The sequence below is a fragment of the Mesorhizobium sp. NPDC059025 genome (assembly GCF_042739655.1).
Lineage (GTDB): Bacteria > Pseudomonadota > Alphaproteobacteria > Rhizobiales > Rhizobiaceae > Mesorhizobium.
In genome coordinates, this window is sequence record NZ_JBHYIM010000018.1 from 1 (window position 1) to 93,488 (window position 93,488).

Sequence of the window (93,488 nt, forward strand, 5' to 3'; positions counted from 1 at the left end):
CGGGCCGACTTCGAAACGGTTGGCGAAGGTCAGGCCATCCGCTCCAGCCTGGAACACACCGGTATCGTTCAACAGCACACGCCCAGTGCCGACGGTGCTGTTGTTCGTCACGATGAGTTTGGTGTTGCCACCGAAATAACCAACAGTGGTGCCGCCGGTGTAGGTGTTGACACCGGTCAAGGTCAGCGTGCCGCCGCTCAGCGTGAGCGAACCGCCGGTTGAATTGTTGAAGCAATCGGTGCCCGTCGTCCCGCAATCGCTGATAACACCGGAGAAGGTGCCGTTCGCATTGACGATGCCGAGGTTCCTGCCGCCGAGATAGACCTCGCCGCTGCCGGTCAGCGATTTGATGCCCGGCCCCGATCCGGTGCTTTGTGCGGAAATGTCGAAGACGCCGTTAGCCACGACACCGCTCGAGGAGAAGACACCGCCGTCACCCGAAAGCTGCAAGGTGCCGCCCTGCTCGATCGTCGTCGCGCCGGTGTACAGGTTGGCGCCGGAGAACATCTGCGTCGCGCCGTTGGCGATGACCACGCTGCCACCGGTGCCGCCGCCGATGCCGCCGTCGCGGATCAAGCCGCCGAACAGGGAGCCATTTGTGATGGTGAGGGTTTTCGAACCCAGCGCCACGATGCCGTCGCCCGTCGCACTCGACAGGCCGGCAATGCGCGCACCTGCGGTCGTCTGCGAAATGTCGAGAGTGCCGTTGGATATGAAGCCGACATAGGCAGAGCTGGCGATCGACCCGCTGCCCTTCAGCGCCAGCTTGGCACCGCCATAGATCTCGGTGGCGTTGGTGTAGGTGTTGACGCCGGACAAGGTCTGCGTGCCAGCCTCTATCGACAATCCGCCGCTACCTTTGATCGTACCGGCGAACTCGGTCGAACCGTTGGTGATGACCAATCCCTTGCTGCCCAACTCGACCGTTCCGGAAGACGTTCCGGCAAGACTGGTGATCGCCGCGATCGGCATGTACCGCCCTGAAATATCCAATATGCCGTTTTCGATATTCACGACGCTCGACATGCCGATGTTGCCGAGACCATTCAGCGCCAGCGTGCCGCCCTTGATCGTGGTGGCGCCGGTATAGTCGTTGACGGTCGAAAGGATCAGCGTGCCGCTGCCGAACTTGTCCAGACCGATGCCGGCGGCGCCCGTCAGGATCGAGGCGATCTCCGCCGTGACACCGGCATTGACGTTGACGAAGCTCGCCGAGCTGTTGTTGGCACTGTCTCCGGTGAGCGTCAGGTCATCGCCCTCGATCTTGTAGCCGTCGCTGGTAAACTGGATGCCCTCGAAGCCGACCGGGCCGCTGACCTTCACCACTCCGCCGGTGCCGGTGAACACTGCCACCGAACCGTGCCATTGATCGTTGAAGTCAGCCGCGCCCGGAGCGCCGGTCCAGTTGGTTCCTGCTGCACTCCAGATGCCGGCGCCGCCGTCGACGGTGCCGTTGCCGATGCCGTCGGTGCCGTCCCAGAACTGCACGATCTGGTCGCCATTCTGGATGAACAGGTTGACCTGGTGCGGGATCGCGGTCTGGATGGTGGCGCTCGCCGGCAGGCTGGAATAGCTGCCTGAAACAGAACCGTCGACATTGAACAGCCGGTAATAACCGGATACCGCCCCTGGCGTCAGCAGGGTTCCGCCAAGCGTCAGATTGCCGGTGACATAGACGAGGTCGTTCAACGGACCGCCGACAACGCCCGGAGCGCCGAGTTCGAACAGGCTGGTCGAGCCAGCCCCCAGGGTCAGGTCGCCGGCGACCGTCAGCTTGCCCGGGCTGCTGCCGGCCGAAAGCGTGCCGTTGACGACCGTGCTGCCCAGCGTGCCATTGCCACCGATCGTGGCACCGGCATCCACGGTGATGCCCGACGACGAAGCGATCGAGCCGTTCACCAGCAGCTTGCCGCCGCTCACCGTCGTCGTGCCTGTATAGGTGCTGGTGCCGGTGAGTGTCAGCGATCCCGCGCCAACCTTGGTCAGGCCACCGCTGCCGGTAATGCCTTGCGAAATGGTGGTGTCGAAGGTGTCGGTATCGATGGTCCCGCCACCACCATTGAGAGCGATCTGGCGCGTCGCGGCGAAATCGAACGACGCACCCAGCTTCAGCGCGCCGCCATCGAAGGTCAGGGAGCCGGAAGCAGCACCCAGATTGGTGTCCCGCGAAGCCTGTACGACACCTCCCAGCAGCGATGTGCCACCGGTATAGGTGTTGTCGCCCGACAGCGTCAGTGTGCCTGCGCCGGTCTTGGCCAGAGAGCCGCCGGTGCCTGCGGGGCCGTCGCTGATCGTCCCGCTGACCTCGGTCGACTGATCGTTGGAGCCGACGGTCAGTTTCTTGGAACCCAGATAATAGCTGCCGGCGCCTTCGATCGAACCGGCGGTCGTGCCGGCCGAGGTCAGGTCGCCGATATGGAAACTGCCGCCATCCTCGACGGCGAAACGCGCGTTGCCACCGCTGCTGCCGTCACGGAACTTGACCGAGCCGCCAGAGTTGACGGTGATGGCCGCGCTTGCCGCGGTGCTGCTGCCTTTGAATTCCACCGTTCCCCGGGCCGTGATGACAGCCGTGCCCGCGGTGCTGGTGTCTGAAAAAGTCGTGATGCCGTCGCTTTCGATCCGCGCCCCGTCGGCGGTGCTGCGGTCCTTGAAGTTCATGGCCGACATGTTGCGGATATGCGCCTGGTCCGCCGAGCTGTCGCCGGTGAAATTGACCATCTGCAGATTGAAGATCTCGGCGTTTCCGGCCTTGCTGCTGTCGCTGAAGTTGAGGACGCCGCTGCTGTTGTTGATCTCGGCGGAGCCGCCCGTGGCACTGTCGTAGAAATTCAGCGTGCCGGCGTTGATCCTGATGCTGTTGCTGCTGCCACCGGCGCTCGTGGTATTGCGGAAATTTGTGGTGCCACTGCTGGTTATGGACAGGGCGCTGCTCGGATCGACATTGACGATGTCGAAGGTGCCGCTCGCGGCCACATCGACGGACCCGGTGATCTTGCCTGCAACACCGCCGACACCGCTGGTGCCGAGCTGCAGCGTGCCGGCATTGACCTTCGTGCCGCCGCGATGATTGCCGATACCGGTCAGCGTCAGCGTGCCGGTGCCGACCTTGTTCAGGGCCAGGGAACCCGCACCGCCATCCAGGATCGTTCCGCCAAAGACGCTCGAACCGTTGACGCCGCCGATCGACAATGTCGCGTCGGAAATGCCGGTGTTGGTGACGATCCCGTCACCGGTCAGCGCGCTGATCGCCTGGTCGAAGCCGCCGAGATCGATGGTCGCGCCACCGACGACGCTGAACGCGCCAATGGACGAAAACGCATTGGACGCGCCGCCTTGCAGCGTGCCGCCGGCAACCGCCGTCGACCCGGTATAGCTGCTGGTGCCCGAGAGCTTCAGCGTGCCGTTGCCGGTCTTGACCAGCGAACCGCCGGTACCACTGATCGTTCCGCTGACTTCGGTCGACAGGTTGTTCGAACCGACGGTCAACTCGTTGTCGCCAAGCAGATAGGAGCCACCGCCGGCGATGGAGCCCGCGTTGAGCTTCTTGTTCCCGCTGGCACCGGTCGAGCCGGAGAAATCGACGGTGCCGCCATTGCTGATCTCGGCATTGGCCGCGTCGCTGTTGAAGAGGAATACGACGCTGGAATTGTTGCTGATCCTGGCACTGCCCGCCGTCGCGGTGGAGCGGAATGTCAGGTTGCCGTTGTTCGTGATCCTGGCTGTACCGGCCTGGCTGGCCTCATAAAAAGTCAGATCCTGATTGTTGGTTATGTCGGCATTGCCTGCCGAGCTGTTGCCATAGAAGGCCAGCGTGCCGCCATTGGTGATGTGCGCTGTGTCCGCGGAACTGAAATTATCGAAGTTCAGGAAACCACCGTTGTTGGTGGTGATGGTGGCACTTCCCGCCAGACTGTTCTGATAGAACAGAAGCGTGTTGTTGTTGGTGATGTTGCTTGCGCCGGCCTTGCTGCCGTCGTGAAACTCGACAAAGAAGTTGTTGGTGATCCTAGCGCTGGCGGCGCTGCTGGTGTCGTAGAAATAGAGCTCGCCCGTGTTCGTGATCGTGGTGCTGCCTGCGGTGGTGGCGTTGTAGAAATTCGTGGTGGCCTTGTTCGTGATGCCGGTGATGGCCGTCGTGTCGGCATTGGTCAGGTTGAATGTGCCGCTGTTTACGGTCACCGCCCCGCGGATGGAGCCGGAAGTGCCGCTGGTGCCAAGTTGCAGCCCGCCGCCGCCGCTGACGGTGGTCCCGCCGGTGTAGGTGTTGTTGCCCGTGAGAATGACCATGCCGGAAGGTCCGGTCTTGACCAGGCCGGCGTTGCCCGCCAGCGTCGCTCCAATCGTACCTGCGCCCCAAAGGTTGAAACCGTTCGCGGCCTCGATCGTGCCGGTGCCCGAGATGGTGCCGCCGTTGAAGGTGAGCGTTCCGAGGCTGAGTTTGCGGCCGGCGGCAACATTCAGCGTCGCCGTATCGGAATTTGTGAGCGTCGACACGCCGGACATGTTGCCGCCGGTGAGCGATATCGAGCCGGTACCCTGGTTGTTTATGTTGCTCATCTGCGCATCGACGTCGCCGCTCACGACATTGATCGCGCCAGTGTTGTTGACGCTGTAGCCCACACCGGGAGAGAGCTTCGCCGTACCGCCAGGACCGTTGAAATTGATGATGCCGGAAACGTTGTTGTTGATGTCGCCATTGTCCATCACGACACCGTCGGTGCCGACATTGATGGTGCTGTTGTTGTTCAGCGTGTTTCCGGTACCGAACAGCACCGCCCTGGCGGCCAGGTTGATCTGGCCGCTATTGAAGATCGTTACGGCGGACAACGTGTTTTCTTCGCCGATATTGATCGTACCGCCGGCGTTGTTGAGGCTCGTGAAACCGTTTGCGGAGTCGGATCCCAGGCTGAGTGTCGCGCCCGGATTGATCTTGAGCACATTGCTGTATGTGCCGGACATCGTGGTGGTGCCGCCGGCCAGTTCGATCGAACCGTAGATCAGACCTTCGTTATGAACGCTGTTGGTGCCGCCGGTGAGATAGATCGCCTGCCGTTGGGCGTTGTTGCTGGCATTCATGCCGCCCAGGATCTGGCCAGTGATGTTGTTCGTGAGGGCAATGTTGGCACCATACACGCCAAAGCCGCCCTGGCCTCCCGCACCAGTGACGCCGGCGTTGAACGCCCAGGACCCACCCGCCCCGCCATTACCGCCCCGAAGGGTGCCGTTGTTGACGATGATCGCACCATTGGGATTGCTCACGGCAACGCCATTGCCCCCCGTACCGCCGGCGCCGTAATCCGATGAGACGAGATTGGACGCCAGGGCAGTCGAAATGCGGGCACCACCACCTGTTCCACCCGCTCCACCCGCGACTGTGACACCGGCGTTGACCGTCACGGTCACACCGGCATTCGTCCCGTCGACGAAGACACCGCTGCCGCCGCCGCCGCCGCCACCGCCACCGCCCTTGCGCACGCCACCGGATGTTTCCGCCGCACCATTGCCGCCGTTGCCGCCGACACCGCCTGTGACGCTGGTGGAGATCGAACTGCTGGTCCCGGCGGAGGTGCCCGCACCACCGGCGCCACCACCGCCGCCGCCTTGACCGATAATATACCCCCCGCCGCCGCCGCCGCCGGCATCAGCGCCGCCGCCGCCGCCACCGATAGGGCCACTGCTGCTGCCATCACCTCCGCGTGTGCCGGTCACCACGCCATTTCCCGACTGGCCGGCATTGCCGCCCGTACCAGGCGTGCTGAAATTCGGGGCGTTCGTGCCGGCAGAACCGCCTGCTCCGTCTGCCAGCACGCCGGTGGCCGCCACAAGCGCCAGCGGAGCCACTGAAGCGGCAAGCCAGGCCATACGCCGGACAGCGGACGGCAGCGCAAGCCGGTTGGTCTGCGCCAGGTTCTTCTTTCCAGAAATCACGAAAATGCTCCGCATGCTTTGGTATCGGCGGTAGGATTGGAGAGGGGCGGCCGGCGCATCACGCCAGGCAGAAACACCCGAAAAAAGTCGAGCGCTGCAACTGGGGGGTATCCGGCAGGAAGGCCGGCAGACGACCGCTTCGGCCGGCTGAAGCCGCCTCCGACATCCTTGATTTCAAAGTAACTTCCCCGCACAACAAGCCCTGCCCTGAAACGGCATCCCGAGCTTTCATCTCATTGAAGGTGCGGGTACGTCCTGAAGCGGCGACGAAGACTTTCTGAAGATTTTCTGATATTTGAACGATACGCGGCGCAGCCGTGGAAAAGGGGAAGCACGTGCTCCGGTTCGCCGGCTTTGAGCTTGATCAACGACGCGCCGAGTTGCGTGATGCCGGCGGCAGCCCGATAAGGCTGCGGCCGAAGACGTTCGACATGCTTTACCTGTTTGCGGTCAATGCCGGCCGCGTCGTCAGCAAGCAGGAGCTGATGGAGGCGATCTGGCCGAATGTGCATGTCGGCGAAGACAGCCTGTTCCAATGCATCCGCGAGATCCGCACCGCGCTCGGCGACGACGGCCGCAGCCTGATCAAGGTCGTTTCCGGTCGCGGCTACATGTTCGATGCCGAAGTGTCGGGTTTGCCGGTCAGCCCCGATGTGCAGGCCGAGCCAGAAACCGCTACCACCAGCGAGTCCGTACCATCTGCACAGATGCCTGCAATGACAGCGGCACAGCGTCAGCCCTTCCGTGGCCTGCGCGGCTGGGCGGCCATCGTCGTCAGTTTCTGCGCGGTGATCGGTTTCGCCGTGGCGGCGCCAGCCATTGCGCCAAATCTGATCTTCTCACCCAAGCCGCCCATGGTGATGGTGATGCCGATCACCGCCGCCGGCGGCGATGCTCAACTCATGTCGACGGCCGGAAACGTGACCGAACGCCTGAGCGACGGCCTGGCCAGGATCGACACGATCCGGGTGGTGACGTCGCGCACAAAGCCGGCGACAGCGCTGCTGGCCGGCGTGTCTGCTGCCGTGACGGATGCTGACTTCCTGGTTAACGGCGAACTGGAGCGACACGCCAATGCCTGGACGCTGGAAGCGCGCCTGACCGACACTGCAACCGGCGAGGTGAAGTGGACGACCTCGGTTTCGGTCAGCACCGAGAACACGGAGCCGGCCATCCAGCAGACGAGGATTGCCGCGGGGCTGGGGCACGAGCTCGCACTGCGCATCAACGCGTCGCTTTATCCCGAGACCAGAGGAACCACGCTCACCTCCCCCGCCGACAATGCCAAGGTCGTCGTCGAACAGGCCCTCGCTTCGATCAACCAGACGACACGCGAACGCTTCGCCACCGCTCAGGCGATGCTGGAGAACGGCCTGACCGGTGAGCCCGACAATGTCGATCTGCAGGTGACGCTTGCGGCGCTGCAGACGCGCGGCATCCAGATGGTCTGGTACAGTCCCGCTGAAATGACCGCCGCGGAATCGAGAGCGCGATCGCTGCTGGAGCGCGCGCTGCAGGCCAAGCCGCGCTACCTGCCCGGCCTGGAAGCCTATTGCCGGTTCCTGACCGCGACCAACAACTTCGTCGAAAGCCTGGTCGCCTGCGCGCGCGTATTGAACCTCGACCCATGGAACGGCGGTGCGCTCTACCAGCTTGGCCTGACGCAGCTTCAGCTCGGCCGCACCGAGGATGCGCTTGCAACGTTCCAACAGGCAGATGTCTTCGACACCCCCGCCGTCTCCCGCTGGACCTGGAAGATCGGTATCGGCTGGGCTCATCTCATGCTCGGCCGCAATGACGAGGCCGTGGAATGGATCAAGAAGTCCATCGCCATCACGCCTGCGTCGGGACGACCCTATCTGCTGCTGGCGGCAGCGCTTCAACGCGCCGGCCGCCCCGAAGAGGCAAAGATCGCCTTAGCCAAGGGGATGGCGCTGCGCCCGAATTCGACTGCGCTCAACGTGCTGCCGCCCGAGCGCAATGCCAGCCCGGCCTTTGTCGAGGCGAGTGTGGGCATCGTGCAAACGATGGTCGAGGTCGGCCTGCCGAAGAACTAGTTCTTCGATAATGCCCATAGGGCCAAGTCTGCGAAATCCCGCAACAGATCGATGAACGCGGCTGGCCCTTCCGCCATGTCGCCGACACTGCGATCTGCCCTATCGAAACGCGATCCCCGCTGGAATCGCGGCTCCCCCGAAGTGCATGAATTCAAGACTCATGACTCTTCATTCAAGTCACTTGACAATCACTCACCATAGTTGAATCCTTCACGTGCTAAGTTTTCGACTTTGCACAAATGGGGGGAGATATGAAAACGACCAGGCGTATGTTCCTGGCCGGCGCGACCGCGCTCGGCGCAGGCTCACTCATCATCGGACCGACGGGCAAACTGGGCCGCGCTTTCGCTCAGGACGGCAAGACATTGTCCTTCGCGGCCGCCGGTACCGTCACCAGCAGCTGGGACCCGAGCTCCCATACGGTTGCACCGCAGATCACTGCCGAAGGCTTTCTGTTCGGCCATCTGACCAAATGCCCGATGACGCCCGAAAATCCGGGCGAGATCCTTCCCGACCTCGCGGTCGAATGGAAAGTGATCGATCCTTTCACCCTGGAGTACAAGCTGCGCCAGGGCGTCACTTTCCATGACGGCAAGGAGTTCAAGGCCGAAGACGTCAAGGCGACCTACGAATACGCCTCGCAGCCGAGCCGGCCGGCATCGGCCTGGTATCCGGGGCAGGTCGAAGTCGAGATCGTCGACGACTACACAGTGCGCCTGAAGACCGAGAAGTTCGGCTATCCGGCGCTCAACTTCTGGTATGTCTCGGCCTTCCTGCCGATCCTGTCGGCCAAGGATGTCGCCACTCCAGATGTGCTCAAGCAGCGACCGAACGGCACCGGTCCGTTCCGCTACGAGGCAACCAAGGGCGACCAGATCATCTTCAAGGCGTTCGACAAGTTCCATGACGGCAAGCCGCAGATCGAGACCATATTGTGGAACTATGTGCCCGACGCCAATACGCGCGTGCTTGGCCTGCTGAACGGCCAGTATCACCTGACCGAGCGCCTGGAACCCGAGCAGTTTGCTTCACTGTCCAAGGAGGCCAGCATCACCACGCAGCGCGGCCTCTCCAGCGAAAACAAATATCTGCACTTCCGCTGCAACAAGCCGCCCTTCGACGATGTTCGCGTGCGCCTGGCTGCCGTTCATGCCATCGACCGCGAACAGGTCCTCGCCGTGGTCGGTGACGCGGGACAGGCGTCCAACTGCCACATATCGCCGGTGAAGTTCGGCTACACCGACGTTGCCACCTATCCGAAGTTCGACCCTGAACTCAGCCAGAAGCTTCTTGCCGAGGCCGGGTTCCCGAAGGGCCAGGGCCTGCCGGAGATCGAATACATCACCTCGGTGGGCTTCTATCCGAAGACCCGCGAATATGGCGAACTGATCACGGCCATGCTGCAGGAACAGGGCTTCCCGGTGAAGCTGACGACGCTGGAACCTGCTGCCTGGGAAGAACAGCTCTATCGCCGCGCCGACGGCCAAGGCCCCGGCCACATCGTCGATGTCGGCTGGATCACCGGCTCGCCAGAACCGGACCTGGTGCTGCGCCCGAACTACCTGTCGAAATTCGCGCTGATCAACGGCATCTCCGATCCCGAGATCGATGCGGCCCTCGACAAGGAGCGCAATGCCGCCTCGACCGACGAGCGGTTGAAGATCCTGCAGACGGAAACCCTGCCGCTCATCGCCGCCAAGGTGCCGAGCGTCTCGCTGTTCTCGTCGGTGTTCCTGCGGGCGATGTCTAAGAACCTGCAGGGCGTCTATTTCTACCCGAACGGCCCGATCGATCTCAGCAAGGCGACACTCGCCTGAACCTGGCAGACGCGTGCGGCACCGCTGGTGCCGCACATCACTTTGTCTCGCGCATGATCTCTGGATCACGCGCCGCGCGGCGGCGGTCGATCCGGCTATCGCCTGCGCTTGCTGTCTGAGAAAGAGGTCATGGCATTCGCGTTCGAATTCTTCCTGCGCCGCATCGGCCAGGGTCTGGTCATCGTGCTTCTCGTCGCCTTCGTGATCTTCACGCTGCTGCGTATCGTTCCGGGCGATCCGATCCGCATCATCCTCGGGCCGATGACCCCGGCCAGCGTGCTCGAGGAAACAGCCAGGAACCTTGGGCTGCGCGATCCGATCCTGGTCCAGTTCGGCCGCTTCGTGACGCAGGTCGCGAGTGGCGACCTCGGGCGGTCGTTCATCCGCGGCGTCCAGGGCGGCAGCACCGGAGGGTCGCAGGATAGCGCAGGCTTCGATCCGGAGAGCCGGGCCTCGGTCGCCGAGCTCATCGGCACTGCCCTGCCCTACAGCCTGCAGCTTGCCGCGCTCGGCATCGCCTTCACCTTGCTGGTCTCGGTGCCGATCGGGCTTGCCGCCGGCCTGCGCAGCGGAAGCTGGCCGGACCGGCTCGGCCTCTATGTCAGTTCCTTCCTGGTATCGCTGCCCAACATCTGGGTCGGCGTGGTGCTGATCTTCCTGCTGTCGGCCAAGACCGGCCTGCTGCCGGCGATCGGCTACAAGGGTTTCGCCTACACGATCATCCCGGCGATGGTGCTCGCCATCGAGCTGTCGCCGGTGCTGATCCGCGCCATCTCCGTCTCCGTCGCGGCCAATCTCGGCGAGACCTATTTCGATGTCGGCCTGGTGCGAGGCCTGTCGCGCCGCGCGATGATCGCCAGGCACGTCCTGCGCAACGCCGCCGTGCCGCTGCTCAACCTGTTCGGCGCCCAGATGATCGGCATGCTGCTCGGCGGGTTGTTCGTCGTCGAATACATCTTCAGCTACCCGGGACTCGGCATGCTGACGATCAACGCCGTCTTCCAGCGCGACTTCCCGATCATCCAGGCCGTCGCGATCCTGGCCAGCGGCGTGCTCGTCGCCATCAACATGCTCGTCGACTTCGCCTCGACGACCATCGACCGTCGCTTGAAGTTCTGAGGCCGGCAGATGAACAGTTCGACCGCACAGGCTACCTTGCCGAAAGCCAGCCAACCAGCCAGGAGCCGCAGCGTCGCCGCCCGTATCCTGCGCCGTGCCTGGAGCTATACAGAGATGCGCGTGGCAGCCTCGGTGTTCCTGGCGCTGGCGCTGCTCACCGTGCTCGGCCCCTTCATCATCGACGCCTCGGCGACCAAAATGAACGTGACCGACAAGTTCCTGCCGCCGATCTTCATGGAAGGCGGCAAGCTGCCGCATTTCCTCGGCACCGACCAGCTCGGACGCGATCTCCTGCTGCGATCGCTGATCGGGCTGCGCAACGCCTTCGCCATCGGCGTGGTCAGCGTCGTCGGCATGTTCGTCATCGGCTGCGCCATCGGCATCTATGCCGGCTATCGCGGGGGCTGGGTCGACGTGATCCTGATGCGGCTGACCGACGTGCAGATGTCGATCCCGGTGGTCATCCTGGCGATCACCATCCTCGGTATGTCACGCCCCTCACCCGCATCGGTGATCGCCGTGCTGATCCTGGCAAGCTGGCCGGTCTATGCCCGCGTGTCACGTGGCGTGACGCTGTCGGAACGGCAGAAGGAATATGTGCGCGCTGCCAAGATCCTCGGTGCCAGCGACCTGCGCATCATGGTGCTTCACATCGCGCCGAACATCCTGCCGCCAATCGCCTTCGTGGCGGTGCTGGACGTCGCGCGCATGATGATCTTCGAAGCGATCTTCGGCTTCATCGGCATCGGCATCCAGCCGCCGACCCCGACCTTCGGCACCATCATCTCGTCGGGCACGCAATATCTGCTCAACGCCTGGTGGATCACCATCGTGCCCGGCGTGCTGCTCGCCCTGGCACTCAGCAGCCTGAACCTGATGGGCGGCGTGCTGGAACGTGCGCGCAACCAGATCCTGCAGGGAGGCGCATGATGGGCAAGATCATAACGCTGCCTGCCGCAACCTCCGAACCACTGATGACGGTACGCGGCCTCTCGGTCGCCATCGACGGACCCGCAGGCGAACGGCAACTGCTGTCGGATATCGACCTGACGGTGAACGCCCGCTCGGTGCTGGGCATCATCGGCGAAAGCGGTTCCGGCAAGACCATCCTGTCGCGGGCGCTTGTCAACTGGGTACGGCAGCCGCTCAAGGTCACCAGTGGCACCGTCCGCTATGGCGGGCGCGATCTTCTGACCTTGCCGGAGGCCGAGATGGCGCGGCTGCGCGGCCGCGAGATCGCCTATATCGGCGCCAATCCAACCAGCGCGCTCGATCCCACCGTACCGGTCGGCCACCAGATCCTGGAAAAGCTGCGCACCGTCTCACCGCAGCTTTCGCGCGAGGCGGCACGCAAGCGCGTGATCGACACGCTGGATGCCGTGCGCATTCCTTCGCCGACCCAGCGCTTCGACGAATATCCGTTTCAGTTCAGCGGCGGCATGATGCAGCGCGCCTTGATCGTCGATGCGCTGGTCTCCAACCCCAGGCTGCTGATCGCCGACAACATCACACAGCCGCTGGACGTCACGGTGGCCGCACAGATCCTGCGCCTGCTGCGCGACCTGCAGAAGGACTTCGACACGGCGGTGGTGTTCATCTCGTCGTCGCTCGGCATTGTTTCCGAGATCGCCGACGACCTGATCGTGCTCGACCGCGGCCGCATCGTCGAACACAGCCCGGTTTCCGACCTGCTGCGGAAGCCCCAGCATGCCTACTCGCGGGAGCTGATCGCCAAGGTGCCGAAGCTCTGGTCGATCGGCGCGACAATCCCCAGGCCATCTTCCGCCGATGTCGTGCTCGACGTCCGCGATGTCGAAAAGACCTACGAAGTCCGCGACCGCAAAGCGATCTTCGCCCATCGCAAGGTCAAGGCGGTCCGTGGCGTCTCCTTCACCGTCCGGCGCGGCGAGAACTTCGGCATCATCGGGGAATCGGGCTGCGGCAAGTCCACGCTGTCGCGGTTGCTGAGCTGCCTCGAAGCGCCGAACAGCGGCCAGATCCTGTTCGAAGGCCAGGACATCGCCACATTGCGCGGCACCAACCTGCTGGCGCTGCGACGACGCTTTCAGTTGCTGCTGCAGGATCCATACAACGCCATCGCTGCGCATTGTTCGATCGGCCGCACGATTGCCGAACCGCTGTTGATCCACCGGCTCGGCAGCCGCAGCGGGATCGAGGCCAAGGTCAAGGCGGTGATGGCCGAGGTCGGCCTGCCCGAAACGCTGTACGATCAATTGCCGGTCGGGCTGAGCGCCGGCCAGCGGCAGCGGGTCAACATCGCCCGCGCGCTGGTGCTGGAACCTGAACTGCTGATCCTCGACGAGACGCTGTCGGCGCTCGACCAGGTCGAACAGGCAAAGCTGCTCGACCTGTTCGAAACGCTGCAGGCCCGGCGCGGCATCACCTACGTCTACATCTCGCACGATCTCGCCATGGTGCGGCGGGTCTGCGCCCGCGTCGCGGTGATGTATCTCGGCCGCATCGTCGAACTGGCCGACAACGAAACCATGTTCGAGCGTTCGGCGCATCCCTACACACGGGCGCTGCTCAGCGCCGTGCCGACCGTCGAACACAAGCCATACCGGATGGAAACCTATCTGCTGGAAGGCGAGCCGCCGGACCCGATCGACATCCCGCGGGGCTGCAGCTTCCGCACGCGTTGTCCGTTCGCGTTCGACCGCTGCGCCATCGATGATCCGGTGCGCGGGGCCAACGTCGGCGTGAATACCAGCGCCTGCCATCTGCGCGCCGACAGCCTGCCGCCGTCAGAGCCAGCAAGCGCATCGACTGGAACGCCTGCGTGACCCTCATCGAAAACCAGAATGGAAGTCGGCGCATGGGATCGGCAGAGGCTTTTTTCCGCGACCGCCAGGCAATCTATGCCGGATGGCGCCAGCATCTGCACCAGTTCCCGGAAGTGGCCTTCCAGGAACACAAGACTGCTGCCTATATCGCGGAACGCCTCGCCGAAATGGGGCTCGCGGTGGAGACGGGTCTTGCAGGAACCGGTCTTGTCGCGACGCTGGAAGGCGATGAGCCCGGGCCGGCACTCGGCTTGCGCGCCGACATGGACGCATTGCCGATCCTTGAGGAAAGCAAGCTCACCTATCGCTCGCGTCACCATGGTGTGAGCCACGCCTGCGGCCATGACGGGCATATGACCATGCTGCTTGCAGCAGCCGACTATCTGTCCCGTCACCGCCTCGCCGGCAGCGTGCGTTTCATCTTCCAGCCAGCCGAGGAAGCCGAAGGCGGCGGCCGCAGGATGGTCGAGGAAGGGCTGTTCGACCGCTTCCCGGTCGATGCCATTTTCGGGCTGCACAACTGGCCGGGGCTGCCGCTCGGCACCGTTGCGGTCAGGCCCGGGCCGATGATGGCGGCGATGGACCTTTTCACCGTCTCCATCAAGGCATCGGGCGTCCATGCGGCACTGCCGCATCTCGGCACGGATGCCATCGTCGCGGCGGGCACCTTGATCAGCAGCCTGCAGAGCATCACCAGCCGTGCCGTGGATGCCATGCAACCGGTCGTGGTGTCGCTGACGCAGATCCATGGCGGCAATTCACTCAACACGTTGCCGGGGGAAGTCGTGCTGCACGGCACTGTGCGGGCCTTCTCCGAGCAGGCACGGGCAACGGTGCAACAGCGGCTGGAGCAGATCGTCAACGGCATCGCCATCGCGCATGATGTGAAGGCAGTGCTCGCCTTCACGCCGAAATATCCAGCCACCATCAACGACCCTGGTGTGGCGGCCGCAGCCGCGGTCATTGCAGCCGAGACCTGGGGCGAGCAGTCGGTGATCACCGAGTTCGAGCCGAGCATGGCGTCGGAAGACTTCGCCTTCATGCTTGACGCCAAGATGGGTTGTTATGCCTGGATCGGCAACGGCAACCGCACGCCGCTGCACAATCCGGGCTTCGACTTCAATGACGCGCTGATCCCCTATGGCGCGCTCTATTGGGCCGCGCTCGTCAATTCCTGGCCAAAAACCGCAATCGGCACAGCCGCACAGGCGTGATCGCCCTTCACACAATGAGGAGAACCAACAGATGAGACTAGCTGGCAAGAGGGCTTTGCTGATCGGCGCCGCAACCGGCATCGGGCGCGCCTGCGTGGAGGATTTCGCCCGCAATGGCGCCGCCGTCGTCGTGGCCGACCTCAACGAGCCGGCGGCGGCGGAAGCGGCCGCACTTGCCCGCTCGCACGGCGCAACCGCCCACAGCGTGGCCTGCGACGTGCGCGACGAGGACTCGGTGCGTAACACCGTCGACTATGCCGAGCGCGAACTCGGCGGCCTCGACACGCTGGTCTTCCTGGCCGGGCTGATGCGCACCGGCGCCATCGACGACGTCGAAGCCACGACCTGGGATGCGATCTTCAACGTCAACGCGCGCGGCACCTTCTTCGCTGCCAAATATGGCGCCCCGGCCATCAAGCGCGCCGGCGGCGGCAGCTTCATCACCACATCTTCACTCGCCGGCCTGCGTGGCGCGCCGGGCATGACTGCCTATGCCGCGGCCAAGGGCGCGGTGATCGCCTTCACCACCACGCTCGCGCAGGAACTGGCCCCGGCCAACATCCGCGTGAATTCGGTCCTGCCGGGCTGGATCGACACCCCCTTCAACACGCCGGCTATTGATTATATGGGTGGCGTCGAACCACACGGAGAGATCGTCCGCCGCATCGTGCCGCTCGGAAGGCAGGGAACGCCGGCGGAAGTTTCGCCGATTTATGTGTTTCTCGCCTCCGAGGAGGCGCGCTACATTACCGCCAAATCGATGATGGTCGACGGCGGCATGGCGCACTGAACCGGTAACGATCGAGTCAACGGACCAGGGAGGTCCGATACATGATGGATGCGGCAGGGTCGGTGCTCGACCAGGAAATCGAGAACCTGTCCGACGCCCGGCGCCGGGTCGGCATCAAGCTCAAACTTGCACGTCAGACCAAGGGCCTGACGCTGAAGGAGCTTGCCCGCCGCAGCCGTTGTTCGGAGAGCCTGCTCTCCAAGGCCGAGAACGGCAAGGCGCTGCCTTCGCTGCCATTGATCCATCGGCTGGTGCGGGTGCTGGAGACCAACATCAGCTGGCTGTTCGACGAGACCGAGCCGGAAGACACGCCCGTCTTCCGCGCCGGTGAACGGCCGGTGGTGACGCTCGACAACCGGCCGGGTGATGGTGCCGGCGTCTCGTTCGAGCGCATCATTCCCTACAAGGGCGGCCATCTCCTGCAGAGCACGATCCACCACATCGATGTCGGCGGCAAAAGCGGAGAGGCCATCACCCATGAAGGTGAAGAGACCGGCTATGTGCTGCGCGGCAGGATCGAGCTGAACCTCGACGGCGTCGTGCACAGCCTGCAGGCAGGCGATGCCTTCTGCTTCCGTTCGCATGTGCCGCATTCCTACCGCAACACCGGCGACGAACCCGCCAGCATCCTGTGGACCTGTACGCCGCCGACTTTCTAGGCCGCCAGGGACCGGATCACGCCCTGGCCACTAGCCAGTCAAGGTCGAGTCCGGGGGCGAAGTTGCGAAGCTCAACCGGATCGGGAAGGCCGGCGCGGCCGTCGGGACGGGTGCATTTCAGCGCGGCAACCGTGTTGGAAAAGGCGATCGCATCCACAACAGGACGGCCCTTCGCCAGCGCCAGTGCAAACGCACCGTGGAACGCATCACCGGCGCCCGTGGTGTCAACGACGTCAACACGAGGCGGCAGCGCATTTCGGAGGTTGCCATCCTCCAGCCAGAAGAATCCATCCGCGCCATCCGTCACGCCCACGAGGGTGTGTGACGCGCGACGCGCGCGCCTGAGCCCCTCTTCGATCGAATCCGTTCCCGTGAACTGGGCAAGGCCGGGGCGCGAAAAGAGGACGTGGTCGGCAGCTCCCACGATCGCGGCGACGGTGCCGGATGCGTGACGCGAGATGTCGGCATCGAGCAGCGAAGGAATGCCGGCGGCCCGGGCGGCGTGCAGGCATCGCAGTGCGCCTTCAGGCCAGGTCAGGTCGCACAGCACCGCATCGCCCCAGCTTTTCGGTTCGAGCCAGTCCGCCGCAGAGGGTAATTCGGGGTCCGTATAGGCCACGATGAGCCGTTCGCCGCGCGAATCCACCAGCACGACAGCGCCGGAGGATTGCACGCCCGGGAACGCCCGCAACCAGGTCGTATCGACACCCACGGCCTCGAATTCCCGGCGCATCGTGGCTGCGGTATTGTCCTCGCCTGTCCGCGCCGCGATCAACGCATGCCCGCCGAGCCGGGCCACCGTCACCGCCGCCGTCGCGGCGGGGCCGCCGCCCACTTCGTGCCGCCGCTTCGCGTACACTTTCACCGCATGATCGGGGATGCGGTCCAGGGTGAGGATGGTGTCCTGGAGCGCAAGTCCGACACAGAAGACGGAGCATTTCATGGCCGGCCTCTAGACAAGACGCATGCCCGTCTCGGGATGGAAAAGATGGATCGCGTTGAGATCGACGGTGAAGCGACGTGACGTTTCGCCGACGCGGACGCTGCCCGGGCGCACGCGTGCCATGACCTCGCGTCCGCCCAGCCGAACCACCGCCATGGAGTCGGCGCCATGGTCCTCGACCAGGACGACGTCGGAAACAAAGGTGCCGGCATCCGCGGCGTCCCCTGCGAGGCTGACATGTTCGGCGCGCAAGCCGACATCGATCCGGTCGATGCCAGCGCGGCGTGCTGCTTCAGCCCGGCCCGGCCGCAACGGCAACCGATGGCCTTCGCCGAAATCCAGCACCGCGCCGCCCGTGCCGATGTCGATGGTTGCCGGCACAAGAGTCATGGGCGGTGAACCGATGAAGGTTGCCACGAAGCTGTTCACGGGATGCTGATAAATCTCGTTTGGCGAGCCGATCTGCTGGACCTCGCCGAGCCGCAACACGACGATCCGGTCGGCCATGGTCATCGCTTCGGTCTGGTCATGGGTCACGTAGATGCTCGTGGTGCCGAGTGCCGCCTGAAGCTTGCGGATTTCCATACGCATGCCGACGCGCAGCTTGGCATCGAGGTTGGACAGAGGCTCGTCGAACAAAAAGACCTTGGGGTCACGGATCAGCGCACGGCCAAGCGCCACGCGCTGGCGCTGGCCGCCGGAGAGCGCACGCGGCTTGCGGCCGAGATAAGGTTCCAGTTCAAGCATCTGCGCGACGTCACGCACCTTGTCGTCGATCTGATCGGCAGGCAGATCGCGCATCTTGAGCGAGAACCCGAGATTCTCAGCGACCGTCATGTGCGGATAGAGCGCGTAGTCCTGGAAGACCATCGCCATGTCGCGGTCACGCGGCGCGACGGCGTTGAGGCTGCGGCCGTCGAGCATGATGTCGCCACCGCTGATCTCTTCCAGCCCTGCAATCATGCGCAGGAGCGTGCTCTTGCCGCAGCCGGACGGCCCGACAAGCACGACGAACTCGCCGTCGGTGACATCCAGGTCCACCGCCTTTACCGCGTCAACGGTACCGAAGCGCTTGTGCACACCTCGCAGCGTCAACTCAGTCACTTCTTCTCTCGCTCCCCGTTGACAACGGCCATTTTTAAAGCAGGATAATTACACTGTGTAAATATGTGATCCCAGAATGTCCGGTCGATTTGTTCCACGCAGCCGAAGGGAAACGCGAGCCAGCGTTCTGGAGAGCCTTCTGCGATCGAAAGGCGCGTTCCGAACCGGAATCGCACGAGATTCCAATCTCACGGAAGCCAGCGTCTCGAGAATCCTCAACGAACTGCGCAAGGAGAACATCGTCGAGGAGAAGCGTCAGCAAACCAGCAATGCAGGCGCACCGACCGCTTTCGTTACACTAAGCAAAGATATTGCTGTCCTTGGCATCGAACTGTCCAACAGCCGGCTTTCCTTCGGTGTCGGAGACCTGAAGGGGACGCTGGATTACGTCGAACGCGTGCCGGCATCGCCGCAGCTTTCGCAGCAGGAATTCGAACGTCTCTTCGCCGAGGGCACCGCGAATGTCCGCGAGTGGATCGGCGCGCGCGGCATCGCGTTGCGCCAGGCGGCAATGTCCATCCCCGGCTTCGGACGCGAAGGCGGCAATCCGATCTATCCCTGGGATATGAACCGTCTTGCGCAATCCCTGGGTGCGGCACTGCCGGGCGTGCCGCTGACATTCACCAATTCTGTGATCGCCCAGGCTGCGTTCCATCGCTATTCGCATCCGGCCGGCTATGGCATTTCGGGCGACCACCTCTTCCTGTTCGCGGGACATGGCGTGGCCGGGGTCATCGTCAATGACGCGGCACCCGTCGATGCATTCTCTGCTTTCGAGATCGGCCACATGGTGATCGAGCGCGATGGTTTGCCGTGCCGCTGTGGCCACAAGGGCTGCCTGGAGGCCTACACGTCGCTGCGCGCCATTTCGCCGATCATCGGCTTGAGCGATGCGGACATCCTGACGAAGGGCGACCGTTTCATGGAGGCGCTGAGCGTCGATCCAGCCGCCCGCGAAGCGCTCCGCGAGCGGCAGTTCCTGCTCGGGCTGGCCCTCGGCAACGCGCTCAACCTGCATTCCGTCCCCAAGGTCGTCGTCAGCGGCTGGCCCTCGCTGATGCCGGAGGTCGATCGCACGGCGATCGCTGACGGGCTGAACCAGAGCCTGCTTGGCGGCTATTCGCCGGAGCGCCTGGAGCTCTCGTTCATCGAACCCTTGATCGGCAACGACCCTAAGGCGGCGCTGCACTATGCGGCCTACTGTTTCGTACGTGGCGGTGCACTGGACGACAAGACCGGTCAACATGCCACGCTGGAGGAGATCGCCTGAATGTTGACCCAGAACCCGCAGGCCACCGGGCGTGTCGGTGTTGTCTTTGTCGCCTCGCCGCTGTTTTCGGAAGCCGCGGCAACCGAATTGATAACGCACACCTCGGCGCTTCTCGGCTCGGAGCGGCTGGCCGGCCAGTTCGCCATTGCATCGAAACTGGCGCGTGACCGCGCAAGCTGCAGCGAAGCATTCGAGCAATTTGACCTCGATAACCTGGACGCACTCATCATTCAGCTCTCCACCTTCGCGACTGCGGAATTGCTGCATGAAGCACTTTCGCATCTCGGTGAGCGTCGCCTGCCTATCGCCCTGTGGGCGCTGGAGGAGACGGACCAGATCATCACCAACTCGCTGTGCGGCGTGCAGCTCTGGGCTTCGACCCTGACGCGGTTCGGGCGCGGTTTCACGCTTTTGCTCGGCAATCCCGACGATGCCGAACTGGCCAAGGACCTGACCGCCTTCACCGCAGCGTCCCGTGCGCACGGGCGCATTCGCGGCGCCCGCATCGCCCTTGTCGGAGCGCATGCCGACTGGTTCACCAACCTGGCTGTCGATCCGTGGACGATCCGCCGGCATCTGGACGTGACGATCGAGCAGATGACGCTGGTCAAATTCCTCGACGGCTGCAAGGCCGAGCCTGAGGCCGAGGCCGTGGCCAGCAAGCGCTGGGCGGAGGCGAGTTTCGACGGCGGTGATGACGAGGTGGGACGCGCCACGCTCGGCCGCACCTATGCGCGGCTTGCGGCGGGACTGGACAAGGTCAAGGCCGATGCCATCGCGATCCGCGACTGGCCAGAGATCCTCTATGCCGAGAACTTCAAGGGGACCTGGGGAGCGCTTGGCGAGTTGTCCGATCGCTCTGTACCGCTTGCGCCGGAAGGGGATGTCATGGGCGCCGTCACGGCCCTGGTCGCCCGCGCATTCGACGAAGCCTCCCTGCCCTTCCTGACGGACATCTCCGGCATCGATCGTCACAACGACAGGCTGGTGCTCTGGCACTATGGCGTAAGCCCGCGCCTGGCCGATGGGCCACGTTCGCTCGACCCCGTGCTAAAGCAGGAGACCTTTCCGCTGAAAGCCGGACCAATGACCTTGATGCGCCTGTCGCTGCGTGCCGACGGGCAGTTGCGCATCTTCGTCAGCGAGGGCGAGATGCTGGCCCAGCAATCGCAAGCCAATCGTGCTGCCGGTTTCTTCAGGCCAGACAGGGCCGATTCAGAAACCCTGATCCGCCACTTCATCGATGAAGGCTACGAACACCACGTCACCGCCGTGTACGGGCGCTGGGCCAACGCGGTGCTACATCTCGGTCGCCAGCTTGGCGTGCAGGTCGACCATGTCTGAGACGATGGGCAGAGCAAACTTTCCGGCCGGCGCGGCATACCGACCGATCGGCCTCGGCTGGCGTACCGCCGGCGGATCGTGGACAAGTGGTGCCTTCGAACAAAGCGGCGAACTTTCCGTATCGACGACGCGACGAGGCGACAGCCGACACATCGTTGCAACGCATCCGCAGGCCGAAGCGATGGAGATCGTCTTCGCGGTGCCAAAGGCATTCCAGGCTTTCGGCGGTGGCGAACGCTTCGAGACGCTGAACCTGCGCGGCCAGTCGGTGCGGTACTATCTCGAGAATTTCGGCCTCGGCAACGGCACCTACCTGCCGTCACCCTGGATTGCCACCTCGCTCGGCTACGCCGTCTATCTGCCTGGCGAGGCGGCTGCGATATTCCATGTCGCGGCTCCGTTCGACCCGAACGTCCTGCGCATTCAGATCGAGGGAAACCGACTCGAGCTCGAGATCGATCTCGGCACCCTGGACCAGCTCTATCTGGCACTGATCGAACGCATCGGCCCGCCGATACTGCCGGAGGATTCCTTCTTCGGCCTGTGGAAGGCCGGAGACTGGCGCATTGAGAATGCCAGGACCGTGGAGGCCGACATTGCGGGCTACCGCAACCTCTCCCTGCCAATGGCGGTCAAGCTGATCGATGCCTACTGGGCAAGCGAGGTCCATTCCTTCGAATTCGACACCGCGAAGTATCCCGACGCCTGGGACATGGTCACCCGCATGGCCGCGGATGGCACGGATATTTACCTATGGCTGTGTCCCTGGGTGGTCGTCGGCACGAAATCGTTCACCTATGCCAGCACAAAGGGCTACACGATCAGGGACGCGGAAGGCTCAGCCATCACCCGCAGGCCCGGCGCCAATCCCAACATCGTCGCCGCCTTGATCGACTTCTCCAATGCGGAGGCCAGCGCCTGGTGGTCGAATAATTTGCGGAAACTGCTCGAGCGCGGCATCAAGGGCTTCAAGGCGGATTTCGGCGAGCAGCTTCCCGAACACGCACTGCTGCATTCCGGGGAAACGGGCGGACAGGCTCACAATGCCTTCGTCCGCTATTACCTCGAGGCGACAATCGCTGCTTTCGACGGGAGAACTCCGGCCATCATCAGCCGCTCGGGCTCGCCGCGCGTTCGCGCCCCGATCTGGAGCGGCGACCAGACCTCCGACTTCTGCCCCAAGACCGGCCTGCCCTCGGCGGTCCGCGCCGCGCAAAGTGCCGCTTTCGCAGGCTGGTCGTTCGTCGGCAGTGATCTCGGCGGCTACTTCGGCACGCCGACCACGCAGGTCTTTGCGCGATGGGCGCAGTTCTCCTGCTTCACGCCGCTGATGATGCTGCACGGACTGGGTTGCCGCGAGCCGTGGGACATGGATGCCACATCCGTCGCGGTGTATGACGACTACGCGCGCCTGCATCTTTCCTTGCTGCCGGTGTTCCAACGTCATGGGCACGTGGCCGCAAGCGGCGGCCTGCCACTGCTGCGCATGATGCCGTTGTCCTTTCCGCAGGTGGACTGGTCGGCGATCAACGATTGGGATCAGCAATACATGCTGGGCGACGACATACTGGTCGCGCCGGTCGCCTTCTACGGCAATACGCGGGCGGTCTACCTGCCCGAAGGAAGCTGGTTCGATGTGCTTTCCGGCACCTATGTCGACGGGTCGACCTGGCGCATCCACGACGTCCCCCTCGACAGGATGCCTATCTTCATCCGCAAGGGCGCCCGCCTTGTGCTGGCGCTTGATGCGCAGACGCGGCGCGCGGTGGAGATCGTTTTCGCCGAGCAGGCTTCGAAGACGCCGCAAGGACAGGACGGCTGGTCCGTGGAGGCGGTCGGCATCGTGAAAGGCGCCAACAAGGGCGGGACATCGGAGCCTGAACTGGCCGTGTTCTCGAAGTGGTTCGGCGCCGACATCGAATGGATAAGCGTCATGACTTAATCCGCCACCGTGAAGCCTTGGGAGAAGGTTTGCGGCGGGCATAAGTGGAGGAGAAACATGAGGAACGTGCTGAAGAGTGGCGCCATGGCCGCCGCGATCGTGGCCGGGATGGGAACGGCACCCGGTTGGGCCGACAATCTGGTGCTCTGGGTGAACGCGCCGTTGGCGTCCGGCCCGGATGCACCGCTTTATGCCGAGCTCAAGAAGTTCGAAGCGGAAACCGGCAACAAGGTCGAGGTGCAGGCCGTTCCGCACATGGAGATGGAGCGCAACCTGTTCGTTGCCATGTCCGGCGGTGCCGGGCCCGACGTCATGGCGCTGGACATCGCCTGGGTGGCCGGGCTTGCCGATGCGGGACTGCTGATGGACATCACCGAGCAGTCCGCGCCGCTGGCGGCGCAGTTCCAGCCAGGTCCCCTCGCGGGCGGCCGCTACCAGGGCAAGCAATATGCCCTGCCGCTCTACACCAACAACGCAGCCCTGATCGTCAATGACAAGATGCTGGCGCGGGCTGGCATCGACAAGGCCCCGACCACCTGGGAAGAGTTGCGGGCGGCGGCCGTGGCGATGACCAACGCTGAAAAAGGCACCTACGGCATCAGCTTCGGCTCCAACCGCATGGGCGCCTTCCAGCTCTATCCCTTCATCTGGCAGGCCGGTGGCGAGATCATCGACGACAAAGGCAAGTCGCATGTCACCGATCCGGAAGCGGTCGCGGCGGTCGACTTCCTGGCCAGGCTCTACACGCAAGACAAGGCGATGCCGGAGTCGGTGCTGACGGCCGGCAACTGGGACGAAGTCCACGCCCCGTTCATCCAGGAGCGCGCCGGAATGGTGATCAGCGGCGACTGGGCGATCTCCGCCATCAAGAAGAACGCGCCAAACCTGGCCTTCTCGATCCACCCTCTGCCCAAGGGCAAACAAGACGCCACAGTCATCGGTGGCTACAACCTTGCCATCCGCCAGGGTACCGCCTCGCCCAAGGCAGCGTTCCAACTGGTCGAATGGCTCACCGCCGAACACAGCATCGAACTGATGGGCAAATATGAGCGCCTGTCAGCGACCGCTGCGGCAGCGACACCCGAAGCAATCGCCAAGCTGCCGAAGGAAATGCAGCCCTTCATGGCGCAAGCCGGCGCGGGTCACCCCCGTCCCGTCGTTGCCTCCTGGAGCGAGATGCATGGCGTGTTGGGCAATATGTGGGATGCCGTCATACGTGGAAAGCCGGCGGCAGAGGCCCTGGCGGAAGCCAACGCGGAAATCGAGAACCTGCTGGCCAAATAAATGACGACGCGCGCGCGAGAAACGACGAGACTGAAACCGCACTGGTCCTCGATTTTCGAGAACGGCACAGGTGCACGTCTCTACCCTTATCTCATGGTCATGCCGGCCATCCTGATTGCCATCGGGGTGGTGGTCTATCCGGTGGTATCCGGCATCACTTCGGCCTTCTACGACGTGACCCTGCGCACGCTGAACAGCGGCGATATGCCCTTCGTCGGCGTGCGCAATTTCGAACGAGTCTTCGCCGATCCGAATTTCGTGCGCGCTTCGATCAACACGGTGATCTGGGTGGTGCTGAATGTCGTGGCGCAACTCGGACTCGGCCTCGCCCTGGCGTTGCTGCTGCACCGCATCGTTCCGGGCATCGGCTTCTTCCGGTCCGGCATACTGGTGCCATGGGTAGTACCGAGCGTCGTCGCCGTGCTGACATGGCGCTGGATGTATGACCCCAGCGTCGGCATCGTGAACGAGATGCTCGTGCGGCTGGGCGTCATCAACGACTACCATCCCTGGCTCGGTGATACTGCCACAGCGCTCTACGCCGTGACGGTAGAGAGCATCTGGAAAGGGACACCGTTCGTGATGCTGCTCCTGCTGGCCGCCCTGCAACTCGTGCCCAAATCCATTCTGGAAGCCGCATCGATGGACGGAGCTTCGGGCTGGCGGATGCTGTGGCATGTGATCCTGCCGCAGATCCGCGTCTCCTTCGCCATCGCCGCCGTGCTGACCTTCATCCTCACGGTGAACAACTTCAATGCGATCTGGTTGATGACAGAGGGCGGACCGCTCAACTCGTCCGAGATTCTGTTCACTCTGGCCTACAAATACGGCTTCCAGCGCTTCGACCTCGGCAGGGCATCAGCCGTCGCGACCATGCTGTTCGTTGGGCTGGTCATCGCCACCACGATCTACCTGAAACTCATCCAGGCCAGGGAAGCCGACTGAGATGTCGACATCCTCTCCGGCACGCCAGACGGCACGGGACCGCTCCAGCGCTCCCCTCAAGCGAAGACGCACGCCCAAACCGGTGCGCCTGGTGCTGCTCTATGCCGGCCTGTGGGCCGCCTTCATCTGGTGCATCTTTCCTTTCTACTGGATGATCGCGACGTCGTTGCGCGCAAAGGACGAGATCTTCGCGCGGCCGCCCTCGATCGTGCCGCACACCATCACCTTGCAGAACTATGTCGACCTGCTGGTCGGCGCGCAGTTCTGGCGCTTTGCGCTGAACAGCCTGTTCCTGACGCTGAGTGTCACCGTCGTCACCGTCCTGCTGTCGGTCACCGCCGGCTATGCCATGGCGCGCCACCGCTTCAAGGGCTCGGTGATGCTCCCGCTGTTCATGCTCTACGGGCAGATGTTCCCGCCGGTGCTGCTGCTGATCCCCTTCTACATCCAGCTGAAGTTCCTCGGCTGGCTGGATAGCCTCTTCGGCCTGATCCCGGTCTATCTGAGCTACATGCTGCCGCTGTGCGTCTGGCTGATGCGCGGGTTCTTCGCCCAGGTACCGCATTCGCTGGAGGATGCCGCGCGACTGGACGGCTGCACGCGCTGGCAGGCCTTCTGGCGCGTTATCCTGCCAATGGCGCGGCCGGGCATCGTCGCGGTGGCGACCTGGGTGATGATCCACACCTGGAACGAGTTCCTTTACGCCTCCACCTTCATCCTGTCGGAAAAGAACCGCACGCTGCCGCTGGGTCTCTCCGGGCTGATCGGCCAATACACCACAGACTGGGGCATGCTGATGGCTGGCGGCGTGGTGACGGCGGCACCCATCCTGCTAATTTTCTTCTTCCTTCAGAAGCACCTCGTTGCCGGCGTCGGCGGCGGTGCCGTGAAGGGCTGATCCCGGAAAGGCGTCACCATGTCCCAGATCAAAAACGTGCAGGCTTTCGCGCTGTCCTGCCCGACACCGGGCGGAGCGACCTTCGCCGTCGGTCGTTCGGCCAAACGCGACATGGTGCTGGTCCGCATCGAGACGCAGGACGGCATCGTCGGCTACGGCGAGGCGCATCATGCCCAGACGCCCAGCACGATCGCCGCCTTCATCAACGACGCCCTCGGTCCTTCGATCATCGGCCTGGAAGCCCATGAGACCGAGGCGATCTGGGACAGGAGCTATCGCCGTTTCATTGCAACACACGGCCCGGGTGCCGCCGCCGTGATTGGTCTTTCAGGCGTCGATCTCGCTCTCTGGGACATCAAGGGCAAGGACCTCGGCCAGCCGGTCTACAGGCTGCTTGGCGGCAAGCGGCGACCGATCCCGGCCTATGCCGGCGGGATCAGCCTCGGCTTCCAGCCGGTCGAGGAGCTTACGGCGGAGATCGAGCGCTACATCGCCCAGGGCTACAACTTCATGAAGCTGCGTGTCGGCGACACGCTGGAAAAGGACCTCGAGCGTGTCGCCGGCGTACGCGCAGCATTCGGTGACGCCATCGTGCTGGCCGCGGATGCCGGTACCCGCTACCGCACGGCGGACGTCCACCGCATCGCCGAGATATGCGAAGCCGGCAGGCTGGCATGGCTGGAGGAGCCATTTACGCCCGATAACGTGCCAGGCTACCGGCGCCTGCGCGACATCACCTCGACACCACTCGCCGCGGGCGAAAACCACTTCACCCGCCATGAGCTGCGCGCGCTGATCAGCGAGCAGGTGATCCAGTTCGTGCAGGCAGATTGCTGCAAGACCGGCGGCATCACCGAAATCCTGAAGATCGCCGCGCTCGCCGGCGCCTGGCACCTGCAGTTCGCACCGCATACGAGCGCGTCGGTGCTGAGCACCGCGGCATCCGCCCATGTCCTGTCCGTCGCACCGAACGCCTTCATCTACGAAGCCGACGTGTCGGCTATCAACGCGTTCAGGGATGAGCTCGGCAGTCCGATCAAAGTCGTTGACGGCACGATCAGCGCACCGGAAGGGCCAGGGCTCGGCGTCGAGATCGACGAGAGCCTGATCGGGAAATATCCGTTCATTCCCGGCGCGTCCTACCAATAGGCCGGCAGATGACGATTCTGAACATTCAGCCCGGGATATCCGCATGACACGCCGCGCCTCCTACTGGGCAGATCTATCGCGCCCTGGCTTTGCTGCGCTGGATCGGGCGCGCACGATCTGTGTCCTGCCCGTCGGCGCCATTGAGCAGCATGGGCCTCACCTGCCGGTTTCGGTCGATCGCGATCTCGCCGAGGCGGTGCTGGAGCGGACCCTTGCCCAGCTGGACGACGGCCCGTCGATCCTGGCCCTGCCCGGCTTTGCCTATGGCAAGAGCAATGAGCACGGCACGATTGCGGGGACGCTTTCGCTGTCGGCCGCAACCTTGCTCGCGATCCTGGACGACCTCGCCCATAGCCTGGCAAAAACCGGCTTCCGCAGGCTCGTCCTGCTCAATGCCCATGGCGGCAACACCCCGGTACTCGAGATCGCAGCCCGTGACCTCAAGATCGCTTACGGGCTGAGGATCGCCACCTGCCACTGGTACAATTTCAACGAGGCCGAGCGGCATGGCGATGCCCGCGAAAGCACCTTCGGCATCCATGCAGGCCTGATCGAGACAAGCGCCATGCTGGCGCTGAAACCGGCGCTCGTAGCAATGGATCGGGCGGACGACTTCGCCAATCAGGCGGAGACCTGGCAGCGCGACTTTACTCATATCGGCCTTTCGCCCGGCCGCGCCCGGCCCGCCTGGACGATCGAAGACCTCAGCGCTCCAGGCGCGTGCGGCAATGCTGCTACGGCTACGCCGGCGATCGGAGAGCAGCTCCTGGAAACGGCGGCTCGCAACTTCGCGCGTTTCCTCGGTGAATTCGAGCGCTTCTGCGACCAGCAAGATCAACGGGACCGAGCGCATTGAAAAAGCGGCGGGAAGAAACATGTCCATCTCGGGAAAGAATGACATCGACTGGAAAGCCTTTGCCAAGGTGCTGGGCAATGTCGAAACCATCGACACGCCCTCGGTGGTGAAGAAGCGCTCGCGCGACTTCTTCTGGTACAGCCCTATCCTCAGCCGCGAGTTGTCGTCGTGCTTCGGCGATCTGGTGGCGGTGCCGAAATCGATGGAAGAGCTGTCGAAATGTCTGGCCACCGCCTTCGACTGGAGCGTGCCGATCGTGCTGAGAGGCGGCGGCACCGGCAATTACGGCCAGGCCGTCCCGATGCAGGGCGGGCTGATCGTCGACATGACCAGCCTGAACCGCATCCTCGAGATCGGAAGCGACACGGTCCGCGTGGAAGCCGGCGCCAGGATAGGTTCAATCAACGAGGCGCTGGCCGGGAAAGGCCGGGAACTGCCGCTGTTTCCCTCGACCGAAGCGATCGCCACGATCGGCGGCTTCATCGCCGGCGGTTCGGGCGGAATCGGCTCGATCCGTCATGGCATGCTGCGCGACGGCAAGAACATCGAGCGCATCGCGGCCCTCTCCGTCGAGCACGAGCCCAGGCAGCACGAGTTCACCGGCAAGGACATCTCGGCGATCCACCATGCCTGGGGCCTGAATGGCGTGATCACCGACCTCGTGCTGGGTACGGTGCCTTCCGCACGGTGGATCAACATCATCGCCGCATTCGACACTTACAGGCACGCCTTCGAGGCGGGGATCGCGCTCGGTTCAGCGCGGCAGATCGACCTGAAGCTGCTGACCACGATCGACAGGCGCATCGCCGCATCGATCACGAAACTCGGCGATATCGCAACACGCCGGCGCGACCTGCTGCTTGTCATGGTCGCCGAGGCAGATGCCGACGAGGCATTGCGCCTGATATCGCAGCATGGCGGCGTCAAGGAGCTCGCACTCGACAATGCGGCGTTGAAAGCATCGGACCTGCCGGCGCTTTCAGAATTCTCCTACAACCACACCACACTGCAGGTGCTGAAGCAGGATCGCAGCGTCACCAATCTGCAGGTCACGTTCCGGCCGCCGCTCGACGGCGCCAGGATCGACGAGCTGCAGCCGATACTGGGTGACGAGGTGCTCATGCATCACGAATTCGCCCTGCTCAACGACCAGCTCGTGGCTTTCGATCTGCCGGTGGTGCGCTACACGACGGACGAGCGCCTGTTCGAACTCGCCAGGATCTATGACGACCACGGTTGCCCGACCTCTAACCCGCATGTGCCTTATGTGGAAGGTGGTTCCATGAAACCGGATTTCCGTCACCTCGCCTGGAAGAAGCGGCTCGATCCACGCGGGTTGCTGAATTCGGCGAAATCGCGGCTCTGGGACGAGGTTAAGCACCTTCCGGCCGAAGAGATCGAACAGCTGTCGAGCCGCAAGGCATCGTGAGCCTGCGTCCCACACGGCCTGGAGCATTTTGGTTTTTACGCAATACCGGACGGAAAACCGCTACGCACATTTCCTGGAATTGCTCTAGATGAAATCGGCCCGGTGCGGCGTGAAACTGTCGACAAGACGGCCCGCTTCGAGCGCCTTGACCCCATGGACGAGGTTGGACGGCACGATGAAGGAGTCGCCTACACCGAGTGTTTCCGTCCTGCCGTCTATGGTCACCTCGAAGCGTCCTTCGGCGACATAGCTTGCCTGCACGTGCGCATGCGAATGCAGGGCGCCGACGCCGCCTTTCTCGAAGCCGAACTCGACCATCATCAGCTCGTCGGTATTGACCAGCACGCGACGGCGATTGCCATCCGGCGTAGCAACCCATTCACGATCGACCGCGCGGGAAAAGACCTCGATCTCTGTCACAAGCCGAACTCCTTCTGATCAACGGGCGAGCCAGCCGCCATCCACCGGCACGACTGCGCCGTGCATGTATTTCGAAGCCGGCGCCAGCAGGAAGACGGCGGCGTCGCCGATGTCGCTGGCCTCACCCCAGCGACCCGCCGGGATGCGGCCGAGGATCGCGGAGTTACGGTCGGGATCATTGCGCAGCACCTCGGTGTTGTTGCTGACGATATAGCCGGGTGCGATGGCGTTGACGTTGATGCCCCTGGCCGCCCATTCGTTGGCAAGCAGCCGGGTGACGCCGAGCACGCCATGCTTGGAGGCTGTGTAGGAAGCAACCCGGATGCCACCCTGGAAAGACAGCATCGAGGCGATGTTGACGACGCGGCCGGTTCGGTTGGCCGCCAGCACCTTGCGGGCGAAGGCCTGGGTGAGGAAGAACAGGGATTTCAGATTGACATCCATCACGTCGTCCCAGTCCTGTTCACTGAAGTCGATCGCATCACCACGGCGGATGATGCCGGCATTGTTGACGATGCCGTCGATCGGCCCGTGTTCGGCCCAGGCCGCAGCCAGCATCGCCGCGGCGGCCTCGTGATCGGACAGGTCGCAGGCGATCGGCGTAAAGGAAGCACCAACCGACGCCAGTTGCGCCGCCGTCTCGTCCATGGCCGAGCGGCCGACACCGAGCACGTGGGCGCCAGCCTTGCCGGCCGAAACGGCGATGCCCTGGCCGATGCCTGTGTTGGCGCCAGTCACCAGGATGCGCTGGCCCTGCAGGCTGAAGGCGGAAAGATCGCTCACCGCAGCTCACCAATATCGACCGGGTCGACATCGGTGTAGTCGACATTGTCGCCCGCCATCGCCCAGATGAAGGCGTAGTTGGAGGTGCCGGCACCGGAATGGATCGACCAGCCCGGCGACAGCACCGCTTCCTCGTTCTTCATGATGATGTGGCGGGTTTCATCGGGCTCGCCCATGAAATGGAACACGCGCGCGCTGTCGGCGAGATCGAAATAGAGATAGGCCTCCATGCGCCGGTCGTGCACATGGCATGGCATGGTGTTCCACACCGAGCCCGGCGCCAGTTGCGTCATGCCGACGACCAGCTGGCATGTCTTCGCGCCCTCCGGATGGATGAACTGGAAGATCGAGCGTTCGTTCGAGGTCTGCTGGCTGCCGAGGTCGAGCCGTCGGGCATCGGCGATCCGTATCAGCCTTGCAGGCAGTTCCTGATGCGCTGGCGCGCTCAGCAGGTAGAATTTCGCCGGGGTCTGCGGATCGGTCGATGCGAAGGCAACGGTCTCGGTGCCCTTGCCGACATAGACCATGTCGCGGGTGCCGACTGCGAAGGTCTCACCGCCTGCCTGCACGGTGCCGGCACCGCCGATGTTGACGGCGATCAGTTCGCGCCGGTCGAGGAAATTCTTCGTTCCGGTCGGCTTGATCGCCTCCAGCACGAGTGGTGTTGCCAGCGGAACCGCGCCACCGACGACCATGCGGTCGTAGTGGGTGTAAGTGAGATGGACAGCACCGGCATGAAAGAGATCGCCGATATGGAAGTTGTGGCGCAACTCGTCCGTGCCCATGGCCGCCGCGGCATTGGGGTCGATGGCATAACGGGACGAATAGCTGGTGACTGTCATTTCGGGATGCTTCTCTCTGCGGTCAGGGCTTCTTGGGTAACTTCTCGGCGGCCAGATATTCCGCCTGCTGGGTGGTGAGGCGCTGGCGGTAGCGGTCCTGCGCAGCGATCAGGTGCGCGCGCATGGCGGCCCGCGCTGCATCGGGATCGCCCGCCGATATCGCCTGCAGGATCAGAAGATGCTCACGCTGCAGGCCAGTCAGATAGTCGTTCGACAGCACTTCGACCGAGTACCAGGGCGAAGCGCGGTCGCAGGGAATGGTGCGGTCGCCGAGCGCGTCGAGGATCTCGACATAGAATGGATTGTTGGTGGCAGAAGCGATCTCGCGATGGAAGGCGAAATCGGCCTTGCCGGTGGGTTCGCCGAGATGCAGCAGGCGGTCGAATTCGAAGAAGGCTTCCTGGATCAGGGCTTCCTGCGCGGCATTGCGGCGCATCGCTGCCAGCCCCGCGCTCTCGATCTCGATGCCCATGCGCACTTCCAGCACATTGATCGCCTGGCTGACCTTCTTGATCTCCTGGCTGAAGGACGAGAACGTCAGCGTCGGATGTTCGAGCACGAAGACGCCGGCGCCCTGCCTGGATTCCACCAGGCCATCAGCGGAAAGGCTCGCCATGGCCTCGCGGATCACGGTGCGCGAAACGCCGAAGGTCTCCGTCATCTGCCCTTCCGTCGGCAGTTTCTGGCCGGGCATGATCTGGCCGCCGACGATCTGGGCGCGCAAGGTCGCCACCACGCGCTCGGCGAGCTTGGGTTTGCGTTCGATACGAAGGTCTTCGACGGTTTCCGATGCCATGATCAAACGCCTATCTGAATACGCTCGGCAGCCAGAGCGAGAGCGCGGGTATGTAGGTGACGAGACCTAATACCACGAGGCCAGCGGCATAGAAGGGCCATATGGAGCGCATCGCCTCCCAGACCGAAATCTTGCCGACCGCACAGGCGACGAACTGGACGGCCCCCACCGGCGGCGTGTTCAGCCCGATACCGAAGTTGAGGATCATGATGACGCCGAAATGAACCGGGTCGATGCCGTAGGCCACCGCCACCGGCAGGAAGATCGGCGTGCAGATGATGATGGTCGGTCCCATGTCCATGAAGGTGCCCAGCACCAGCATCAGCACGTTGATCAAAAGCAGGATGATGATCGGGTTGTCTGAGATCGTGTTCATCCAGGCGATCAGCGAGGCCGGCACGCGCATGAACGCCATCAGCCAGGAAAAGGCTGCTGCCATGCCGATGATCAAAAGCACCATCGCCGTGGTGCGCACGGCGCCGAAGGTGGCGTGCACGAAGTCGTTCCAGGTCATCCGCCGGTAGACGAAGGTGGTGACCGCCAGGGCGTAGAGCACGGCGATACAGGAGCTTTCCGTGGCGGTGAAAATGCCCGAACGCACGCCGCCGAAGATGATGCCGATCAGCAGCAGGCCGGGGATCGAGATCAGGAAATACTGGCCGACCTTGGCAAAACCCGGGAACGGCTCGGTCGGATAGCCGCGCGAGCGGGCGACGAAATAGGCCGTCACCATGAGTGCGGCTGCATAGAGCAGGCCTGGGATGACGCCGGCGGTGAACAGGTCGGCGATCGAGATCTTCCCGCCGGCCGAGATCGAATAGATGATCATGTTGTGCGAGGGCGGCAAAAGCAGCGCGATCAGCGCCGCCATCGAGGTGACGTTGACGGCATAGTCGGCGCCGTAGCCGCGCGCCTTCATCTGCGGGATCATGACGCCGCCAACGGCCGCGGCTTCCGCCACCGCCGAGCCGGAAATGCCGCCGAACAGCGTGGCGGTGACGATGTTGACCTGGCCGAGGCCGCCGCGGATATGGCCGACCAGCGAGGCAGCGAAGGCGATGATCCTCTGCGCGATGCCGCCACGTACCATCAGGTCGCCGGCATAGATGAAGAATGGGATGGCGAGCATCGAGAAGACGCTCATGCCGGAGTTGAGCCGCTGAAAGACGACCAGCGGCGGCAGGCCCATATAAAGCACGGTCGCAAGGGAAGACACGCCGAGACAGAAGGCGATCGGCGTGCCGATCAGCATCAACAGGGTGAAGACACCGAAAAGGATCAGCATTTCCATCGTATCAGGCCTTCACTTGAGCGGTGTCGAGTTCGGCGGCGACCTCCGCCGGCGGCAATTCGTCGAGAATGTCGTCGATCGGCTGGCCAGCGAGCCGCAGCACCATGCGCTCCAGCGAAAACAGACAGATCAGCGCGCCACCGACGACCAGCGGCACGTAATCCCAGCCGCCCGATATGCGCAGCGACGGCAGGGTGGTGTTCCACGTCAGCAAGACCAGCTGCGAGCCGTACCAGACCATGCCGATGCCGAAAGCGAAGGCGACGATATCGGAGATCATGCGCAGCCAGGCTTTGCCGCCCCTGGGCACGACATAAAGCAGCACGTCGAAACCCATGTGATAGTTCTCGCGCACGCCGACGGCGGCACCCAGAAAGATGAACCAGCTCATCAGCATGACAGCACCCGGCTCGGTCCAGCTCGGCGAGTCGTTCAGCACGTAGCGGCAGAACACCTGCCAGGCGACGATGGCCGTCATCACCACGAGGCCGGCGCCGGCCAGCCATAGCGACAGCGTGCTCAGCCAGGACAGGGTCTGGCCCGTTTTTTCCAGTCTTGTCGACATGGTCTTGCCTCCCGGAGGCGACAGGCAGGCCGGGGCCTGCCTGTCGGCTGCGTCACTGCACGGCCCGCACGTCTTCGACGAGCTTCTTCAGCACCGGATCGGTAACGTGCTTTTCGTAGACGGGCTTCATGGCGTCGATGAACCCCTGCTTGTCGGGAGAGGTGATCGCAGCCCCTGCCGCTTCCACCTTGGAACGGGACTCGGCGGTCTTGGCAGCCCACAATTCACGCTGCTTGGCGACACTGTCCTTCGCCGCCTGTTTGAAGATCGCCTGGTCTTCCGGCGTCAGCTTGTCGAAGGCCGCCTTGTTCATCACGAACACCTCCGGAAGGATGGTGTGCTCGTCGAGGGAGAAGTTCTTCGCCACCTCGAAATGCTTGGCGGTGTCGTAGCTCGGGAAATTGTTCTCCGCGCCGTCGATGACGCCGGTTTCGATCGCCGAATAGACTTCGCCATAAGGCATCGGAGTGGCGTTGGCGCCCAGCGCCGCCACCATGTCGACGAAGATGTCAGACTGGATGACGCGGAACTTCAGCCCCTTCATGTCGGCGACCGAATTGATCGGCTTGCTCTTGTTGTAGAAGGAGCGGGCACCGGCATCGTAGAAGGCCAGCGCCACCAGGCCGGCCGGCTCGAACGCTGCCTTGATCTGGTCGCCAAGGGCGCCGTCCATCACCTTGTGCATGTGGTCTTCCGAGCGGAAGATGTAGGGTAGCGCCGGAACGATGGTTTCCTTCACCGTGCCGTTGAAGGGCGCCATGGAAACGCGGTTCAGCTCGATGACGCCGGAACGCACCTGTTCGATCGTGTCCTTCTCCTCGCCGAGCTGGGCGGAGTGGTAGACCTCGACGGCATAACGGCCGGCCGTACGCTCCTTGACCAGTTCGCCGAAATATTTGACCGCCTCGACGGTCGGATAACCATCCGGGTGCGTGTCCGACGATTTCAGCACCGTCTGGGCAAAGGCGGCAGTACCGGTGGTCAGCGATGCCACCAGCAGTGCCAGGCCGACCAGTTTTGAGATATGCAGCATTGGTTCCTCCCTCTTATGTTTGGCTAAAGTCGATACGCCCTCTTCGCGAGACTGTAGGCCAGCTCCGGCGCCAGCTCGCGCGCCTCGTCCTCCCTCAGGCGATGCTCCGAGACGAGGCGGGCGAGAAAGGCGCAGTCGACTCGGCGCGCCACGTCGTGGCGAGCCGGTATGGATGGAAAGGCGCGGGTATCGTCGTTGAAGCCGACGGTGTTGTAGAAGCCGGCGGTCTCGGTGATCATCTCGCGGAAGCGGCGCATGCCTTCGGGGCTGTCATGGAACCACCAGGCCGGTCCAAGCTTCAGCGCCGGATAGACGCCGGCGAGCGGCGCCAGTTCGCGTGCATAGCTGGTCTCGTCCAGCGTGAAGACGATGACGGAAAGGTCCCGCTCGAGGCCAACCGCGTCGAGCAACGGCTTCAGCGCCGCGACATAGTCGGTGCGCGTCGGGATATCGAAACCCTTGTCGCGGCCGAACTGCCTGAGCATCGCTGGCGAATGATTGCGCCAGGAACCCGGATGGATCTGCAGCACCAGCCCGTCGTCCAGGCTCATCCTGGCCATTTCCGTCAGCATCTGGGCACGGAACAGTCGGCGCTCACGCTCATCGGATGAGCCGGCGCGGATGCGGTTGAACAGCTCCTGCGCGGCGGCCGGCGAAAGGTTGGCGGTCTCGGCCGTGGCATGGCCGTGATCGGTGGAGGTGGCCCCGTAGCCCTTGAAATAGGCACGGCGCTGGCGATGCGCGTCGAGGTAGCCAGCCCAGTTGCCGGTGTCGCAGCCGCTGATGTCGCCGAGACGATCGAGATTGGCGGCAAAACCTTCGAAATCGGGGTCGACCACGGCGTCCGGCCGGTAGGCGGTGACGACGCGGCCCAACCAGCCGCTGTCGCGGATCTGACGGTGCCAGGCAAGGTCGTCCAGCGCGCCGTCGGTGGTGGCGATCACCTCGATGTTGAAACGCTCGAATAGCGCGCGTGGCCGGAATTCCTCGCGCCGCAGGCAGTCGGCTATGGCGTCGTAGTGACGGTCGGCGTTGGTCGCGGTCAACGGCTCGGCGATGCCGAAGAGATCGGTGAGCACGTAGTCGAACCACAGCCGGGTCGGCGTGCCGCGGAACAGGAAATAGTTCTCGGCAAACAGGCGCCAGATCTTGCGGCCGTCGGTCTCGACCGGTGCGCCATCGAGCGTCGGTACACCAAGGTCTTCCAGCCTGATACCCTGGCTGAACAGCATGCGGAAAACATAGTGGTCCGGCACGATCAGCAGTTGCGCAGGATCCGGGAACGGTTCGTCGAGCGCATACCAGCGTGGATCGGTATGGCCATGCGGACTGACGATCGGCAGGGATTTGACGAGGCCGTAGAGTTCGCGAGCGATGCCGCGAACCGACGGCTCGGCCGGAAACAGCAAGTCTGGATCGACAAGCGAGTTCATGTGACCGTGCCGCTCCTCCTTCGGCGCCTTAATGGCTAGGTGCAGCATGCGGTAATGTCAACATACAAAAACTATAATGTTGTATGATAAGTTTATTGCACCTGTCCAAATCGCGGTGTACGCAACGGATATGACGCTGCTGATGACTGGAGGCGCCTTTTCGGCGACAACGGCAGCTTCGGGAGGGATGCCATGAAACAGCGAGCCACCACGTGACGGTCCTGTCCGATGCGTCGCTGACCGCCCTGCCGGCAAATGTGGCGCGGCCGCGCTATGACCGTTCGACCATCGCTCCGGGCATCGTGCATCTCGGCGTCGGCGCCTTTCATCGCGCCCACCAGGCGACCTATATCGATGATTGCCTCGCCGCCGGCGAAACCGATTGGGGTATCGTCGGGGCATCGCTGCGCAGCACCGATACACGCGATGCACTGGCGCCGCAGGACTGCCTCTATACGCTTGCCGTGCGCAGCGGCCAGGGCGAGGATTTGCGCGTTGTGGGCTCGATCCTGTCACTGCTCGTGGCACCAGAGGACCCGGCCAGGCTGATCGATACGCTCTGCCTGCCCTCGGTGCGCATCATCACGCTGACCGTCACGGAAAAGGCCTATCTGCGCAACGCGGCAGGCGAGCTCGACTTCAGCCATGCCGATGTCGTCTGGGACCTGGCCAATCACGATCAGCCGAAGACCATTTACGGCTTCCTCGTCGAGGCCATCCTGCGCCGTCAGGCGACAGGGATGACACCCTTCACCGTGCTGTCCTGCGACAACCTGCCGGCCAATGGCGAAACACTGCGCCGCCTGCTGCTTGAATTCGCAAAGGCCCGTGGCGCAGGGCTTGCCGCTCATATCGACCGATCGATCGCCTTCCCTTCCAGCATGGTCGACCGCATCGTGCCGGCAACGACCGATGCCGACCGCGCACGCATTGCGACCGGGCTCGGCATGACGGACGCCTGGCCGGTGCGCACCGAACCGTTTTGCCAATGGGTGATCGAAGACCGCTTTGCGGCCGGCCGGCCGGCGTGGGAGCGCTTCGGGGTCACCATGGTGGAGGACGTCCGCCCTTTCGAGGACATGAAGCTTCGCCTGCTCAACGGCTCGCATTCGGCGATCGCCTATCTCGGCCTGCTTTCCGGGCACGAAACAGTGGCGGACGCTTTCGGCGACCCGGCGATCCGGCGTTTCGTACAGGGCCTTTGGACCGAGGCCATTCCTACTTTGCCCGACGATGCCGGTCTCGACCCGCAAACCTATACAGACAGGCTGACCGCGCGCTACGACAACCCTGCCTTGCAACACCGCACCGCCCAGATCGCCAATGACGGCAGCCAGAAACTGCCGCAGCGCATCGTGGCGACGGCGATCGAACGGGTTCGACGGAACGCCCCGGTCCCTCACCTGACGCTGGTCATCGCCGCGTGGATCGCGGCCTGCGAGGCACGGGGCCGCACACCGGATGCCGGCCAGTTCTCCGACCCGCTCGATGCTGGGCTTGCGACGATATTCGCCGACTCACAATCGGCGACCACCACCGTGACGCAGGTCTTCGACCTTGCCGGCTTCGCCTCGCGCCAAGCCGGACGGACGGAATTGCGGAGCGCGGTGATCGCCCATCTCGAAACCATCCGCGCCGCCGGCATCGGCGCTGCAATCGCAACTGTCTCGGGGGAATAGATGGAACAGACCTGGCGCTGGTTCGGGCCCGACGATCCCGTCACGCTCGCGCATGTGAGGCAGGCCGGCGCTACCGGCATCGTCAGTGCGCTGCATCACATGAACGATGGCCGCACCTGGCCCGATGATGAAATCGCCAAACGCAAGCAGGAGATCGGACGAGCCGGCCTGACCTGGTCGGTGGTTGAGAGCATCGTCGTGCATGAGGAGATCAAGACCCGCACCGGCCGCTACCGCGACTGGATCGACAACTACAAACAGTCGATCCGTGCCGTCGCCAAAGCCGGCATAGGCACCGTCTGCTATAATTTCATGGCGATCACCGACTGGACGCGCACCGATCTCGATTTTCCCATGCCGCATGGCGGCACGGCATTGCGCTTCGATGCCGTCGACTTCTGCGCCTATGACGTGCTGGTGCTGCAGCGCCCCGGCGCGGAGGCCGACCATCCGGCCGAACGCATCGAGGCAGCCCGCAAGCGTCTGGCCGGCATGAGCGAAAGCACGCTGGCAACGCTGGAGAAGAACCTGATCGGCTGGGTGCCGGCGCGGGAATTCATCTTCGACCGCGACAGCTTCCGGCGTGCGCTCGATGTCTATCGCGACATCACGCCGGATGGTTTCCGCGAAAACCTCTTCGCCTTCTTGCGCGAGATCGTGCCGGTGGCCGAGGAGGCCGGCGTGCGCATGGCGATCCACCCCGACGATCCGCCCTTCCCGATCTTCGGCCTGCCACGCGTGGTTTCGACGGCGGCCGATGCGCGCAAGCTGCTCGACGCCTGTCGCTCGCCCTCCAACGGGCTGACGCTTTGCGCCGGCTCCTACGGCGCCAACGCCGCCAACGACCTCGTCGCCATGGCGGGAGAATTCGCACCGGACATCCATTTCGCGCATCTGCGCAATGTCACCAAGGAAGCGGACGGATCCTTCCATGAAGCCGAACATCTGGAAGGCGACACCAACATGGTGCGGCTGGTGGCGGCCCTCATGCGGGAGGAAGCACGGCGCAAGGCCGAAGGACGCGCCGACTGGCAGATCCCGATGCGGCCCGACCACGGCCACGCCATTGTCGACGACATCGGCAAGAAGGTGAACCCCGGCTATTCCTGCATCGGCCGGCTGAAGGGCCTGGCGGAACTGCGCGGCATCATGCGCAGCTTCGAGACTTTCGGCATTCCTGGCGGAGCCGCCCGGTGAGCAGGCTGCGCTTCGGCGTCATCGGGCTTGGCATGGCCTCGGCACCGCACGCCCGCAGCCTGCTCGACCTTGCCGACCGTGTCGAAATTGTCGCCGCCTACAGCCCGACTCGGGCACGCCGCGAGGCTTTCGCGAGCAGCTACGGCCTGCCCACCTGCGACGACCCCACCGCGATCTTCGATGACAACGGCATCGATGCCGTGCTCGTCCTGACACCGCCCAACACGCATCTCGAACTGGTGCGGCAGGCAGCGGCGGCGGGCAAGCATATCCTGCTGGAGAAGCCACTTGAAACCAGCCTGGAACGTGCCGGAGCACTGGTTGCAGCGGCTGATGCAGCCGGCGTGAAGTTGGGCGTAGTGCTGCAGCATCGTTTCCGGCCGACCGGCACGGCACTGGCCGAACTGGTGCGCGGCGGCCGGCTGGGCGCTCTCGTCAGCGCATCGGTGCGCCTGAACAACTGGCGGCCGCAAAGCTATTACGACCAGCCAGGGCGGGGCACCAGGGAGCGCGACGGAGGCGGCGTGCTGCTGACTCAGGCCATCCACACGCTCGACCTGCTGATTTCGATAGCCGGGACACCAAGCGAAGTGACCGCCTATGCGGTGACCAGTCCCGTGCATCGCATGGAGACCGAGGATCTGGTGGCCGGCGCCATGCGCTTCGACAATGGCGCCATCGGCTCCTTGACAGCCACCACCTCGGCCTATCCCGGTCACCCGGACGCCATCGACATCATCGGCACCAAGGGCATGGCGCGGCTCGAGGGCACGAAGCTGTCAGCGGCCTTCCACGATGGCAGTGAATTCCATCTCCAGGACGAAGGCGCCGGTGGCGGCACCGGGGCCGATCCGATGGCGTTTTCCCATCAGCATCACCGCGCCGTGCTGACGGACTTTCTCGACGCGGTTGCGACAGGCAGCCAACCCAGGGTCAGCGGCCACGAGGCGCTGAAGGTGCATCGGCTGATCGATGCGCTGCTGCGCTCGGCTGATACGGGAACTCCACAACAGGTTGCAGCGCTAGCGTAGCAATACGTGGCCGTTTTCCGCCGAGCGGTTCCATATCGCCACTGCCTGGCGGCAGAGATTCAGCATCGCCGGCTGCGGCTGGGTTTCGTCGAGCCCCCGGCACGATCGCACGTGGAGCAGCGCATCCTCGAAAGCCGGGAAGTGCTCGGGCCGCGCAAGGTGCAGATAGAGCGCGATGGTACCGGCGGAACGGCTGCGGCCTCCGCGGCAATGCACCAGCACATTGCCGGCCCGGTGAGGCGGATAATGCGCCTTGCCCGGACTTTGCTGGTTGATGATGCCGTGCAGGACCAGAACGGCGCCGAGCAGATGATGAGCAATGTTGCCCGGGCCGTCGATCAGGCCGATATGCGTGCGCCTGACGACCGAGCCGTCGTCCAAAGCCAGCGGTGGCATCTCGATGTTCACCGCAAGATTCATCGTCGAGGTGATGCCGTTGCGCAAAAGCAGGATGGCATCGTTGGCCGCGACCGCGTTGCCGATGAACAGCGTCCTTCCGGCAGCATCGATATCGGCAAGAACCGGCAGCAGCACCGGCAGGCGATCTTCCTCTTCCTCGGTCATCGGCCGGTTGTCATTGTGGTTCATGTTCATGCTTGCAGTCCTATTCCGCCGCTTTCAGTAACTGTTCCCGATCGACAGGCAAGGGGATGACCCTTGTCCGGCAGAGGCGCTCGCCAAGCCATTGTTCGAGCAGGGGCATCTCTTCCGGCCGGACGAAAGCCGCAACGACCTTGTCGGCACTGGTGCGGGTGACGAGGTCCATCGTATCTTGCCGTCGTGGATGGACATTCCAGCGCAGCCAGCGCGCTTCGCCACGCCGGAGCATATCCCAGGCTGGCGTCCGCGCCGGGACATGACCGGAGAACAGGAAGCGAAAGCCCTCGTCCCGGCGCTGCAGAAGCTGCGCCGCCAGTCCGGTTTCGGCATTGGCTTCCGTCGCCACGATCACCTGATCCGGAGACCACTCGTCGATGGAAGGCATCGAGCGTAGCAATTCAGCGATGCTCGCACGGCTTTCGGCGCTGATGATGATGTCTTCGTCGCTGGCGAGAGAGCGCATTTCCCGGCGCACGACAGGACAGGCGATGGCCTTCAGTCCGAGCTGGCTCAGGGCCAGCATCATCTCCGGCCCCCTGCCGCCGGCCGGCACGCAGAGCACTGCACCGGACGCGGCGAAATCCGCGATCGCTCCGACCTGTGAAGAAAGCGCCTCGTCGAAATCGCCATAGGACGCATCGGTTATCAGGCAGCCTGCTGCGGGCGGCTCGTCGAACGGCAACAGCAGCGATTCCGCGCTCCAGTCGCCCATGTAGAGAACGCCGCCACTCCCAGCGAAATGGACCCATATCCCGCCGGGCGCGTGGCCGTTCCGGCCGACGGTGACCGGCAGACCGGCGATTTCGGCTTTGCCGCTGACCGGCAGTTGCACACGCCGTTCCGGCGGGACCACCGCTTCGGAGATCTGGCTGAACGTCCGGCCTGTCGCATACACCAGCGGATTGCCGAGCTGCCCCGCAAGGTCCAGCGAGCCGACATGGTCGATATGGGCATGCGAAAGGCAGATCGCGTCGACAGGCCCGACCTGCGAGAGATCGGGTTTCACACCAGGTTGCGGGCCTTCGCCCAGGTCGAGAAGGATGCGGCGGCCATGCATCTCCAGCAGGAAGGCGGCCGGAAGCTTGCCGCCCTGCCCGCTGACAACGGTCAATTTTGCCAAGGCAACACCCCTTTTGGCAGGTAGCGCGAGAAGCGGGTCGCCACCAGCATCAGGATCAGCACGGCCGCGATCATCAGGCAGCCGACTGCCGCGGCGAGCGTCGACGACCCGCCCTCTTCGAGGAAGACCACCATCGGGCCGATGGTGCGGGCATTGGACGAGACGAGCAGGATCGAGACCTGGATCTCGTTCAGGGCGCTCATGAAGACCATGACGCCTCCGGCGACCGCCGCTGGTGCGACCAGCGGGATGATGACGTCGCGCATGCGCGCCAGGAAGCCTGCGCCCGCCACCTGGGCCGCCTCTTCCATGGCGCGGTCGATCTGTGCGAATCCGCCAAGGACGGGACGCAGCGCGAGCGCCAGGAAGCTGGAAAGATAGGCGGCCAGGATGATCCAGACGGTGCCGTAAATGCTGAAACCGAGAAACGGCAGCGGCTTCAGGAAGAACAGGATCATCGCCACGGCGAGAATGATGCCGGGCAGCGCATAGGCGAGCTCACTGAAGAGATGCAGCACACGCACCAGCGGGCCACGCTTCCAGACAATGAAATAGGCCATGAACAGCGACACGACCATCAGGATGACGACGGTGACAGACGTCAGCAGCAGGCTGGTCAGGAACGCATTGCGGATCGAAGCCTGGTGGACGAGGGCGTTGGCATAGTTGACCAGCGTCAGCGTCTTCCAGCTCAGTTCCTGGCCGAAACCATTGACCAGCGAGGTTGCGACGAGCGCCGATAGCGGCAGTGCCATGGTCATGACGATGAACAGCCAGCTGGCCGCCTCGACGGCGGGACGCCAGCGGCCAAGCCGTATCTCGAGCGAGCGGCCGATGCCGTCGACGCGCACGTCGCCACGCTGTCCGAGCCAGCCGCTGACGGCGACACCGACAATGGTCAATGTCGACAGAAGCAGGGCCAAAACCGCCATGTCGGCAAGCGCCGATGGGCCGTAGCTGTTCATCTGCTGGTAGATCAGTGTGATCAGGGTGGGATATCGCGCCGGGATACCCAGCATGGCCTGGATGCCGAAATTGCTGATCGACGAGACGAAGGCCAGGGCAGCGCCGGCAAACAGGCCGGCCCGCGCCAGCGGCAGGATGATGGTGAAGATCAGCGGCCAGCTGGTGGCGCCGGCGGCGCGCGCGGCTTCGACCAGTTCAGCGGGCAGGCGTCGCAGGGCTGCCCTCACCGTCAGGAACACCAGCGGTGCGTGATAGAAGCCCAAAAGCAGGATGATGCCGCCCGGCGAATAGAGCGGATGCCGGCCGCCGTCATGAAGCGAAAGACCCAGCAGACCCAGAACCGGGCTCGACGGCGAAAAAGCCTGCACCCAGGCAAGGGCCGTGACCTGCGGCGGGATCATCAGCGGCAACACGAAGGCAAAGACCCAGGCCGTCTTGAAGCGCATGTCGGTGAGCACGGTGAGCGCCGCGGCGATGGTCCCAAGCACCATGGCAAGCAAGGTGGACAGCAAGGCGACGACCAATGTGTTGGTCGATGCGGTCAGGACCTTCTTCTTCCAGAGCAACTCGGCGACATGGCCGAGATCGATCGCGCCGGCAGGGGCGATCGCGGTTATGGCAAGGCGCAGCAACGGCGCGAAGGAGAGCCCGGCGACAAAGATCACCAGCAGTCCAAGCACCGCCCATTCCGCCTTGGGAAGAAGCGCCGGCAACCGCCGGCGCTCCTCGACCCTTTCCATGGCAATCAACGCCATTTTCTATCTTTCTATCAACCGCCGAAGATCTTGGTGAACTTCTCGCGGGTCTCCTTGTCGGTGGCCACGGCCTTGTCGGCGTCCATCGGCAGCAGTTTGATCTCGGACAGTTTCGGGAAACCGGCGGGCGGCGTGATCGACGGATCGATCGGCAGGTTGCCCTGGGTCACGACGAGTTCCTGGCCTTGCCTGGACAGCAGGAAGTCGATGAACTTCTTCGCGCCGTCGGCATTCTTGGCGGTCGACATGATGGCGACCGGCTCAGTGATGAAGGAAACGCCATCCTTCGGGAAGATCAGGTCGACAGGCGAACCCTTGGCCTTGGCGCGAATGACGTCGGCGTCGGCGATGATGCCGTATTTGGCGAGACCGCTGGCGACGGCCTTGAGGGCCGGACCGTTGCCGCCTTCCGGAGCGATATCGAGCTTGGCGAGGCCTTCATAGAATTCCCAGCCGATGCCGGGGACATTGACGACGCTGTGCAGGTGGTTGAGCGCGGCACCCGAGTAGAGCGGGCTCGGCACCGCGATCTGACCCTTGTTGTCTTCTGTCAGCAGGGCGCTCCAGGTTTCGACGGGCTTGGCCTTCTCGGTGTTGTAGGCGATGCCCGTGGAGATGATCTTGGTGCCGAAGAACGTCATGTCCTTGTCGTAGGTGCTCTTGTCGTAAGAGCCGACCGGCGCCTGCGGATAGGCCATCAGGCGACCTTCCTTCTTCAACTGGCCAAGGTTGATGGTGTCGGCCACCAGAAGCACGTCCGGCTTGACGTCGCCGGCTTCGATTTCAGCGCGCAGCACGTTCAGCAGCTGGCTGGTGCCGTTGCGGGTCCATTCCACCTTGATGTCGGGATACTTGGCCTGGAAGGCGTCGACGGTCTGCTGGGCGATCTCCGGCGACTGCGACGTGTAGAGGGTCAAGGTTTCGGCGTTGACGGCCGTCCCGCTCAACAAGACGAGCATGAGGGCAGTGGTGAGGCGCATATGGAACTCCTGTTGCTGTGAGAGTGGGAAAACCGTCAGGCGGCGGCGGGGATGACCCAGCCGTCGCTGATGCAGACCTGGATAGAGTCGTCCGATGGAATGGCGACATCCGCCGGTGCGTGCAGCGTCAGCTGCAGCTCTGGTTCTGCGGTAACCAGGAAATCGATCTGGCTGTGGTTGCCGCGATAGATGACCCGTTCGACCTTGCCGGCGAAGCCATCTTCGCCGGGCTGTGCCAGGCGCATCGCCGAGGTGTGGACGGAAAGCCTGGCCGAAGAGCGAACCTGCTCGCTCCTGCGTGCCCGGACACGATGATCCTTGCCGAAGATGCTGACAATCGCGGCCTCGGCATCCGGACGTACATCCTGCACCGGCAGTACCTGGCCGTTGCCTATGAAACGGGCGACCATCTCGCTCTGCGGCTCGCGATAGAGATCGCGCGGCCGGTCGAACTGCACCAGCCGGCCGCGATCGATCACCGCGATACGGTCGGCCAGCGCCATCGCCTCGGACTGGTCATGCGTGATGTAGACCATGGTGGCGCCGGTATGGCGGTGGAAACGGACGAACTCGTTTTCCATCGCCGCGCGCAAATGCACGTCGAGATTGGCCAGAGGCTCATCCAGCAGCATCACCGATGGCCTGGCAGCAAGACAGCGCGCCAGGGCGACACGCTGGCGCTGGCCGCCGGACAGGTCGGAAGGCGCGCGCTCAGCCAGATTTTCCATACCGACAACGGCGAGGGCATCGCGGCTGCGCTGTAGACGCTCCTGTGAACGCACCCCGGCGATCTTCAGCGCATAGCCGACATTGTCGGCCACGCTCATATGCGGCCAGAGCGCGTAGTTCTGGAAGACGATGCCGATGTTGCGTTTCTCCGGGGGCACGTTGGCCTCCCTCGAAGAAACGACGCGATCACCGAGCTGGATCGTGCCCTCGTCCGGGGTTTCGAAGCCGGCAAGCAAGCGCAGCAAAGTCGTCTTGCCACAACCGGAAGGGCCGAGAACCGCGATGAATTCACCGTCGACGATGTGCATTGCGACGCGATCGAGAACGCGTTTGCCGCCATACATCTTCGACAGGTCACTGATGACGATATCGGCCAAGGCGGCTTCCTCAATAAATTGAAAAGAAAAGGTTTTTTCTTGATTTCTTAGTCTGGACAATCGCATTGCAACTTCATAACAATGCTTTTGCACACGTGTGCAACCTAGCGAAGTTGTGCTTCAGTTTTATGACGGCAAAGACAAAAGTTCAGATTGTTCGCTGGGTCCGAGCAGCCCCGATGGAGCATGGAGAATGAAGAGCGGTTTCATCACGGCGGCGGATGTTGCAAGGGAAGCAGGCGTTTCCCGTTCCGCCGTCTCGCGAACCTTCACTCCGGGCGCCAGCGTGTCGAAAGACGTGCGTGAACGCATCCTGCGTGCAGCCGAAAAGCTTGGCTACCGGGTCAACAGGCTGGCGCAGGGTCTGCAGATGGCGCAGTCCAGTCTCGTCGGCGTGGTCGCCGCCAACCTGACCTCGCCGTTCAACACCGCCTTGCTCGACGGCATCAGCGCGGCCTTGTTCAAGCGCGGCCTGCAGTGCATGCTCTTGAATGCCGAAGCCGCACGCGACGACATCGGCACCCTGGTCAACCAGGTCCTGGAATACCGGGTACGGGCGGTGATCATTCTTTCTGGCGCACCACCCGAGGAGATTATCGAGGCCTGCCTGCGCAACGATGTGCGGCTGATCCTGATCAACCGCGGCATGCTGCCGGGTAACGCCGACAAGATCGATACGGACGACCTGACCGGCGGGCGCCTGGCGGCCGACCGCATGCTGCTGGATGGTCGCCGTCATGTCGCGATCGTGCGCAGCGGCAACGGCAGCGTCAGCCAGAAGCGGCGTATCGAAAGCTTCGTTGCCCGCATGAGCGAGGCGGGAGCCAGGGTCACGCCGTGGATGAGCGGGCCGAACGGTTTCGAGACGGGACAGGAAGCCGCGCGCAAGCTCCTGACCGATCGCTCGATCGACGGTGCGTTCTGCGCAACGGATCTCATTGCGCTCGGCTTCCACGACACAGCCCGGTTCGAGTTGGGCATCCAGGTACCGCGTGACTTCTCGATCATCGGCTTCGACAACATCCCGGAAACCGCCTGGCCGTCGCATGGGCTGACCACGGTGAGCCACCCGATCGAGGCCTTCATCGAAGCCATTCTCAATTGCCTCGACGATGATCGGCAATTGTCCGCAGGTGCACTGAACTTCACGATACCGGTCACGCTGATCGAGCGGGGCACGACCGGCGCACTCGATACGCAGCCAGGCTAGCGGCAGGCGGCCGCGACAGATGCTGTGCGGCCGCCCTCCCCCCGCGACGGGGCTAAAAACTCCCCTTCACGCCAAGGCCGAAGGTGCGCGGCATGGTCATGCTGGCCTCGACACCGCCGATGCCGCGGTTCTGCTGCATGTAGGTCGGCGCGCGTTCGTCGAAGATGTTCTTGACGTAACCGTAGACCTGCAGATGCTCGTTGAAGTTGTAGCTCGCACGGGCATCGGCGATCGTGTAGGGCTCGATCAGATAGCTCGGCGTGTTGGCGGTGTCGGAATAATACCTGTCCATGTGGCGAACCTCGCCGGACAGGTTGAATTTCTCCGTCACGTCCCAGCTGGCGCCGAAGCTCAGCATGTAGCCGGGCGACTTGGCGAACTCATTGCCCTCATAGGCGACATTGCTGGAGATGCTGTCGATACGGGTACGCAGCACACCGGCGCTGGCCTTAAGCGTCAGATTGTCGAGGACACGATAGTCCGCCCCGACTTCCAGCCCATAAGCATGCGCCTTTTCGGCATTGATCGTATAGGACTGCGCGACACCCGACGAGATCACGACAGGGATCGTGTACTGGGCGTTCTTGAAATCCATGTAGAACAGATTTCCGTTGAGCGTGAGCGTGTCGTCGAGCAGGTTGGCACGGGTGAACAGCTCGTAGTTCCAGAGCGTCTCTTCCTCGAACGGCATCCACTTCCGGGCATTGAGGTTCAGCGACACGCCGCCGGGATTGTAGCCGCGATTGACCATAGCCCCCACGGTGAGGTCGGGCGTCACGGCATAAGCCAGCGAGACCTTCGGCAGCACGGCGCTGAAGGTGGTGTCGAAATTCACCGGCTGCGGTGCAAAGACCGACCTGCCGGCACGCTGGATCTGGTCCTGCTGGTAGCGAAGGCCGCCAGTCAGCGTCCAGACATCGGTCAGCCGGTAGCTGGCCTCGGTGAAGAGACCGAGATTCTGCTTGGTGTCGTCAAAGGTCGACAGACCGCTGAGGTAAAGCACCTCGTCGCTCTTGGTGTGGGCGTAATACACACCCGCCACGCCGCTCAAGGCATCGCCCTGCTCGCCGAAGGTCACACGCGTTTCGTTGGAGACGTTCTTCTGCTCCACATCGGCGTCGCCATTGTTGACAAGCCCGGTGGTGCGATGAACGGACGAAGCCGAATACTGCGTCTGGTTGAAAAACTTGAAGCCGTTGCCGACGTCATAGCTGATGTCGAGGATGCCGGTGTTGGTGTCCTGCTTCCAGGTCGGCATCGTCGTGGTGATGTGGTCGAGATTTTCGAACGGCATCGATGCCGCTTCCTGGGATGGCCGGTTCGAATTGTTGTGCGAATAGGTGAATTTCGCCTCCAGGCCGGGGATTTCAGCCGGCTGCCACAACAGCTTGAAGCGGGCATTCAGCGCCCTGAAATCCTGGTCGGTGTCGCCGTGCTGGAATTTGGTGCTGATGTAGTCGATGAAGGTGTCACGGCCGGAATAATCCACCGCAAGGCGCGCCGCGAGCTGGTTGTCGACGATGGGGCCGGACAGCATGAACGAGGCCCGCTTCGAATTGTAGCTGCCGATCTCGGCCTGATAGGCGCCCTCTGTCGTGAAGGTCGGATCCTTGGTGTTGACGATGATCGCACCAGCGATGGCGTTGGCGCCTTGCGAGGTCGTCTGCGGCCCGCGGAAAACCTCGATGCTGTCGACATCCCAGACCGATGCGGCGCCGAAATAGAACTCGTTGTAGTTCAGGTAGTGGCCGTCGAGATTGATGGTGGCGCGTGGCACAGTGCCGCCCCAGAACGACCCTTGCCCCGTGAGGGGGCCTTGCGTGTCCTGTCCGCGGATGACCGGCGTGCTGACGGTGTCTGTGTAGACGACATTGGGTACGTCCTGGATGACCTCGGACACGGAGGCATCGCCCGTCTTTTCCCTGGCGATCTGCTGGGCGGTGATGACCGAGACGGAAGAGGCGGTGTCCTTCAGGCTGCGCGCGATCTTCTCGCCGGTGATGACGATGCGCTCGAGCAAGGTGCCGCTTTCAGCAGCGGCCTGCGGTTTTTCCTGTGCAGAGGCGGCAGTGGCCGCGAACATCGACACAATCGAAAGCGTGCTGGCGCCCACTTTTAGTGAGGCAGAGAAGTAAGAAGGCATGAAGTCCCCGATCGCCCAAACAAGAAACGCTGGCTGGGAACGGACCGTGGCTCGCGGATTGAAGGATGAATTCCACAATGCATAGCGCATTCCGCATGTCAACACACAGAGCGCTTCTGGCCTTGGCTGTTGCCGATCCTGTCACAGGCTGGAGCGGGCGCTGCCAGCGCGATTGATCGCAAGGCCGAAGCACCGTAACGTCGCGCGGTCGTTAGCCAAGATACGGCGATCCATCTCTCGCCCATTCCAGCCCAGATGTTGCCTGCATGATTGCCTCGACCTCCACGCTCTTGCCGCACGGAACGGAACACCACTCGTGAAACCAGACCGTTCCGACGACAACGGCGGCAGCGCCGGCAAACGCTCCACGACCATCCAATCGGTGTCCATCGCCGCCCGTTTCCTCGACATACTGGCGAGAGCCGATGGTCCGCTGGCGCTGGGTGAAATTGCCCGGCAGGGGCGCACGGGCACCTCGACGGCACATCGCTACATGCAGAGCCTGGTGCGCGAACGGCTGGTGGCCCAGGATCCGATGACCGGTCGCTATGATCTGGGGCCGGCCGCACTCAGCATCGGCATCGGCGCCTTGCGGCGTATCGAGCCGATCGAAGTCGCGGCCCGCCTGATGAAGACGCTGTCGTCGGAAATCGCCGCAAGCTGCGGCGTCGCGATCTGGACAGACCAGGGTCCGACCATCATCCGCTGGTACCGCAGCTCGGATTTCTCGATCAGCACCGTCTCGCTCGGCGACGTGCTTCCGCTCGACAACACCGCGTGCGGCCTGGTTTTCCAGGCTTATCTGCCGCGCGAGACGGTCGCGGCGGCGCGCAAGCGGCAACCCGCCACGTTCAGGGGCAGCCCGCCCTCGAAAGAGACGCTCGATGCAGCGCGCCAGGCCGCCGGCGTTGAACTCAACGAGCATCTGTTTTCGCTGCTGACCGGCAAGGCAGCGCCGGTGTTCAACGCGCAGAACGAGATCGCCTGCGTCGTCACCACCGTTTCCTTCGTGAAGACCGCGGAAGCGGCCGATCATTGGAATGCCCTGCGGACCATGGCGACACAGGCCTCGCTCGAATCCGGAGCCTCTCGCAACAGCGGGTGAGCGCCGCACTTCAATGGATGCCGAGGTGCTCGCGCAAGGTCGAGCCTTCATAATCGCCGCGAAACAGGCCTCGCCGGACCAGTTCGGGAACCAGTTCGTCGAAGAAAAGGTTCATTGAACCCACCGAGCCGCCGGGAAGCGCGATGAAGCCGTCGATCGCGCCCGCCTCGAACCGTTCCACGATGTCGTTCAGGACATCGTCCACGGTGCCGACGGAAACCCAGTGCGCGGAACCGACGACCTCGGGCCGTGACAGCACCTCCTCAACCGTCGGGTTGTTGGCAACAATGAAACGGCGCAACAGTTCGGCATGGGTCCGGCTGCGGACCGGATGATCGCAAGCCGGCAGCAGATCGCCGGAGACGCGGCTGCCCGGCGCGAGCGCGCCGACATCCAGCCCGAGCACATTCTTCAGCGCCTCGATGCGGCGCTCGCGCGTCAGATGCGCGTGGGCACGTTCATGCAGCTTCCAGGCTTCCTCTCGCGTCCTTGCCAGGAAGAAATAAAGCCCGGGCAGGACGCGAACCGCATTCGGCGAGCGTCCGTGCCGTTCCGCCCTGTTGCGCAGATCCGCGCGCAGTTCGATGCCGTCGCCAACGTCCGGCATCGCGGCAAAGGTCGCGTCGGCAACAGAGGCCGCAAAGCTGCGGCCGACCTCGGACGCGCCTGCCTGAAACAGCGGCGGCGGGCCAGCCTCATGTCCCGGAACGTTGAGAGGCCCTTTGACACCGAAGAACTCGCCGGTGTGGTCGAGTGGCTGAACCGCGGACGAGACCCCCGGATAACTCTGCCAGAGTTGTCGCACCACCTCGGTGAACTCCGCTGCCTTGCGATAACGCACTTCCGGCGACGGCATCGGCTCGGTGCCGAAATTCTCCGCGCCCTCGATCGAGGTCACAATGTTCCAGCCCGCCCTGCCGTTGCTGATCCAGTGCAAGGACTGGATCTGGCGCGCAATGACATAGGGTGGATTGAAGGTGGTCGAGGCGGTGGTGACCAGCCCGATCTTCACAGTCTCCCGCGCGATCGCGGCCAGCATCATCGTTGGATCGAGGCCGACATGGGTCGGCGAGTGCGCCACCATGGCCTGGTTCATCACGAGATAGTCGGGCCGGAAGACAAAATCGAGCTTAGCTCGCTCGGCCAGCCGAGCGAGCTCGACATGATATTCCACCGGCCCAATGCCCGCCGACAGAGCCTCATCCGGGTGCGGACGCGGTCCCTTGAGCCAGGTAGGGGTCAGGCTCAATCCGATGTGCAGTTTTCTGTCCGTGCTCATGCCGATTGTTTTCTGCCGTATGGAGTGTGAATTGCAGGGGTGGGCCGGCCCTTCGGAACGATCAGCGGCGTCGCCGAGACCGGGTCGGCGATGATGACCGAAGGCAGGCCGAAAACCGCCTCCACCAGTTGCTCGCTGACGATTTCGACCGCGCTGCCTTCGGCAACGATGGCGCCATCCTTCATGGCGATCAGATGGGATGCGTAGCGGCAGGCATGGTTGAGATCATGCAGCACGGCAACAACGGTGCGCCCCTGGCGATGAAGGTCGGCCAGAAGGTCGAGCAATTCGATCTGATGGGCGATATCGAGGAAGGTGGTCGGCTCGTCGAGCAGCAGGATCGGTGTTTCCTGCGCCAGCACCATGGCGATCCACGCACGTTGCCGCTGACCGCCGGAAAGCTCATCCATCAACCGGTCGGACAGATCCGCCATATGCGTGGCTTCGAGCGCGGCGGCGACGGCTTTCTCGTCGGCCTGCGACCATTGCCTGAGGAAGGACTGGTGGGGATAGCGGCCGCGCGCAACGAGATCCGCAACCGTGATCGCATCCGGCGCAACGGAGCTTTGCGGCAGCAGCCCGAGCCGCCGGGCAACCTCCTTTGCAGGAAGCTCGCCAATGCTCCTGCCGTCGAGGACCACCCGACCGGCAGATGGCGCCAGCAGTCGCGACAGCGCGCGCAGAAGCGTGGACTTGCCGCAGGCGTTCGGGCCGATGATGACGGTGAAGGAGCCCTCGGGGATCGCCACCGACAGTCCGGCCGAAATCAGACGCTTGTCATAACGAAGCGTCACGCCATCGGCATGCAGACGATGCGCCATGTTGCCTTTCCTTGCCTGAGTGCATGCCGGAAGATTGCGACTTCGATGTCGCATCACGGAATGCATATTGCATTGCGGGATACAACGTTTATTGTGGAATAAACAAGTCAAGTTTAAAATCCGGTGCGATGACGCAGGCCGCACCACAGCTCCCCACAATTCCGAACGAACCATCGATGATGATACCGATCCAGAAACTTGCCCTCGCCCTGGTGACCGTTGCGGTTGTCGCAACAAGCTTCGATCACGCTTTTTCGCAGGAGCAGCAGTGGCCAAGATCGATCGTTCAAGGCAGCGAAACGCTGACCCTGAAATCAAAGCCGGAACGGATCGTCTCGACCACGCCCAGCATCACCGGCATTCTGCTGGCCATCGGCGCACCGGTGACAGCCAGCGCCGCTGCGACACCGACGATCCTGACCGACGACAAGGGCTTCTTCTCGCAGTGGGCAGCTGCAGCCGACGAGCGCGGCGTCGAGGTCCTCTACCCCAATCTCAACTTCGATATCGAAGCCGTTATCGGCCGGGAACCCGACCTGCTGATCGCATCCGCGACGGGAGCCGACAGCGTCGCCCAGCACAAGGCAGAGCTTCAGGCACAGGGCATCCCGACGATGGTCGTCAACTATTCCAACCAGAGCTGGCAGGAGATCGCCATAGAGCTCGGCAAGGCCACCGGCCTGGAGGCGGAAGCAGGCGATGCCATCAAACGTTTCGACGACTATGCCGCGCAAGCCGCCATCTCGATGACGCGCCCGAAAGGCAAGGTCAGCATTGTCGGATACAATATCGGCGGCAGCTATTCGATCGGCCGGCCCGAAAGCCCCCAGGCAAGGCTGCTGACAGCCCTCGGTTTCGAAGTGGCGGGATTGCCGAAAGAGATCCAGCGCGATGTGACGCGACGTTCGGACTTCGACTTCATCTCGCGTGAGAACCTTTCCGCTGCCGTCGCAGGCGACACCGTCTTCCTGCTGCGCGGCACCGAAAAGGATGTCGAGGCCTTCATCGCCGACCCCATGCTCGCCAATCTGCCAGCTGTCGCGAACAGGAAGGTTTATGCGCTTGGGCCGACATCATTCCGTATCGACTACTATTCGGGACGGCAGATGATCGACGCGATCGTCGGGCACTTCCGGTAGCATGGCTTGTCCAGGGATGCGGGAAGCCGGGAAACCAGCCCGGCTTCTTCGACGACGGCGATTTTTTTGGGGGCTTGCAGGTGCGGGCCTCACACTCGCGCTTGTCGGTCTGCTCAGCCTGGCTGTCGGCTCGCGCCCGGTTCCGCTCACCACGCTTTTCGAGACATTCCGGGCGTACGACCCGCTCAATGACCGGCACCTCGTGATCTGGGAATTGCGGGTACCCCGCACCATCGTGGCGATCCTTGCCGGGCTGGCACTGGGCACCGCCGGCGCCATCATGCAGGCGGCCACCAGAAACCCGCTCGCCGAACCGGGACTGCTCGGCATCAATGCGGGCGCGGCAACAGCAGTGATCATCGGGATCACAGTGTTCCATCTCACGGCCATGATCCACTATGTCTGGTTCGCCTTCCTCGGCGCGGGCCTGGCGGGGGCCGCCGTCTTCATCCTGGGACGTGCCCACGAAACCGGCACCAATCCCGTCCGCCTGGTGCTGGCCGGCGCCGGCCTTTCCATGATGCTAGGCTCGCTTACCGGCATCATCATGCTCAACGCACCGCTGGACGTGGTCGACGATTTTCGCCACTGGTGGGCGGGCTCCATCGAAGGACGAGGTTTCGATGTGGCAGGTGTGCTCGCCGTCGCGGTCACGATCGGTCTTGCGATTGCCCTGTTCATCTCAAGGGACCTGAACGCCGTGGCGCTCGGCCGCGATCTTGGTGAAGCACTGGGGGTCCGGCTCGGCAGGACATGGGGCCTCGCCTGCCTCTGTGTCATGCTTCTGGCCGGGACTGCGACAGCGGCCACCGGACCGATCGGCTTCATCGGGCTGGTCGCCCCGCACATCGCCCGGCTCCTCACCGGCTCCGACCATCGCTGGCTGCTGCCTTTTTCGGCGCTGTTTGGCGCGATCCTGCTTTTGTGCGCCGATATCGTCGGACGCGTTATCGTCGCCCCTGCGGAAGTCGCCGCGGGGATCATTGCCTTGCTCATCGGCGGACCATTCTTCGTCGCAGTAGCGCGCAGATACCGGTTGGCCCGGCTATGATGGGACGGTCCTCCTTCGGACTCCGGATCGGCGGCTTCTCGTTACAACTGCGCCGCCGGTCGCTCGCAGTCTGTGCCGCGCTCGTGCTGACAGGCCTCGTGCTCGGTGTGCTGCTGCTCGGAACCGGAACGCTGCATCTAACCCCATCCGAGGTGATCGACAGCCTGCTTGGTGCCGGCGGCAATCCGACGGCGGAGCGCATCATCCTGCGCGTCCGGCTGCCGCGCCTGGCAACAGCCATGCTGGTCGGGGCCTCGCTCGGCATGGCTGGCGCGATCTTCCAGTCCCTGTCACGCAACGCCCTCGGCTCGCCTGATATCATCGGTTTCACCACGGGTGCCGCGACAGGCGCCATCCTGCAGATCGTGCTTTTCGATGCAGGCCCGCTCGGCGTGTCGCTCGCGGCATTCGCCTCCTGCATCACGACCGCTGTCGCCGTGCTTCTGCTCTCCATGAGGCATGGGGCAACCGGCGGCTATCGGCTGGTTCTCGTCGGTGTCGGCATTGGTGCGATCCTGTCCGGCATCAACACCCTTCTCCTGGTGAAAGGCGGTCTCGATCAGGCTGCAGCCGCCCAGCTCTGGCTGGCCGGTTCCCTCAACACGCGCACATGGGCGCATGTGATACCGACAGCCATTGGTTTCGCCGCGATCGTTCCCGTTGTCGTCCTCAATGCCCGCCGGACGACCCTTCTGGAGATGGGCGATGACATAGCGAGTCAGCTCGGCGTGGTTCCGGAACGCACGCGGCTCACCATGGTGATGGCGGCTGTCGGCCTGACGGCAATCGCCACGGCCGCCGCCGGCCCGATCGCCTTCATCGCCTTGGCCGGACCACAGCTCGCCAGGCGCCTGACATCGTCACCTGGCCTGCCACTGGCGAGCGGAGCGCTGATGGGAGCGGTTCTGCTTCTGCTTGCGGATCTGGTCAGCCAGCGCACGCCCTTCCAGGTGAACATGCCTGTCGGCCTGACCACGGGCATGCTGGGCGGGTTCTACCTGCTCTGGCTGCTGACGCGCAAAAGAGCCGTCTGACCAAGAAAGGTCAGGCGTCGTCAGGCGAACCGTCCTGCTGCTCCGACCCACTCTCGCGCCTGCTTTTGATCTCCTGCCGCGTACGGTCGGCGAGGGAAACAAGCGAACCCAGCAGGGTGCGCGCGCCGAGAACGGATTGAAGCGTCACTCCCTCGGTCGCAAATCTGCTCTTGAAGGCATAGCCGCCGCAGAGGAAATCGACCATCCGCAGGCCGTTGTCGATCGACCATTGTATGTATTCCACGATCAGGACCACACCCGGCGATGCCCGGCTGAACTCCGGATCATAGGTGGTGACGAATGCCATCATGACGCCGCGCTGGACGATGTTGATGGAGACCGCGACCATCACGCCATTGCACTCGATCACAAAAATGCGCAACACGCCGGCACGCGCAAGCACATCGACCAGCGCCGCGAGCACGGATTCGCCTTCCTGGAAAAGATCGGATTCACGCGAGGTCTGCACCAGCCATCTGCGCTTGAGTGCGGACAACCGCTCCAGCACCGGCTGCAGCGGCTCATCCGGTGGGAGCAGGCGGAACGTCACTTCGCCGGCCTCTTCCAGCATCTTGAGGCCACGCCGATAGTTCTGGCGGGTTTTCTTCGGATGCGTCGCCAGCCATTCGGCTCCACTCGCCCACTCCCCGGCTACGCGATAGCTGACCTCTTCCCGATGATTGCGACGAAGCTTGATGCCGCCGGAAACTCCTGGTGCAAAGACCCTTTGGGCCGCCGCATCCGGCGATAGGCGGTTGATGAAAGCGATATCGAAACCGCCCTCGGACCAGATGCGAGCCCACAATTGATCGAGGGCTGATTGCGAACATTCCGGCGCCACAAGAATGTCTCCGTAGTCCGAATAGCTGTTGGCAGCCCATTCAAGGAACCGGAGGCCCTTTCGCCTGCAGGTCGCCAGGGGAACGACGGCGACCAGCCTGTCGTCATTCCAGATCAGGCCGATCTTCAGCGTGCGCTTGCGGCGGTCGGCCACCGTGCTCCACCATGCCGAAATCCAGCCATGGCTTTGAAAGATCAATCCCTCGGTGCGCTGCCACAGACTTGTCCAGTCAGCCTCGATCGCTGCCAGGCGGTCGGCCGAGCTGACAATCTCCAGGCGTTCCATCCCGATTGTGCCGATCAAAACAGTTTCATTCATGGCTGGAGGGGGTCCTGCGGCTGCACCACGTCGGCAGGGCGTTTCCTGAGCGGTCGGATGAGATGACCCGCCATCTTCTTGAGAGGCAGGACATAAAGTCCGTAGAGCGATTGATAGTCACGAACATCGCGGTCCATCAGGCCGAATTTCAGCTCCTCGTCCGGGTCCGGCACGAAATGCGTTCCGAACAGGCGATCCCAGAATGAAAAGAGCAACCCGAAATTCTTGTCGTAGTGACGCGGGTTCACACTGTGGTGCACCTGGTGCCAATGCGGGGAGAGGATGACGTTGTCGAGCGGACCGAAGGAAATCTTCAGATGGGTGTGGCGGACGAAGTCCATCATCAGGATGTTGCGGATGACGTAGACGTTGACACCGAAGACCGCGATTTCGACCGGATTCAACGCGATCAGGCTCCATATGCCGAAGCAGGTCCCCGGGATGACGCCATCCCAGGCGCGGTTCATCAGGTCGTCCAGCGGATGAACCCGGTCCTTGGTGATCCCCACCATCACCTCCGCCGAATGATGCACCTTGTGCAGCTCCCACAGGAACGGGAAGCGATGCTGGGCGACATGGTAGAGGTAATAGGAGATGTCGTAGGCCACCAGCATGGATGCGGTGAAAAGGACGAGGGTCACCGGTCCGGCCGGCCCTTCGATGAGCGGCCCCGAAATGCCGAAGAGCCAGCCGAAGGTCTGATTGGTTGCGTAGCCCATGGCGGCGATGAAGGTGACGCCGGCAGGAATGAGCAGGAAAGGCATCATCAGCTTCTTGGTGATCCAGAACAGGGCATCCGCCCGCGCCGACGGATGCAGGATCACTTCCGCCGGAAAGGCAAAATCAAAGAAGTCGCGGAAGGACTTGTCCTTGACGGTTCGCCAGTAGACCACCAGCGCGCTGCCCAGCGCCGTCGCCAGAAGCAGGCCGAGCGTCACGTAGTCGATGTTCGACAGCTTTGTGGTGACCACTCTGACGAGTTCTGAAAACATCGATATCATGGCCCCCCAGTATGTGGATTGGCGATCCGGCTGGATACGAAACGCAAACTTGCCAAGCGCGCCGCGTAGGGCTCGCGATCATTCAAGATGCGAAAGCGGACATACACACCGCCCCGAATAGCAGATCAACCGTGTCGAAACTGCTAAACCTTTGAACGTCTTTTAAATGATGTCGGACGGGACGGAAAGCCAGCCGGAGATATCTCTCGCTACCGCATTGGGCTGACCGCAAGGCGGATGGCGACACCGTCCTTGCCGACCTGGCCACGCCAGGCAAGACGTGGTGCAGGTTGCCGGGCGCCGAAACGCGGCGAGACCCAGCCGCCCTGTCCCGGCGCATCGCCGCCAGCGCGGATATCGACCGCGTCGTCGGGAAATTGCAGGATCATCAACGTCTCGCCACCACGCGAAACCCTGACCAAACCGCCTTCCCGGCTTGCTTCGAGGCCGGCCGCAAGCTGGAAAGCGATCTCGGCCATGCGGCTGTCACCAAGCAACTGGTCGGTGATGACGATGCCGCCGGCTTCTCCGGTCACGGTGCGTTGATGCACAACGCCGAAGCGGGCTTTGTATCCGTCATGGCTGGCACGCAGTTGCCAGGGCAATCCGTCCCGGCTGTCGACCAATATCGCGCGCGCCTTGTGCGACCAGTTGAACGGACCCGAGATGATGCTCTGGCTCTGACCGTCTATGTTCAGGGTGTTGTGCGCCGGCGTGGAGCGGAACCAGTTGCGCCATTCCCGCCCCGAGCCATAGAGCCAGGTACCTGGGTCGACCAGCACCGGCTCGCCGTCGATACACAAGGTGAGTTGCAGCGCGTCGGCATGGCCATGCGCCGCGATCGAGAGGTAACCGAGTGGGCCGTGATCGTAGGTCAGGTCGATGCGGCGGCCGTTCATCGCGCCGTGCCAGACGGAGAGGCCGCCTTGGGCGAATGTGCGCAAACCTTCCGGAACCGGCGCGGAGCGCGGTGGCGTGCCAAAGAAAAGCGCGCGAAAATCGTCCGCTGCCGGAGCGACACCCGCCATGCCGAGATGGCCATGGATGGCAGCAGCGACCGAGCGGACATAATCGTGCTCGTCGCCCAGCGTGAGCGCCCGGCCCTCATCGTCATCGCCGAAGCCGCCGGCCCTTGCAGGAAGCCAGCCAGCAAAATCGGCGAAAGCAGCCAGGCGCCCATCCACGGAAGCGGGGAATGGCGACCCGGCCCGGCGAGCCGCAAAGGCGCACAGCAGGATGAGCTCGGCGGTGAAGGCTCCATAGGTCGGGGTTTGCTCGGCTGCGGCGCCGTCCGCGAGGATCTGCTTCTCTGCCTCCGCGACAAGTGCGGCGCGCACGGATGAGGACTCGGCCCCGAAAGCCATGCTGATCAGATATTCGCCGGCCAGTTCGGCGACGAGATGGTTGTTGGCGGACGAAAACCGGGAGGGGAACCGTGGCAGCCAATAGGCGCTTGCCGCCAGTATTTCACCTATGTTGCCACGTGTCGCTGCGGCAAGCCGGTCACCGGTGATGTCGAGCGTGACGATCAGGCCGATGGCCCGCAGCGCCACTTCGATGCCGGATGCCCAGGCCACCCCGCGGAAAGGCGGATTGGCGGCATGCCAGCTGTCGATGGCGGCCTCGATGGCCTCCAGGCATCTGTCGTCGCCGGAGAGCAGCCACTGCACAGCCAGCGGTGGCAGCTGCTGCAGCCGGTTGATCTCCCAGACATATTTTATGTCGCCACGGTCACCGATCGAACGGAAGTCGATATCGAAGGCATGTACCTCCGAACCCGGCCAAAGCGTGCCGCTTACCGGATCGAGGCGCCAGAGTTCGGCGGGAAACAGGAGGCCGGGATCGCGGGGCGGCCATGTCCGCCCGAGGGCCGAAAACCGCCCCTTGAGCGTGCTGTCAGCCGCGGCCGCGACCGCTTCTCGTTGCTCAGCCGTGGCGGCTGCCTGTATGACATCTTTCAATCCGGCGAACACGGGATGCAGTGGGGGCGAGTCATAACGCTGCCAGCCATCGTCACGGCGCCTGGAAACGACCTTGCGGCGGTGCTCGCCCAGCCGATGCAGGATCTCGGCAGGGCCCATGCTGCGCAATCGGTTGATGTACCAGCCGATCCTCATGCAAGCTCAGCCACGGTTATACTCCATGCCGCCGGGAAGCCATTTGGCCGCAATTCTTCCTTTGCATTCCCCCGGTTAATATCTTCGATCATGATACGGAGATTGGCGATGAGAATAGTGGCGTTTGTCGCAATATGGGCACTCTCGCTGATCACAGCCGCCGAAGCCGAGCCGATTGCCCTGCAAAAAGGCGTCGGCGTGCATGGGTGGCTGAACTGGTCTCCCGTCGAACAGGACCGCTCCTACAGATGGCCGCCCTACCGAACCGAGAAGGAATGGCTCGGTGCAGGCAGGCCCCTCTCCGACTGGCCCGATGGCGAGGTGTTTGCCAGCATCCGCGCCATGGGGTTCGACTTCGTCCGCCTGACCGTCGACCCAGGCCCCCTGCTTGCCAGCGATGGCGCCAAACGCCAGCAGGCCCTGGACATCCTTTCCGCCGCGGTGGAGCACGTCACTTCGAACGGGCTCAAGGTGGTCTTCAACCTGCACAGCGTTGAACAGGTTCCAGCCTATGGCCTCAAGGTCTTCTCCGGCAGCGCCGACAGCGAAGGAGTGGCGCGCTATCGCGATATGGTCACGGCAGTCGCTGCAAGGCTGGCCAGGATCGGCACCGACAAGGTTGCCCTGGAGCCCTACAACGAACCGACCCACTACCCCTGCGATGCAAGCGGCAGTGACGATTGGCAGCGGATCATGTCGGACACGGTGCGCGATATCCGTGCGGTCAGTCGCGATCTCACCATCGTCGCGACAGGCGGCTGCGGCGGCAGTGTCGCCGGACTGGTCAATCTGAAACCCGATTTCGACGATCCCAATCTCTACTACAGCTTCCATATGTATGAGCCGCACAGCTTCACGCATCAGCGGCCTGACGGAACATCAACCACCTTCGCATCGGGCCTGCCTTGGCCGGCCGACAGCGCCACGCCTGAAATCGTGATCGAGACCCTTGGCGCGCAGATGGAGGCTGCGGGCCTCAGCCAGGTCGAGCGCATGATGAATACGGTTTCGGCACGCGAAAGGGTCGCCCAGTATTTCGCGGAAAACTGGGGGCCGAACCAGCTCGAAGCGGTTTTCCAGCAGGCGATCGATTGGGCCAAGGCCAACAACATCGCAAGCAGGCGGCTGTTCATGGGTGAATTCGGCGTCATCCTGATGTCGGCCGATGGCCGGATGGGTGCCTTCGACGCCGACCGTCTGCGCTATCTGACGGCTGTGCGGCAACTGGCGGAGCGCGATGGCATGCCGTGGTCGATCTGGGAGTTCACCAATCCTGATGGAATGACAGTCATCCAGCCGACCGGGCCTGCGTTTCCGGACCGAGAACTGTTGAAGGCGCTGGGCCTCACGCCCCGGGGCCAGTAGTCCCTTATTCGAAGTCCGCCATGTTGAGGCGCTGGTCGACGAAAGCGCGCTTGCCGGCACGCCCCCAGGCAATGCGCTCGACCTGTTTCGCCGAAAAGCGGATAGCGCCATGGGTCTGCCCATTCAGATTGGCGATCAGGCGCCCGGCTGGATCGCCAACCGCCCCCTCGACCGGAATATAGCGAACCACCGCCTCACCCGGCGTATCCTGATAGAACTGGAATTCCTGCAATCCCTCAAAGAAAATCGGATCTTCCGGCGCGAGCGACAAACTCACCACGTGGCTGCCGTCGGCAGCGATCAGATAATCGATGTTACGACGCGGCATGATGGCATCGACCCGCAGCCGCTGGCCGTTTTCGGCACTGGGCAGTTCGAGCAGCCGCGCACGATCCCCGGTATCGTAGCGGATGAACGGCATGCCGGTGGACAGGAAGCCGGTGCCGACGAGCCGTCCCAGCCTGCCAGGCTCCACAACGGGCGCATCATCGTCGTCGACCAGTTCCGCCAGCCCGTAAAGCGGATTGAACTCGTAACTGTCCATGCGTCCGGGCATTTCAACGGCGAACAGCGCTTTTTCACTCAGGCCGTAGAAACAGGCGAAAGGCACCTCGCCCAGCACGGACTGGATGCTGGCACGCTGGTGAGGGAAAAGGGGTTCGGAAATCGGCATGATGCCTTCGATGCGCAGTTTCGGTGTCCGGCCGAGCTTGCGCATATGCCGGCAGAACAACTCGATCGCCGAAGGATAGCCGTAGAGGAAGCGAATGCCGCGTTCATCGATCAGGTCGAGATACAAAGCGGCGTCCTTGACAGTCATCGGAAACACCGAAAGCCGTAGTTCGCGCAACGCCGGCTCCCACTCGTGCAGGCGTTTGCCCTGGGCGTCGAGGCCAAAGCCGCGGAAGCAGGCGCGTGCCGTCTGTTCGCCATAGCCTATGCGCGACCACGCGTCATAGACGAAGGCGATCTCGCGGGTGCTGCGGTCCTTGTCCAGGTAGAAGACAAAGGGCTGCTCGGTGTGGTTTCCGCTGGTCGTGGCTTCGTCAAGGTTCGATGCAGGCTCCGCCAGCGCATCGTTGCCTGCATCGCGCAAAGCCTGTTTGGTGAGCACCGGCAGGCGGCTAAGGTCGGTGAGCTGCAGCGTCGCAAGGTCAAAGCCGGGACCAAAGGCCTTGTCGATCAAGCCACGATAGAAGGGGCTGCCCGCATGCGCTTTCTGCAGCAGCGCCCGCAGCGCGGCCAGATGCGCGTGCCCGGCATAGGCAGGATCCGCGGCCGCGTGGGCGATCTGTTCCCGCCACGAACGATAGGTCGCGCCGAACTTCATCGTGGTCGGGACACGCGCCACCAACGGCGCTAGAAGACGTCTCAGGGGTTCAGGGCTGCGCACATAAGCGCCGCGCGCGATGTCGAGCAACTTCATGATCTCGCCTCCCCTCCGTTGCCGATCGACGCATCGTGCCACACGCGGCGCAATGCCATTGCGAACGGAGCAATTTCCAGCCGCTCGCGATGCACGGCCTTGGCGGCCTCGCCAAGGCGCGTCCGCAGAGCCGGATCTTCGACCAGGCGCGTCAGCGCTTTCGTCAGTGCCGCGACGTCGCCGGGAGGGACCAGCAAGCCATTCTGCTCATTGGTCACGATATCTTCCACCGCTCCGACCGGCGTCGTCACCACGGCGAGGCCGCTGGCCATGCCTTCGATGACCGATACAGGCAGATTTTCGGCAAAGGAGGGAAGTACCAGGATGTCGGCTGATGCGATCAGAGCCGCAACCTGATCGGGTCCAACCCATCCGGGAAGCTGGACACGGTCCGTGAGGCCGAGTTCCGTCAGTCGCGCACGCGTCTCCTCGACCTCGCCGTCCCCGGCTATCGTGGCGCGCCAATGCCCGACGGACTTCATGTTCCCCAGGGCATCGCACAGTTGCGGCACGCCCTTGCGTTCGCCGATGCGCCCAAGGAACAGGATATGAATGCTGTCGCCGCCGCCAACATGCGCCAGCAAGGGAGTTTCAGTGGCGTTGGGCACGATGACGATGTTGCCGGCCGCACCGGACGCGCGACTGGCTATGAAGTCGCGCCACACCCTGCCTAGTACGACGACACGGCTGGCATGCTCGAACATGCTTCGGATGCGGCGGTCGAGAAAACCGCCATCTCCGCTCCAGAAAGACCGGTACTCCGCGCCGTGCAAATGCAGCACATAAGGAACACCGAGCATTCGCGCGCACCTGGCAATAACCAGCTTCCGGTAGGTGCTGCCCATGCTTGCGACGTTGATGTGGATGACATCGGCGCGCCCTGCAAGGCGGGCCGCGAGCATGCGCAGACAAAAACCGAGCGTGTAGAAGACCGAAAGTCCGACATGTCCCGGGCCGCGGGTCGCGATGAAGCGCACGTCGATGTCCGCGCTATCCTGCCGGTCGAGTTGCAGCTTGAGCGCGCCCATGAGCCGGTCGATGCCACCCTGCCCCAGGCCACCCGAGGGTGTTGCGACCAGGACATGCATTTTTTGATGGCTTGCGGAAGGCTGCAACATGACACCATTGCGGATAACACATGCGGACCAGCCATAAAGCAAAGGTCTCAAATAAAGCTTATGGCCAAAGTGATATGCTGTTCTTTAGTGCCATGATGCTGGATTTCCCGCCTCCCAACGGTTAATCAGGCGGAATTGTCCGGGAAAAACCCTTTGCTGCTTCGCTCAACGCTAATATACGCCCCGGCGATCCTGCTGACACGCATTTCCGCTTTGCTCCTGCTGGTCATCATGACCCGCATGATCGACCAGAACCACTATGGCCTGCTGACGCTGGTGGTTACGGTCGGCGAAATGACGGATGTCGCAGTCACCAGCTGGCTACGCATTTCACTGCTGAGACTCGGCGGCAAGGGCGACATCAGCAAGGGCAGCCTGATCCTGGCGGGACAGGTGCTTCTGGCCACGACGACCATTGCACTGGTTATCTCCGCGATTGCCTCGGTGCTCATCGTGCCGGAGCATTGGGGCGAGTTTGCCATAGCCGTGGGCAGCTACCTGATCGCCGGCTCCATCGGCCGCTTCGCCTTGACCATCCTGCAGATGCAGCAGCGGCATTCGGTCTATTCGATGCTCGAAGCCTTGCGCAGCCTGCTGCAGCTCGTCTTGCCGATCGCCGCAGTCTTCCTGTTCCAGCGCTCCTTCCTGGCGGTGTCCCTCGGCTCCAGCCTCGGCATGCTGATTGCCGGCATCACAGCGGGCATCGTCGCATCCCGACACATCGTTCCCGGCCCGTCGCGCTTCACGCGCCAGGAGTTTTTTGCCTTCGGCGCTCCCTTGGTCATCATGGCCCTGGTCGGCTTCGGGCTGAACAGCGCCGAGCGACTGTTCCTCAAGGTCTACTACGATGCCAGCGCCGTGGCGGTCTTCGCTGCGGCCTATGCATTGGCCCGGCAGCCGATCGACATGATTGCCAATGCAATCAACACCGGCGCTTTCCCGGAAGTGGTGAACCGCTTCGACGAAGAAGGGCCCGAGGCCTCAAGCCGCCTGCTGTCGCAACTCATGGCCCTGATGATGCGCCTTTGCCTGCCGGTCGCGGCAATGCTGGTGGCGCTCAGCACCGATATCACGCGGCTCATGCTGCCTGCGGATTATCATGGCCGCTTCGGCCTGCTGTTTCCGGTCATCGCCTTCAGCGTGCTGTGCGCCAATCTCGCGACGTTCGTCTACGGCGTCGTGGTGCACGCGCACAAGCGGCCGTGGTTGCTGATCATCGTCAATTTCGTCGGCTCGGTCGGGACGATCTCGCTGTCTTTCCTGCTGATCCCCACCATGGCGGAACTGGGTGCCGCCTTGGCTTTGGCGGGCGGATCGGTAGCGGCCCTGGCAAGCTGCATCGTCATCGCCCAGAGATTGACGCCGGTGCCCGTGCCGTGGCGCGACATCGGCGTCTCCGTCATCATTTCCGCGAGCACAGGCGTGGCTGCCGCACTCACCGCGGCGCTGCTCAGCCACGCACCGCCGATCCTGCCGCTGGCGGCAGGCGGCAGTGCCGGGACCGCGACGTTCTTTGCGCTGATCTGTATGTTCTATCCGAAAGAGGCGATGCTCTTCATCGACAAGGTCAAGGCGCGACTGCCGATCTCGTAGACCGGCGCGTAACCCTAGAGCGTTTTCACGGAAACGCTCTAGCTCTCTGTTTTTGCGCAATTTCGGACGGAGTTTTGCGCAGTTTCGGACGGAAAACCGTTACACACTTTTCCTGAAATTGCCCTAGGGTTTGGCGCCCCCGCGTATGCGACGATGCCAGAACTCCCGGCAGAGCAACCACGCATAGGCGGTATTGGTGTCGTAGTAACGACGCCACAGACGCCGAGGCTCCTGCGCGACACGAAACAGCCACTCCATGCCGAGGGCCTGAACCAGTTTCGGCGCCCGGGCGACCTTGCCGCCATAAACGTCGAAGCTGCCACCCACGCCCATGACGAAACTCGGCTTGAGCTCATCGCGGTAGCGCTTGAGGAAGCGCTCCTTCCTCGGCGTCGGCATCGCCACGAACAGGCAGTCCGCGCCTGAAGCGTTGATGGCCTGGACGACCTCCGGCTCTTCCTCGGCCTTGAAATAACCGTTGCGCTTGCCGGCAATGACCAGGTTCGGGTGATCGATAGCCAGCTGACTTTCCACCGCATCGAGAACGTGCTGTTCGGCCCCGAGAAGAAACGGCCGGTAACCCTTCTCCGCGCAGAGGGCGAGCACGTTGATCATGACATCGACGCCCGTGACCCGTTCCGGCAGGCTCACGCCGCAGAGCCTGGCGCCCCAGAGCACCCCCTTGCCGTCGACATTGATCAGATCCGCCGTGATCACATCATCGTGCAGTTCGGCATTCTTGCGCATGTTCACAAGCTTGGCGACGTTCACGACGACATGGTGCAGCGGTCGATGCGCGGCCATGGCCTCATCGGCGATGGCCAGCGTCTCGGCCATGGTCAGGGCATGAATGGGCGCATCGAGAAATTCCCGACGCCGTGATGCCAGCAGGGGATGCTGCGCCCATGCCGCATCATGCATGGTCATGCGGCCTCTCCGGTCCGCTCCAGCGCAGACTTCTTGCCTTCGATGCGGGCATCGGGCTTGCGCGCCTTGCGCCAGGTCCAGAGACCTCTGGTGTCGACCAGCTTCTTGTCCTTGAGCGCTTCGGGATCGACGAAATTGAATTGCCGATGATCGACCAGGAGGACGACGATGTCGGATTGATCGATGGCGGAAAGCGCGTCGGTGAATGCGATGTCGTGGCCTTCGAGCTCACGTGGCAGGGCACGTGCATTGGGCTCGGCCGCGACGATCTTGAGATTGGGTATCCTGGACAGAAGTTTCACCACCTCGACAGCCGGGCTTTCGCGCATGTCGTCGATGTTGGGTTTGAAGCTCAGGCCAAGACAGGCGATCGTCTGCTGACGGGTCGGGTCGAGCAACGCCTCGATGTCCTTCACCACCGAGAGCGGGCGCTCTGAATTGATGCGGCGCGCCGAGCTGATCAGCCGCGTGCTGTTGGGAGCGGCGTCGATGATGAAATACGGATCGACCGCGATGCAGTGGCCGCCAACGCCCGGGCTTGGCTGGAGAATATTCACGCGAGGATGCCGATTGGCGAGATCGATGACCTCCCAGACATTGAGCGACAGATCCTGGCACACCGCCGCGAGTTCGTTGGCGAAGGCGATGTTGACGTCTCGGAACGCATTTTCGGTCAGCTTCACGAGCTCCGCGCTTTCGGCCTGCGTTATGAAGAGGTCGCCGGCGACGAAGCTCGAATAAAGCGTGGCGGTTCGTTCCGACGACTTGCGTGACAGCCCGCCGATGGAACGGTCGTTGTTGATCAGCTCCGTCAGCACTTTTCCCGGCAGCACGCGCTCGGGAGAATAGGCCACGAACACGTCGGCCTCTTCGCCATGCGTAACAGGGAATTTGAGATCTGGCCGCAGCTCTGCAAGCAGGTTCGTCATGACGCGCGTCGTGCCGACCGGCGACGTCGATTCCAGCACGATGAGATCATCGCGCTTCAGCACCGGAGCGATGCTGCGCGCCGCCGCAAGCACATAGCTGACATCCGGCCTGTGGTCTTCGGTGATCGGGGTCGGAACGGCGATGATATAGGCGTCAGCCGGCTGAGGCGTGTTGAAGGCCTTGAGCTTGCCGTTGGCGACGACCTTCTGGATCAAACCGTCCAGATCGGGTTCAACGATGTGGATCTCGCCGCGATTGACCTTGGCCACCACCGCTTCGTTGACATCAATGCCAATGACATCGAACCCGCGGCTGGCAAAGATGGCGCAGGTCGGCAGGCCGATGTAGCCCATGCCGATAACGGAAACGGTTCTGATTTCAGCCATGGTGCTGTAGTTCCTCAATGATCCGGATCGCGGCGCGGCCATCGCCGTAGGGATTGTGTCGTTCCGTCATACCACGATAGACGCGCTCATCATCGAGCAAGCTATTGGCATTGGACAGAATTTTTTCGATGTCCGTGCCGACAAGCCGGGCGGTGCCCGCCGCGACTCCCTCCGGACGCTCGGTGTTTTCCCGCATCACCAGCACCGGCTTGCCAAGCGACGGCGCTTCTTCCTGCACGCCGCCGCTGTCGGTCAGCACCAGATAGCTCTGCTTCTGCAGATACAGGAACGGCAGATAGTCCTGTGGGTCGATCAGGTGGATGTTCGCCACTCCGCCCAGTTCCTTGTCGACCACCAACCGTACGTTGGGGTTCGGGTGGACCGGGTAGACGATCTGTACGTCCTTGCGCATTGCCAGCGTCTTCAGCGCACTGCAGATACGCTGAATGCCGCCGTCAAAGTTCTCCCGCCGGTGACCGGTGACGAGGATCATCTTCCTTGTCGGGTCGATGAACGGAAAACGCGCGGCAAGCCTGGCGTTCATCTCCGTGTCGGCATCGATCTCGCTGGAGAAATGCAGCAGCGTGTCGATGACCGTGTTGCCAGTCACGAAGATCGTATCGGCGGCCTTTCCTTCGGCAAGCAGATTGTCGCGGGCTTCGGCGGTGGGCGCGAAATGCCAGGTGGCGATGTCGCCGGCTATCTTGCGGTTCAGTTCCTCGGGAAAGGGGGAATTGATGTTGTGGCTGCGCAATCCGGCTTCGATGTGGGCGACGGGAATGCGCTTGTAGAAAGCGGCCAGCGCCGCAGTCATCGCGGTGGTGGTGTCACCTTGCACGAGCACGATGTCCGGCTTGGACTTGTCGAGCACATCGGCCATCCCGAGAAGCACGCGCGACGTCACGTCGAACAAGGTCTGGCCGGGTTGCATGATGTCAAGATCGTGGTGCACCGGCAGGCCGGTCAGATCGATGACTTGCGCCACCATCTCGCGATGCTGGCCGGTGACGCAGATCTCGGTTGTGAAGTCCGGGTGGGCCAGTGCAGCACGCGCAACCGGAAAGCATTTAAGCGCTTCAGGCCTGGTGCCGAACACGATCAACAGTTTTCGTTTGCCGTGCGACTTGGAATGCGAAACAGTGCTCATGGTTGACCTTGGCCGCCAAGGTCCGCGTTGCCGCCCAACCCTGTGACAATAGCGTCAGCAAGCGTCTCCCCAGTGGAAAATATTACCACTTGATTAATGGCGATTCCCATGCCCCCTCGAGTATCCCTTGCTAAGAACTATACCTGCAGATATCAAAACAGAGTCACTTTAAAGAGAATACCTGGGCTTGGGTAACATTTTAATTATCAGCCACGCCGGCTCGTCCCGGCGCTGGGAAAATGAGCTTATGCAACGGCTGGGCGCCTCAGGCCACGTCGTCTCGAGCCGGCCTGCGATGGCGGCTGCGCCCAGAACTTTGGCGCTCGATGCCGTCCTGGCCATCGAGAGTTGTCGGTACGGTTCTTCATTGGCAACGCGCGCAAAACCGCTACCTTCCGTCGATCGCGGTGCACCGGATCTCGTCATCGACCTCACGGCCTCTGCCACGGCACAAGCTGCTCCAATCCTGACGCTCGAGTTCTGCGGCAGGAGCACCTTTCCTGCTGGCATCACCGCTTTCCTGGCGGGCGGCCCCTCGCCTGAACTTGCCGCCCGTCTCGATGGCGTTGTCGTGGCGCGGGCGCGCCCGATGCTCTCGGATAAATTCTGGCTTTCCCGGACATCGAACGACCTGCTTGCCGGCGCCATATCGCTGATCATGCAGAGCGTTGCCCGTTTCTTTGCAGGTAAGATCGAGCCGATCGCCGACAGCGAGCCATCTTCCGGAAAGGACGGCAGCTTCATTCGCCATGCGGTGCCATATTTCTGCAAGGGCGTGGTCAACCGCGCCGTGCAGAAATACCAGCAAAGACGACGTCCGTTCTACTGGCAGGTTGCCTACCGGCTGATCGATGGGCCGGGGGTTGCAGAAGTCGGAAAACTGGACGGCTCACCATTCAGCGTCCTTCCCGACGACGGCGAACGTTTTTACGCAGACCCGTTTGTCTTCGAACACGATGGCCGCCACTTCCTCTTTGTGGAGGAGTTTCCCTATGCGACGGGCCGCGGCGTGATTTCCGTCGCCGAGCTTGGCGACGACGGCACGTTCGGCGTTCCACGGATCGTACTCAAGGAAAAACACCACCTGTCCTATCCGCAGGTGTTCGCCCGCGATGGCGAGATTTTCATGATCCCCGAAAGCGGTTCGGCGCGCGAAGTCGTGCTCTACCGTGCCGAGCAGTTTCCCGATCGATGGGTCCGCGACACGGTGTTGATGAAGGACAGCGATTTCAATGATGCGACGCTGCTCGAAGCCAACGGTCGCTTCTGGCTGCTGGGGACCGAACGATACGGCTTCGGCAGCGCGTCGGATACATTGGCCGTCTACAGCGCACCTTCGCTGCGCGGCCCATGGGCCGCGCATGCGCTGAACCCGATCGCCGTCGATCACTCGGCAGCCCGGCCCGGCGGCGCCATTTTCCGTCACGGCGCAAAGCTGGTGTTGCCGGTACAGGATGGCTCGCGCGCCTATGGCGGCGGTCTTGGCCTGATGAGCCTGGACCAGCTGGACGAGAGCGATGTCCGCTTCTCGACACCGCGTCCGATCTGCCCCGGACCGGCATGGGCGCGTGCCGGCATCCATACGCTCAACCGCGCAGGTCGTGTCGAAGTCGTGGACAGCGCCGGCTAGAGCATTTTTGCAGCCAAGCGGAATCACTTTGCGTCACAAAAATGCAGCAAAAACATAAGGTTATAACACTTCCGCGTTTCCGTTAAAAACGGAAACGCTCTAGGATCGAACGCGGGCCTGTTCGAAGGTAACGGCCGGCGGAACCTCCTGCTGCTTCCTGGTGGCAATCAGCAAGACCACCATGATCGTCACATCCGGCGTCTTCGACGACAGGGCGTTGTTCGACAGCGAAGCAAGCAGGAAGACGGTGGTGGCGACCCTCGCCGGCAGTGGCGCTTCACGCAGCAGCTTGAAGATCAGCCAGAGAATCAAAATGAAGAAGAGTATGGCTATCGGCACGCCGAACAGCAGGCCGAAGACTACTGGAGCGCTCTCGATATGGGGCAGCCCCAGCTGCTCGTTGACGATCCTCAGCAGCTCGTTGGCGTCCATCCCAAACAGGATGTCCTTCCAGCTGACCAGTCCGAAAACCTGGTAGATCGTCACGCGCGCCATGAAGTTCGCGTCGAAGATGGTGTTGTCGAACCGGCTCAGGAGGCCGGCCGACAACATGACGGCAACCATCGCCACGCCAATGACCGCGGTGAACAGCAGCACGACGAATTTGGCTTCGCGTTGATGCTCGTTCGTCAGCCGAGGCCAGCGCACGAACATCAGGAGTATGAAGATCTCGCCCACGGTCAGGATCAGGGCCGTGCGCGCGCCCGACGCGGCGGTGCCGACAAACAGGATCAGGATGGCGAGCACCCGAACCCATATGCGCCAGCGGGTCGATGCGACGAAGCCTATGGCGATGGCGCACTGCCCGCCCAATGACAGTGGATGTCCAGCCAACCCGATCGGCCTGAACACCGGTTCGCTCTCGGTGAAGGGCAAAAGTCGATGCTGGGTGGCAACTTCCATGATGCCGATCGCGGCGCTCAGGATCAGCGTCGCGAGCACCACGTCCCCCAAGGCTCGTCGAGTGTCCTCGTTCAGGGCCAGCATCATCAGACCCGCGGCACCGGCCACCAGATAGGTGTCGACCACAAAACCCGACGCACCTGCGCGGCCAGCAGCGAAGAGATAGGGCACCAGCACGAAGACCAGCACCGAATAGCGGAGCAATGCCTTGAACACGCTGATCTCGTCGCCGCGCAGCAGGAAGGGTCGGCTGAAGAGAACAAGCGCGCACAGGAAGAAGATGGCGTAGGTGCCGAGATGGAGCTTCTGATAGAAGGGCCCGCCGTCTTCCGTGTAGTTGACGACCATGTTCATCAATTGCTGCGATACGGTGAAGCGGATCAGCAATGCGGCGGCCGCGCACAGAAAAAACAGAAGTGTCAGCGCGTTCTGACGGCGCATCCGGCTGGATTGCTGTTCCGATCCGGCAGTCAGGCTGCTCATAGCCTATTCCAATTCACACGATGGTCCAGCAACCGGATCCGCAGGTTCGCCGGATGGTCATGACACGCCGGTTATCAAGTTATGTCCAAACATGGAAAATAAAATGTTAACGATGTTTCTGTAAGCCATCTATGCGAGATGAAGAATAGCAAGGGTTAGCAAATGTCCGCCGGTACCCGTCCTCCTACCTCTGCGGCGGACGCCGGCATCAGCCCGTACGAGCGGATCGAAAACGCGCGCCGTGCCAGCGCAGCGAAGCTCCAGCAAGGTACCTCGAGCGCAGCGCGTGCCCTTACGTCCCCTGAACCACATGCGCCACAGCCTCAGGCGGCCGTTCCGGTCGCAACGGTGACGCTGGACAAGATCGGGACTTTCCTCGAGCTCGATTTCCGGCGCCTGTTTGTCTGGCTGCGCTCCGGTCTGCTCCTTGCATTCCTGCTGGCGATTGTCGGCGCGATCGTCGGCGGCGCTTATTCGATGCTGGGCAAGCAGCTGTATACGGTCAACACGGATATCCTGATCAATCCCGCCAATCTGCAGGTCATCCAGAATGACCTCTACCCTCAATCGGGCCAGGTCGACGGCCAGATCCTGAGCACACGCAGTAAGCAGCGTATCATGACGTCGGGAAGCGTGCTTTCCCGCGTCGTCGATGAGCTTGAACTCTTCAACGACCCCGAATTCTTCGATGCCAGCCGAAGCGCCGGCAAAGCCAACGCCCCCAAAGCGGACCCGAAACTGGCCGCGCAGAAAAGCCTCGCGCTGAAGGTCAAGACGAGCGGGGACGAGAGGTCGTTCGTGACGACGCTTACCGTATCGGCGCAAACCCCGGAAAAAGCCGTCGAGATCTCACAATCCATCGTCAAGCATTTCCAGGAAGAACTGGCAAGCGCCGAGGCTTCCGGCGCCAATCGCGCCGCCACGGCTCTCGATGCACGGCTCGGCCAGCTCAAGAGCGACGTGCAGGCCGCCGAAGAGAAAGTCGAGGCCTACAGGCGCAGCCACAGCCTGTCTTCCAGCAACGGCCAGCTTGTCAGCTCCCAGACGATGACGCAGCTCAACAGCCAGATCGTCGAGGAACAGTCGCGCGTCGTCGCCGCGCAGGCGAACTACGATGCCCTGGTCGCCTCGGGCATCAATGGAACCCCCTCCGCCCCCGAAACGTCCGAGGCGCTTGCCGCACTGCGTGACAGGGCAAACGGACTGCGGCAGCAGATCGATTCACAGGCGATGACGTTCGGGCCCCGCCATCCGACGATCGTCCGTCTCAAGACGGAATTGGTGACAGTGGACTCGCAACTGAGAGCCGAATACGCGCGCACCGTCGACCAGGCCAAGGTCAATCTGAGCAGGACCAAGGCGTCACTGGCTTCGCTCAACGCCAAGATGAATGACCTGAAGGGCCGGGTCTTCGCCGACAACGAATCGGAGGTCGCTTTGCGCGAGCTTCTACGGGACGCGACGTCGAAGACGGCGATCTATGAGAGCTTCCTGTCGCGCGCACGGCAGATCACCGAGCGCGAGCAGATCGACACCACCAACGTCCAGGTGATCTCCACGGCAGTGCCCCCCAACAAGCGCTCATGGCCACCCAGCACGACGATCCTGGTCGGCGCGGGAGCTGTCGGCGGCTTTGGCCTTGGCATGCTGCTTGCCATCGCCTGGGGCATCCTGCGCGACATGCGCCGTCCGCCCAGCCGCCGGGAACCCAACATCGCTGGCGCCTGAACATGGCAAAGCGCATCGTTTTCCACATTGCCAGCCTGAGGGGCGGCGGCGCCGAGCGCGTCTTCGTCCTCATGGCCAATGAGCTGGCGTCCCGTGGTCACGACGTCACGCTGTTTACCTGGAATGCCGAAGGTCCCAATGCTGCCTTGCGCTCGCCCGCGGTAAAGCTGATCGACCTTGGTTTTGCCATTCGCGGCGAAAGCTACAGCAAGGCGGACACGCTGAAAGGCGTGGTAAAAGGAGTACGCCTGCTCAAGCGGCTGGCTCCCGACGCGGTGTTCAGCGCTCCCGAATTCGCCAATCTGCTCATGGCGGTGGCACTGTTGCTGGCACGCAGCCGGGCCAAGTTCTTTCCAAGCTTTCATGCCGCGGCTTCGCACACATCCGACAGGATCGGGGCGAGACTGGCGGGCTATCTCTCTTCGCTGGTGGCGGCACGCGCCACCAGCGCCATCGCTGTTTCCGAGGGTGTCGGTGGCGACCTGGTGGCGAATGGCTTTTCCAGATCCAAAGTGACCGTGATCAACAACCCACTGCCACCGCCGGCCCAACGCCAGGAGCACAATTATCCTTGGCAAGCAAAACTGAAGAGCATGGGCGGCGGTCCGGTCATCGTCACCGCGGGACGCCTCGTTGCGGTCAAGGACCATCTGACCTTGCTGCGAGCCTTTGCCAAGCTGCGCGCCAGCCGGCTTGCCCGTCTCGTCATCTTCGGCGAAGGTCCGCTGGAAGCTGAACTGCGCGCCTATGCCGGGGAAACCGGGATCGCGCAGGACGTGCTGTTTGCCGGCTACGTCGAAAACCCCGCGGCCTGCTACGCTGTTGCCAACCTGTTTGCGCTGTCATCGACAAGCGAAGGCTTCGGCAATGTCCTGGTCGAAGCCATGGCTGCCGGTGTCCCGGTCGTTTCCACCGATGCGCCGCACGGCCCCCGCGAGATTCTTGGCGATGGCCGTTTCGGCATCCTCGTGCCGGTCGGTGACGCCGACGCCCTGGCGGAAGCCATGGTCAGGATGCTCGACCAGCCAACCTCCGCCGCGACCCTGTCAGGCAGGGCCGCGGATTTCACGATCGAAAAGATCGGCGACCGTTACGAAGCACTGCTCTAGACGGGCCTGTGGACGGGTTCATCACTCCGCGACAGCCACCACCGACACGCAATCCCCAGCCTTGACCAGTCCAGGAAAATGACGGGCTGTCAGCAGGCCGGAAATCTTCGCCCTGATTTCCTGCGGCGCCTGCCCGGTGCGGCCGGTCGAATGGATGCGCGCGACGACGGCACCTGCTTCTATCGGTTCGCCGAGATCGACCATCGTCTCGATCATGCCGTCCTCCTCCGCAAAGCAGAAGCAGTCGCCGGAAGGCATGTCGAGCCAACGTGTCGGCAGCTTCTCGACAGCACCCTCCACGATGCCCTCGTGGCGCAGCACGTTCAGGATGCCGCGCCTGGCGATGCGCACCGTTTCGGCGCGTGAGGTGCCGCCGCCGCCGAGTTCGGTGGTGACAAAGACCTTGCCCATCTCCTCGGCCGCGCTGTCGTACATGCCGACCGCATCGATCTCCAGCATCTTCATCGAAAAGGGCGCCGAGAAGGCTTCGACGGCCGCGAAGGCGCGTGCCTCCTGTTTCTTGTCCGGCAGGATATGCGCGGCGCAGAACGGCACGAAATCCAGCGTGCGCCCGCCGGAATGGAAGTCGAAGACGACGTCCGCGCGCGGCAGCAGTTCACGCTGGAAATAGTCGGCGATCTTCTCGGTGACCGTGCCATCGGGACGGCCGGGGAAGCTGCGGTTCATGTTGCCCTTGTCGATCGGCGAGGTCCGCGTGCCGGCCCGGAAGGCCGGATAGTTCATCGCCGGCACGATGATCACCGTGCCCGAGACCGCTCTCGGGTCGAGCGTGCGGGCAAGCTCGTAGAGGGCGAGAGGCCCTTCATATTCGTCGCCATGGTTGCCGCCAGTAAGCAAGGCCGTCGGGCCGCTGCCATTCTTCACCACGCAGATCGGGATCATCACCGAGCCCCAGGCGGAGTCGTCGCGGCTGTAGGGCAGGCGCAGGAAGCCGTGCTGGACTCCATCGCGACCGAAGTCGACAGACGCGGAAATGGGAGAAGGCCGCGACATCGTCAGTCCTTCACCACCAGCTTGCGCGGTACGTTGGCCAGGCATTCGACCCCGGTCTCCGTGATCAGGATCGATTCCGTGATCTCCAGTCCCATCGTCTCCAGCCACAGTCCGGTCATGAAATGGAAGGTCATGCCGGGCTTGAGCTCGGTGCGGTCGCCGGGGCGCAGGCTCATGGTGCGCTCGCCCCAGTCCGGCGGATAGGAGATGCCGATCGGATAGCCGGTACGGTTGTCCTTGACGATGCCGTACCTCTTCAACACCGCGAAGAAAGCATTGGCAATGTCCTCGCAGGTGTTGCCCGGCTTCGCTGCCGCCAACCCGGCTTCCATGCCTTCGAGCGTCGCCTTCTCGGCGTCCAGGAACGCCTGCGTCGGTTTGCCGAGGAAGACGGTGCGAGACAGCGGGCAATGATAGCGGTGATAGCAGCCGGCGATCTCGAAGAAGGTGCCCTCGCCCGCCTTTATTGGCTTGTCGTCCCAGGTGAGGTGCGGCGCGGAGGCATCCTCGCCCGACGGCAGCAACGGCACGATCGCCGGATAATCACCGCCAAAGCCATCGGCGCCGCGGATGCCCGCGTCATAGATTTCAGCTACGAGATCGCATTTGCGCATGCCGACTTCGATCCTGTCGGCGATGCGCTGATGCATCGCTTCCACGATGCGCGCGGCCTTGCGCATGTAGTCGATCTCGGTGGCACTCTTGACCGCGCGCTGCCAGTTGACCAGCGCAGTCGCATCGACAAAGCGGGCATTGGGCAGGTGCTGCTGCAGCGACGCGAAGGCCTTGGCCGAGAACCAGTAATTGTCCATTTCGACGCCGATCCGCTTGCCATCCCAGCCGCGCTTCGCAAGCAGGCCGGCGAGATAGTCCATCGGGTGGCGCTCGGTCGACTGCACATAGTGGTCGGCATAACCGATGATGTTGTCGTGGTTCAGGTAGGCGGTGCGCTTGGCGCCGTTGGCATCCTGGCCACGCCCGTACCAGATCGGCTCGCCATCCGGCGGCACGATCACGGCCTGATGCACATAGAAGGACCAGCCGTCATAGCCTGTCAGCCAGGCCATGTTGGAAGGGTCGGAGCAGATCAGCACGTCGACACCCTTGGCCTCCATGGCCGCGCGCGTCTTTGCGAGGCGCTCCGCATACTCCTCGCGCGAAAACTTCAAATTGGGCTGCATTCTTCCAGTTCCTCGTTTTGGCCCTTCGGACCCGCATCAGCTTTCAAAGATTGTTCCAGCACCCGCCGCCCTCGCCCGGTCCCGCGCGAGCGTGGCGATGGCGGTGTCCTGCACGCCCGTGCCGGTAAGATCGGCAAGCGTGATATCGGCCGCGGTTCGTCGACCGTGCTTGCGTCCGGCGATGATCTGGCCGAGTTCGGTGACCTCGCCATCTGCCGCCATCACCGCCGCATCGATGGCATGGTGCAGTTCGCCGAGCCGGCGCGTCTGCCGGGCGCTGTCGGCGACATAGAGATCGGCCATGCGGATCACCGCCGGCGCGATCTCGTTCTTGTGTTCGGCATCCGATCCCATGGCGGTGATGTGCTGCCCCGCCGAGACGAAGCCGGCATGGATCAGCGGCTCGGTCGCCGGTGTCGTCGTCACGATCACGTCCGCCCCCGCTGCCGCTTTCGCCGCATCGGGCTCGGGCCGCACATCGATGCCCAGCCTCTCGCGCAATTCGCCGGCTGCCGCCTCCGCCTTTGCGGCATCACGGGCCCAGATGCGGGCTTCGGTGATCGGCCGCACCAGCTTCAGCGCCTCCAGCTGCAGTTTCGCCTGCATGCCGGCGCCGAAGATTGCGGCGCTCGCGGCATCCGGTCGGGCAAGGTGCTTTGCCGCCACGGCGCCGGCGGCGGCAGTGCGGATATCGGTGAGATAGCCGTTGTCGATCAAGAGCGCTTCGGTGACACCGGTCGTTGCCGACAGCAGCACCATCAGCCCGTTGGTGCTCGGCAGGCCGAGCGCTGGATTGCCGAAGAAGCCGGGGCTGATCTTGATGGCGAAGGCGTCGATGCCGGGCACATAGGCGGTCTTCACGTCGACCTCGCCGCGATGCTCGGGAATGTCGAGCCTGAGGATCGGCGGCATCGCCACCTTCTCGGTGGCGAGCGCGCGGAAGGCATTTTCCACGCAGGCCACGGCTTCGAGATCGAGTTTCACGAGACGCCGCAGGTCCGTCTCGGTGAGGATAGTCATTGGCCTCATGCCGCCAGTTCCTCCTTGCCGCAGACGATGTCGCGATGCCGGACCATGTCGATGTTACGACCGGAGAGCACCAGCACGACCGGGCCCCGCGACTTGATCTTGCCGGCCAGCAGCGCCGCGATACCGACCGCGCCGGCGCCCTCGACGATCTCGCGTTCCTCGCTGTAGGCGTGGGTAATGCCGGCAGCGATTTCAGCTTCGGAAAGCAGCACGACATCGTCGAGCAGCTCGCGGCACATCGAAAAGGTCAGCCGATTGTCCAGGCCGATGCCGCCGCCGAGCGAGTCCGCCAGGGTCGGCATCTCCTCGACCTGTACCGGCCGTCCAGCGTCGAGACTGGCTTTCATCGCCGCGCCACGCTGCATCGAAGTGCCAATGACTTTGATATCAGGCCTGGTGCCTTTCACCGCGGCGGCAATGCCTGCCGCCAGCCCGCCGCCGGACAGCGGCACCAGCACGGTCTCCACGTCGGCAACGGCACTGACGATCTCGAGGCCGAGCGTACCTTGCCCGGCGATCACCGCCGGATGATCGAAGGGCGGCACCATGACCAGCCCTTCCTCCGCCACCAGCCGCTCGACCTCGACCTGGGCATCATCCTGGCTGTTGCCGACGATGCGGATCTCAGCACCGAGACGGCGAATCTCCTCGACCTTGTTGGACGGCACCAGTTTCGACATGCAGATGACTGCACGCATGCCTTCGAGCCGCGCAGCAAAGCTGAGCGCGCGGCCATGATTGCCGGTCGAAGCGGCGACGACGCCGCGTTTCCTGTCTTCGGCATCGAGCCACGCGATCGCATTGGAGGCGCCGCGCAGCTTGAAGCTGCCAGTCGTCTGGCGATGCTCGAGCTTGAGGTAAACCGGGACGCCGAGGCGCTCCGACAGACTGGTCGAAACCACGATGGGGGTTGCTGCGATCTTGCCTACGATGCGGTCGCGCGCAACCAGGATATGCTGGAAGGTGACTGTATCCATGGCTGTCAGCTGCGCGGCAATGGGTTGGTCATCAGCCGGCCCCCTTCGGGATGGGCGTTGTCGTCGCCACAGAGCCTCAGGCAATTCCAGGCGGTCGCCTGGTTGGAGGTAACGACGGGGCGACCGATGGCCGCCTCGATCGCCACAGCCGCGAGCGCCGAACGCAACGCCGTACACGATACGAACAGCGCATCCGCATCCGGATGCATGGCCTGGCGCGCCAGCTCGACCAGTGTCGCAGGCGCGATGCGTGCCATCTCGCGATCGTCGTCGAAGCCGAGACAGGTGAAGGACGCGATCTCGAAGCCGTGGCGGACGAAATAGTCCGCCATCGGACGGCTGGTCTCGACCGTATAGGGTGTGAGTACGCTGATCGTCCTGGCACCCAGCGTCTTCAGTCCTCGCATCGCCGCCATCGGCGGCGTCACCACGGTCACGCCGGGTTTGGCAGCCTGCACGGCGGCTTCGATCTCGGCATCGCCGATGACGACCGAAGCCGAGGTACAGGAATAACAGATGGCATCGAGCTTCTCGTCCGGCAGGATCAGGGCCGCTGCCTCGGTCAAGGCCGGCTGCATCTTGCGCAGGTTTTCCGGAGTGGTCGGATTGGCGTAGGCGACACGCGCAACATAGACGCCGATGCGCTCGCTCGCCACGATGCGGCGATAGTCCGGCTCGGTGGTGTGGTCGGTCGCCAGGATGATCAGGCCGACACGTTTTTCCATTGGACGCGGGTCAAGGGCCGGACGCTCCGGATACAGGCGGATATCGGGTGCCATGCTTATCGCTCCACCTTGCCGTAGCGCCGCTCCAGCCATCGCAGCAGCACTACCGAGAACAGGCTGATCACCAGGAAGAAGGCACCGACCAATGTCATCGGCTCGACATAGCGGTAATAGGTGTTGGCGACGCTCTTGGCCTGGTTCATCAGCTCCAGCACGGTGATGGCGGAAAGCAGCGGCGTTTCCTTGAACATGGCGATGAAATAGTTGGCCAGTGCCGGCATCATAGGCGGGATCGCCTGCGGCAGGATGATGTGCGTCCAGGTCTGGCGGGCATTGAGATTACAGGCCTTGGCGGCTTCCCATTGCCCGCGCGGCACGTTGTCGATGCCAGCGCGATAGACCTCGGCCGCATAGGTGCCGTAGTGCAGGCCAAGGCCGATGACACCGGCGGTCAGCGGCGGCAGCAGCAGGCCGAAATCCGGCAGCACGTAGAAGATGAAATAGAGCTGGACCAGAAGCGGCGTGCCGCGAATGAATTCGGCGAGGAAACCGACCGTGCGCGAGACGATGCGGTTCTCCGAACGCCGCAGCAGCGCTATGGCGAGCCCCACCACCGCAGCCAGTGCGGAGCCCAGGATGGTCGCCAGGATGGTGATCTTCACGCCCTCGAGGAGGGTCGGCATGATCTCGCGAACGAAGGCCCAATCCCATTCCATTATTTGGCCCACTCCATCAGACGCGCACTCCGTCGAGACCGCGCGACAGGCGGCGCTCCAGGCTGCGCGTACCCCAGGAGATCAGCAGCGCCAGCACGAAATAGATGACGAGGATGGTGGCGAACGGCACCAGCGTGTTGCCGGTCTGGGCGCGAACCACCTGCGCCTGGAAGGTCAGGTCGGCCAGCGAGATCAGCGACACGACCGACGTGGCCTTGAGCAGCTCGATGGCATTGTTGCCGAAGGTCGGCAGCATCACCAGGAAGGCCTGCGGCAGGATGACATGGCGCATACCCTGCCAACGGCCGAGATTGAGTGCCGTGCAGGCCTCGTATTGTTCCCTGCCGATCGACTGCACCGCGCCGCGCACCACCTCGGCGGCATAGGCGCCTACATTGAGCCCGAGCGCCAGCACGCCGGCCTGCAATGGCGTCAGTTCGAAGCCGAGCATGGGCAGCACGAAATAGGCCCAGAACAGCTGGACGAAGATCGACGTGCCGCGAAAGAACTCGATATAGATCGTGGCCAGCGCGCGCACCGCGAAGAAACGCGATAGCCGGCCAAGCCCCGCCAGGAACGCCATGATCAGTGCCAGCACCGATCCCATCAGCGTCAGCTTGATGGTGACCAGCGCTCCTTGCAAGATCAGGTCGAGATATCCGGACCAGTCGATCATAGGGTCTTCCGGTTGACGAAAACGGTGCGGCTGCGCCCCTCTCCCCGTTCACAGAGAGAAGGGCGTGCAGTGAGTCTCACTTTGCCGCGCAGAGCTTGTCGCGCGTCGTCGACAACGCCGCCTTGGCCGAAAAGCCGTATGGTTCGATGATCTTGGCGAACTCCCCGGACTTCTTCATCTTCGCCAGTTCGACGTCGAAGGCATCACGGAGCGCGGTGTCCTTCTTGTTGAAGGCGGCGCCATCGCAATAGACGGGGGCACCCTGCACCGGCGCGATGACCTCGAGGTTCGGATCGTTGGCCTTCTTCATCAGGTCGTTGATGGAAAGCACCGGCAGCGAATAGGCGTCGATGCGGCCGTCCTGCAGCATCTTGATGCCGCTCTGGCCGTCCGGCACCACGATGACACGATCGCGCGGCACGCCGGCATTCAGCGCCAGCTTCTCCTCGGTGCCACCGCCCGGCGCACCGATGGTGGCCTTGGCGTCCTTGGCGACATCCTCATAGCTCTTGAAGCCCTTGGGATTGCCCTTCTTCACCAGCATGGCCTCGGCATCGCACAGCACCGGCTCGGAATAGGCGACGGCCGCGCAACGTTCGGGCTTCATGAACAGGCCCGCCGTCACCACGTCGAAACGTCCTGCCTGCAGGCCAGGGATCATCGCGCCATATTCGGAGATCGAAGCCGCGACGTCGGCAACGCCAAGGCGCTTGAAGATCTCTCGCGCGACGTCGGGAGCAGCACCCGAAACCTTGCCATCGGCGGCAACCGCCGTATAGGGCGGCTCGTTGGCGATGGCCAGGCGGGCAAAACCCTGGCTCTTCAATTGTTCCAGCTTGCTGTCGTCGGCACGGCTGCCGGCGGTGGTGGCGGCCAGAATACCCAGCGCGAAACCGGCGAGTGCTGCCGTGGTTGCAAATGTTCTCATTGTTCCCAGCTCCATGTTTTTCGGTTTTTGTTGGTGGTCGTGTTGCCGCCTGCGCGGCAACCATTCGCTTCCGCCAGCGGTCAGACGCGATGCCCTGCCGCGATGATCTTCTTCAGGAAGCTCTGCGTGCGCTCTTGCTTGGGATGGCGGAAAATGTCGTCGGGCTTGCCTTCTTCCACGATCTTGCCGCGGTCGAAGAACAGCACCCGGTCGGCGAAGTCGTGGGCGAAACCCATTTCGTGCGTGACCAGCAGCATGGTCATGTCGGTCTCGGCGGCGAGCTTGCGCATGACGTTCAGCACCTCGCCGACCAGTTCGGGATCGAGTGCCGAAGTGACCTCGTCGAACAGCATGATCTTGGGCGACAAAGCGAGCGCGCGGGCGATCGCCACGCGCTGCTTCTGGCCGCCCGACAACTGCGCCGGCATCGCCTTGGCCTTGTCAGCCAGGCCAACCATGTCGAGCAGTTCCATCGCCCGCTTCTCGGCGGCGGCACGCGGCATGCCCTTGGTCAGCATCGGTGCCAGGGTGACGTTGTCGAGCACGCATTTGTGCGGAAACAGGTTGAAGAGCTGGAAGACCATGCCGATCTTCTGACGCATCCTGGCAAGATGCCGTTCGCTCGCCGGCACCAAGGCACCCTCGCGCTGCATGTGGTAGAGCTGCTCGCCCTCGACCTCGATGTGCCCGCCATCGATGCGCTCGAGCGTCATCAGGATGCGCAGGATCGTGGTCTTGCCGGAACCCGACGGACCGATGAGTGCCAGCTTCTCGCCGGGCATGACCTGCATCGAGAGCCCGTCCAGAACCTTGAAGGCTCCGAAGCTCTTCGAAATCGCGTCGATCTTGATGATGGGCGCGGCCAATCGCCTATCCCCGTGTTGGAGAACTTTTCTCTCCTAACGATGGGGAAGCAACAAAATCATGTCAATTGACAAAATAATATCATGACAATTTTTCCAAAATCGCTCAGACCATGAGCGGAAGCCCAGGGCCTTTAGAGGCCCTGGCTCGCCGCCCAATCTCTTTCCGAAAGTCTAGATTGCCAGCAGGAGATGCTCAGGATCGCCGAGCAGCAGGCGTGTGACGACGCCGAGGCCGGTACGCAGTTCGCTCTCGGTGGTCGACCCGATCGAGATGCGCACGGCCGGATGCCAGGGGGCCTCGGAAATGCGGAAGGATGCGCCAGGCGCAATCGCCACGCCCTGCAGCCGCGCCTGCGCCACGAACCCTTCTTCCGCCCGGTCCTCCGGCAGCGGCAACCACAGATGCAGCCCGTCGGCATGGGCATGGAACGTCACCCCGGCAAGGGTCTCCGCCGCGATGTCATGGCGCCGGCGCACGGCAGCACGCTGCCAGCGCACCAGTTCCATGGCGGTGCCGTCCGTCACCCATTTGCTGGCGATCTCGGCCACCATCGGCGTCGCCATCCAGTTCGACACCAGATGCCGGTTGGCCACCGCCGCCACATAACGATCGGGCGCAGCAAGATAGCCGATGCGCAGGCCGGGCACGGTGATCTTGGAGAATGAGGTGACGTAGAGCGTGCGCTCGGGCGCGAAATAGGCGACCGGCGGCGGGCGATCCTCCAGCAGCGGGCCGAGCACATCGTTTTCGATGATGGCGATGTCGTGCTTGCGCGCCACTTCGGCGATCTGCGAGCGCCGGATGCCGCCCATCAGGGTGGCGGTCGGGTTGATCACCGACGGCTGCACGAAGACGGCGCGGATGTCGGAAAGCTGGCAGGCCTGGTCCAGCGCCTCGGGCACGATGCCATGGTCGTCGATCGGCAGGCCTTCCAGATGGAAGCCGAGATAGCGCGCCAACGGCACCAGGGTGTGATGGCCGATCGCCTCGGTCACGACGGTCGAGCCGGGCGGCGCCACGCTCATCAGCGCCACCGTCATGCCGGCGGTGGCCCCGTTGGTGAGGGTGATGTTTTGCGATGAAGCCTCCAGACCGCACAGTTTCAGCCATTCGGCGGCAACTGCACGATGGCGCGGGAACACCATGTTCGGCCGGAATGACAGCGCCGAGCTGGCCGGCAGCGTCTCGGCCAGCCAGCCGAGCGCCTGCTTCAGCTTCTCCAGGTGCATCGGCTCGCAGACCGGCTTCAGGATCGACAGGTCGATGACCTCGCCCGGCCGCTCGGGCAGGTAGGGCGGATCCGGCTCGCGGCGCTGCGTCTGCACGAAGGAACCACGGCCGATTTCGCCGGCGATGAGCCCGCGCCGGATCAGTTCCTCATAGGCGCGGCTGACCGTCTGCACCGACAGTTTCAGCTCATCCGCCAGCGCCCGGTGCGTCGGCAGGCGTTCGCCATTTGCCAGCCGGCCATCATGGATGGCGCGCGCGAATTGGTCGGCCAGCGATAGATAGGCAGGACGGCGGATCAACGCCGGATCAGGACGCCACAATGTCATGACTTCATTAGAGATCTAAATCAGTGCAATTGACAATCGGAATCGTGCGCCTGCATGGTGTTGGCGACAGGAAAAGCGACGCATATGACCGGACTGAAACTCGACGCCATCGATCTGAAGATCCTCGACGCCATCCAGCGCGACGGGCGCATCACCAAGCTGGCGCTGGCCGAGCAGGTGGGATTGTCGCCGACGCCGTGCTGGATCCGGCTGGCGAAGCTGGAAAAGGCCGGCATCGTTTCGGGCTATCATGCCCGCATCGCCATGCGCGCCATCGCTCCCATCGCCACGGTGCTGATGGAGGTGACGCTGGGTGCGCACAGGCAGGCCGACTTCGAGCGTTTCGAGCGCGCCATCCGCGACATTCCCGAGATCGTCGCCTGCTGGTCGGTGGGCGGCGGCGTCGACTACCTGCTCAAGGTGATGACCGCCGACATCGATGCCTATCAGCGCCTGGTCGACGCGCTGCTGGAGCGCGAGCTCGGCATCGACCGCTACTTCACCTACATCGTCATCAAGACGGTCAAGGACGAGGCTGTCCTGCCCTTGCCGGAGCTGCTTTCGATCGACTGAGCCAGTACTGAAACTCTCTCGTGATCCGCGCCAGAAGAGAGAGTCTCTCTACCAATCGCACGTGGAATGGTCTTTCTCTCGCATCGACGTCCCTAGACTGCAGGCTCCGACACGGAGGCCCTGTCATGTCCGCCCATTTCGCCCCCCACCAGCGCCATGAAGCGCTCGACGGCCTGACCGACCGGCGGCTTTACCGCGAACATGCCTATGTCGACGGCCACTGGACCGCGAGCGACACCGCCGCCGGCTTCGAGGTGACCGACCCGGCCACCGGCGCAAGCATCGCCTGGGTGGCGGCACTCGATGTCGCCCAGACCGGCAAGGCGATCGATGCTGCTGCCCGCGCCCTGACCGGCTGGAAAGCGCTGTTGCCGCAGGCGCGTTCGACCATCCTGCGAAAATGGTTCGAGCTGATCGTGGCCGCCAAGGATGACCTCGCCTTGCTGATGACGCTCGAGCAGGGCAAGCCGCTGCAGGAGTCGCTGGGCGAGATCGACTATGCGGCCTCCTTCGTCGAATGGTACGCCGAGGAAGCGAAACGACTGAACGTGGAGACCGTCACCAGCCACCTGCCCGGCGCCGAAATGGCGGTGCGGCGCGAGGCGCTGGGCGTCGTCGGCGTGGTGACGCCATGGAATTTCCCCTCGGCCATGCTGACGCGCAAGGCGGCTGCCGCGCTTGCCGCCGGCTGCACCATCGTTGCCCATCCATCCTCCGAGACCCCGCTTTCGGCGCTTGCGCTCGCCGAAATCGGCGAGCGCGCCGGACTGCCGGCGGGTGTCTTCAACGTGGTCACCGGCGATGCCGCGACGATCGTCGGACAGCTCTGCGCCGATACGCGTGTCAGGGCGATGAGCTTCACCGGCTCGACCGAGATCGGCCGGCTGATCGCCGCGCAATGCGCGCCGACGATGAAGCGCCTGGTCATGGAACTGGGCGGGCATGCGCCGCTGATCGTCTTTGCCGATGCCGACCTCGACAAGGCGGTGAGGATCGCGGTCGACGCCAAATTCGCCACCTCGGGACAGGACTGTCTCGCAGCCAACCGCATCTATGTCGAACGGCCGCTCTACGAACGCTTCTGCGCGGCCTTCACCGAAAAGGTCTCGGCGCTGAAGGTGGGCAGCGGCCTAGCTGCCGACAGCGATATCGGACCGCTGATGCATGAGCGGGCAGTGAGGAAAGTCGACGAACAGGTGAAGGATGCCACCGCCAAAGGCGCGCGTCTGCTCTGTGGCGGCGAACGTCATGCGGCGGGGGCCTTGTTCTATCAGCCGACCGTGCTGGCCGACCTTTCGGACGACGCGCTGATCATGCGCGAAGAGACATTCGGCCCGGTGGCGGCGATCACGCCTTTCGATACCGAGGACGAAGTCATCGCCCGCGCCAATGCTTCCGAATACGGGCTCGTTGCCTATGCCGTCACCGAGAACGGCGCGCGCCAGCGGCGTCTGGCGAGCGTGCTCGACTACGGCATGGTGGCCGTGAACCGTGTCAAGATCACCGGCGCCCCGATCCCCTTCGGCGGCATCAAACAATCCGGCCTCGGGCGCGAAGGTTCGCGCCACGGCCTCGAAGCCTTCACCGACCTCAAATACATCTGCTTCGATCTGGCTTAGGCCGGCGGCTGAGACAAAAAGGAGACAACATGCTGCAGCAATCCAACGAACTCACCGCCTGGGATCGCGACCACTTCTTCCACCCCTCGACCCATATGGGCATGCATGCGCGCGGCGAGATGCCGAACCGCGTCATGGCCGGTGGCGAAGGCGTGACCGTGTGGGACACGACCGGCAGGAAGAGCATCGACGCCTTTGCCGGGCTCTATTGCGTCAATGTCGGCTATGGCCGCCAGAAGATCGCCGATGCCATCGCCGAGCAGGCCAGGAGCCTCGCCTACTACCACGCCTATGTCGGGCACGGCACGGAGACCTCGATCAAGCTCGCCAAGATGATCATCGACCGCGCGCCGCAGGGCATGTCGCGCGTCTATTTCGGCCTGTCGGGCTCCGACGCCAACGAAACCAACATCAAGCTGATCTGGTATTACAACAACGTCCGTGGCAAGCCGGAGAAGAAGAAGATCATCTCGCGCTGGCGCGGCTATCACGGCTCGGGTGTGATGACCGGCTCGCTGACCGGCCTTGCCGGCTTCCACAACGCCTTCGACCTGCCGCGCGCCCCGATCCTGCACACGGAAGCGCCATACTATTATCGCCGCGCTGACCGCTCGCAAACCGAGGAGCAGTTCTCGCAATATTGCGCCGACCAGCTCGAAGCGCTGATCCTGGCGCAAGGTCCCGAAACAATTGCGGCCTTCATCGGCGAGCCGGTTCTGGGAACAGGCGGCATCGTGCCGCCGCCTGCCGGCTACTGGCAGAAGATCCAGGCGGTGCTTGCCAAATACGACATCCTGCTGGTGGCAGACGAGGTGGTGACCGGCTTTGGCCGCCTGGGTTCGATGTTCGGTTCCGACCATTACGGCATGAAGCCCGACCTCATCACCATCGCCAAGGGACTGACCTCGGCCTATGCGCCGCTCTCCGGCGTCATCGTGCGCGACACGATGTGGAAGGTTCTTGTCGAAGGCTCCGACAAGCTTGGGCCCATCGGCCATGGCTGGACCTATTCGGCGCATCCGATCTGCGCTGCCGCCGGCGTCGCCAATCTGGAGCTCATCGACGAAATGGGTCTGGTGAAGAATGCCGGCGAAACCGGCGCCTATCTCAACCAGCAGCTGGCCAAGGCGCTCGGCGATCACAAGAATGTCGGCGAGGTGCGTGGCGAAGGCATGCTGGCGGCGGTGGAATTCGTCAGGGACCGCGACGGGCGCGTGTTCTTCGACGCCTCCGAGAAGATCGGGCCGCAGGTGTCGGCGGCACTGCTGGAGCGCAGCGTCATTGCTCGTGCAATGCCGCAGGGCGACATCCTTGGCTTCGCGCCGCCGCTCTGCCTGACCAGGCAGGAGGCCGACACCATTGTCGAGAAGACCACGGATGCGGTGAAGACCGTATTCTCCAAGATCTGAGACCGACCATGAATGCGATTGCAAAACCTTTGCCTGACACCATGGCCGCTGTGCTGCTGACCGGCCATGGCGGGCTCGAGAAACTCGTCTACCGCACCGATGCAAGGGTACCGAAGCCAGCCGCCGGTGAAGTGCTCGTCAAGGTAACGGCGTGCGGCATGAACAACACCGATGTGTGGGTGCGCCAGGGCGCCTACGGCACGGAAGAGGATGCCGCGGCCGTCTCCACCTGGCGTCGCCAGGGCAACACGCTGACCTTTCCGCGCATCCAGGGCACCGACACGGTGGGCGCGATTGTCGCCGTCGGCAAAGGCGTGTCGCCCAAGCGGCTCGGCGAACGGGTGATGGTGGATTTCTCCATCTACAATCGCGACGACGATTCCCTGGCCGACATCGACTATATGGGCCATGGCCGTGACGGCGGTTACGCCGAATACCAGGTGCTGCCGGCCGAGAATGCGCATGTGGTGGATACCGAACTCACCGATGTCGAACTGGCAACCTTCTGCTGCGCCTATCTGACTGGCGAGCAGATGCTGGAACGCGCCGGGCTGCAGGCAGGCGAACGCGTCCTGGTCACCGGCGCATCGGGCGGTGTCGGCTCAGGCATCGTGCAACTGGCTCGCGCGCGCGGCGCCATCCCCTATGCCGTGGTCGGCAAAGGCAAGGAGCAGGCGCTGCTCGACATCGGTGCCGAGAAGGTCATCACGCGCGGCGTCGCCGACCTGCCCGGCGCGGTTGCCGAGGCGACCGGCGGCGAGCCGATCGACGTGGTGGCCGACCTCGTCGGCGGCCCGGCCTTCAACGACCTGCTGCGCATCCTGCGGCCGGAAGGCCGTTACACCACGGCCGGCGCGATCGCCGGCCCGGTGGTGCAGCTCGATCTCAGGACCATGTACCTGAAGCAGCTTCAGCTGCATGGCTCCTCGCAAGGCACGCGCACGGATTTCCGCCGCATCGTGCGCTACATCGAGGAGAAGAAGATCAAGCCGCTGGTCGGCGGCGTCTACCGGCTCTCGGATTTCCACACCGCCCAGACCGACTTCATGGCTAAGGACTTCGTCGGCAAGCTGGTGGTCGTGCCTGATGCGATGTGGCTGGCCTAGCTAGCCGATCGTCCGCTCCAGCGTGCCGACCCAGTTCTTCCAGGCGATCTTCTCGACCAGCTCGCGTCCATAGCCGTGACGCCCGAGCGCCTCGAGCAGCCGTGGCAGACCCGATACGTCGCCGATTTCCTCAGGAATCGGCGCGCCGTCGAAATCCGAGCCCAGCCCGACGCCGTCCTCACCCAGTCTTGCCAGCAAGGCATCGATGTGACGCAGCATCGTATCGAGATTTGTCCCTTTGCCGTCGGGGCCGTCGGGATGGAGAAATTCCCTGGCGAAGTTCAGACCGACCATGCCGCGCGTCTCCCGGATGGCATCGAGCTGCCAGTCGGTGAGGTTGCGTGCATGCGGGCAGATCGCATGCGCGTTGGAATGCGTCGCCACCAGCGGCGCATCGCTGATGGCCGCGATATCGCGGAAGCCCTGTTCGTTGATATGCGACAGGTCGACCAGGATATTCAGCTGGTTGCAGGCCTTGACCAGCGCCTTGCCGGCATCGGTCAAGCCCGGCCCGGTATCCGGCGACGACGGGTAGCGGAACGGCACGCCGTGACCGAAAATGTTGGGACGGCTCCAGACCGGCCCCAGCGAGCGCAGGCCGGCGGCGTGGAGCACATCCAGCATGACGAAATCGGCGTCGATCGCTTCGGCGCCCTCGATGTGGAAGACGGCGGCGATCGTGTCCCCCTCGATGGCGGCGCGGATGTCGGCCGCGCTGCGGCAGACCGCAAGAGCCCCCGCACGCTCGAGCCTGAACAGGAGAGACGCCATGGCAAGGGTGGGCACACGCGCCTGTTCCATCGGCCGGGGCGGCGGCAAGGGTTCGTCATTGCCGAGCACCGAGGCGGTGAAGCCGGGATCCTCGTCTCCCGCCGAAGGCGCGAAGACAGCGAACATGCCGCCGGCGAAGCCACCCTTGCGGGCCCGTGGCAGGTCGATGTGCCAGCTGGCGGGCGCGCCTTCCATGAAGAGCCGCGCCTTGTCGGCCTCGGTCGAGAGATGGAGGTTGAGCAAAGAGTCGTTGTGGCCGTCGAAGACGGGAATGAGATCGGGCATGATTGTCTTGTGCTTTGCGTGTTGGGCTGGAAGCGCGCCGGGCTACAGCCGGTGCGCTCCCTGTTCTGTTTGATTTCGGCCCTCGCCTATCGGGCGAGCTTCGCGCCGGCGAGCAGGTCGTCGACGATCGACGCCCGGAACTTGCGGGTTTCATCGGTGCCGTCGATGTTCATCAGAAGCGCCACCGCCTGGCTCTTGTCTTGGGTCAGGGCGACCATGTTCAAGGCGCCGTTGTCGCTGCCGGTGTGGCCAACCACCTTGTGTGTCGCGGTCTCCTCATCGGTCCAGCACAGGCCCTGATAAGGATAGATCTTGCGATCCACCTGCCGGCGCAACATGTTGCGGACCGCGGCCCTGGACAGGATGGCCTTGCTGCCCGTTTCCTGCCCCAGCATCGCATGCAAGGCTTTCGCCAGATCGCTGGCGGAGCAACGCAGCATGCCGGCTGGCACGTCCGGATAGCCCTGCTGCGGCAGTGCGACGAATTCACCCTTTTCATACTGGTAGGGCGTGGCAAGCACGTCGGGCGCGAACTCCCTCAGATACCAATGCGCGTTCCGGATGCCGAGCGGCTGCAGAACATTGGCCGCCACATAGGTGGGAAAGTCCTGCTTGCTGACATGTTGGACGATGTAGCCCACCAGGGCGATGGCGACATTGCTGTAATCCCACTTGGTGCCGGGCTTTCCCTTGAGGAACGACTTCGGCGAATAGGTGCTGCCGCCCTTGACGAGATAGTCCTTCAGGAAGCTCGGCAGGCTTTGCGTCGGATCGCCCGGGAAGGAAGGCTCGCCATAGCCTTCATCGGAGATGCTCGATGTGTGGGTGACGAGTTGCTTCACGGTGATCGGGATCTTCGGGTGGTTGGGGTTGGTGATCTTGAAATCGATGAAGTCATTGATGTCGCGGTTCAGGTCATAGCCCTTGCGCTCGAACAGCTGCACGAGGGCCGAGACGGTGAACAGCTTGCTCACCGACGCGAGGTGCATCGGCGTGTCTGCCGTAAGCTTTCGCTGCTTCCCGAGGTCGGCGAAACCGAACGCAGCCGTGTAACGCGTGGCATTCTCCTTCGTCGTGATGGCGACGGATGCGCCAACAATGTGGGCCGCCTTCATGCGCTCCGGAACGCTGGCTTCAAAGTCGCGCCGCCAGCTTTCGAATGACGGCTTCGGCTTGTCGTCTGCCAGAGCGATTTGCACGTGCGGCATGAACAGTCCCGCCAATCCCATCTTGAGCAATGAACGTCGTGTTGAAATCATGATCAATGTCCTTGTCTGGCTCTCATTCGCCGGTTGAACCCGGATGTTCGGAATGGCTGATGCTTCCCCCTCAGCCGGTGATGAAGCGGGGATCCCGGCATCAGAAATCACGTTGAATGCTGAGGACGCCGGCGAACGCATCGCCGGATGTCGCGGACCTGCTGCCGAACGCGGTGTAGTCGAGCTCGGGCGTGACGATCAGGCCCGGAACCACCTCATAGTCGGCATTGAATGCCAGTGCGTATGTCCCCGAATCCGCATAGGCGATCTGGCTGTTGAGGGTCAGTTTCGGCGAAAGGCTGGCGGAAAGGCCGCTCCACGCGGCGTAGGTGCCGTCCCAAGCCCCATAGTAGTTCGGCTTCTCGGGATCGGACTGATAACCGGCCATGACAAAGGCGGTGAGAGGCCCTCCCAGCCTGAGATCCAGTCGCACCTTCGCTGCGATCTCCTGGAACACCGAGTCGTAGCCGAGGACGGTGGCAATCGCTCCCCACTTCCTTTCGAGTTTCAGCCCGCCGACCAGATGCGGCATATAACTGTCGATCAGATGATCCTGCATATCGGGCGTCTCAGGTCCCTCGCCCTCCTCGTCGTCCTCGACCTCTCCTCCGCTGCTGCTCTTGTCGGCACTCGCTCCCTGCTCACCCCCGAACATGGCCGAAAGCCCGTTGCCGAGGCGCACCGTGTAGCTGACCTGGTTGGTCATGCCGCCGGCATAAGGAATGACATCGTCGCTCGAGACGTTGCCCGCCGACCCCAGCCAGACATCGAACTGCGAGTCCGATGCGCCGATCAGCAGGCCGCCCAACTCGATCGTCGCCGCGGAAAAGCTCGCGCCCTCGTCGGTGCCGTCAGTGAAGTTCGCCTCGATCTCGAAAAATGTGTTCAGGCTTCCGAGTTCGGTTTCCGATCGGGCATCGGCATTCAGCTTGGCCTTGGTGTGCTGGCCCCAGCTCTTCTTGCGTTCGCCGGTGTAGACGTCGGCACCGGCCGAGACCTCGTAGCTGACATAGCCGCCGATCTTCAGGCAGACATCGCTTTGCGGAAGTTGGATGAACCCCGCGCCCATGACATCGCAGGCACGGAGGTATTGGACCGGCTCGGGATCGGACATCATCTCCGTCTCCGCTACGGCGGGTTGTGGGATTTCAAACAGGAGTGCGCTCAAGCCCCCCAGAACCAGACCAGATTTCATTGTCTTCCCTCTGTTGGTTTTTCATTGGCTTTGTTTGAAGTCTCGAAAGTTCGGAATTCCCGGGCGCCCGGACGAATCCTTCGGATGCCTTGAGCAGGCGTCGTGTGTAGTCCTGAGCGACGTTGTGGGAGACGAGGTCGGCAGCAGCGAGCTGTTCGACAGCCTCGCCGTTCTGCATGACCATGAGGCGCTCGCACATGTGATTGATGACGGCGAGGTCGTGGCTGACCATCAGATAGGTGAGGCCGCGATCACGCCGCACCTGTTCGAGCAGGTTCAGCACTTCGGCCTGCACCGAGGCATCGAGCGCCGAGGTCGGCTCGTCGAGCAGAAGGATCGACGGCTCCAGGATCAGGGCGCGTGCGATCGCCACACGCTGGCGCTGGCCGCCCGACAGCTGGTGCGAATAGCGGAAGCGGAAGCCGGAACTCAGGCCCACTTCTTCCAGCGCGCGGCGGATGCGGGCCTCGCTGTCACTGACGCCATGGATGGCCAGCGGCTCCTGCAGCAGCCGGTCCACCGTCTGGCGCGGATGCAGGGACCCATAAGGATCCTGGAACACCATCTGCACCTGACGGTAGAAGGCCTTGTCACGCCTGCGGCCAAGCGGCTTGCCGTTGACGCTGATGCTGCCCGAGGCGACCGG

The 93,488-nt window shown here is 63.3% G+C and carries 76 protein-coding genes; 34 read left to right on the plus strand and 42 right to left on the minus strand.

What is annotated here, in order from left to right:
* On the minus strand, positions 1-5,931 hold a 5,931-nt coding region (locus ACFWYE_RS28260; protein ID WP_379115397.1), incomplete at its 3' end, for an autotransporter-associated beta strand repeat-containing protein.
* A 335-nt stretch (positions 5,932-6,266) separates the two neighbouring features.
* On the opposite strand from ACFWYE_RS28260, the gene ACFWYE_RS28265 reads away from it, so the two are divergent.
* From ACFWYE_RS28265 to ACFWYE_RS28300, 8 genes are all read left to right on the plus strand, one after another.
* A complete protein-coding gene (locus tag ACFWYE_RS28265) occupies positions 6,267-7,988 on the plus strand; it encodes a winged helix-turn-helix domain-containing protein (RefSeq protein WP_379115398.1) in 1,722 nt (573 codons plus the stop codon).
* 251 nt (positions 7,989-8,239) lie between these two features.
* Entirely contained in the window at positions 8,240-9,805 is a 1,566-nt protein-coding gene (locus ACFWYE_RS28270) for an ABC transporter substrate-binding protein (protein WP_379115399.1), read from the plus strand.
* A gap of 129 nt (positions 9,806-9,934) precedes the next feature.
* Complete coding sequence (locus ACFWYE_RS28275; RefSeq protein WP_379115400.1) at positions 9,935-10,924, plus strand: ABC transporter permease; 990 nt, start codon at positions 9,935-9,937, stop codon at positions 10,922-10,924.
* A 9-nt stretch (positions 10,925-10,933) separates the two neighbouring features.
* On the plus strand, positions 10,934-11,854 hold the full coding sequence (locus ACFWYE_RS28280) for an ABC transporter permease (protein ID WP_379115401.1): 921 nt from the start codon (positions 10,934-10,936) through the stop codon (positions 11,852-11,854).
* On the plus strand, positions 11,854-13,728 hold the full coding sequence (locus ACFWYE_RS28285; protein ID WP_379115402.1) for a dipeptide ABC transporter ATP-binding protein: 1,875 nt from the start codon (positions 11,854-11,856) through the stop codon (positions 13,726-13,728). Before ACFWYE_RS28280 ends, ACFWYE_RS28285 begins: the two co-directional genes overlap by 1 nt.
* Positions 13,725-14,942, plus strand: coding sequence for a M20 aminoacylase family protein (locus ACFWYE_RS28290; RefSeq protein ID WP_379115403.1), 1,218 nt, complete (start codon positions 13,725-13,727; stop codon positions 14,940-14,942). Before ACFWYE_RS28285 ends, ACFWYE_RS28290 begins: the two co-directional genes overlap by 4 nt.
* Before the next feature lie 31 nt (positions 14,943-14,973).
* Entirely contained in the window at positions 14,974-15,732 is a 759-nt protein-coding gene (locus tag ACFWYE_RS28295; RefSeq protein ID WP_379115404.1) for an SDR family NAD(P)-dependent oxidoreductase, read from the plus strand.
* A 41-nt stretch (positions 15,733-15,773) separates the two neighbouring features.
* On the plus strand, positions 15,774-16,391 hold the full coding sequence (locus tag ACFWYE_RS28300; protein ID WP_379062513.1) for a cupin domain-containing protein: 618 nt from the start codon (positions 15,774-15,776) through the stop codon (positions 16,389-16,391).
* Between the two features lie 16 nt (positions 16,392-16,407).
* Here ACFWYE_RS28300 and ACFWYE_RS28305 read toward each other — a convergent pair whose 3' ends face one another.
* Positions 16,408-17,334 (minus strand): PfkB family carbohydrate kinase, encoded by a 927-nt coding sequence (locus tag ACFWYE_RS28305; protein ID WP_379115405.1) that lies wholly within the window; start codon positions 17,332-17,334, stop codon positions 16,408-16,410.
* A gap of 9 nt (positions 17,335-17,343) precedes the next feature.
* Positions 17,344-18,438, minus strand: a complete 1,095-nt coding sequence (locus ACFWYE_RS28310) for an ABC transporter ATP-binding protein (protein ID WP_379115406.1) — start codon at positions 18,436-18,438, stop codon at positions 17,344-17,346.
* Between the two features lie 76 nt (positions 18,439-18,514).
* On the opposite strand from ACFWYE_RS28310, the gene ACFWYE_RS28315 reads away from it, so the two are divergent.
* Genes ACFWYE_RS28315 through ACFWYE_RS28355 form a run of 9 tightly spaced genes read left to right on the plus strand, consistent with a single transcriptional unit; the run spans position 18,515 to position 29,555 of the window.
* A complete protein-coding gene (locus ACFWYE_RS28315) occupies positions 18,515-19,708 on the plus strand; it encodes an ROK family protein (protein ID WP_379115407.1) in 1,194 nt (397 codons plus the stop codon).
* On the plus strand, positions 19,709-21,052 hold the full coding sequence (locus ACFWYE_RS28320) for a hypothetical protein (protein WP_379115408.1): 1,344 nt from the start codon (positions 19,709-19,711) through the stop codon (positions 21,050-21,052).
* On the plus strand, positions 21,045-22,994 hold the full coding sequence (locus ACFWYE_RS28325) for a TIM-barrel domain-containing protein (protein ID WP_379115409.1): 1,950 nt from the start codon (positions 21,045-21,047) through the stop codon (positions 22,992-22,994). The genes ACFWYE_RS28320 and ACFWYE_RS28325 overlap by 8 nt, the downstream gene beginning before the upstream one ends.
* 57 nt (positions 22,995-23,051) lie before the next feature.
* Entirely contained in the window at positions 23,052-24,278 is a 1,227-nt protein-coding gene (locus ACFWYE_RS28330) for an ABC transporter substrate-binding protein (protein WP_379115410.1), read from the plus strand.
* Entirely contained in the window at positions 24,279-25,223 is a 945-nt protein-coding gene (locus tag ACFWYE_RS28335; protein ID WP_379115411.1) for a carbohydrate ABC transporter permease, read from the plus strand. It begins immediately after the preceding gene.
* A 1-nt stretch (position 25,224) separates the two neighbouring features.
* Positions 25,225-26,121, plus strand: a complete 897-nt coding sequence (locus ACFWYE_RS28340; RefSeq protein ID WP_379115412.1) for a carbohydrate ABC transporter permease — start codon at positions 25,225-25,227, stop codon at positions 26,119-26,121.
* A gap of 18 nt (positions 26,122-26,139) precedes the next feature.
* Complete coding sequence (locus ACFWYE_RS28345) at positions 26,140-27,270, plus strand: mandelate racemase/muconate lactonizing enzyme family protein (protein WP_379115413.1); 1,131 nt, start codon at positions 26,140-26,142, stop codon at positions 27,268-27,270.
* 43 nt (positions 27,271-27,313) lie between these two features.
* The gene (locus ACFWYE_RS28350) at positions 27,314-28,126 is read left to right on the plus strand and encodes a creatininase family protein (RefSeq protein WP_379115414.1); all 813 of its coding nucleotides are present in this window, start codon (positions 27,314-27,316) and stop codon (positions 28,124-28,126) included.
* Between the two features lie 19 nt (positions 28,127-28,145).
* On the plus strand, positions 28,146-29,555 hold the full coding sequence (locus tag ACFWYE_RS28355) for an FAD-binding oxidoreductase (protein ID WP_379115416.1): 1,410 nt from the start codon (positions 28,146-28,148) through the stop codon (positions 29,553-29,555).
* A gap of 84 nt (positions 29,556-29,639) precedes the next feature.
* On the opposite strand, the gene ACFWYE_RS28360 is transcribed toward ACFWYE_RS28355, so the two are convergent.
* The 8 genes from ACFWYE_RS28360 to uxaC are packed head-to-tail and all read right to left on the minus strand — an operon-like array spanning position 29,640 to position 36,718.
* A complete protein-coding gene (locus ACFWYE_RS28360; protein WP_379115417.1) occupies positions 29,640-29,975 on the minus strand; it encodes a cupin domain-containing protein in 336 nt (111 codons plus the stop codon).
* A gap of 18 nt (positions 29,976-29,993) precedes the next feature.
* Complete coding sequence (gene kduD / locus ACFWYE_RS28365) at positions 29,994-30,758, minus strand: 2-dehydro-3-deoxy-D-gluconate 5-dehydrogenase KduD (protein ID WP_379115418.1); 765 nt, start codon at positions 30,756-30,758, stop codon at positions 29,994-29,996.
* Positions 30,755-31,600, minus strand: coding sequence for a 5-dehydro-4-deoxy-D-glucuronate isomerase (gene kduI, locus ACFWYE_RS28370; RefSeq protein ID WP_379115419.1), 846 nt, complete (start codon positions 31,598-31,600; stop codon positions 30,755-30,757). The genes kduD and kduI overlap by 4 nt, the downstream gene beginning before the upstream one ends.
* Before the next feature lie 22 nt (positions 31,601-31,622).
* Positions 31,623-32,396, minus strand: coding sequence for a FadR/GntR family transcriptional regulator (locus ACFWYE_RS28375; RefSeq protein ID WP_379115420.1), 774 nt, complete (start codon positions 32,394-32,396; stop codon positions 31,623-31,625).
* 10 nt (positions 32,397-32,406) lie between these two features.
* A complete protein-coding gene (locus ACFWYE_RS28380) occupies positions 32,407-33,687 on the minus strand; it encodes a TRAP transporter large permease (RefSeq protein ID WP_379115421.1) in 1,281 nt (426 codons plus the stop codon).
* 4 nt (positions 33,688-33,691) lie between these two features.
* Positions 33,692-34,252: a TRAP transporter small permease gene (locus ACFWYE_RS28385; RefSeq protein ID WP_379062544.1), complete on the minus strand. Its 561-nt coding sequence runs from the start codon at positions 34,250-34,252 to the stop codon at positions 33,692-33,694.
* 52 nt (positions 34,253-34,304) lie between these two features.
* Positions 34,305-35,285: a TRAP transporter substrate-binding protein gene (locus ACFWYE_RS28390; protein WP_379115422.1), complete on the minus strand. Its 981-nt coding sequence runs from the start codon at positions 35,283-35,285 to the stop codon at positions 34,305-34,307.
* 23 nt (positions 35,286-35,308) lie between these two features.
* Positions 35,309-36,718: a glucuronate isomerase gene (gene uxaC / locus ACFWYE_RS28395; protein ID WP_379115424.1), complete on the minus strand. Its 1,410-nt coding sequence runs from the start codon at positions 36,716-36,718 to the stop codon at positions 35,309-35,311.
* Between the two features lie 212 nt (positions 36,719-36,930).
* Here uxaC and ACFWYE_RS28400 point away from each other — a divergent pair, with 212 nt between their 5' ends.
* From ACFWYE_RS28400 to ACFWYE_RS28410, 3 genes are read left to right on the plus strand one after another with little or no spacing between them, the layout of a single operon-like run.
* Positions 36,931-38,397: a mannitol dehydrogenase family protein gene (locus ACFWYE_RS28400; RefSeq protein WP_379115425.1), complete on the plus strand. Its 1,467-nt coding sequence runs from the start codon at positions 36,931-36,933 to the stop codon at positions 38,395-38,397.
* Positions 38,398-39,594: a mannonate dehydratase gene (uxuA, locus tag ACFWYE_RS28405; protein WP_379115426.1), complete on the plus strand. Its 1,197-nt coding sequence runs from the start codon at positions 38,398-38,400 to the stop codon at positions 39,592-39,594. It begins immediately after the preceding gene.
* The gene (locus ACFWYE_RS28410; protein WP_379115427.1) at positions 39,591-40,625 is read left to right on the plus strand and encodes a Gfo/Idh/MocA family protein; all 1,035 of its coding nucleotides are present in this window, start codon (positions 39,591-39,593) and stop codon (positions 40,623-40,625) included. Before uxuA ends, ACFWYE_RS28410 begins: the two co-directional genes overlap by 4 nt.
* Here ACFWYE_RS28410 and ACFWYE_RS28415 read toward each other — a convergent pair.
* Genes ACFWYE_RS28415 through ACFWYE_RS28435 form a run of 5 tightly spaced genes read right to left on the minus strand, consistent with a single transcriptional unit; the run spans position 40,617 to position 46,152 of the window.
* Positions 40,617-41,219, minus strand: coding sequence for a dual specificity protein phosphatase family protein (locus ACFWYE_RS28415; protein ID WP_379115428.1), 603 nt, complete (start codon positions 41,217-41,219; stop codon positions 40,617-40,619). The two genes, ACFWYE_RS28410 and ACFWYE_RS28415, sit on opposite strands and share 9 nt — an antisense overlap.
* 10 nt (positions 41,220-41,229) lie before the next feature.
* The gene (locus tag ACFWYE_RS28420) at positions 41,230-42,345 is read right to left on the minus strand and encodes an MBL fold metallo-hydrolase (RefSeq protein ID WP_379115430.1); all 1,116 of its coding nucleotides are present in this window, start codon (positions 42,343-42,345) and stop codon (positions 41,230-41,232) included.
* A complete protein-coding gene (locus ACFWYE_RS28425) occupies positions 42,333-44,066 on the minus strand; it encodes an ABC transporter permease (protein ID WP_379115431.1) in 1,734 nt (577 codons plus the stop codon). The genes ACFWYE_RS28420 and ACFWYE_RS28425 overlap by 13 nt, the downstream gene beginning before the upstream one ends.
* Positions 44,067-44,080: 14 nt before the next feature.
* The gene (locus tag ACFWYE_RS28430) at positions 44,081-45,046 is read right to left on the minus strand and encodes an ABC transporter substrate-binding protein (RefSeq protein ID WP_144378442.1); all 966 of its coding nucleotides are present in this window, start codon (positions 45,044-45,046) and stop codon (positions 44,081-44,083) included.
* Between the two features lie 35 nt (positions 45,047-45,081).
* The gene (locus tag ACFWYE_RS28435; RefSeq protein ID WP_379115432.1) at positions 45,082-46,152 is read right to left on the minus strand and encodes an ABC transporter ATP-binding protein; all 1,071 of its coding nucleotides are present in this window, start codon (positions 46,150-46,152) and stop codon (positions 45,082-45,084) included.
* Positions 46,153-46,345: 193 nt separating this feature from the next.
* On the opposite strand from ACFWYE_RS28435, the gene ACFWYE_RS28440 reads away from it, so the two are divergent.
* Positions 46,346-47,362: a LacI family DNA-binding transcriptional regulator gene (locus tag ACFWYE_RS28440; protein ID WP_379115433.1), complete on the plus strand. Its 1,017-nt coding sequence runs from the start codon at positions 46,346-46,348 to the stop codon at positions 47,360-47,362.
* Positions 47,363-47,414: 52 nt separating this feature from the next.
* On the opposite strand, the gene ACFWYE_RS28445 is transcribed toward ACFWYE_RS28440, so the two are convergent.
* Positions 47,415-49,445, minus strand: coding sequence for a TonB-dependent receptor (locus ACFWYE_RS28445; protein WP_379115434.1), 2,031 nt, complete (start codon positions 49,443-49,445; stop codon positions 47,415-47,417).
* A gap of 376 nt (positions 49,446-49,821) precedes the next feature.
* Between ACFWYE_RS28445 and ACFWYE_RS28450 the strand changes: the two genes are divergently transcribed.
* Entirely contained in the window at positions 49,822-50,610 is a 789-nt protein-coding gene (locus ACFWYE_RS28450; protein WP_379115435.1) for an IclR family transcriptional regulator, read from the plus strand.
* A 10-nt stretch (positions 50,611-50,620) separates the two neighbouring features.
* On the opposite strand, the gene ACFWYE_RS28455 is transcribed toward ACFWYE_RS28450, so the two are convergent.
* Both ACFWYE_RS28455 and ACFWYE_RS28460 read right to left on the minus strand, forming a co-directional pair.
* Positions 50,621-51,889, minus strand: a complete 1,269-nt coding sequence (locus ACFWYE_RS28455) for an NtaA/DmoA family FMN-dependent monooxygenase (RefSeq protein ID WP_379115436.1) — start codon at positions 51,887-51,889, stop codon at positions 50,621-50,623.
* The gene (locus ACFWYE_RS28460; RefSeq protein ID WP_379062571.1) at positions 51,886-52,710 is read right to left on the minus strand and encodes an ABC transporter ATP-binding protein; all 825 of its coding nucleotides are present in this window, start codon (positions 52,708-52,710) and stop codon (positions 51,886-51,888) included. Before ACFWYE_RS28460 ends, ACFWYE_RS28455 begins: the two co-directional genes overlap by 4 nt.
* Before the next feature lie 176 nt (positions 52,711-52,886).
* On the opposite strand from ACFWYE_RS28460, the gene fepB reads away from it, so the two are divergent.
* Genes fepB through ACFWYE_RS28475 form a run of 3 tightly spaced genes read left to right on the plus strand, consistent with a single transcriptional unit; the run spans position 52,887 to position 55,934 of the window.
* Entirely contained in the window at positions 52,887-53,849 is a 963-nt protein-coding gene (gene fepB / locus ACFWYE_RS28465) for a Fe2+-enterobactin ABC transporter substrate-binding protein (RefSeq protein WP_379115438.1), read from the plus strand.
* A gap of 16 nt (positions 53,850-53,865) precedes the next feature.
* A complete protein-coding gene (locus ACFWYE_RS28470; RefSeq protein WP_379115439.1) occupies positions 53,866-54,900 on the plus strand; it encodes a FecCD family ABC transporter permease in 1,035 nt (344 codons plus the stop codon).
* A complete protein-coding gene (locus tag ACFWYE_RS28475; RefSeq protein WP_379115440.1) occupies positions 54,897-55,934 on the plus strand; it encodes a FecCD family ABC transporter permease in 1,038 nt (345 codons plus the stop codon). Before ACFWYE_RS28470 ends, ACFWYE_RS28475 begins: the two co-directional genes overlap by 4 nt.
* Before the next feature lie 10 nt (positions 55,935-55,944).
* Here ACFWYE_RS28475 and ACFWYE_RS28480 read toward each other — a convergent pair whose 3' ends face one another.
* From ACFWYE_RS28480 to ACFWYE_RS28490, 3 genes are all read right to left on the minus strand, one after another.
* Positions 55,945-57,093, minus strand: coding sequence for a GNAT family N-acetyltransferase (locus tag ACFWYE_RS28480; protein WP_379115441.1), 1,149 nt, complete (start codon positions 57,091-57,093; stop codon positions 55,945-55,947).
* Positions 57,090-58,085, minus strand: coding sequence for a sterol desaturase family protein (locus ACFWYE_RS28485; RefSeq protein WP_379115442.1), 996 nt, complete (start codon positions 58,083-58,085; stop codon positions 57,090-57,092). The genes ACFWYE_RS28480 and ACFWYE_RS28485 overlap by 4 nt, the downstream gene beginning before the upstream one ends.
* Positions 58,086-58,303: 218 nt before the next feature.
* Positions 58,304-60,211, minus strand: a complete 1,908-nt coding sequence (locus tag ACFWYE_RS28490; protein ID WP_379115443.1) for a heparinase II/III-family protein — start codon at positions 60,209-60,211, stop codon at positions 58,304-58,306.
* A 108-nt stretch (positions 60,212-60,319) separates the two neighbouring features.
* Here ACFWYE_RS28490 and ACFWYE_RS28495 point away from each other — a divergent pair, with 108 nt between their 5' ends.
* On the plus strand, positions 60,320-61,576 hold the full coding sequence (locus ACFWYE_RS28495) for a glycoside hydrolase family 5 protein (protein ID WP_379115444.1): 1,257 nt from the start codon (positions 60,320-60,322) through the stop codon (positions 61,574-61,576).
* Positions 61,577-61,580: 4 nt separating this feature from the next.
* Here ACFWYE_RS28495 and ACFWYE_RS28500 read toward each other — a convergent pair whose 3' ends face one another.
* Positions 61,581-63,002, minus strand: coding sequence for a hypothetical protein (locus ACFWYE_RS28500; RefSeq protein ID WP_379115445.1), 1,422 nt, complete (start codon positions 63,000-63,002; stop codon positions 61,581-61,583).
* Complete coding sequence (locus ACFWYE_RS28505; protein ID WP_379115446.1) at positions 62,999-64,090, minus strand: glycosyltransferase family 4 protein; 1,092 nt, start codon at positions 64,088-64,090, stop codon at positions 62,999-63,001. Before ACFWYE_RS28505 ends, ACFWYE_RS28500 begins: the two co-directional genes overlap by 4 nt.
* A gap of 183 nt (positions 64,091-64,273) precedes the next feature.
* On the opposite strand from ACFWYE_RS28505, the gene ACFWYE_RS28510 reads away from it, so the two are divergent.
* A complete protein-coding gene (locus ACFWYE_RS28510) occupies positions 64,274-65,713 on the plus strand; it encodes a lipopolysaccharide biosynthesis protein (RefSeq protein WP_379062582.1) in 1,440 nt (479 codons plus the stop codon).
* Positions 65,714-65,836: 123 nt separating this feature from the next.
* Here ACFWYE_RS28510 and ACFWYE_RS28515 read toward each other — a convergent pair whose 3' ends face one another.
* From ACFWYE_RS28515 to wecB, 3 genes are read right to left on the minus strand one after another with little or no spacing between them, the layout of a single operon-like run.
* Positions 65,837-66,640 (minus strand): WecB/TagA/CpsF family glycosyltransferase, encoded by an 804-nt coding sequence (locus ACFWYE_RS28515; protein WP_379062584.1) that lies wholly within the window; start codon positions 66,638-66,640, stop codon positions 65,837-65,839.
* Entirely contained in the window at positions 66,637-67,956 is a 1,320-nt protein-coding gene (gene wecC, locus ACFWYE_RS28520) for a UDP-N-acetyl-D-mannosamine dehydrogenase (RefSeq protein ID WP_379062586.1), read from the minus strand. Before wecC ends, ACFWYE_RS28515 begins: the two co-directional genes overlap by 4 nt.
* Positions 67,949-69,103, minus strand: a complete 1,155-nt coding sequence (gene wecB / locus ACFWYE_RS28525) for a non-hydrolyzing UDP-N-acetylglucosamine 2-epimerase (protein WP_379062588.1) — start codon at positions 69,101-69,103, stop codon at positions 67,949-67,951. Before wecB ends, wecC begins: the two co-directional genes overlap by 8 nt.
* A 247-nt stretch (positions 69,104-69,350) precedes the next feature.
* Between wecB and ACFWYE_RS28530 the strand changes: the two genes are divergently transcribed.
* Positions 69,351-70,733 (plus strand): hypothetical protein, encoded by a 1,383-nt coding sequence (locus ACFWYE_RS28530; RefSeq protein ID WP_379115447.1) that lies wholly within the window; start codon positions 69,351-69,353, stop codon positions 70,731-70,733.
* A gap of 99 nt (positions 70,734-70,832) precedes the next feature.
* On the opposite strand, the gene ACFWYE_RS28535 is transcribed toward ACFWYE_RS28530, so the two are convergent.
* Positions 70,833-72,119: a VpsF family polysaccharide biosynthesis protein gene (locus ACFWYE_RS28535; RefSeq protein WP_379062592.1), complete on the minus strand. Its 1,287-nt coding sequence runs from the start codon at positions 72,117-72,119 to the stop codon at positions 70,833-70,835.
* A 162-nt stretch (positions 72,120-72,281) separates the two neighbouring features.
* Here ACFWYE_RS28535 and ACFWYE_RS28540 point away from each other — a divergent pair, with 162 nt between their 5' ends.
* Positions 72,282-73,847, plus strand: coding sequence for a GumC family protein (locus ACFWYE_RS28540; RefSeq protein WP_379062594.1), 1,566 nt, complete (start codon positions 72,282-72,284; stop codon positions 73,845-73,847).
* A gap of 2 nt (positions 73,848-73,849) precedes the next feature.
* Positions 73,850-74,956: a glycosyltransferase gene (locus tag ACFWYE_RS28545; RefSeq protein WP_379062596.1), complete on the plus strand. Its 1,107-nt coding sequence runs from the start codon at positions 73,850-73,852 to the stop codon at positions 74,954-74,956.
* Between the two features lie 21 nt (positions 74,957-74,977).
* On the opposite strand, the gene doeB is transcribed toward ACFWYE_RS28545, so the two are convergent.
* The 10 genes from doeB to ACFWYE_RS28595 form a co-directional block, all read right to left on the minus strand.
* Positions 74,978-76,015, minus strand: coding sequence for a N(2)-acetyl-L-2,4-diaminobutanoate deacetylase DoeB (gene doeB, locus ACFWYE_RS28550; protein ID WP_379115448.1), 1,038 nt, complete (start codon positions 76,013-76,015; stop codon positions 74,978-74,980).
* The gene (gene doeA / locus ACFWYE_RS28555; protein WP_379115449.1) at positions 75,973-77,151 is read right to left on the minus strand and encodes an ectoine hydrolase DoeA; all 1,179 of its coding nucleotides are present in this window, start codon (positions 77,149-77,151) and stop codon (positions 75,973-75,975) included. The genes doeB and doeA overlap by 43 nt, the downstream gene beginning before the upstream one ends.
* A gap of 36 nt (positions 77,152-77,187) precedes the next feature.
* The gene (locus ACFWYE_RS28560; RefSeq protein ID WP_379062602.1) at positions 77,188-78,180 is read right to left on the minus strand and encodes a cyclodeaminase; all 993 of its coding nucleotides are present in this window, start codon (positions 78,178-78,180) and stop codon (positions 77,188-77,190) included.
* The gene (gene eutB / locus ACFWYE_RS28565; RefSeq protein WP_379115450.1) at positions 78,177-79,157 is read right to left on the minus strand and encodes a hydroxyectoine utilization dehydratase EutB; all 981 of its coding nucleotides are present in this window, start codon (positions 79,155-79,157) and stop codon (positions 78,177-78,179) included. Before eutB ends, ACFWYE_RS28560 begins: the two co-directional genes overlap by 4 nt.
* Positions 79,158-79,162: 5 nt before the next feature.
* Complete coding sequence (gene eutA / locus ACFWYE_RS28570) at positions 79,163-79,936, minus strand: ectoine utilization protein EutA (RefSeq protein ID WP_379062606.1); 774 nt, start codon at positions 79,934-79,936, stop codon at positions 79,163-79,165.
* A gap of 2 nt (positions 79,937-79,938) precedes the next feature.
* Entirely contained in the window at positions 79,939-80,598 is a 660-nt protein-coding gene (gene ehuD / locus ACFWYE_RS28575) for an ectoine/hydroxyectoine ABC transporter permease subunit EhuD (protein ID WP_379062608.1), read from the minus strand.
* A 16-nt stretch (positions 80,599-80,614) separates the two neighbouring features.
* The gene (ehuC, locus tag ACFWYE_RS28580; protein WP_379062610.1) at positions 80,615-81,274 is read right to left on the minus strand and encodes an ectoine/hydroxyectoine ABC transporter permease subunit EhuC; all 660 of its coding nucleotides are present in this window, start codon (positions 81,272-81,274) and stop codon (positions 80,615-80,617) included.
* Positions 81,275-81,350: 76 nt separating this feature from the next.
* Complete coding sequence (gene ehuB / locus ACFWYE_RS28585; protein ID WP_379115451.1) at positions 81,351-82,202, minus strand: ectoine/hydroxyectoine ABC transporter substrate-binding protein EhuB; 852 nt, start codon at positions 82,200-82,202, stop codon at positions 81,351-81,353.
* An 80-nt stretch (positions 82,203-82,282) separates the two neighbouring features.
* Entirely contained in the window at positions 82,283-83,068 is a 786-nt protein-coding gene (gene ehuA / locus ACFWYE_RS28590; protein ID WP_379062614.1) for an ectoine/hydroxyectoine ABC transporter ATP-binding protein EhuA, read from the minus strand.
* A gap of 171 nt (positions 83,069-83,239) precedes the next feature.
* On the minus strand, positions 83,240-84,625 hold the full coding sequence (locus ACFWYE_RS28595) for a PLP-dependent aminotransferase family protein (protein WP_379115452.1): 1,386 nt from the start codon (positions 84,623-84,625) through the stop codon (positions 83,240-83,242).
* 84 nt (positions 84,626-84,709) lie between these two features.
* Here ACFWYE_RS28595 and ACFWYE_RS28600 point away from each other — a divergent pair, with 84 nt between their 5' ends.
* The 4 genes from ACFWYE_RS28600 to ACFWYE_RS28615 all read left to right on the plus strand — a co-directional run bounded on the left by ACFWYE_RS28600 (position 84,710) and on the right by ACFWYE_RS28615 (position 89,332).
* A complete protein-coding gene (locus tag ACFWYE_RS28600; protein WP_379115453.1) occupies positions 84,710-85,198 on the plus strand; it encodes an Lrp/AsnC family transcriptional regulator in 489 nt (162 codons plus the stop codon).
* A gap of 125 nt (positions 85,199-85,323) precedes the next feature.
* On the plus strand, positions 85,324-86,817 hold the full coding sequence (locus tag ACFWYE_RS28605) for an NAD-dependent succinate-semialdehyde dehydrogenase (RefSeq protein ID WP_379115454.1): 1,494 nt from the start codon (positions 85,324-85,326) through the stop codon (positions 86,815-86,817).
* Between the two features lie 29 nt (positions 86,818-86,846).
* Positions 86,847-88,226 carry an aspartate aminotransferase family protein gene (locus tag ACFWYE_RS28610; protein ID WP_379115455.1) on the plus strand — a complete coding sequence of 460 codons (1,380 nt, stop codon included), beginning with the start codon at positions 86,847-86,849 and terminating at the stop codon, positions 88,224-88,226.
* 8 nt (positions 88,227-88,234) lie between these two features.
* Entirely contained in the window at positions 88,235-89,332 is a 1,098-nt protein-coding gene (locus tag ACFWYE_RS28615; RefSeq protein WP_379115456.1) for an alcohol dehydrogenase family protein, read from the plus strand.
* Here ACFWYE_RS28615 and ACFWYE_RS28620 read toward each other — a convergent pair whose 3' ends face one another.
* The 4 genes from ACFWYE_RS28620 to ACFWYE_RS28635 form a co-directional block, all read right to left on the minus strand.
* Positions 89,333-90,388: a dipeptidase gene (locus ACFWYE_RS28620; RefSeq protein WP_379115457.1), complete on the minus strand. Its 1,056-nt coding sequence runs from the start codon at positions 90,386-90,388 to the stop codon at positions 89,333-89,335.
* Positions 90,389-90,474: 86 nt separating this feature from the next.
* On the minus strand, positions 90,475-91,647 hold the full coding sequence (locus ACFWYE_RS28625; RefSeq protein WP_379115458.1) for a serine hydrolase domain-containing protein: 1,173 nt from the start codon (positions 91,645-91,647) through the stop codon (positions 90,475-90,477).
* 100 nt (positions 91,648-91,747) lie between these two features.
* The gene (locus tag ACFWYE_RS28630; protein WP_379115459.1) at positions 91,748-92,764 is read right to left on the minus strand and encodes a porin; all 1,017 of its coding nucleotides are present in this window, start codon (positions 92,762-92,764) and stop codon (positions 91,748-91,750) included.
* Between the two features lie 31 nt (positions 92,765-92,795).
* On the minus strand, positions 92,796-93,488 hold a 693-nt coding region (locus ACFWYE_RS28635), incomplete at its 5' end, for an ABC transporter ATP-binding protein (protein WP_379115461.1).

Coding starts and splice junctions, on each gene's coding strand:
- ACFWYE_RS28620 (WP_379115457.1), bottom strand. CDS start 90,388: ATGCCCGATCTCATTCCCGTCTTCGACGGCCACAACGACTCTTTGCTC.
- ACFWYE_RS28440 (WP_379115433.1), top strand. CDS start 46,346: ATGAAGAGCGGTTTCATCACGGCGGCGGATGTTGCAAGGGAAGCAGGC.
- ACFWYE_RS28315 (WP_379115407.1), top strand. CDS start 18,515: ATGTCCGGTCGATTTGTTCCACGCAGCCGAAGGGAAACGCGAGCCAGC.
- ACFWYE_RS28485 (WP_379115442.1), bottom strand. CDS start 58,085: ATGTTTTCAGAACTCGTCAGAGTGGTCACCACAAAGCTGTCGAACATC.
- ACFWYE_RS28325 (WP_379115409.1), top strand. CDS start 21,045: ATGTCTGAGACGATGGGCAGAGCAAACTTTCCGGCCGGCGCGGCATAC.
- ehuC (WP_379062610.1), bottom strand. CDS start 81,274: ATGATCGACTGGTCCGGATATCTCGACCTGATCTTGCAAGGAGCGCTG.
- ACFWYE_RS28630 (WP_379115459.1), bottom strand. CDS start 92,764: ATGATGTCCGATCCCGAGCCGGTCCAATACCTCCGTGCCTGCGATGTC.
- ACFWYE_RS28445 (WP_379115434.1), bottom strand. CDS start 49,445: ATGTTCGCGGCCACTGCCGCCTCTGCACAGGAAAAACCGCAGGCCGCT.
- ACFWYE_RS28530 (WP_379115447.1), top strand. CDS start 69,351: ATGCAACGGCTGGGCGCCTCAGGCCACGTCGTCTCGAGCCGGCCTGCG.
- ACFWYE_RS28610 (WP_379115455.1), top strand. CDS start 86,847: ATGCTGCAGCAATCCAACGAACTCACCGCCTGGGATCGCGACCACTTC.
- ACFWYE_RS28295 (WP_379115404.1), top strand. CDS start 14,974: ATGAGACTAGCTGGCAAGAGGGCTTTGCTGATCGGCGCCGCAACCGGC.
- ACFWYE_RS28600 (WP_379115453.1), top strand. CDS start 84,710: ATGACCGGACTGAAACTCGACGCCATCGATCTGAAGATCCTCGACGCC.
- ACFWYE_RS28335 (WP_379115411.1), top strand. CDS start 24,279: ATGACGACGCGCGCGCGAGAAACGACGAGACTGAAACCGCACTGGTCC.
- uxaC (WP_379115424.1), bottom strand. CDS start 36,718: ATGAACTCGCTTGTCGATCCAGACTTGCTGTTTCCGGCCGAGCCGTCG.
- ACFWYE_RS28545 (WP_379062596.1), top strand. CDS start 73,850: ATGGCAAAGCGCATCGTTTTCCACATTGCCAGCCTGAGGGGCGGCGGC.
- ACFWYE_RS28270 (WP_379115399.1), top strand. CDS start 8,240: ATGAAAACGACCAGGCGTATGTTCCTGGCCGGCGCGACCGCGCTCGGC.
- ACFWYE_RS28615 (WP_379115456.1), top strand. CDS start 88,235: ATGAATGCGATTGCAAAACCTTTGCCTGACACCATGGCCGCTGTGCTG.
- ACFWYE_RS28355 (WP_379115416.1), top strand. CDS start 28,146: ATGTCCATCTCGGGAAAGAATGACATCGACTGGAAAGCCTTTGCCAAG.
- ACFWYE_RS28500 (WP_379115445.1), bottom strand. CDS start 63,002: ATGAAGTTGCTCGACATCGCGCGCGGCGCTTATGTGCGCAGCCCTGAA.
- ACFWYE_RS28380 (WP_379115421.1), bottom strand. CDS start 33,687: ATGGAAATGCTGATCCTTTTCGGTGTCTTCACCCTGTTGATGCTGATC.
- ACFWYE_RS28605 (WP_379115454.1), top strand. CDS start 85,324: ATGTCCGCCCATTTCGCCCCCCACCAGCGCCATGAAGCGCTCGACGGC.
- ehuB (WP_379115451.1), bottom strand. CDS start 82,202: ATGAGAACATTTGCAACCACGGCAGCACTCGCCGGTTTCGCGCTGGGT.
- ehuD (WP_379062608.1), bottom strand. CDS start 80,598: ATGGAATGGGATTGGGCCTTCGTTCGCGAGATCATGCCGACCCTCCTC.
- eutA (WP_379062606.1), bottom strand. CDS start 79,936: ATGGCACCCGATATCCGCCTGTATCCGGAGCGTCCGGCCCTTGACCCG.
- ACFWYE_RS28425 (WP_379115431.1), bottom strand. CDS start 44,066: ATGGCGTTGATTGCCATGGAAAGGGTCGAGGAGCGCCGGCGGTTGCCG.
- wecB (WP_379062588.1), bottom strand. CDS start 69,103: ATGAGCACTGTTTCGCATTCCAAGTCGCACGGCAAACGAAAACTGTTG.
- ACFWYE_RS28515 (WP_379062584.1), bottom strand. CDS start 66,640: ATGACCATGCATGATGCGGCATGGGCGCAGCATCCCCTGCTGGCATCA.
- ACFWYE_RS28340 (WP_379115412.1), top strand. CDS start 25,225: ATGTCGACATCCTCTCCGGCACGCCAGACGGCACGGGACCGCTCCAGC.
- ACFWYE_RS28275 (WP_379115400.1), top strand. CDS start 9,935: ATGGCATTCGCGTTCGAATTCTTCCTGCGCCGCATCGGCCAGGGTCTG.
- ACFWYE_RS28350 (WP_379115414.1), top strand. CDS start 27,314: ATGACACGCCGCGCCTCCTACTGGGCAGATCTATCGCGCCCTGGCTTT.
- ACFWYE_RS28285 (WP_379115402.1), top strand. CDS start 11,854: ATGGGCAAGATCATAACGCTGCCTGCCGCAACCTCCGAACCACTGATG.
- ACFWYE_RS28280 (WP_379115401.1), top strand. CDS start 10,934: ATGAACAGTTCGACCGCACAGGCTACCTTGCCGAAAGCCAGCCAACCA.
- ACFWYE_RS28475 (WP_379115440.1), top strand. CDS start 54,897: ATGATGGGACGGTCCTCCTTCGGACTCCGGATCGGCGGCTTCTCGTTA.
- ACFWYE_RS28430 (WP_144378442.1), bottom strand. CDS start 45,046: ATGCGCCTCACCACTGCCCTCATGCTCGTCTTGTTGAGCGGGACGGCC.
- ACFWYE_RS28535 (WP_379062592.1), bottom strand. CDS start 72,119: ATGAGCAGCCTGACTGCCGGATCGGAACAGCAATCCAGCCGGATGCGC.
- eutB (WP_379115450.1), bottom strand. CDS start 79,157: ATGGATACAGTCACCTTCCAGCATATCCTGGTTGCGCGCGACCGCATC.
- ACFWYE_RS28375 (WP_379115420.1), bottom strand. CDS start 32,396: ATGGCATCGGAAACCGTCGAAGACCTTCGTATCGAACGCAAACCCAAG.
- ACFWYE_RS28455 (WP_379115436.1), bottom strand. CDS start 51,889: ATGAGCACGGACAGAAAACTGCACATCGGATTGAGCCTGACCCCTACC.
- ACFWYE_RS28320 (WP_379115408.1), top strand. CDS start 19,709: ATGTTGACCCAGAACCCGCAGGCCACCGGGCGTGTCGGTGTTGTCTTT.
- ACFWYE_RS28345 (WP_379115413.1), top strand. CDS start 26,140: ATGTCCCAGATCAAAAACGTGCAGGCTTTCGCGCTGTCCTGCCCGACA.
- ACFWYE_RS28595 (WP_379115452.1), bottom strand. CDS start 84,625: ATGACATTGTGGCGTCCTGATCCGGCGTTGATCCGCCGTCCTGCCTAT.
- uxuA (WP_379115426.1), top strand. CDS start 38,398: ATGGAACAGACCTGGCGCTGGTTCGGGCCCGACGATCCCGTCACGCTC.
- kduI (WP_379115419.1), bottom strand. CDS start 31,600: ATGACAGTCACCAGCTATTCGTCCCGTTATGCCATCGACCCCAATGCC.
- ACFWYE_RS28540 (WP_379062594.1), top strand. CDS start 72,282: ATGTCCGCCGGTACCCGTCCTCCTACCTCTGCGGCGGACGCCGGCATC.
- doeA (WP_379115449.1), bottom strand. CDS start 77,151: ATGCAGCCCAATTTGAAGTTTTCGCGCGAGGAGTATGCGGAGCGCCTC.
- ACFWYE_RS28300 (WP_379062513.1), top strand. CDS start 15,774: ATGATGGATGCGGCAGGGTCGGTGCTCGACCAGGAAATCGAGAACCTG.
- ACFWYE_RS28470 (WP_379115439.1), top strand. CDS start 53,866: ATGCGGGAAGCCGGGAAACCAGCCCGGCTTCTTCGACGACGGCGATTT.
- wecC (WP_379062586.1), bottom strand. CDS start 67,956: ATGGCTGAAATCAGAACCGTTTCCGTTATCGGCATGGGCTACATCGGC.
- fepB (WP_379115438.1), top strand. CDS start 52,887: ATGATGATACCGATCCAGAAACTTGCCCTCGCCCTGGTGACCGTTGCG.
- ACFWYE_RS28390 (WP_379115422.1), bottom strand. CDS start 35,285: ATGCTGCATATCTCAAAACTGGTCGGCCTGGCACTGCTGGTGGCATCG.
- ACFWYE_RS28330 (WP_379115410.1), top strand. CDS start 23,052: ATGAGGAACGTGCTGAAGAGTGGCGCCATGGCCGCCGCGATCGTGGCC.
- ACFWYE_RS28480 (WP_379115441.1), bottom strand. CDS start 57,093: ATGAATGAAACTGTTTTGATCGGCACAATCGGGATGGAACGCCTGGAG.
- ACFWYE_RS28305 (WP_379115405.1), bottom strand. CDS start 17,334: ATGAAATGCTCCGTCTTCTGTGTCGGACTTGCGCTCCAGGACACCATC.
- ACFWYE_RS28415 (WP_379115428.1), bottom strand. CDS start 41,219: ATGAACATGAACCACAATGACAACCGGCCGATGACCGAGGAAGAGGAA.
- ACFWYE_RS28490 (WP_379115443.1), bottom strand. CDS start 60,211: ATGAGGATCGGCTGGTACATCAACCGATTGCGCAGCATGGGCCCTGCC.
- ACFWYE_RS28560 (WP_379062602.1), bottom strand. CDS start 78,180: ATGAGGCCAATGACTATCCTCACCGAGACGGACCTGCGGCGTCTCGTG.
- ACFWYE_RS28625 (WP_379115458.1), bottom strand. CDS start 91,647: ATGATTTCAACACGACGTTCATTGCTCAAGATGGGATTGGCGGGACTG.
- ACFWYE_RS28460 (WP_379062571.1), bottom strand. CDS start 52,710: ATGGCGCATCGTCTGCATGCCGATGGCGTGACGCTTCGTTATGACAAG.
- ACFWYE_RS28385 (WP_379062544.1), bottom strand. CDS start 34,252: ATGTCGACAAGACTGGAAAAAACGGGCCAGACCCTGTCCTGGCTGAGC.
- ACFWYE_RS28505 (WP_379115446.1), bottom strand. CDS start 64,090: ATGCATGTCCTGGTCGCAACACCCTCGGGTGGCCTGGGGCAGGGTGGC.
- doeB (WP_379115448.1), bottom strand. CDS start 76,015: ATGCCTGGCCAACGTACCGCGCAAGCTGGTGGTGAAGGACTGACGATG.
- ACFWYE_RS28495 (WP_379115444.1), top strand. CDS start 60,320: ATGAGAATAGTGGCGTTTGTCGCAATATGGGCACTCTCGCTGATCACA.